This is a genomic window from Vibrio sp. MM46, assembly GCF_027587135.1.
Classification (GTDB): domain Bacteria; phylum Pseudomonadota; class Gammaproteobacteria; order Enterobacterales; family Vibrionaceae; genus Vibrio; species Vibrio harveyi.
This window is the reverse complement of the sequence record NZ_JAPPTO010000016.1, coordinates 1-115,343: the sequence shown is the minus strand read 5'-3', so window position 1 is coordinate 115,343 and position 115,343 is coordinate 1. Positions and strand designations below refer to the sequence as shown.

82 protein-coding genes (1 of these 82 running past the window's edge) are annotated in these 115,343 nt (G+C 45.3%); 46 read left to right on the top strand and 36 right to left on the bottom strand.

Features of this window, described 5'->3' with window-relative positions:
• On the bottom strand, nt 1-475 hold the start of the coding sequence (helD, locus tag OH459_RS18155; RefSeq protein ID WP_269987934.1) for a DNA helicase IV. 1,595 nt of this gene lie to the left of the window's left edge; only the first 475 of its 2,070 coding nucleotides appear in the window; it begins with the start codon at nt 473-475; its stop codon lies off the left edge, out of view.
• Between the two features lie 292 nt (nt 476-767).
• Between helD and yccS the strand changes: the two genes are divergently transcribed.
• The 3 genes from yccS to OH459_RS18140 all read left to right on the top strand — a co-directional run bounded on the left by yccS (nt 768) and on the right by OH459_RS18140 (nt 3,691).
• Complete coding sequence (yccS, locus tag OH459_RS18150) at nt 768-2,921, top strand: YccS family putative transporter (protein ID WP_172581438.1); 2,154 nt, start codon at nt 768-770, stop codon at nt 2,919-2,921.
• Between the two features lie 230 nt (nt 2,922-3,151).
• The gene (locus OH459_RS18145) at nt 3,152-3,313 is read left to right on the top strand and encodes a hypothetical protein (RefSeq protein ID WP_009697258.1); all 162 of its coding nucleotides are present in this window, start codon (nt 3,152-3,154) and stop codon (nt 3,311-3,313) included.
• 114 nt (nt 3,314-3,427) lie between these two features.
• Nucleotides 3,428-3,691, top strand: a complete 264-nt coding sequence (locus OH459_RS18140) for a hypothetical protein (protein ID WP_005447226.1) — start codon at nt 3,428-3,430, stop codon at nt 3,689-3,691.
• 126 nt (nt 3,692-3,817) lie between these two features.
• On the opposite strand, the gene OH459_RS18135 is transcribed toward OH459_RS18140, so the two are convergent.
• Both OH459_RS18135 and OH459_RS18130 read right to left on the bottom strand, forming a co-directional pair.
• Complete coding sequence (locus tag OH459_RS18135) at nt 3,818-24,592, bottom strand: retention module-containing protein (protein WP_269987932.1); 20,775 nt, start codon at nt 24,590-24,592, stop codon at nt 3,818-3,820.
• A gap of 281 nt (nt 24,593-24,873) precedes the next feature.
• Complete coding sequence (locus OH459_RS18130; protein ID WP_005453751.1) at nt 24,874-25,137, bottom strand: hypothetical protein; 264 nt, start codon at nt 25,135-25,137, stop codon at nt 24,874-24,876.
• A 322-nt stretch (nt 25,138-25,459) separates the two neighbouring features.
• Between OH459_RS18130 and OH459_RS18125 the strand changes: the two genes are divergently transcribed.
• On the top strand, nt 25,460-25,708 hold the full coding sequence (locus OH459_RS18125; RefSeq protein WP_009696088.1) for a YgjV family protein: 249 nt from the start codon (nt 25,460-25,462) through the stop codon (nt 25,706-25,708).
• Nucleotides 25,709-25,830: 122 nt separating this feature from the next.
• Here OH459_RS18125 and OH459_RS18120 read toward each other — a convergent pair whose 3' ends face one another.
• The 3 genes from OH459_RS18120 to OH459_RS18110 are packed head-to-tail and all read right to left on the bottom strand — an operon-like array spanning nt 25,831 to nt 27,032.
• Entirely contained in the window at nt 25,831-26,073 is a 243-nt protein-coding gene (locus OH459_RS18120) for a hypothetical protein (protein ID WP_005453747.1), read from the bottom strand.
• 41 nt (nt 26,074-26,114) lie between these two features.
• Nucleotides 26,115-26,330: a DUF3820 family protein gene (locus OH459_RS18115; RefSeq protein ID WP_005433583.1), complete on the bottom strand. Its 216-nt coding sequence runs from the start codon at nt 26,328-26,330 to the stop codon at nt 26,115-26,117.
• Nucleotides 26,331-26,333: 3 nt separating this feature from the next.
• Entirely contained in the window at nt 26,334-27,032 is a 699-nt protein-coding gene (locus OH459_RS18110; RefSeq protein WP_269987928.1) for a DUF3313 domain-containing protein, read from the bottom strand.
• A gap of 161 nt (nt 27,033-27,193) precedes the next feature.
• On the opposite strand from OH459_RS18110, the gene OH459_RS18105 reads away from it, so the two are divergent.
• Nucleotides 27,194-27,502, top strand: coding sequence for a cysteine-rich CWC family protein (locus OH459_RS18105; protein ID WP_054823794.1), 309 nt, complete (start codon nt 27,194-27,196; stop codon nt 27,500-27,502).
• Nucleotides 27,503-27,562: 60 nt separating this feature from the next.
• Here the strand turns inward: OH459_RS18105 and OH459_RS18100 are convergent, their stop codons facing one another.
• Complete coding sequence (locus OH459_RS18100) at nt 27,563-27,907, bottom strand: HopJ type III effector protein (protein ID WP_005442588.1); 345 nt, start codon at nt 27,905-27,907, stop codon at nt 27,563-27,565.
• A 498-nt stretch (nt 27,908-28,405) separates the two neighbouring features.
• On the opposite strand from OH459_RS18100, the gene OH459_RS18095 reads away from it, so the two are divergent.
• Complete coding sequence (locus OH459_RS18095) at nt 28,406-30,175, top strand: choice-of-anchor I family protein (RefSeq protein WP_269987925.1); 1,770 nt, start codon at nt 28,406-28,408, stop codon at nt 30,173-30,175.
• 95 nt (nt 30,176-30,270) lie between these two features.
• Here the strand turns inward: OH459_RS18095 and OH459_RS18090 are convergent, their stop codons facing one another.
• On the bottom strand, nt 30,271-30,609 hold the full coding sequence (locus OH459_RS18090; protein ID WP_005433587.1) for a 4a-hydroxytetrahydrobiopterin dehydratase: 339 nt from the start codon (nt 30,607-30,609) through the stop codon (nt 30,271-30,273).
• Nucleotides 30,599-31,393: a phenylalanine 4-monooxygenase gene (gene phhA, locus OH459_RS18085; RefSeq protein WP_269987922.1), complete on the bottom strand. Its 795-nt coding sequence runs from the start codon at nt 31,391-31,393 to the stop codon at nt 30,599-30,601. The genes OH459_RS18090 and phhA overlap by 11 nt, the downstream gene beginning before the upstream one ends.
• Before the next feature lie 221 nt (nt 31,394-31,614).
• Between phhA and OH459_RS18080 the strand changes: the two genes are divergently transcribed.
• Nucleotides 31,615-33,585: an acetoacetate--CoA ligase gene (locus OH459_RS18080; protein ID WP_269987920.1), complete on the top strand. Its 1,971-nt coding sequence runs from the start codon at nt 31,615-31,617 to the stop codon at nt 33,583-33,585.
• A gap of 63 nt (nt 33,586-33,648) precedes the next feature.
• Here OH459_RS18080 and OH459_RS18075 read toward each other — a convergent pair whose 3' ends face one another.
• Nucleotides 33,649-34,347 (bottom strand): class I SAM-dependent DNA methyltransferase, encoded by a 699-nt coding sequence (locus OH459_RS18075; protein WP_269987919.1) that lies wholly within the window; start codon nt 34,345-34,347, stop codon nt 33,649-33,651.
• Between the two features lie 49 nt (nt 34,348-34,396).
• On the opposite strand from OH459_RS18075, the gene OH459_RS18070 reads away from it, so the two are divergent.
• Together OH459_RS18070 and OH459_RS18065 are read left to right on the top strand one after the other, a co-directional pair.
• Entirely contained in the window at nt 34,397-35,275 is an 879-nt protein-coding gene (locus tag OH459_RS18070) for a LysR family transcriptional regulator (RefSeq protein ID WP_005453726.1), read from the top strand.
• A gap of 175 nt (nt 35,276-35,450) precedes the next feature.
• Entirely contained in the window at nt 35,451-36,344 is an 894-nt protein-coding gene (locus OH459_RS18065) for a cation diffusion facilitator family transporter (protein WP_005453725.1), read from the top strand.
• A 385-nt stretch (nt 36,345-36,729) separates the two neighbouring features.
• Here OH459_RS18065 and yddG read toward each other — a convergent pair whose 3' ends face one another.
• A complete protein-coding gene (gene yddG / locus OH459_RS18060) occupies nt 36,730-37,632 on the bottom strand; it encodes an aromatic amino acid DMT transporter YddG (protein WP_199458564.1) in 903 nt (300 codons plus the stop codon).
• Between the two features lie 129 nt (nt 37,633-37,761).
• Here yddG and OH459_RS18055 point away from each other — a divergent pair, with 129 nt between their 5' ends.
• From OH459_RS18055 to OH459_RS18040, 4 genes are all read left to right on the top strand, one after another.
• Nucleotides 37,762-37,908: a hypothetical protein gene (locus OH459_RS18055; RefSeq protein ID WP_005453721.1), complete on the top strand. Its 147-nt coding sequence runs from the start codon at nt 37,762-37,764 to the stop codon at nt 37,906-37,908.
• Nucleotides 37,909-37,920: 12 nt separating this feature from the next.
• Complete coding sequence (gene elbB, locus OH459_RS18050; protein WP_269987915.1) at nt 37,921-38,571, top strand: isoprenoid biosynthesis glyoxalase ElbB; 651 nt, start codon at nt 37,921-37,923, stop codon at nt 38,569-38,571.
• 334 nt (nt 38,572-38,905) lie between these two features.
• Nucleotides 38,906-40,054, top strand: coding sequence for an L-threonine dehydrogenase (yiaY, locus tag OH459_RS18045; protein ID WP_269987913.1), 1,149 nt, complete (start codon nt 38,906-38,908; stop codon nt 40,052-40,054).
• A 149-nt stretch (nt 40,055-40,203) separates the two neighbouring features.
• A complete protein-coding gene (locus OH459_RS18040) occupies nt 40,204-41,280 on the top strand; it encodes a PQQ-dependent sugar dehydrogenase (RefSeq protein WP_269987911.1) in 1,077 nt (358 codons plus the stop codon).
• 27 nt (nt 41,281-41,307) lie between these two features.
• On the opposite strand, the gene OH459_RS18035 is transcribed toward OH459_RS18040, so the two are convergent.
• A complete protein-coding gene (locus OH459_RS18035; RefSeq protein WP_269987909.1) occupies nt 41,308-42,303 on the bottom strand; it encodes a S66 family peptidase in 996 nt (331 codons plus the stop codon).
• Nucleotides 42,304-42,427: 124 nt separating this feature from the next.
• Here OH459_RS18035 and OH459_RS18030 point away from each other — a divergent pair, with 124 nt between their 5' ends.
• Nucleotides 42,428-43,042: an HAD family hydrolase gene (locus OH459_RS18030; RefSeq protein WP_269987907.1), complete on the top strand. Its 615-nt coding sequence runs from the start codon at nt 42,428-42,430 to the stop codon at nt 43,040-43,042.
• A 107-nt stretch (nt 43,043-43,149) separates the two neighbouring features.
• Here the strand turns inward: OH459_RS18030 and OH459_RS18025 are convergent, their stop codons facing one another.
• The 4 genes from OH459_RS18025 to OH459_RS18010 form a co-directional block, all read right to left on the bottom strand.
• Nucleotides 43,150-43,629: a Dps family protein gene (locus OH459_RS18025; RefSeq protein ID WP_005388254.1), complete on the bottom strand. Its 480-nt coding sequence runs from the start codon at nt 43,627-43,629 to the stop codon at nt 43,150-43,152.
• Nucleotides 43,630-43,929: 300 nt separating this feature from the next.
• Nucleotides 43,930-45,930 (bottom strand): HAMP domain-containing methyl-accepting chemotaxis protein, encoded by a 2,001-nt coding sequence (locus OH459_RS18020; RefSeq protein WP_269987900.1) that lies wholly within the window; start codon nt 45,928-45,930, stop codon nt 43,930-43,932.
• Between the two features lie 121 nt (nt 45,931-46,051).
• On the bottom strand, nt 46,052-46,405 hold the full coding sequence (locus tag OH459_RS18015) for a hypothetical protein (RefSeq protein WP_269987899.1): 354 nt from the start codon (nt 46,403-46,405) through the stop codon (nt 46,052-46,054).
• A 167-nt stretch (nt 46,406-46,572) separates the two neighbouring features.
• Nucleotides 46,573-64,119, bottom strand: coding sequence for a tandem-95 repeat protein (locus OH459_RS18010; RefSeq protein ID WP_269987897.1), 17,547 nt, complete (start codon nt 64,117-64,119; stop codon nt 46,573-46,575).
• A gap of 212 nt (nt 64,120-64,331) precedes the next feature.
• On the opposite strand from OH459_RS18010, the gene OH459_RS18005 reads away from it, so the two are divergent.
• From OH459_RS18005 to OH459_RS17975, 7 genes are all read left to right on the top strand, one after another.
• Nucleotides 64,332-64,685, top strand: coding sequence for a hypothetical protein (locus OH459_RS18005; RefSeq protein ID WP_269987895.1), 354 nt, complete (start codon nt 64,332-64,334; stop codon nt 64,683-64,685).
• 12 nt (nt 64,686-64,697) lie between these two features.
• Nucleotides 64,698-66,047: an HlyD family type I secretion periplasmic adaptor subunit gene (locus OH459_RS18000; protein WP_269987893.1), complete on the top strand. Its 1,350-nt coding sequence runs from the start codon at nt 64,698-64,700 to the stop codon at nt 66,045-66,047.
• A 3-nt stretch (nt 66,048-66,050) separates the two neighbouring features.
• Nucleotides 66,051-68,282, top strand: a complete 2,232-nt coding sequence (locus OH459_RS17995) for an ATP-binding response regulator (protein ID WP_269987891.1) — start codon at nt 66,051-66,053, stop codon at nt 68,280-68,282.
• Nucleotides 68,257-69,681, top strand: coding sequence for a TolC family protein (locus OH459_RS17990; RefSeq protein ID WP_269987889.1), 1,425 nt, complete (start codon nt 68,257-68,259; stop codon nt 69,679-69,681). The genes OH459_RS17995 and OH459_RS17990 overlap by 26 nt, the downstream gene beginning before the upstream one ends.
• The gene (locus OH459_RS17985) at nt 69,671-71,257 is read left to right on the top strand and encodes an ABC transporter transmembrane domain-containing protein (RefSeq protein ID WP_269987888.1); all 1,587 of its coding nucleotides are present in this window, start codon (nt 69,671-69,673) and stop codon (nt 71,255-71,257) included. Before OH459_RS17990 ends, OH459_RS17985 begins: the two co-directional genes overlap by 11 nt.
• On the top strand, nt 71,254-73,392 hold the full coding sequence (locus tag OH459_RS17980) for an ATP-binding cassette domain-containing protein (protein ID WP_269987886.1): 2,139 nt from the start codon (nt 71,254-71,256) through the stop codon (nt 73,390-73,392). Before OH459_RS17985 ends, OH459_RS17980 begins: the two co-directional genes overlap by 4 nt.
• A gap of 108 nt (nt 73,393-73,500) precedes the next feature.
• A complete protein-coding gene (locus OH459_RS17975; RefSeq protein WP_005453700.1) occupies nt 73,501-73,869 on the top strand; it encodes a hypothetical protein in 369 nt (122 codons plus the stop codon).
• 226 nt (nt 73,870-74,095) lie between these two features.
• On the opposite strand, the gene OH459_RS17970 is transcribed toward OH459_RS17975, so the two are convergent.
• The 7 genes from OH459_RS17970 to OH459_RS17940 form a co-directional block, all read right to left on the bottom strand.
• On the bottom strand, nt 74,096-74,986 hold the full coding sequence (locus OH459_RS17970; RefSeq protein WP_050903311.1) for a sigma-70 family RNA polymerase sigma factor: 891 nt from the start codon (nt 74,984-74,986) through the stop codon (nt 74,096-74,098).
• A gap of 290 nt (nt 74,987-75,276) precedes the next feature.
• Nucleotides 75,277-76,536: a hypothetical protein gene (locus OH459_RS17965; RefSeq protein WP_269987882.1), complete on the bottom strand. Its 1,260-nt coding sequence runs from the start codon at nt 76,534-76,536 to the stop codon at nt 75,277-75,279.
• Nucleotides 76,529-77,242 (bottom strand): ABC transporter ATP-binding protein, encoded by a 714-nt coding sequence (locus OH459_RS17960; RefSeq protein ID WP_009704729.1) that lies wholly within the window; start codon nt 77,240-77,242, stop codon nt 76,529-76,531. Before OH459_RS17960 ends, OH459_RS17965 begins: the two co-directional genes overlap by 8 nt.
• The gene (locus tag OH459_RS17955; RefSeq protein WP_269987880.1) at nt 77,242-78,477 is read right to left on the bottom strand and encodes an ABC transporter permease; all 1,236 of its coding nucleotides are present in this window, start codon (nt 78,475-78,477) and stop codon (nt 77,242-77,244) included. The genes OH459_RS17960 and OH459_RS17955 overlap by 1 nt, the downstream gene beginning before the upstream one ends.
• Nucleotides 78,467-79,696, bottom strand: coding sequence for an ABC transporter permease (locus OH459_RS17950; protein WP_269987878.1), 1,230 nt, complete (start codon nt 79,694-79,696; stop codon nt 78,467-78,469). Before OH459_RS17950 ends, OH459_RS17955 begins: the two co-directional genes overlap by 11 nt.
• A gap of 66 nt (nt 79,697-79,762) precedes the next feature.
• The gene (locus tag OH459_RS17945) at nt 79,763-80,509 is read right to left on the bottom strand and encodes an outer membrane lipoprotein-sorting protein (RefSeq protein WP_269987876.1); all 747 of its coding nucleotides are present in this window, start codon (nt 80,507-80,509) and stop codon (nt 79,763-79,765) included.
• 117 nt (nt 80,510-80,626) lie between these two features.
• Nucleotides 80,627-82,069, bottom strand: a complete 1,443-nt coding sequence (locus tag OH459_RS17940; protein ID WP_269987874.1) for a transporter substrate-binding domain-containing diguanylate cyclase — start codon at nt 82,067-82,069, stop codon at nt 80,627-80,629.
• Between the two features lie 363 nt (nt 82,070-82,432).
• Between OH459_RS17940 and OH459_RS17935 the strand changes: the two genes are divergently transcribed.
• On the top strand, nt 82,433-83,596 hold the full coding sequence (locus tag OH459_RS17935) for a threonine/serine exporter family protein (protein ID WP_269987872.1): 1,164 nt from the start codon (nt 82,433-82,435) through the stop codon (nt 83,594-83,596).
• Here the strand turns inward: OH459_RS17935 and OH459_RS17930 are convergent.
• Nucleotides 83,593-83,859, bottom strand: a complete 267-nt coding sequence (locus tag OH459_RS17930) for an alternative ribosome-rescue factor A (RefSeq protein WP_005453679.1) — start codon at nt 83,857-83,859, stop codon at nt 83,593-83,595. The genes OH459_RS17935 and OH459_RS17930 overlap by 4 nt on opposite strands.
• Nucleotides 83,860-84,227: 368 nt before the next feature.
• On the opposite strand from OH459_RS17930, the gene OH459_RS17925 reads away from it, so the two are divergent.
• From OH459_RS17925 to OH459_RS17815, 23 genes are all read left to right on the top strand, one after another.
• Nucleotides 84,228-84,437 (top strand): cold-shock protein, encoded by a 210-nt coding sequence (locus OH459_RS17925; RefSeq protein WP_005433440.1) that lies wholly within the window; start codon nt 84,228-84,230, stop codon nt 84,435-84,437.
• Nucleotides 84,438-84,510: 73 nt separating this feature from the next.
• On the top strand, nt 84,511-85,056 hold the full coding sequence (locus OH459_RS17920; RefSeq protein WP_005453677.1) for a YaeQ family protein: 546 nt from the start codon (nt 84,511-84,513) through the stop codon (nt 85,054-85,056).
• A complete protein-coding gene (locus tag OH459_RS17915) occupies nt 85,043-85,585 on the top strand; it encodes a hypothetical protein (protein ID WP_269987867.1) in 543 nt (180 codons plus the stop codon). The genes OH459_RS17920 and OH459_RS17915 overlap by 14 nt, the downstream gene beginning before the upstream one ends.
• Before the next feature lie 802 nt (nt 85,586-86,387).
• Nucleotides 86,388-86,549, top strand: coding sequence for a hypothetical protein (locus tag OH459_RS17910; protein WP_162860697.1), 162 nt, complete (start codon nt 86,388-86,390; stop codon nt 86,547-86,549).
• A gap of 5 nt (nt 86,550-86,554) precedes the next feature.
• Entirely contained in the window at nt 86,555-86,737 is a 183-nt protein-coding gene (locus OH459_RS17905) for a TraY domain-containing protein (protein WP_079325433.1), read from the top strand.
• Between the two features lie 48 nt (nt 86,738-86,785).
• Nucleotides 86,786-87,145, top strand: coding sequence for a TraY domain-containing protein (locus OH459_RS17900; protein ID WP_029790216.1), 360 nt, complete (start codon nt 86,786-86,788; stop codon nt 87,143-87,145).
• Nucleotides 87,135-87,737, top strand: coding sequence for a lytic transglycosylase domain-containing protein (locus OH459_RS17895; protein WP_047515463.1), 603 nt, complete (start codon nt 87,135-87,137; stop codon nt 87,735-87,737). Before OH459_RS17900 ends, OH459_RS17895 begins: the two co-directional genes overlap by 11 nt.
• 14 nt (nt 87,738-87,751) lie before the next feature.
• On the top strand, nt 87,752-88,069 hold the full coding sequence (locus OH459_RS17890) for a hypothetical protein (RefSeq protein ID WP_029790213.1): 318 nt from the start codon (nt 87,752-87,754) through the stop codon (nt 88,067-88,069).
• Nucleotides 88,070-88,071: 2 nt separating this feature from the next.
• A complete protein-coding gene (locus OH459_RS17885; RefSeq protein ID WP_050569153.1) occupies nt 88,072-88,443 on the top strand; it encodes a hypothetical protein in 372 nt (123 codons plus the stop codon).
• Nucleotides 88,406-90,736, top strand: coding sequence for a conjugal transfer protein TraE (locus OH459_RS17880; protein ID WP_079325431.1), 2,331 nt, complete (start codon nt 88,406-88,408; stop codon nt 90,734-90,736). Before OH459_RS17885 ends, OH459_RS17880 begins: the two co-directional genes overlap by 38 nt.
• 2 nt (nt 90,737-90,738) lie before the next feature.
• Entirely contained in the window at nt 90,739-91,401 is a 663-nt protein-coding gene (locus tag OH459_RS17875) for a type IV secretion system protein (protein ID WP_269987861.1), read from the top strand.
• Between the two features lie 13 nt (nt 91,402-91,414).
• Nucleotides 91,415-91,642, top strand: a complete 228-nt coding sequence (locus tag OH459_RS17870; protein ID WP_047515459.1) for an EexN family lipoprotein — start codon at nt 91,415-91,417, stop codon at nt 91,640-91,642.
• A gap of 8 nt (nt 91,643-91,650) precedes the next feature.
• The gene (locus tag OH459_RS17865; RefSeq protein ID WP_079325429.1) at nt 91,651-92,598 is read left to right on the top strand and encodes a type IV secretion system protein; all 948 of its coding nucleotides are present in this window, start codon (nt 91,651-91,653) and stop codon (nt 92,596-92,598) included.
• Between the two features lie 75 nt (nt 92,599-92,673).
• Nucleotides 92,674-92,826, top strand: a complete 153-nt coding sequence (locus tag OH459_RS17860) for a hypothetical protein (RefSeq protein WP_170926996.1) — start codon at nt 92,674-92,676, stop codon at nt 92,824-92,826.
• Nucleotides 92,823-93,578 carry a virB8 family protein gene (locus OH459_RS17855; RefSeq protein WP_047515455.1) on the top strand — a complete coding sequence of 252 codons (756 nt, stop codon included), beginning with the start codon at nt 92,823-92,825 and terminating at the stop codon, nt 93,576-93,578. The genes OH459_RS17860 and OH459_RS17855 overlap by 4 nt, the downstream gene beginning before the upstream one ends.
• The gene (locus OH459_RS17850) at nt 93,575-94,345 is read left to right on the top strand and encodes a TrbG/VirB9 family P-type conjugative transfer protein (RefSeq protein ID WP_079325427.1); all 771 of its coding nucleotides are present in this window, start codon (nt 93,575-93,577) and stop codon (nt 94,343-94,345) included. The genes OH459_RS17855 and OH459_RS17850 overlap by 4 nt, the downstream gene beginning before the upstream one ends.
• Nucleotides 94,335-95,528, top strand: a complete 1,194-nt coding sequence (locus OH459_RS17845) for a TrbI/VirB10 family protein (protein WP_079325425.1) — start codon at nt 94,335-94,337, stop codon at nt 95,526-95,528. Before OH459_RS17850 ends, OH459_RS17845 begins: the two co-directional genes overlap by 11 nt.
• Before the next feature lie 193 nt (nt 95,529-95,721).
• The gene (locus OH459_RS17840; RefSeq protein ID WP_189338783.1) at nt 95,722-95,898 is read left to right on the top strand and encodes a hypothetical protein; all 177 of its coding nucleotides are present in this window, start codon (nt 95,722-95,724) and stop codon (nt 95,896-95,898) included.
• Nucleotides 95,882-96,898, top strand: coding sequence for a P-type DNA transfer ATPase VirB11 (virB11, locus tag OH459_RS17835; protein ID WP_050921196.1), 1,017 nt, complete (start codon nt 95,882-95,884; stop codon nt 96,896-96,898). Before OH459_RS17840 ends, virB11 begins: the two co-directional genes overlap by 17 nt.
• Nucleotides 96,899-96,940: 42 nt before the next feature.
• A complete protein-coding gene (locus OH459_RS17830; RefSeq protein ID WP_269987853.1) occupies nt 96,941-98,680 on the top strand; it encodes a type IV secretory system conjugative DNA transfer family protein in 1,740 nt (579 codons plus the stop codon).
• A gap of 10 nt (nt 98,681-98,690) precedes the next feature.
• A complete protein-coding gene (locus OH459_RS17825; protein WP_269987852.1) occupies nt 98,691-99,227 on the top strand; it encodes a conjugal transfer protein TraL in 537 nt (178 codons plus the stop codon).
• 737 nt (nt 99,228-99,964) lie between these two features.
• The gene (locus tag OH459_RS17820; RefSeq protein WP_230844723.1) at nt 99,965-101,839 is read left to right on the top strand and encodes a hypothetical protein; all 1,875 of its coding nucleotides are present in this window, start codon (nt 99,965-99,967) and stop codon (nt 101,837-101,839) included.
• Nucleotides 101,840-102,811: 972 nt separating this feature from the next.
• On the top strand, nt 102,812-103,333 hold the full coding sequence (locus OH459_RS17815; protein ID WP_047515446.1) for a DUF3379 family protein: 522 nt from the start codon (nt 102,812-102,814) through the stop codon (nt 103,331-103,333).
• A 277-nt stretch (nt 103,334-103,610) separates the two neighbouring features.
• Here OH459_RS17815 and OH459_RS17810 read toward each other — a convergent pair whose 3' ends face one another.
• The 12 genes from OH459_RS17810 to srlA (OH459_RS17755) form a co-directional block, all read right to left on the bottom strand.
• Nucleotides 103,611-104,375: an enoyl-CoA hydratase-related protein gene (locus OH459_RS17810; RefSeq protein ID WP_047515443.1), complete on the bottom strand. Its 765-nt coding sequence runs from the start codon at nt 104,373-104,375 to the stop codon at nt 103,611-103,613.
• Nucleotides 104,376-104,400: 25 nt separating this feature from the next.
• A complete protein-coding gene (locus OH459_RS17805) occupies nt 104,401-105,741 on the bottom strand; it encodes a membrane protein (protein ID WP_029790199.1) in 1,341 nt (446 codons plus the stop codon).
• Nucleotides 105,741-107,369, bottom strand: a complete 1,629-nt coding sequence (locus OH459_RS17800) for an AMP-binding protein (protein WP_029790198.1) — start codon at nt 107,367-107,369, stop codon at nt 105,741-105,743. Before OH459_RS17800 ends, OH459_RS17805 begins: the two co-directional genes overlap by 1 nt.
• A 395-nt stretch (nt 107,370-107,764) precedes the next feature.
• Nucleotides 107,765-108,121 (bottom strand): PTS glucitol/sorbitol transporter subunit IIA, encoded by a 357-nt coding sequence (locus OH459_RS17795; RefSeq protein ID WP_017188834.1) that lies wholly within the window; start codon nt 108,119-108,121, stop codon nt 107,765-107,767.
• A gap of 6 nt (nt 108,122-108,127) precedes the next feature.
• The gene (srlE, locus tag OH459_RS17790) at nt 108,128-109,099 is read right to left on the bottom strand and encodes a PTS glucitol/sorbitol transporter subunit IIB (protein WP_079325411.1); all 972 of its coding nucleotides are present in this window, start codon (nt 109,097-109,099) and stop codon (nt 108,128-108,130) included.
• On the bottom strand, nt 109,096-109,662 hold the full coding sequence (gene srlA, locus OH459_RS17785) for a PTS glucitol/sorbitol transporter subunit IIC (RefSeq protein WP_017188832.1): 567 nt from the start codon (nt 109,660-109,662) through the stop codon (nt 109,096-109,098). The genes srlE (OH459_RS17790) and srlA (OH459_RS17785) overlap by 4 nt, the downstream gene beginning before the upstream one ends.
• Before the next feature lie 205 nt (nt 109,663-109,867).
• Nucleotides 109,868-110,644 carry a glucitol operon DNA-binding transcriptional repressor SrlR gene (gene srlR, locus OH459_RS17780; RefSeq protein WP_017188831.1) on the bottom strand — a complete coding sequence of 259 codons (777 nt, stop codon included), beginning with the start codon at nt 110,642-110,644 and terminating at the stop codon, nt 109,868-109,870.
• Nucleotides 110,645-110,724: 80 nt separating this feature from the next.
• Nucleotides 110,725-111,084: a transcriptional regulator GutM gene (locus OH459_RS17775; protein WP_223295794.1), complete on the bottom strand. Its 360-nt coding sequence runs from the start codon at nt 111,082-111,084 to the stop codon at nt 110,725-110,727.
• A gap of 94 nt (nt 111,085-111,178) precedes the next feature.
• Complete coding sequence (srlD, locus tag OH459_RS17770; RefSeq protein WP_017188829.1) at nt 111,179-111,958, bottom strand: sorbitol-6-phosphate dehydrogenase; 780 nt, start codon at nt 111,956-111,958, stop codon at nt 111,179-111,181.
• Nucleotides 111,959-112,008: 50 nt separating this feature from the next.
• Nucleotides 112,009-112,371, bottom strand: coding sequence for a PTS glucitol/sorbitol transporter subunit IIA (locus tag OH459_RS17765; protein WP_017188828.1), 363 nt, complete (start codon nt 112,369-112,371; stop codon nt 112,009-112,011).
• Between the two features lie 11 nt (nt 112,372-112,382).
• Nucleotides 112,383-113,360 (bottom strand): PTS glucitol/sorbitol transporter subunit IIB, encoded by a 978-nt coding sequence (gene srlE / locus OH459_RS17760; protein WP_017188827.1) that lies wholly within the window; start codon nt 113,358-113,360, stop codon nt 112,383-112,385.
• Nucleotides 113,361-113,373: 13 nt separating this feature from the next.
• Complete coding sequence (srlA, locus tag OH459_RS17755) at nt 113,374-113,922, bottom strand: PTS glucitol/sorbitol transporter subunit IIC (RefSeq protein WP_017188826.1); 549 nt, start codon at nt 113,920-113,922, stop codon at nt 113,374-113,376.
• A gap of 333 nt (nt 113,923-114,255) precedes the next feature.
• Here srlA (OH459_RS17755) and OH459_RS17750 point away from each other — a divergent pair, with 333 nt between their 5' ends.
• Complete coding sequence (locus tag OH459_RS17750; RefSeq protein WP_049536976.1) at nt 114,256-115,236, top strand: KpsF/GutQ family sugar-phosphate isomerase; 981 nt, start codon at nt 114,256-114,258, stop codon at nt 115,234-115,236.
• The last annotated feature ends 107 nt before the right edge of the window (nt 115,237-115,343 follow it).

Sequence of the window (115,343 nt, the reverse complement as noted above, 5' to 3'; positions counted from 1 at the left end):
TACGTTTAGGCATGCGCATTTTCGCTTCTGCCAAACTGGTTTTGATTTCAATGAGCTCTTCGTTCAGTTGAGTCACCCAAGACTGCACTTTTGAGTGAGGTAAGTAGGCTGGAAGATGTTTGAGTTGATACAGCTCATCTTCCCACTTGGGTAGATATTCCGCGAGTTTACGACATTGGGTGTTATGCCAATCTTGATACTGACGCACGGCTTCGACCGCAAACTTACGACACTGCGGCCAAGGTAAACCTTGCACAAGCCAGCTTTGTTGCTTGCCATCTCGCTCATGAGCAAAAAACTGAAGTGAGCTCCAGAGAAGACCACGTTTCACGCTAACTTTGCCATTCCAAATCGTAAACGGGATGTGTTCTTCACTACCCACTGAGCTTAATAAAACACTGTTTTCTTTTATTTCGACTTGGTAATACTCATTTTGAATAAAAAACTGTGCTTTATTAGAGGCAGTAAGCTGCATGAAAGGTGCGCCTTTTGATATAGAAGTTCCCGTTTTATATCATTTTAGACCGCTAAATTGTAGCGATGGATGAAGCACAAATCGCCTTCTGTCTGTATTCTTAATTAAAATTCACATTACTGTTTAATTTGTGAACAACGGTATATTCTTTCATCCGTGTAGATTCGTTAAGTCAATGACAAATCTGTTGATTTCCTAAGCAAGTGACGATTTTTATTAAATTAGGTCATAAACGCGCTATAGTGAGTTTGTTAAACTTCTCTCGTTTTCCACCGGCAACGAAAGGCGCATCGTGCAAGCAGCTTTAAAATTCCGCCTCTTTTGGGCAAACAAAACTCTCAACTACAGCATTCTTATTCTGATCACTTTACTAGGCGTCGTGATCCCCGCATGGTATTTCCAGCAAAACACATTAATCACGCCCCTGATTCTAGGTGTCATTGCCGCTGCACTTGCAGAGAGTGATGACAGCTTTACAGGTAGGATAAAAGCCCTCTTTCTCACCTTTATCTGTTTTGCGGTCGCTGCTTTCTCAATAGAGATCTTATTTGATACGCCATGGGCATTTGCGATCGGTCTGTTTATCTCGACATTCGGCTTCATCATGCTAGGAGCAATCGGACCTAAGTACGCTAGCATTGCATTTGGCTCATTGTTGATCGCCATCTACACCATGCTTGGGGCACATGAGAGTACCAATATTTGGTTCCAACCATTGCTGCTTTTAACGGGCGCTGTGTGGTATTACTTTATGTCGATGATTTGGCAGATGTTTTGGCCAATGCAGCCTGTTCAGCAAAGTCTGGCAACTGTGTTCCTGCAAATCGCCAATTACCTTGATGCGAAAGCCAAGCTGTTTCATCCAGTAACGAACTTAACCCCGCAGCCGATGCGTATTGAAGCAGCAAGATTAAACGCAGCCACCGTAAATGCATTGAATGCTTGTAAGGCAACCCTGCTTAGCCGCTCCAAACGCGGGCATATTGATGGTCCGAGTGACCGCTTCCTCAATATCTACTTTATTGCACAAGACATTCACGAGCGCGTGAGTTCCAGCCATTATCGCTATCAAGATTTGGCGACGGAATTCGAACGCTCTGACGTCTTATTCCGCTTTAAGTATTTGCTTGAGTCTCAAGCCCAAGCTTGCCGCGATATCGCTCATGCGATTCGGTTGGGAAACGAGTACACGCACACTGATCAATCCATATTGGCATTAGCGGAATTACAAAACTCATTGGGTTATTTAGAAGAACAACAGCAAAGTCACTGGAAGCGCTTATTGGCTCAGTTAACGTACCTGTTCAATAACCTTGCGACCGTGGAAAAGCAGCTGAGTAACATCAACAACCCAGATGCTGAACGATTGGAAGAAGACGTACTGGATGACACCAATCCGCACACGCTTAAAGCAATGTGGCAACGCATTTCAGCTAACTTGAACAAGGATTCAATGTTGTTTCGTCATGCCTTACGCATGTCGATTGCGCTTACTGCAGGGTATGGGATCATTCAAGCGTTCGATATTGATCGTGGATACTGGATATTGCTGACCACGTTGTTTGTCTGCCAGCCAAACTACAGTGCGACAAGACAGAAGCTTACTGCGCGCGTAATTGGCACATTAGCGGGCTTGTTGATTGGCGTACCACTGCTCACCTTCTTTCCTTCCCAAGAAAGCCAGTTGGTCTTCATTGTGATATCCGGCGTGATGTTCTTTGCGTTTCGCATCAACAACTATGGTTATGCGACAGGCTTTATCACCTTACTCGTGCTGTTCCTATTTAACCAATTGGGCGAAGGCTACGCTGTGGTGCTCCCTCGCCTTGCAGATACCTTGATTGGCTGTGTGTTAGCGGTTGGTGCTGTTATGGTGATTCTGCCTGATTGGCAATCAAAACGTCTGCATAAAGTCATGTCTGATGCAATCGACGCCAACAAGCAATATCTTGGACAGATCATCGGTCAGTACCGAATTGGTAAGAAAGATAACTTGAGCTATCGAATTGCTCGTCGTCAGGCGCACAATACCGATGCCAACCTATCTTCAGCCATCAGCACTATGCTGGCTGAACCGGGTAAGTACCGTACAGCCGTGGATGAGAGTTTCCGATTCCTTACGCTAAACCACGCGATGTTGAGTTACATTTCAGCACTGGGCGCACACCGGACAAGGATTGAGGATGAGTCAATTCACCAACTCGTTCTGGATGCACACCGTTGTATTCACCAGCACCTAGACGTACTGCACCGACAACTGCATCAACACTGTGAAGAATGCGATTTGTCCTCGATCGATGACACGAATTTGGAACAACGATTAAATGAGTGGCGTGATGAAGATGATCATTCTGCACGAATGGTGCTTCAACAGCTTCACCTAATCTATCGCATGTTACCCGAGTTGCATTCACTGGCTTCTAAGTTTGCCGTGCGCGTAAACTGATTAAGAACACTGTTCCAGAGGAGTAGGTTATGATTCTACTCCTTTATGATTAGCAGACTTATTCATAAGAATATTCTTACATGTCATTTGACACCATCTGACATTTCTCGGACAAAAAATCACCACTCAAAATCTAATCTAACCATATTAGAACACTGTTTGATTGTGACCATGAGGGTCGCTGAGGTGGGTTGATGAAGGAGAAACCCAAGAAATGTGGGGAGGTCACGATGACTACTCAAGAATTTTATGAATTAAGAAAGAAGATTAATGAACTGACGGCTTCTCAGTTAAAGTCACTTCAAGGTGAAATTAATCTATCCCTTAATAAAAAAGAGAGTCCGCTTCTTTCTTCGGAAGAGCGTGATATGCTTTCAAAACTGTTTGCGTAATCAAACAGTTCAAATAAAGCACTTGCACGAATTATCAACACTTCCTATGCTAACAAAAGCATAAAAAGTGAGAGAGTAACCATGCCAGTATCAGGAATACAGTCCGGATATAATATGATTCAGCTATCGCATAAGATGGCTGAAGGTGCTGCGCATGAAATTCAGCAAGACTTCATAAAAGAAAATGATCTCGCCTTCAATAAAGTCGATTTAGTAAAAGGCAACGAACTTGAGTTCAATAAGGCTTCTGATTTGCCTTCTAACCCAATCGAACCCTTGGTAAATCTCACCCAAGCCTCAACCTACAATCGCATTGGTGCTTCCGTTGTTGATAAAAACAACGAAGTCATCGGCAGCTTACTCGATATCCACGTTTAAGCCACTCCTAATTAATACCTGCGAGCAACGGTAATCTACCAGCAGTCAGCGGTCGAACAGCAACAAACTGAACACAAAAAAGCGCGATAACTCTATGAGCTATCGCGCTTTTGCTTTTACACTCGTTTAACCATTGGCAAGAACGTTATTATTCAACAATGACTCAACAATTTCATTAGAGGTTAACCCATTGAAATCAATTGAATCACCTAGATGTTCAACCACGATAGTTTGATGAACATTGGCATCGGTCGTGATGTTCAATGACACAGCCTCTGTTGACGCATCGTAGTCTGCAGAGATATGACTCAACAAATCATCCATATCGATCATTGGGCTACTTAGGTCAGAAATTACTTCGCGTAGGTCGATACTGTCTTCGTTAAGGGTGAAGTCCGTAATGGTATCAATCGCCCCCTCATCTACAGAATCGATTGTCCATTTAAAGATATCACTACCATCACCACCAGTGAGGATATCGGAACCCAAACCGCCGATAAGGACGTCATCACCATCACCACCAACGATCAGGTCGTCACCGTCACCACCAGTTAAGCTAATGCCCGTATCGCCACCAGCGAGGTAACTGTCATCCGATGCGCTCGATTGATCAATGTCGTCTCCATCGCTGCTAACATCTAAACTAATTTGAACGGGTGATGATTGCGCTTCATCGCCATTAGATTCGGTTGATACCGCCGTTACGGAGATATCGTAACTACCCACATCAATACCGTTGTTTGTATCCGTTGCGACAATTTGCAGTGTATCAATCTCATCACTTGGAACCGTCCATGTTGTGCCATCAAACGTAATGTTTGACGGCGCAATACCACTGGTCACGTTCGCACTCGCGGGTACGCCGGTTAATTCAAGAGATAGCACTTCATCAATATCCGTCAGTGCCGCCATGATACCGACAATGGCTAAACCTTGAGCACTCGCCGTTTGGCTCGCCGCAATTTGACGAATGTAGTTAAACTGAGGGTCAATACCTAATGTCGGAGCGTCAGCTACCGGTGTCACGTTGATAGCAAAGTTCTGGTTTGCCTCTAGCGCCATGCCCGCTGTATTCTCAAAGTAGACGCCATTATCTTCGACTTTGACAGACAACGAGATAGAAGCCGCGTTAACGTCTCCTGCATCCACAAATACACCTTCAGCAGCATCCGTTGCCCCAAGAACGGCACTAATATTGTCAGGCGTCCCCATAAGAATAACTTCACCCGCCATCCCATTTCCAACAGTGACACCACTGCCCGCAGGTGGCTCAACACGAACATCGCCTTCGGTCAAGCTGAGTGTTACTGTCATAATTTCGTTCGCTTGTGCACCTGTAAAATCGATATCACTGACACTGATACCTGTGATTTTCTGCCCATCTGCTTCATTAATGGTATCCGTAACCGATGTTGCCATAATTTGTGGTGCATCATTGGTAGCTTCAACATTAATCACTGCTGTGCCAGCGACCGTAATTGGGTCTGGTGAACCATTGGTCGTACCATCGTCGGTGATTTCGTAGGTAAAATTCACATCTCCGAAGAAGTTTGAAGCAGGTTCAAACGTCCATTCCGTTGCGCTCACTTGAGTTAAAACGCCGTCAGTAGGATTAGCGAGAGCAAGGTTACTAATGGTCAGGTTGTCCGATTCAGGATCCGTGGCATTACTTAACAATTCTGTCGCCGTAATTGTCACGGTACCGCCATCTTCTTCCGCACTGCTCAGCGTCACTTCAGAAGTCACTGGTGCATCATTGACTTTCGTCACCTCAAAGGTTGCTGTTCCTGACGCAGTCTGTGGGTCCGAGGCGCCATTGGTTGTACCATCATCGGTAATGTCGTAAGTCAGATTTACTGTGCCGTTGTAACCTGGCGCTGGTGTAAAAGACCATGTACCCGCAATGCTATCAAAGGTGAGTGAACCACTACTTGGATCAACCAATTGCACGTTACTTACAGTCAAGGTGTCGTTTTCAATGTCAGATGCGTTAACGAGCAGATCGGCTTGAGTAATTTCGACCGCCGAACTGTCTTCAGCTATGTCAGAGAGCGCAACTTGTGATGTGGTTGGTGCATCATTCACTTCCGTTACATTGAATGAAGCGGTGCCATTTACCGACTTAGGATCCAATGCGCCGTCTGTCGTACCATCATCTGTTATCGTGTAGGTGAGCTCGACTGGACCGTTATAATCCGACGCTGGCGTGAACTCCCACTCTCCCGTCACATTGTTAAAATTCACGCTACCAGCGTTTGGATCCGTCACCTGCACATTACTTACTGTGAGGTTGTCGTTTTCAATATCCGTCGCGTTCGCAATTAGGTCTGCTTCAGAAATAGAGAATACGCCACTGTCTTCTTCGATATCCGGCAAGGTAACTGGTGTTGTCTCTGGTGTATCATTGACCTCAGTCACTTCGATATTAAAGCTAGTGCTGTTGGTATTGAGTGTGTCATCGACGCCACTGATCACTAGACCTTCGTTACCTTGGTCATCGACAGTAACGCCAACGGTAACGTCACCAAAGAAGTTCAAATCAGGGTTGAACTCTATCAAACCATTGGCAATAGCATTGTTGAGATCAGCCACTGTCCCTTTCAATTCAAGAGTATCAGAGCCATCACCTTGCACGGTTAAGTTGTAAGTAGTGACAAGAGCAGGGTCCAGAACCAATGTTCCGCTATCGGCCGTCACATCCAATACGTACTCAGCACTCGGATCATCCAAAACGGCATCAACATCCGAAACACTAAAGCCATCAAGGAGTAATGGTGTGTCTTCCGGCGTTTCAACATCTACGGTATTAACGAATTCAGGACGGTCGTTAATCGCCTCAACCTCAACATTCACATCAAATTGCTGTGGAGTGCCTAAGCTTTGGCTTCCATCTAGACCGGTATCCACGGCTTGAACTTTAAACTCAAGCGTACCATTCCAAGAGTTATCGTTACGATCACCCGAATTGAAGACCACTTTATCCAAATCTTGTGCATCGATTTCTAGGACGAATACACCACTGCCTTGGTTCACAAACTGAGTACCATCTGCCAGTGCAATGGTTGCACCATCTGGCACGTTTGAAATTTCGACGCGAAGTGTTTCTGGGTCATTTTCTTGATACGTTGCACCATCACCAATCGACTCTTTATTGTCGACCACTAGAGCATTTATGTTGATATCGATGTCTTCGCCTTCGTTACCTGACACAAGCGTATCTGGGTTAACGTCGACATCATCACCAATTGGGTCAATCACAACTTTGAAATTACCAGTATGTTCAGTAGGAACTTTAAGTAATTCTTCCTGCGTAAAGACTGTAATTCCGATCTCCGCTTCACCACTGAAGTTTTTCGGCGGTTGAATTTGAATAGCGCTGAGATCAACTGACGTTTGCGTCAAGTCTTTCAACTGAATACTCCACTCTCCGCCGCCATTGTTCTTCACGGTGTAATCAGGAGAATTTGAAGTGACGATAAAGTCAGTCGGTAAACCCGTCAGTTTCAGCGATACAAACTGTTCCGAACCATCATTGTCATTCAGGCTCACTGACACACCAGAGCCTGATTGCGCTAAGGAAATCAACGTATCTTCATCGCCCGTCACCACTATAGGCTGAGTTGGATCGGCACCGCTAATAGTGATGTCATCCACAACAGGAGTGATTTCAAATGACACACTGTCGGTGAAGTTGCGTACGTCCGTATCATCACCCGGGTTTGCCAATGTAGTCTGGTCAATAACTGCAGTATCGGTGATCTCGCCTTCAATATTGATTTGAACCGTATTTTGACCACCACCGACAGGGTAGTTTTCTTTCGGTTTAAACAACACCTCATCAAGTGCACCTGCCGCAATCTCAGCAGCATTAAACTCAATGCTTGTACCAAGTGGATTGCCATTTGCATCAACAAACTCACCCAGTGTTGTATCGGCAACCGTAAGCTTCACGTTAGTGAGCGTTTCTTGTCCTGCTTGAAGGTTGTTACGGTCGTCAGCAAAATCAACGTTCAAATTCAACTGAATCAAGCCATCTTCGTAGCCAACACCATCGTTCGTTGGAACATCGCTATTGAGGTCATTAACCGGTTGTTTGTTAGCATCAAGGCCAAGTGTGCCAGTGATGTCGACCGTCACATCAGGAGTGACGTCGCTATCAAGAGGTTGATCAACAGAGGCCCCTGGTACGTCTGCAACGGGTAGGATCTGAACAGGAAGTGACTCAAGCGTTGAGTTTTCGTCACCGGACTGCGTGTCAGTCGTTACAAATAGTACTGGTAGGGTAAAGTCTCCCGCCCAGTCTTCTGCCACACGTAGAGTGAGACCGTCCAAACCAGTGATATTTCCACTTGCATCAACCGTCGCTTGGAACACATATTTGCCATTAACAAAGTCGACATCGGTACCACCAATAACAAGACCTGGCGGTACACTTGGAGATGTTGGGTCTATCACTAACGTCAGCACGTCTTCTACTGTGTCGCCATTTAGGGTGCTGACTTTCGATGCCAACTGAACACCTAAATCAATGACATTGTCTTCACTACCATCAATTTGGACCGTGTTATCAAGCTCTATATCAGCCGCTACACTAGTTTGAGGCGTGATATCAGTTGGGAACTCCAGTGTGATATCGGTTTGTCGCGTGACGGTTGCGTCGACTTCTGACGCATCCTCACCTAAATCGTTAACTTGAGCATAGATGGCAAGGCCAATCGAAGAGATTCCACCGTTTGCTCCGTCATCCGTGTTGTCGTTTGGCGTCAAATCTAAACCAGCAGGCGCAATGATTGAGAAGTTCTCTTCATCGGTAATAGTCCAACGACCACCGCCTTCGTTAGAAGCACCAATAATAACTAATTGATTCAAGATCTCTGGAGAAGTATTACTAAACTGCACCACAAGTTGGGTGACCACTTCATCTGAAGAGTTATCGAACTCCTGATACTTGATAATATTTGCATCAGCAGAACCACCGGTCGCAGTATTAATAGTGAAATCAATTCGTCCCTGAGTATCGGACTGTACCGTGTCAGTAACACCGCCTGTACCTTCAACAAGAAGACGTGTTTGACCTGAAACTGGACCGGTTAAATCTTCTGGCTCAACCACTGGGTTAACTTGAACCTTGACCGTACCATTGATGACCGTTGATGCTATGCCCTCGCCCGGATTACCCGAATCTACGTATTCAGCATCAATTTCCTTCACCGTCACTTGCGTGCTCAAATCAAAGTCTAGACTAGAGTCTTGCTCCAATTGCACCTGAATGTATCCGTCTTGGGTTATTCGCGCCGAGAAATCTTGCTCTGACTCATTGGTTCCCGGCGTCAACGTGATGCTGCCACCTGTTACCGTTTGAGCAACACCACCAACATATACGGTGCTGCCATTCGGGAAGCCACTGATGGTTAGCTCGGCAAAGAATTCGTCCGCATCCGGACTTTGTGTTGCAGTTGGCTCCCAATCGATATTGATGCGAGTATCTTCATTACCTTCAGAGCTCACCACATAGTTGTCTTGAGCATCAATAACTGGTGCCACTTTAACGCGGATCTCACCCGCCACAGAGCGAGTATGACCATCGTTTTCTGTCACGATAGTGGTCGCCGTGATCGTGATATTTTCCGTAGATGAGGTTTCAGGTCGAATCACAATACCTGAATTCACATTTGCGTCCGTAATGTTCGCTTCGTAAATCGGTTCACCAGCACCATCGTATCCAACAAACGTCAAATCGATGGATGAGCCATCACTATCAAACAGTTCAACACCGTCAGGAATGTTCGACAGAAGAACCGTAATGGTTTCTGAGCTGTCTGCAGGGTTATCCTTCAGTTCTCCGGAAACCACGCTAAATGCAAGATCGACTTGACCATTTTCGTCAATGGTAGCTTCGATACCACGAACGTTACCATCATCAAAAACACTCCAAACCCCAGTTTTATCGTTCAGCTCAATGTCCGGGATATCAGCAACACCTTTGACTGAAACGATCACTGACTGGGTACCTAATGAGCGGATATCCTGCGCGGCGCCAGAAGAAAGTGATGCGTTGTCTTTCACAATACCTTCGACATCGAAAGTGAAGTCTTCGTTGCTGTGAATTGGAGGAAGCACCTCAACATCCGCTAGATTCGCTTCTGGAATTTCGTAATACAGAACATTGCCACCAGAGTCAGTAACAACGTTGATTTGGCTTGGGTTACCGCTATCAAGCCACACTAAGGTGACACCATCAATTGAGAAGTTATCGATGCGCACAAACAGCTCTTCCGAGCCATCTATATCTGCAGAAGGCGTCATCTTAATCACTTCACTGAGTTGAAGTGGATCATGATCTGTCACTGGGTCTACGGTGTCTTGCGTTCTCGCGTTGTCCTCAAAAATATTAATGCGGTTAACAGTAAAACTACCGGCATCAGCAACCGGATTCACGTCAATCACAATTTCTTCTGTCACAGAGCGAGCGGTATCTTTACCAGCAAGCGGGTTATTCCCTTCCGTCGTAATCGCTGTCACATCGATTTTAATCTGACCGGAGAAGTTATCTGCAGGATCAACCTGGACTTCACCAATTCGGTTTGCGTCAACAAGATATTTACCACCCACTTCTGGGATAGCGGAACCATCTGAGTACACAAGTGTTGCGCTAGCACCACCTTCAGTAAATACAAGCTCATAGGCTATTGCTTCCGGATTACTGTTATCTTGCGTTTCAGCTTCAATGTTTAATGAGACGTTGTTAGCATCCTCATCAACCGTATACGCAAAGTCACTGGTCCCTTTCCACGTAGCAATATCCGCAACAGCATCCACCTCAATATCTAAACGACCATCAACAAAGTGATCTCTTACGCCGTTGTTGAGGATTTCAATACGAATACGAGGGTCAACACCTGCTGCATCTGTTGAAGCATGGCGGTCAGGAACGAAATATAGATTATCGAGTGACACAAGTTCGCCGTTGAACGACTGCTCGACATTCGCACCATCCAAAATAACATTGTTACCGCTAGTCGTTAGCGCCACATAGCTACCAGTAGCACTATCTAGGTAGAAGAAAGTACCTTCGTAACTGTTCGCGTCACGAATAATGATATCGCCTAAACTCTCATTACGATCGATATCATGCAGATCAATAACGAGGTCCACTTTTGCAGGAGTGATATCTAACGTTGACAGGTTGTCTTGTGTATTCGCTGAATCAACACCAGCGACAACACCACCGCGCCCTTGGTCCTCAAACGCGGTTACTGTCGATGTTTTAATTTCAGCATTTCTATCTCTTACCGAAATATCTACATCTGCATCACTTGTATCACCATCACCATCGGTAGCAACAACGTTGACAGTGAAATCAATAGAATCTGTTTCGGTATGATCTAAGTCGTCGTTAGGGCGGAATGTCACACGACCATTAGTGCGAACAATCAAAACACCGATTTCGGCATCGACACCATCTAATACTTTATGGACTGAGACGGTTTGATTACTACCATTGAGGTCAACTGAGCTGGAGTCAACACCATTCTGCTTGAAGTAAATTCCGGAATTGTCCGCTGAGAAAGAGGTAATTTGCGCACCATCTGCGCCAAGATCATCGTCGCCTTCTACTGGGTCTCTAAACAAGCGAACCGTGCGTCCACTTTGACCTTCAACACGTGAAATCGATGCGTCATATAACGTTGGGACGTCATCGGTTATGGTTACAGGTAAATTAATGCCCGCAGTATCTCCATCCACGTCTGTAGCAAAGACAGGCAGGTCGAGGATTAAAGTGTCTTCACCCTGCACAGAATGGTCAAGGACACCTTCAAGCGTAAACTTGTAAGAGCCGTCTGCATTGAGTACCAAGGTGAACACGGAGCTGCCATTTGGCGTTTGTCCTTGATAGGTGTAGTTATTATTGCTTACCCCAGTTTGTACCAGAGTCACCGCTAACCCACCCGAAGTGACACCAGGAATAGGATTCGAAGTCAGATCAAGCTGATAAGAAACAACCGTATCTGCCCCCTCAACCGTATCAAAATTGCCAGTTGCTTCTAAGCTATCTTTACCCGTTGCTTGAGAGCCATTGGTTAAGTCGTCTTCATCCACGGCAAGCGCATCCGCCGATTTAATTTCTGGAATGTCATCCACTATGGTGATCGGTAGATTAAGTGAAGCAGACGTATCACCGTCATAATCGGTGACCGTGATTGGAATATCGATCGTTAGCGTGTTCTCACCTTGAACCACCGCATGATCGAGCGGACCCAATAACTCAAATTGATAACTGTCGTTATTCGCATCGAGTGTCAGCGTGAAGATTTGCGTTGAAGTTCCCGCAATGACGGCTTCATAACCTGTCACACCACCGGCAGAAGGCAATGGCTTCAGCTCAAGATCTAAACCGTTCGAAGTTAGTCCAGATACCACCGCATCAAGATCTGAGATTTGATAACTAACAATCTCATCCGCACCGTCGACAACGTCAAAACCACCATCAAGTACGCGAGAATCACCACTAGTGGTATCCGAGCCTCCTGGCAAATCATCTTCATCCACTGTTTGTTCGCTTGTGTCCGCGACTTTGATAATCGCCGGGACATCATCCACAACGGTGATTGGTAAGGTAATGTTGTTTGAGACATCACCATCAAAATCGGTCGCATTAACAGGGAAGTTAATCACTAGCGAGTTTTGGTCGCTGCCTGATGGATGGTCCAAAGCCCCCAATAACTCGAATTCATAACTGTCTGCAGAGCCATTAAGCGTTAGTTTAAATACTGTGTCGGTTGTCCCTTGGACGTAAGCACGATACTCAACGACACCGTTAGCATTAGAGAATTCAACCAACTCAAGGGATTGACCTCCTGATTTTAGTCCTGAAACAGGCGATGTTAAGCTATCTAATTGGAAACTCACGATAGAGTCAGCGCCGTCAGTAACATCGAAGTTACCGCCAATAACATTGGATTCAGGCGTGGTATCTGAACCTTCACTTGGGATGTCATCTTCATCCACTGACAAGATGCTACCAGGACGAATGGCATCAATCGTTGGCTTATCATCCACAATGGTAACAGGCAACGTTGCTGTAATCGTATCGTTATCGCCATCTGTAATATGAACAGGAAGATTCAATAATATTTGGTCTGAGTTAACCGCATGATCAAGTTGACCAGACAGTTCGAAGTCGTATTTACCATCTTGGTGGAGTGTTAAGGTAAAGACCGTTACTCCATTCGCAGTTTGGCCAATGTAGACAAGTGCATCTGCCGTTGACGCGCTTGCATCCGGTGAAATGGTGACATCCTCCCCACCCGATTTCAGGTTTGGAACTGGATTTGTGCTCAGATCCAAAACAAACGAATCAATACCATCGGCACTGGTTACTTCAAACTCACCGGATACGGTCAAAGGCTCTTTCGGCGAATCTGAACCCAAAGGAAGGTCATCTTCGTCAACTTGCAAGCTATCAATTTGCGTAACGACTGGAACATCATCCACTACCGAAATCGGCAACGTAAACACTGGTGACGTATCGCCATCGTTGTCTGTCGCTGTAACAGGAAGGTCAATAACAATGGTGTTTTGCTGATTACCATCTGGATGATCAAGTGGTTTTTGTAGGTCAAACTCATAAGAGTTATCTGTCGCATCTAACGTCAGCTCAAATACCACCTCTGCTGGGTTACCAGCAATGCCTTGGTAAACATTGACCCCATTGAGACTTGAACTCAACACAAGAGAGATAGGCTGACCATCAGACATTAATGATGCAACCGGCGTGGTCAAATCGCTAAGCTGGATAGAGGCAACTTGATCTGCGCCTTCATTGATATCCAGCGTGCCTGTGATGACAGTATCTTCGGCACTTGCCGCGTCAGTGCCTGCCGGCAAGTCATCTTCATCCACGATCTGCTCGCTGCCAGCCACTACGCCATCAATGATTGGAACATCATCGACAACCGTAATCGGTAGCAATTGCGTATTAGAAACATCACCATCAAAGTCGGTCGCTTGGATAGGTAAATTGATGACGAGCTGGTTTTCTCCGTCCGCATCAGGATGGTCTAGCGCACCAAGCAAATCAAACTGATAGCTGTCATCCGATGCATCAAGCGTAACGCGGAAAATTGGTGTCGTGGTCCCATCAATACGCGCTTCATAAACAGAAACACCGCCTGAATTAGAGACTTCAACCATCACTAGGTCTTGCCCTCCAGACTGTAAACCTTGAACTGGAGAATTTAGATCGGACACCTCATACTCAACGATACTGTCAGAACCATCATTCGCGATAAAGTTACCCGTAATGCTATTCGATTGAGCACCATCAGATCCTATCGTTGGAATGTCATCTTCATCCACTGTTTGCGTGCTGGTATCAATAATACCGCCAAGTATCGGTTTATCGTCCACAATCGTGACAGGAAGCGTTTCAGATGATGTATCACCATCAAAGTCGGTCGCAATGATCGGGAAGTCAATCTGCAAACTATCACTGTTGGTCGCATGGTCAAGTGGACCTTGCAAGGTGAACGTATAGCTACCGTCAGGCTTAACAACTAATTCAAATACAGCACTACCATTAGCCGTGGCTGTGTAGGTATAACTGCCATCAAGATTAGCGGTCTCAGCAAGTGTTACGTCATTACCTTGAGATTTCAGCCCTGCAACCGGATCTGCCGTCGTATCTAATTGATACTTCACTACGCCGTCAGAACCTTCTGTGGTCGTGAACATGCCTGACATAAAGGCGTCGTCGTTTTGGTCAGAACCAATGGTTGTGATGTCATCTTCATCGACAGTGAGTGCATCAACATCAGTAACGGTTGGCTTGTCGTCCACAATCGTAACAGGAATGGTTGCCGTTGAAGTATCGCCGTCAAAATCCGTAGCGACGATTGGGAAATTGAGGATCAATTCATCACTATTCGGCGTATGGTCAATCGGACCTTGCAACGTGAAGTTATAGCTGCCATCAGTATTAACCGTTAGCGTAAATACTGCATTCACCCCAGCTGTCGCCACATAAGTGAAGCTGCCATCAGGGTTAGCGGTTTCATTGAGAGTAACGTCAACACCTTGCGATTTCAGTCCAGCGACAGGGGTTGCAGAACCATCTAGTTGATAGCTCACCACACCATCTGAGCCTTGAGTCGTCGTAAAGTTGCCATCAATGGAAACCGGATTACTTTGGTCGGAACCGATACTCGCTAGGTCATCTTCGTCCACACTGATTGCATCTACATCAGTAATGTTGGGTTTGTCGTCCACAATCGTAACAGGGATCGTTGCTGTCGAAGTATCGCCATCAAAATCTGTCGCAATGATTGGGAAATTGAGGATCAACTCATCACTGTTTGGCGCATGGTCAATCGGTCCCTGCAACGTAAAGTTATAGCTGCCGTCAGCATTAACGGTAAGCGTAAATACCGCGTTAGCGCCTGCTGTCGCTTCATACGTAAAGCTACCATCTGGGTTTGCTGTTTCCGCTAGTGTCACGTCGACACCTTGCGATTTCAGTCCAGCGACAGGGTTTGCAGAACCATCTAATTGATAGCTCACCACACCATCTGAGCCTTGCGTCGTCGTAAAGTTACCATTGATTGAAATTGGGTCTGAACCATCCGAACCAACACTCGCCAAATCGTCTTCATCGACAGAAATCGTATCTACGTCAGTGATGGTTGGCTTATCATCGACGATGGTGACTGGGATACTTACCGTTGACGTATCACCATCAAAATCGGTCGCAATGATTGGGAAATTGAGGAGCAACTCATCGCTGTTTGGTGCATGGTCGATTGGACCTTGCAGCGTAAAGTTATAGCTGCCGTCGGTATTAACGGTAAGCGTGAATACCGCGTTAGCACCGGCTGTCGCTTCATAGGTAAAGCTGCCATCTGGGTTTGCAGTTTCCGCTAGTGTCACGTCGACACCTTGCGATTTTAAACCATCAACTGGTGTTGCAGAGCCATCAAGCTGATAGCTCACCACACCGTCTGAGCCTTGCGTCGTCGTGAAGTTGCCACCAATTGAAATTGGGTCTGAACCATCCGAGCCAATGCTCGCCAAATCGTCTTCATCCACCGAAATCGCATCTACGTCAGTGATGGTTGGCTTATCATCGACGATGGTGACTGGGATACTTACCGTTGACGTATCACCATCAAAATCGGTCGCAATGATTGGGAAATTGAGGAGCAACTCATCACTGTTTGGCGCATGGTCGATTGGACCTTGCAGCGTAAAGTTATAGCTGCCATCAGTATTAACGGTAAGCGTGAATACCGCGTTAGCGCCTGCTGTCGCCTCATAGGTAAAGCTGCCATCTGGGTTTGCAGTTTCCGCTAGTGTCACGTCGACACCTTGCGATTTCAGACCATCAACCGGTGTTGCAGAGCTGTCTAGTTGGTAACTCACTACTCGGTCTGAGCCTTGCGTCGTCGTAAAGTTGCCATCAATAGAAACCGGATTACTTTGGTCTGAGCCAATACTCGCTAAATCGTCCTCGTCCACACTGATCGCATCAACATCAGTGATGGTTGGCTTATCATCGACGATGGTGACTGGGATACTTACCGTTGACGTATCACCATCAAAATCGGTCGCAATGATTGGGAAGTTAAGGATCAGCTCATCGCTGTTTGGCGCATGGTCGATTGGACCTTGCAGCGTAAAATTGTAGCTACCATCTGGGTTTACCGTCAGCCTAAAGACCGCACTGGTCCCTGCTGTCGCTTCATACGTAAAGCTGCCATCTGGGTTTGCGGTTTCCGCTAGTGTCACGTCGACACCTTGCGATTTCAAACCATCAACTGGCGTTGCAGAGCCATCAAGCTGATAGCTCACCACTCGGTCTGAGCCTTGCGTCGTCGTAAAGTTACCACCAATGGAAACCGGATTACTTTGGTCTGAACCGATAGTCGCTAAATCGTCCTCGTCCACGCTGATTGCGTCAACGTCAGTAATGGTTGGCTTATCATCCACAATCGTGACTGGAATGGTTGCCGTTGTGCTATCACCGTCAAAATCAGTAGCGATGATTGGGAAATTGAGGATCAATTCATCACTGTTTGGCGCGTGGTCAATTGGGCCTTGTAGCGTGAAGTTATAGCTGCCATCGGTGTTGACCGTTAACGTAAAGACCGCATTGCTCCCAGCGGTCGCTTCATACGTGAAGCTACCATCAGGGTTTGCAGTCTCGTTCAGAACAACGTCGACACCTTGTGATTTCAAACCATCAACTGGTGTTGCAGAGCTGTCTAGTTGGTAACTCACCACGCGATCTGAACCTTGCGTCGTCGTGAAGTTACCATCAATGGAAACCGGATTACTTTGGTCTGAACCGATAGTCGCTAAATCGTCCTCATCCACGCTGATTGCGTCTACATCAGCAATCGTTGGCTTGTCGTCAACAATCGTAACCGGAATCGTTGCCGTTGTGCTATCACCATCAAAATCGGTCGCGATAATTGGGAAATTGAGGATCAACTCATCACTGTTTGCAGCATGGTCAATCGGACCTTGTAACGTGAAGTTATAGCTGCCATCTGGGTTCACCGTCAGAGTGAATACGGGATTTGCCCCTGCTGTCGCTTCATAAGTGAAGCTACCGTCTGGGTTAGCCGTTTCGTTTAGACTAACGTCGACTCCTTGCGACTTCAAACCATCGACTGGCGTTGCAGCGCCCTCAAGCTGATAGCTCACCACTCGGTCAGAGCCCTGCGTCGTCGTAAAGTTACCATTGATTGAAATTGGATCTGAACCATCCGAACCAACGCTCGCCAAATCGTCTTCATCGACAGAAATCGCATCGACATCAGTAATGACCGGCTTGTCGTCCACAATCGTGACAGGAATCGTTGCCGTTGTTATATCGCTGTCAAAATCGGTCGCAATAATCGGGAAATTAAGGATCAACTCATCGCTGTTTGGAGCGTGATCGATTGGGCCTTGCAGCGTGAAATTGTAGCTGCCATCGGTGTTAACCTTCAGCGTAAAGACTGCATTTGCGCCTGCTGTCGCTTCATAAGTGAAGCTACCATCTGGGTTTGCCGTTTCATTCAGAACGACGTCGACACCTTGCGATTTCAAGCCACCAACTGGTGTTGCAGAGCTATCTAGTTGGTAGCTCACCACTCGGTCAGAGCCTTGTGTCGTCGTAAAGTTACCATCAATGGAAACCGGATTGCTTTGGTCTGAGCCAATAGCCGCTAAATCGTCCTCGTCCACGCTGATTGCGTCAACATCGGTGATGGTTGGCTTATCATCAACGATGGTAACTGGGATGCTGACTGTTGACGTATCCCCATCAAAATCTGTTGCTGTAATTGGGAAGTTAAGAACCAACTCATCACTGTTTGATGCATGGTCGATCGGACCTTGCAGCGTAAAATTGTAGCTGCCATCTGGGTTCACCGTCAGAGTGAATACGGGATTTGCTCCAGCTGTCGCTTCATAAGTAAAGCTACCGTCTGGGTTTGCCGTTTCATTCAGAACGACGTCGACACCTTGCGATTTCAAACCATCAACTGGTGTTGCAGAGCTATCTAACTGGTAGCTCACTACTCGGTCTGAACCTTGCGTCGTCGTAAAGTTACCATTAATGGAAACCGGATTGCTTTGGTCCGAGCCAATACTCGCTAAATCATCTTCATCGACAGAAATCGCATCAACATCAGTAATGGTTGGCTTATCATCAACAATCGTGACTGGGATGCTGACTGTTGACGTATCCCCATCAAAATCTGTTGCTGTAATTGGGAAATTAAGGATCAACTCATCACTGTTTGGTGCATGGTCGATCGGACCTTGCAGCGTAAAGTTGTAGCTGCCATCGGTATTGACCGTTAACGTAAACACCGAGTTAGCACCCGCTGTTGCCTCATAAGTAAAGCTACCATCTGGGTTTGCAGTTTCATTCAGAGTGACGTCAACACCTTGCGACTTCAAACCATCAACTGGTGTTGCAGAGCTTTCTAGTTGGTAGCTCACTACTCGGTCTGAGCCCTGTGTGGTAGTGAAGTTTCCGTCAATTGAAACCGGGGCAGAGCCATCTGAACCGATCGGCGCTAAATCATCTTCATCAACAGAAATCGCATCGACATCAGTAATGACCGGCTTGTCGTCCACAATCGTAACTGGGATAGTCGCGATTGTTGTATCACCGTCAAAGTCTGTCGCTATGATTGGAAAGTTGAGGATCAACTCGTCACTGTTTGGAGCGTGATCAATTGGACCTTGCAGGGTGAAGTTGTAGCTACCGTCAGTGTTTACCGTCAGCGTAAAGACCGCGTTAGTGCCTGCTGTCGCTTCATAAGTGAAACTACCGTCTGGATTTGCGGTTTCCGCCAATGTGACATTGACACCTTGCGATTTCAGACCATCGACAGGAGTTGCAGAACCGTCTAACTGGTAGCTCACCACCCGGTCAGAGCCTTGCGTCGTCGTGAAGTTGCCATCAATTGAAACTGGGTCTGTGCCATCTGAACCAATCGTCGCTAAATCATCTTCATCAACAGAAATCGCATCTAAGTCAGTAATGGTTGGCTTGTCGTCTACAATCGTGACAGGAATCGTTGCCGTTGTACTATCACCGTCAAAGTCTGTCGCAATGATTGGGAAGTTGAGGATCAATTCATCGCTGTTTGGCGCATGATCGATTGGTCCCTGCAAGGTAAAGTTATAGCTACCATCGGTATTAACGGTAAGCGTGAATACCGCATTTGCACCCGCTGTCGCTTCATAAGTGAAACTACCATCAGGATTTGCGGTTTCCGCCAATGTTACATCGACACCTTGCGATTTCAGACCATCGACAGGTGTTGCAGAACCGTCAAGCTGGTAGCTCACCACGCGGTCAGAACCTTGTGTCGTCGTGAAGTTACCATCAATTGAAGTTGGCTCGGAGCCATCTGAACCAATACTGGCTAAATCATCTTCGTCAACAGAGATCGCATCGGCATCAGTAATGGTTGGCTTGTCATCTACGATGCTAACTGGAATCGTGGCTGTCGAGGTATCGCCGTCAAAATCGGTCGCAATAATTGGAAAATTGAGAGTCAACTCATCACTGTTTGCAGCATGGTCAATCGGACCTTGCAATGTGAAGTTATAGCTGCCATTGGTATTAACGGTAAGCGTGAATACTGCATTTGCACCCGCAGTTGCCTCATAAGTAAAGCTACCATCTGGGTTTGCAGTTTCCGCCAATGTTACATCGATACCTTGCGATGTCAGACCATCAACTGGCGTGGCAGAACCATCAAGCTGGTAGCTCACCACTCGGTCAGAACCTTGTGTCGTCGTGAAGTTACCATCAATTGAAACTGGTTCGGAGCCATCTGAACCAATACTTACTAAGTCATCTTCGTCAACAGAAAGCGCATCAACGTCAGTAATTGTCGGCTTATCATCCACAATCGTGACAGGGATGCTTAAGGTAGAAGTATCCCCATCAAAATCGGTCGCAATGATTGGGAAGTTAAGGAGTAATTCATCACCGTTTGGCGCGTGATCAATTGAACCTTGCAGGGTGAAGTTATAGCTGCCATCGGTGTTCACCGTCAGCGTAAAGACCGCATTCGCCCCTGCTGTAGCCTCATAAGTGAAGCTACCATCTGGATTCGCGGTTTCCTCTAACGTGACGTCGACACCTTGCGATTTCAGACCATCAACTGGCGTGGCAGAACCATCAAGCTGGTAGCTCACCACGCGGTCGGAACCTTGTGTCGTCGTGAAGTTACCATCAATTGAAACTGGTTCGGAGCCATCTGAGCCGATACTTGCTAGGTCATCTTCGTCAACAGAAATCGCATCAACATCAGTAATGGTTGGCTTATCATCCACAATCGTGACTGGGATGCTTACGGTTGACGTATCACCATCAAAATCGGTCGCCGTAATTGGGAAATTGAGAACCAACTCATCGCTGTTTGCAGCATGATCAATCGGACCTTGCAGGGTGAAGTTATAACTGCCATCGGTTTTAACGGTAAGCGTGAATACTGCATTTGCACCCGCTGTCGCCTCGTATGTGAAGCTGCCATCTGGGTTCGCAGTTTCCACCAATGTCACGTCGACACCTTGCGATTTCAGACCGTCAACTGGCGTTGCAGAACCATCAAGCTGGTAGCTAACCACTCGGTCGGAACCTTGTGTCGTCGTGAAGTTACCATCAATTGAAACTGGTTCGGAGCCATCTGAGCCGATACTTGCTAGGTCATCTTCATCGACAGAAATCGCATCTACGTCTGTGATTATTGGTTTATCATCGATGATAGTCACTGGAATGCTTACGGTTGACGTATCACCATCAAAATCGGTCGCCGTAATTGGGAAATTGAGAACCAACTCATCGCTATTTGGCGCGTGGTCAATTGGACCTTGTAGCGTAAAATTGTAGCTGCCATCTGGGTTCACCGTCAGAGTGAATACGGGATTTGCCCCAGCTGTCGCTTCATAAGTAAAGCTACCGTCTGGATTAGCCGTTTCGTTTAGACTGACGTCGACTCCTTGCGACTTCAAACCATCGACTGGCGTTGCAGCACTATCTAATTGATAACTTACTACTCGGTCGGAACCTTGTGTTGTCGTAAAGTTACCATCAATTGAAACTGGATTGCTTTGGTCTGAGCCGGTACTCGCTAAATCATCTTCATCGACAGAGATCGCATCTACATCAGTAATCGTCGGCTTGTCATCCACAATCGTTACTGGAATGGTTGCCGTTGTACTATCACCGTCAAAGTCTGTCGCAATGATTGGGAAGTTGAGGATCAACTCATCACTGTTTGGCGCATGATCGATTGGACCTTGCAGCGTAAAGTTATAGCTGCCATCTGTATTAACGGTAAGCGTGAATACCGCGTTAGCACCTGCTGTCGCTTCATACGTAAAGCTACCATCTGGGTTTACTATTTCATTCAGAGTGACGTCAACACCTTGCGACTTCAAACCATCAACTGGCGTTGCAGCGCTATCTAATTGATAACTTACTACTCGGTCAGAACCTTGTGTCGTCGTGAAATTGCCATCAATGGAAATTGGACTGCTTTGGTCTGAGCCGATACTCGCTAGGTCATCTTCATCGACAGAAAGCGCAACGACGTCGGCAATGGTCGGCTGATCATCTACGATGGTAACCGGAATTGTTGCTGTAGAGGTATCGCCATCGAAGTCTGTCGCAATGATTGGGAAATTGAGGATCAGCTCATCACTGCTCGAAGCATGGTCGATTGGACCTTGCAGCGTGAAGTTGTAGCTACCATCGGTGTTCACCGTCAGCGTAAAGACCGCATTTGCACCCGCCGTCGCTTCATAAGTGAAACTACCATCTGGGTTTGCTGTTTCCGCTAACGTCACATCAACGCCTTGTGATTTCAAACCGTCGACTGGCGTTGCAGAATTATCGAGCTGGTAACTCACCACTCGGTCAGAACCTTGTGTTGTAGTGAAGTTGCCATCGATAGAAACCGGATTACTTTGGTCTGAACCAATACTTGCTAAATCATCTTCATCGACAGAGATGGCACCGGCATCAGTAATCGTTGGCTTGTCGTCTACAATCGTGACAGGAATCGTTGCCGTCGAGGTATCGCCATCAAAATCTGTCGCTATAACTGGGAAATTGAGGAGCAATTCATCACTGTTTGGCGCGTGGTCAATTGGACCTTGTAGCGTGAAGTTATAACTGCCATCGGTGTTGACCGTTAACGTAAAGACCGCATTGGTCCCAGCGCTCGCTTCATACGTGAAGCTGCCATCAGGGTTGGCAGTCTCGTTCAGAACGACGTCGACACCTTGTGATTTCAAACCATCAACTGGCGTCGCAGATCCATCAAGCTGGTAGCTCACCACTCGGTCGGAGCCTTGTGTCGTCGTGAAGTTACCACCAACTGAAATTGGTTCGGAGCCATCTGAACCAATTGACGCTAAATCATCTTCATCAACTGACAAGGCAACTACATCATCAATCGTAGGTGTGTCATCTTGGACTTGAATGACAATCTGAGCAGCTTCAGGTGTATTCGAGCCAGCGGTAATAGATGAGCGGTCTCCGTCGGCGTCCACTGCATAGACTGGCAAAGAAAACGTTAGAGAATCATTATTACTGCCAGTGTGATCCAACTGCTCATATAGATTAAACTGGTATTCACCAAGATCCGGAGAGTCAACCGTCACATCAAAGACCGTGATGCGATTACCACCCAGTTCGATATACCCTTCATAAGTACGAACGCCATTGCTCTCGGAGGTTTGTTCCAGTTGAACAACTTGCCCTTGAGATTGCAGCTCTCCAGAGTTATTAAATTCGCTCGGTTCTAATTCATAATGGTCGACAATGTCACTGCCAACAGAAGTCGTAATAGATCCAACACCACTGGTAATCACAGCCCCTTCTTGAGAGCCTTGATCTACGCCCGCTTCGTCTAAAGATAGCCCTGTCACGTTTTCGATAACTGGATTGTTGCCATCAGAAATGGTCAGGCTGAACGTATTAGCAGTGATGTCCTGGTCAAAATCAACAATGGTGGTAGGCAGGGAAAGCACAATGGTATCGTCGGCATTACTCTGCTCTAGCGGTTTGAACTGCTCGAATTGATACGTACCATCTGTGTTGAGGCTTATCGATAAAACCGTTTCGTTAGAACCGGCGATAGATAAAATAATGGTGCTGCCGTCATCGGATAGTGTTGCTTCTGTTGCTTGGTTGTCACTAAGCAAACCATTAAACTGGCTCAAGCCTTCTTGGTTAAAAGAGACAGAAGATAGCTGATCACTGCCAATATCGACAAAGCTCCCTGTAATAGGTGCTGAAGAAGACTCAACATTTTCAAACGCGATGTCTTGCGAACTTGGGTTATCACCATCAATCACAGTGGTTGTAAAATCCACTGGAGCTAGAATACTGTTACCACCTACATCTGCACCCGTAATGTCAAATGCAATGCTAATTTGGTCGCCAGCGATAGAGACTTGTCCATCCGCTATCGAAGGTAAATGATCAATACCTTGGCTAATTGTCGTGGTGACTTCAAGTTCTGCATCTAAACCTAACGACGTTGCATCAATTTCAATACGAAGAACTTCGTTACTACCTTGAGTACCGATGATCGCATTTTGGTTTTCATCATAGACAAATGAAACGGCAACACCACCGGAGGTGATATCCGCGTTTAACTCTGCCAGTAAAGATGCAAGAGATGCGGCCTCAGGTACAAAGGAGTCTGTATCAAGTGCGAGATCAGCGGCGCCAACCACCACAGTTGAAGAAATAGTTTGAGGGTAAGTAGAGAGAGAAATAGAGCCTTCTGTTACTTGAGAAGACAGCGTTTGACCGCCATCAGCAAAGATGGTGACATTAATGCCATCCAAATCTTCATCAGTTTCAGTGTCGGTTGTTGGAGCGGAGGTTTCAAAAAAGGTCGAAGCAAGAATTTCAGGGTTATTGTATTCAATGGTGACAAAACCCGCATTTGCCGATCCCGCACCGCCACCACCACCTGGACCAGCAGCAGTAGCTTCAAGAATAGCCGTTGGGTCGGCGCCTTCTAAAATAGCTTGTTGAATCGCAGCGACATCTTCTTCACCGAATTCAGCATCACCAGTTGCGGTTGGGTCAACGTTAACCTTGCCATCAACAGGCGCTACGACAAGCGCATCACTAGAGTCTTGTTCAGGACTTGAGGTTGGTATGCAAGCAACACAATTCTCATCAACGAGATAAAGTGCCCCCTCAGCAATAACCTCCAGAGCAGCACCATTTTCCGTGATGACCACCTCATCAGGAAATAAAATATCCCCAACTTTTACTTCTCTAACATTCCCTTCTGGGGTTAAAGCGTAAACACTACCTTTGACAGCATCAACAACTACTTCCTGCGGCACAGTTTGTGTACTCATCTGACCCCCGCTCATTGCCTAACGTCTTTACGAAAGACCTTTATAAATTATTTTAGTTTATCGAAATGTGATGCGCATTAGCTCACAATGCTGATTTAACTAACAATCAACTCAATAAACAATCAAATTTTGAACATTCAATACGCTTTAGACATGTTATCTGTGTTTCATCACAACAATGGCATTTGTCACCATGGCAATACATTACATAACCATATGAAAACATAAGCCTATTAATTAAAGCTTAGACCTTAATTGTAAAAAGTAGAAACCAGCAGATTTTAAGCGGTAAACATCATCCCGCCAGTACCGATAAGAAGCGGTAAAAAGGCAAATAAGATGTCATAAGAAGAGGAGCGTTTTGCAAGTCGAATAAGGAATGGAGAAGAGAAAAACATCACCATAAGGTATTGGACAACATAGTCAGAAGGGATAAGAAGTAGCATCAACACATGTGTTAAAACGTGAAGAATCACGCCCCATGTATGAGGTTTAGTACGCATCATTAGAGCAAACGAAAACAAGAAACTGATGGCTACTGGCATAATATCGACTTAGTTGTAAATAATTCTCATTTGCAATAGTATGCGATAATTCTTATTTCTTCAACTTTGTTTTATCTATTGGTGACATCGTTATTATCAATCAACATAATAAGTAAAATTATCAATGATTTTTTTCCTAAACGTTTGCGTAATCGCTAACCTTCTCTTAACCTTGATTTGAGGCTTTCATCACGGTTTTTCCATTGCTATAGTTCACCCATCAAAACGAACAAGACCATTCGAGGCATGGAGCTTCCTCGTTAATCTCAAGATGAGAAGAAGTGGTACCGACAGAATTCGGCAGATTTAAGAGGGTCAAATAATGGAAATGAATATGGTTGAGATTCTAGGCTACGCGGCTTCAATCATGGTTGCAATCTCACTAACTATGAAAGATATCGTTAAGCTTCGTATCCTTAACTTTATCGGCTGTGCGCTTTTCACAGCTTACGGTTTGATGATTGATTCATGGCCAGTAGTACTAACAAACGGCTTTATTGCATGTGTTAACGTGTACTTCCTTGCGAAAATGCAACAGGAAAAAAAAAGCCTAGCGCCTGAAAAAGCCTAGTAAAAACGAATTAAGAAAGCCCGTAAGCGTGATGCTACGGGCTTTTTTGTGCGTTCTAGATCGCGAAAAAGTATCAAAGAAGCCAATAAGCCAGACATAAAAAGCCCTGCTCCATTCGCTTATTACTTGGGCTGGAGCCCCGTCTTCTGCGCAAACTCTTGCATTGCCTCAGCAAACGTTGTGGTTCCGCCTTTAGCTTGGACCTGAATCACCTTATACCCCATCTTTTCCAACGCTTGACGTTCTGCCAAAACCGCTTTGTCATCTTGCTGACTGCCCTTTGCAGGTTGATGAAGGTAGCACCCTTCTAGTTGACCATCTTCGACCAGTTGGTGGTGTTTCAGTGCATTAATATCAAAATTCATGGTAATTCTTTAAATCAAAAATAGGGAGTTTCTGTGGCAGGTTACATGCGCTTTAAAGGCTTAACAACACTGTCCAAGCCTTCAATTTTAAGTGCGAGGCAGAGCTTTAGCAGTTCGCCTAACTCCCCTTCCGGAAAACCTTTTTTATCAAACCAGAGTAGGTATTCTTCTGGAAGATCAATAAGAACACGCCCAGCGTATTTGCCAAACGGCATTTGCATTCGAGCGAGTTTAATAAGGTTTTCTTTTTCTAACATATACTACGGAGTCTGTTGGGATAAATCTTGGCTAAGAGTAACACCCAAGCGATCGACCCACCAGTTAATTGCGTCTTTAGCATCGTCTAAAGAGTCAATCATGGTTGAGAAGTCTTTGTTTCCTGCTTGACGATCAATCGCCGCGAACAAAGGCGCATCACACTCAGAATCGCTCACCAGTAACTCCACCGTCGCTGAGCCTACATTGGTGTGCTCACCTGTCGTTATTTTTGAGATGGTAGAAATCCCCAAGCCAACCGGCAGAATGCTTGAGGTGACAGCAAGAACGGGATTCGGCGTTTCCACATTACTTACCGCAATGCTCAAGCGAAGTGTTTTTTCACCGGGTTGGTCGACAATCTTTTTGACGGGTGAGATGCGCGCTTTTAGCTGATCGACCATGTATGTCGTCAATTCATTGATTTCTTCATCATCCAGCTCAGATTCTTGAACCACAACCATCACTCGATCAATCACTACGCTGTCGTATTCATCCATTTTCTCTTTCAAACGAGTAGCATCGCGCAAGCCTGCTCTCGCCCAAACGAGATCGACCCCACCCTCTGGACCAGGACGAAAATCTTTATAACTGGTGAATTTCGTCGCACTGACGACGGGGCCACCAGCACATCCACTCAAGATGAAACCCAGAGATACAACTACCGTCGCCTTAAACAAGCGCTCAACCAATGACTTAAACATACCAACTCCTCAAACTTTGAATATACAGTTTATCATTCCATATAAATTTGACCAGTATTTATTCACTCAATAGCTATTTTGTTGAGTCAAGGATAGAGATTCGCGAAGTATCATTTCATGTTAAAGTACGCCGCTTACTGGAAAGCATAACGAGAAAAATAATGAAGTCACCTTGCCGCGCAGCCTGTAAAAATAACGGCGGAATCTGTTCTGGCTGCCACCGAACCATGGAAGAAATCGTGCAGTGGAAAGATAAGTCTGATGCTCAACGAGACGCGATCATCGAGCAATTGGTAGGAAATGACTCAACCCACTCTTGCCCTGAGTGTGGCACGAATGCGCACTGCGATATTGCTGCGGGGAAAGAGACGTGCTGGTGCTTTGATATTGAGACCAGAGATTTACCAAAACCAGATGCGGGGCAGCTTTGTTTGTGTCGTAAATGTTTGGAGAAAAAGCCAGTCGCCTAGCCTATCGAATATAGGACATATCGGACTGGCTATCATTGAAATGAAGGTAAGTTCTGCGAACTATTTCTGCGCTAACGCTTGGGATTCAAACTTCACACCATCCCAACCTGTCACCATAAAGTTACGAATGTTTTGATGGTCGTTGTTCTCTGGATGTGCCAATACGTCTTCACGGTAGAAGCGACCAAAACACGCCAACGTTGCTTCTTTGCTTAGGTTGTTCAATTGACCAAAAGCGAAGATCTTACACGAGCCGTTGTTCTCACCGGCATTATTCTGCGTTTCACCATTCACAAAAGCCGCTGGCGTAAACGCGTAGTTTGCCTCAATGGCTGCCATTGTCGTTTCAAATTCTACTGTCTCAGGTGATGCCGCTAGCGCATCCAAAAATTCTTTAAGTTCCATTATTTTTAGTTCCTAGTGTCTTTTCATCTCAAGTGTTCGACATACGTTCAGATTAAAACTGACACATTTGTTTCATCAAAAGCCAATACAAGAGTCATAAATAATAAATATATTCAGAGCCTTATTTAGGGGCTGTTGACCTTTCGAGCTGATTTTTGCAGCGAATTGTTGGACATTTATACAAGGCTGAGACTTTGCTATGTAGCTAGCCTACATGAGAAGTCGATAACGCGGTAGAAATGACCAACAAACGCTGCCCGGAGGGTTCGGCTAAAATCGTTTCATGCTTTGTTAAGGAGTATTTGCTTAGAACGACTAGGCGACACTCTCCTTGCCTCGCCTAAAACGATTTTATCTCGAACAAAATTTAACCGCGAAAGATCAACAGCCCCTCATAACACTTCAATCAATGCGCTATTCCTCACTGTTGTAGTGAATGAATAGATATCTAATTTAGGTGCATTGAGCAACATTGTATCTGCTTAATAAGGAAATATCATGACCACCCCATTTAAGGCAATAGGCGTATTGGCATTATCTTCACTTGCCATCGCATGTTCATCTCAACCTGACGATTCTCTCTCTTCGTTTGCAGCCCAATGTAAAGCACCAGTAGCACCTGTTGCTGGAGAGACATCCATTCAAGGTTTGACCTTTATGGGAACGTCTATCGCTGACGCACCGTTCGACACATCGGCAGCAGAAATCGTTCAATATGATGCGTGTACTGACAAGCTTTACGTGGTCAACGCTCAAGCAAAGCGTGTCGATGTACTTTCTATGGATGACAACGGCGCACCAACGCAAACCGCATTCATCGATCTCAACAGCGCAGGTGAAGCGGCAGGCGTTGAAATTGGTGCGGCAAACAGCGTTGCAGTCTTTAATGGTTTAGTCGCTGTAGCGATTGAAAACAGCAATAAGCAGGCGAATGGCATTGTTGGCTTGTACCGCTCGGATGATTTGTCGCTTATCACCACCTTCCCTACTGGCGCATTGCCAGACATGGTTGGCTTCTCAAAAGATGGCAGATACATTGCGACAGCAAACGAAGGTGAGCCAAATGGTGACTACAGTGTCGATCCAGAAGGCAGCATCACATTAATCGACTTGAGCCAAGGCGTAAAACAAGCAGAAGTCACGCAGATTGGTTTCAATGAGTTTGATGGTGCACGTAAGTCTGAGTTGCCTGCTGATGTTCGAATCTCTGGTCCAAATGCCACAGTGGCGCAAGATCTAGAACCGGAATACCTCACCTTTGCTGAAAACGGTAAAATCTACGTTGCGCTGCAAGAAAACAACGCGATGGCAATTGTAAACCCTGAAAGCAAATCGGTAGAGAAAATTGTTGGTCTGGGCGAGAAATCTTGGTCTGATTCAAAACTGGATGCTTCGAACAAAGACAAAATCATTGGCAACTTTAAGAGCTACCCACAGCTGGTTGGTCTGTATATGCCAGATACCCTCGACAGCTACTCGGTAGATGGTAAAACTTACATCCTCTCTGCCAACGAAGGTGACGGTCGTGAATATGGCTTCAAAACAACACAAGCTCTATGTGACCAAGCAGGCTTTAAGTGGGATGAAGACGATTACCTCGGTACAGATGAATATACTTCTGAACAAGGCACCTGTTTAAGCCATGTTGATGAAGTGCGCGGTAAGAAGCTAAAAGTTGCGGCAGATCACCCGCTGGCAGAGGCGCTAAAAGACAACAAGCAACTCGCGCGTCTAAAAGTGATTAAGCCAGAAAAAACGCTTTCTGCGCAAGACAATGTTCAAGCCTTTGGCGCGCGTTCGTTCTCTATTTGGGATGAAAACGGTGAGTTGGTTTTCGATAGTGGTGACGATTTCGCGACCATCGCATTAATGAATGAAGGCAAGAACTTCAACAGCACCAATGATAGCAATGACAGCGGTGATGACCGCAGCGACGACAAAGGCATTGAGCCAGAGGCAATTGAAGTGGCACAAATCAACGGTCGTCATTACGCGTTCATCGGCTTGGAACGTCAAGGCGGCATCATGATTTATGACATCACAGACCCGAAACAAGCGCAGTTCCTGCATTACGTAAACCGTCGTGATTATAACCAGCCAGTTTGTACAGAAGTGGAAGACGGCGAGTGTGCGAACGACACTTACAATCCGAAAGCAGGTGATTTGGCGCCAGAGTCAATCAACTACTTTGCTCGTAACGGACAACACTTTATCGCAGTAGGCAATGAAGTTTCAGGCACGACATCTGTGTTTCGAATTGAGCTTTAATACCCACTCTTCAAGACGACAAAACTAAAAGTAAAGCGCCCGAACTTTAGTCCGGACGCTTTTTGTTTATAACGAGTGAACATAATCACTCTGCTCTATTCTTCAATCGCCAATGCGTCGCACTTAGAAGCACAGATAAAGTCGTTCTTATGCAGACCTTTAATAGAATGGCTCCACCACGTGATAGTCACTTTGCCCCACTCCAACAAGATTGATGGGTGATGGAATTCATCTTCTGCAAGCTCAGCAATCTTGTTGCTAAACGCCCACGCTTGTTTGAAGTTCTTAAACTTGTAGACCTTCTCAAGTTGAGGAATCTCATCTCTCTCAATGATCTGCCAATCAGACAACTGCAGCAGCAAAGACTGTTGTTCCTCTTTACTAAGTGCAATGGCATCGATACTACAAGCTTCGCATTTTTGTTCATTCAACATGAGCAGGTTCCTTTGGTTCAAAAAGTGGTGGAAGCAATCCGGCTTCAATCGCTAGATCGGCTTGTTTCAATAAATTCAGTTGGCTAATTTGGAAAAGCTGGGACAAATCTTCAATCACGTAGTATTTCGGCTGCATAATATCGATGCGATAAGGGGTTCTTAGCACAGTTTGCAGGTCAAATTCGTCTCTAATCGCGATGTCGCTTTCCAATGAATAGATGGTTTCTCCCGGAGATGAAAGGATGCCGCCACCGTAGATCTTGGTTTTGTTACCCTCTTGAACCAAGCCGAACTCGACTGTAAACCAATATAGACGCGCAAGGTACCCTCGCTGCTTCGGTGTCGCGGCTTGTCCAAGTTGTCCGTAATGCTCGGTAAAGGCGGCAAAATCAGGGTTGGTGAGCATGGCACAATGACCGAAGATCTCATGGAAGAAATCTGGCTCTTGTAGGTAATCAAACTCTTCTCGCGTTCTCAAAAACGTCGCGACAGGGAAGCGTTTATTACCAAGCAAATTGAAGAAACGATCAAAATCGATCAACGCGGGTACTGGCTCCACTTGCCAGCCCGTTGTTTCCATCAAAACACGATTAATTTCGGGCAGTTGTGGCACGCGGTCATGAGGTAAATCGAGTAGTTTGAGTCCATGCAGATACGCGTTGCATGCACGGTCTTGAATCACGCTCATTTGTCTTGTTATCAAGTCGCGCCAAATGGCATCCTCTTCATGGCTCCATTCTACCCTTCCATCCTGATCGACGGGTTTTGAATGATACTGAGTCATCGCACATCTCCGTTAACAAATCCTTTACATTAAGCCTATCTATACTCTTTTGTCCTTCCAATCCCCTGACCATTTTCCACTCAAAATTCAGGTGTAACATTTTCTTTACATAAACACCTAACACATTGATATACATAAGGAGCCAGTTTCTCCAACGAGTTTGACTTTATTTCTGGTTCACCTCAGACTGAAAACGTTAAAACTTTGTTATAGAGGGAGCTATGCGCGAGAGCAACAAAGTCTGGCAGCCGACGGAAGATCGAATCGAGCAAGCCAATATCACGCAGTTTATCGAGCACATTAATCGGCAGGGTTTCGAGCTCAAAAACTACTCTGATTTGCATCAATGGTCTTTGGAGCATAACGAGCATTTCTGGAAAGAGGTTTGGCAGTTCTGCGACCTAATTGGCACGCAAGGCGATACCGTAAAAGCACAAGGTGAAAGCCGTTGGCAATCACCAATGCAAAATCGAGATGCCGTGTGGTTCCCTCAAGCCCAAGTTAACTATGCAGAGAACCTGCTCAGTTTGGCAGAGCAGCAAGCCGATGAGCTGGCGATTTGGTTTGAAAACGAACGCGGTGACAAACAGACTTACACATGGGAACAGCTTTGTGATGAGGTCTCGAGCGTTCAGCAATGGTTGGTAGAGTGCGGCATCAAGCAAGGTGATGTGGTTGCTGGCTATTTACCACATATACCACAAACCGTTATTGCAATGCTAGCCACCACCAGCTTAGGCGCAACTTGGACGTCTACCTCCCCTGATTTTGGGGTAGAGAGCGTTATTGAGCGCTTCGGACAAGTGAAGCCAAAAGTCCTGTTTACCTGCGATGGCTATACCTTCAATGGCAAAACCTTCGATATGTCAGAGAAGAACCATCACATCGCGGATCATCTTGATGGACTGAAACAATTATGTCAGATCGGTTACCTCAAACCGCATGTGTTCGAATGCGATGTTTGTACTCACGATTGGCAAAACATCATTAATCAGTATTCCCCTGCTCCGTTGCATTACACTCGCGTGGAATTCAATAGTCCGCTGTTTGTGCTTTATTCCTCCGGCACGACGGGCAAGCCTAAGTGCATCGTGCATTCTGTTGGCGGTACGATTCTTAATCATCTTAAAGAACATCAACTTCATTCAGATATTCAGTCTAAAGACCGCGTCTTTTACTACACAACTTGTGGTTGGATGATGTGGAACTGGCACGTGTCTGCTCTAGCGAGTGGCGCGTGCTTGGTGATTTTCGATGGTAGCCCAGTTTACCCAACGCCTGATGTGTTGTGGGATTTAGCTCAGCGCGCCGAGGTGAGTCTCTTTGGTACTGCCGCCAAGTACCTAGAGGCGATAGAAAAAGCCGGACTGTCGCCAATCCAAGATTACTCTCTCCCTGCTTTAAGAACTTTGTGCTCTACGGGCTCAGTGCTTTATCCAGAGCAGTTTGACTACGTGTATCAACACATCAAGCAAGATTTGCACTTGGCTTCTATTTCAGGCGGAACAGACATCTGTGGCTGCTTTGTATTAGGCAACCCTATCTCGCCTGTTTATCGTGGTGAATGCCAGTACGCTGGCTTGGGGATTGATGTTCAAGTGTTCGACTCGCAAGGTCAAAGTGTGAATGGACAGCGCGGTGAACTCGTCTGCACCAACTCTATGCCTAACTTCCCTGTCGGCTTTTGGAACGATTCAGGGGAACGCTACCACAACGCGTACTGGGACAAGTTCGATGATATCTGGCATCACGGTGACGATGTCGAACGCAGTGCCAAAGGTGGGTTTGTTTTCTACGGTCGTAGCGATGCATTGTTGAATCCTGGCGGTGTGCGCATCGGCACAGCGGAGATTTATCAGCAGGTAAACGCCATAGAAGGTATCGTCGATTCCATTGCCGTTGGTAAAGAGATCGAGCGAAACGAACAAATTTGGCTGTTTGTGCAGACCGCTTCTGGTGTCACTTTAGATGAAAGGTTAGTAGCAGAGATTAAGTTGCGCCTCAAGACGTCCTGCTCGCCAAGGCACGTTCCAAGCCAAATTTTCGCCATCAGCGACATTCCTAAAACACGCTCAGGAAAGTTGGTAGAACTTGCAGTCAAACAAGTCATAAATGGTAAGGAAGTTGAGAACTTAGGTGCGATTGCGAATCCAGACGTTTTAGAAGAAATTCTACAACTCACCTTTGTCTAGTGAATCGAAGGAAACAAAAAAGCGAGCTAAATAGCTCGCTTTTCTTATGTTCTTTGTCGGGGATTAACGGCGACCTACGCCCATTAATACTGACATTGTGTGACCGTCTGATGTGATTTCGAAGACCTTCTTCGTTTCTACCTCAGTAAAGCCTGCTTTGATAAGTGCGTTTTCTGATTTCGCTAGCGTGAAGCCTTCTTTTGCTGAATCTGCGATCCAATCAAAATGAACGAAGTGACCACCAGCGTTGAGTAACGAGTGAGCAATCTCTAGAGACGTTTCGTAGTCTTCGATGAACGCCAACACTGAAGAAGCAACGACAAGGTCAAACTGACCACGGAATGCTGGGTGCTGAGCGACTAGACCACGCGTCAATGCGTCAACAACTGGTTCTACATTCTCTAACTCTTTCTTATCAAGCTCTTCAATCATGGCTTCAGATGCATCCAGCGCCACAATCTCTTTTGCGGATGGCGACAATAGTTGGCTTAACTGCCCTGTCCCACATCCAAAATCCAATACTTTAATGCCATCAAGCTGAGTAAGCTGTTGTAACTTTGCAAACACCGACTGAGCAAATTGATCTGTTGCTGGGTTAGATTCCCAATTCTTTGCTAAGCCGTCCCAATCTTGTGCCATCGTGGCCTCCATGTTCACTTCTTGTAACCCCCATAGATTACCGCAAAAACGCCAAAACACCATAGACTTATCTGGCGAATCCGTGTTTTTTTCGATAATCTTTCTAAGCGTCAGTACGCTCATTCATCTACGTTATCGATTCTCATCTTTTTAGTTTAGGTCTTTTTTAATCATGAACTTAACTCAAGTCGAAGCTTTTTGTACCATCGCCGAATATGGCTCCGTATCGGAGGCTGCGCGTCAACTCGATTGCAACCGCACCAAACTCAGTATGGCAATTAAAGCGCTTGAGAAAGACTTAGACGTCGAGCTATTCACTCGCACAGGCAATCAACTAACGCTCTCGGAAGCGGGGAAAGCCATCTTCAAAGACTGCGAAAACCTGCTCGTAACCGCACAACGAATCAAAAAGACCTGCGCTCAAGTTTCTGACGGCTTCAACGCTGAGGTCTGGGTGGCACGTGACGACTCGCTGCCAGACGAACTGTGGCAAGAGCTATCTCATACTCTAAACAATCGCTTCCCATCCACCACATTCAACCTGATTCTCGCTTCCAGTGGTGACTTAGCTAATTTGGTCAGTACTCAACAGGTCGATTTTGCATTTGGTGTTGATTACGAGCGCGTGGATGACCCACACATCGTTTACAATCCACTTGGTAAAATTCGTATGATGTCGGTCTGTAGCTTCGATCACCAACTCAGCAAAATGCGTCGCGTCACCGATGAAGATTTGCGTAACCAGATGCAAGCTTTGATGGTGTATTTGAATGAGAAAGACAACCCCGAGCTACAACCCTTTTCTACTCGATACATTGGCTTCTCCAGTTTTGACTACATGCTGAACACTATTTTAGAAGAAGATGCATGGGGCGTATTACCAGAGCCATTGATCCGACATTACTTGAGACATCAGAAACTTGCGGTGATCAAACACACCTATGGTTTGACGCAAGAAGACTACTGTATGTTCGTACCAAATGGACAAACAGAACACCCTGCAATGAGTTGGTTGGCCGATAAGTTAAGCGAGTATTTATTCGACTTCTAAACATATTGCAGTGAGCGTCAATTATATTGACAGCAGAATTTAATGTTAAGTCATTGAAAAATAAAAGCATAATTCAAAACCAACATTTTATCGTTTAAATGTCACACAGTTTTCATTTGCTTAAATTTGCCCTAAGGAGAAGAATGTAAGGGTGTAATAATTTAAGGCATCTTTTATGTGTGACAGGACAAGCAAAAACGAAAACCGTATCCTAACCTTCTCAGCCCTTTTAGCATCTGGGTTTGCAATTGGAGGGATGGTACTTGGCTTGCTTGTTGGGTCGATCGTCATCGTTTTTGACGGTGTTTATTCTCTAGTCAGTCTGCTGTTAACTTTATTGTCACTGGCAGCTTCTTACTACATCAGCAAGCCATCAAAATCTATTTTTCCTTTCGGCAAAGCTGTACTTGAACCTATCGTTATCGCTATTAAAGCCGCTGTTATTTTAGTGGTGGTTTCTTTCTCATTATTTTCAGCGGTAACCGCGTTGATGACAGGCGGTCGTGAGGTAGACGCTTCCATCGCAACCATCTTCGGTGTCGTTAACGTGATTGGTTGTGGTTACGCTTGGTGGTTTATGGCGAAGAAAAGTCGTCGTTTCTCATCAGGTTTGATCGAAGCCGAGAAAAAACAATGGCAAATGGATACGTTGTTAAGCGTGGCAGTAACGGTTGGTTTTATCGCTGCATGGTTGGTATCGCTAACACCATACGCACACTATGCGGTCTATGCAGACCCTATGATGATGGTCTTGATGGGCTTCTACTTCCTTAAAGTACCATTTGATATGCTAGTTGGTGCCCTACGCGAACTGTTAATGATGACACCAAGCAAAGAGTTGTGTCAGAGCGTTGGTAAAGACGTTCTTGAGATTGAAAAAGTGACTGAACACCAATTGAAACTGGCTGGCGTAACTAAAGTTGGTCAAGAACTGCGAGTAAATGTGGACGTGCATGTGGATGACGACACGCTAGAGCTTGATACGCTAGAACACACTCGTAAGCAGCTTACTAAGCGACTATCGAAGCACAGATTCAAGCTTCAATTACAATTGAACGTCGCATATTAGAGCGCCACCAAGAATCATTAGAACTCAAAAGAAAAGCTCCCAATCTCGGGAGCTTTTTTCTTGCTTTGATTTGAACCTGAAAGACACTCAAGCGTGCTCTACATATTTCTATATACCCAAGTAACCTCGAGATGCTAGGTTCAGCGAGAATGACTTGGTTTGTAGACGCGGCGGCGATTTAAAGATCTAGTCATTCTAAATCAAGAATCGGCAACAAAGTATACAAGCCAACGCAGCTCGCCCTTTGGGAGCGTGTCATTGACCCGATTGCTGCGTCAAACAACTTGGAAAGAGCTAGCTATTACACTGCGTTGTTTTCCTTACTCTCGAATCAATGACAGCGCTCTGAATCCTGCATCTTGAAGTCACTTGGGTATACCAGCGTTCATCCCGCCGCTTCGCGCTTCTCTTTGGTGACCAGCCAACACATCAGCGAACCAACCGTTACCATTACGACTCCTTGCCAGAAACTGTGGCTTAGAGTGACGCCTAGAATAATAGAAGAAAACAGAGCAGAGAAAATCGGCGTAAAGTAAGACAAGGTTGCGAGAAACACCATATTGCCGCCAACAATCGCGATATTCCACAACCCGTAACCACCAGCCATTAAAGCCGCAGACGCAATTAAGTACCCCATCGCTTGCCAGCTGAATGCCATTGGCGGCTCATCAGTAAAGGCGTATTTGATCCACAAAGAGATGGCTGTCGCGATAAAAAACAAAGTAATCGCGTTGTGCTTCGATTGTTGTCTTTGAGTCAGATTGCAATACACAGCCCAGATGACTGCGCCTGCAAATGCCATGAAGTAAACAATCGGATTGCTACTGATGTTCGCCACTAACTGCGTCGGTGATAAACCGCTATCACCACTGACCGTCCACGCGACACCAATGAATGCCAACATAACTGCCGGGTACAGTAACCAGTTCGGCTTTTTGTTACTGCCCAATACCGCAAACAAAACGGTTAGTGCCGGCCATAGATAATTGACGATCGAGACTTCAATCGCCTGAGAACGAGAATTGGAGTAGCCCAATGCCAGCGCCAGGAAGATCTCGTAGCAAACAAACATCGCTCCACCCAGAACTAAATACTTGGGTGAGAAATACGACAGTTTTGGGATGCCAACCACAATCAACAGAAAAATGGAGCTCAGAGAATACAGCATGGCTGATCCACCCACGGGTCCCAAACTTTCTGTCACCAATCTTGCGATGCCTAGCAAACAGCTCCAAGAGAGAATGGCGATACAACCATAAAGGGTGAAACGAAACTGATAGGATTGCATGTTATCTATGTGACCTACTGCTCATGAATGCCAAAGGAAACTGCAGCTTAACTCAAAAATGATCCGCTTCAACGTACTCTTTTTCCAAAATCGGTATAAAAACCACTCTATTAAGCGGTTGGAGTCGATATGAAACATTTTCTGCCTTCGAGTGTCATGCTGACACCGTTTGTTGTGCGCTACTATGAAGAAGACGACGAGAGTGAAAACGTTGAAACACATTCGGAAACGCATGGTCTAGATAGTGAAGAACAATCTAAGGAACGTTCAGAGTAAAGGAATCCAATCATGAAAAAAGTCGCAGTCATTTTAAGTGGTTCAGGCGTTTACGACGGTTCTGAGATCCACGAAGCAGTATTGGCGCTCTACGCCATCGAGAAGGCAGGTGCAACTTGGCACTGCTTTGCACCTAACATTGACCAACTCCACGTCATCAACCACCTAACTGGTGACGAAATGGATGAAACACGCAACGTCTTGATCGAATCAGCTCGTATCGCTCGCGGAAACATTGACGATGTCGCCAAACTTAACGTTGATGAATACGATGCCCTACTACTTCCAGGTGGATTTGGTGCCGCGAAAAACTTAACCGACTTCGCCGTTTCGGGTGCGGAGTGTTCGATTAATACTCACGTTGCCCAAGCGTGTCGTGCATTCGCTCAAGCGGGCAAACCTGCAGGTTATTTATGCATCGCACCAACTATTATCCCTATGATTTACGATCAAGGTGTAAAAGGCACAATTGGTAACGATGAAGCCACTGCAGCAGCATTCGGTCATATGGGGGGGGAGCATGTCACTTGTCAGGTGGATGAAATCCATTTCGATGAAAAACACAACGTGCTTTCAACACCAGCTTATATGTTAGCGGAGAATATCTCCCAAGCCGCGTCAGGCATTGAAAAACTAGTAGATAAGTTAGTTAAAATCGCCTAAATCGAAAACGTTTGCTTAAAACACACCATTCCAATCCCCATTGATAGACTGCATATTAATGGGGATTTTTTATACTTTATTCTAATTGAGAGATAAACCGTACGAAACTTGTTATTTTTACCAATCGTTTGCGTAATAAATAAATCATTTCCTATCTGTTGCTTTAATGTTGCACCAACAGGGTGTGCAACAAGATCCATTTCACACTTTAACTCTTAACACTACTACTTAGGGGGTAAAATTGCGCTAGATCAAATAGGAAACTTCGTCAGGTATGCAAGAGTAAATGACAGATTAAGAAAGATTATTAAAAATAACGACGGAGCAATGTTATATGACAAGTGCATTTTTTATCCCTACTGTAAACCTAATGGGCGCTGGTTGTTTGAAAGATGCAGCAGACAGCATCCAATCTCAAGGCTTTAAAAAAGGTTTGATTGTTACGGATAAGATTCTTAACCAAATCGGTGTAGTAAAGCAGGTTCAAGATCTACTAACAGAACGCGACGTAGCAACTGTTGTGTTCGATGGCACTCAACCAAACCCTACTATCAGCAACGTTAACGACGGCTTAGCACTTCTTATTGATAACGAATGTGACTTCGTTATCTCTCTAGGCGGCGGTTCACCACACGACTGTGCGAAAGGTATCGCGCTTGTGGCTTCTAACGGCGGCAAAATTGCAGATTACGAAGGCGTAGACCAGTCTGCAAAACCAATGATGCCACTTATCGCAATCAACACGACTGCGGGTACTGCATCTGAAATGACGCGTTTCTGCATCATCACTGACGAAGAGCGTCACATCAAGATGGCTATCGTTGATAAGCACACAACACCGCTTATCTCAGTAAACGATCCAGAGCTAATGCTAGCTAAACCTGCTTCGCTAACTGCGGCAACAGGTATGGATGCCCTAACTCACGCGATTGAAGCTTACGTATCTATCGCGGCAACACCAATCACTGATGCGGTAGCAATCAAAGCGATTGAGCTTATCCAAGCGTACCTACGCACAGCAGTGAAAAACGGTGAAGATCTAGAAGCTCGTGAACAAATGGCATACGCACAGTTCATGGCGGGTATGGCGTTCAACAACGCGTCTCTAGGTTACGTACACGCAATGGCACACCAGCTAGGTGGTTTCTACGACCTTCCACACGGTGTTTGTAACGCGATTCTTCTGCCTCACGTACAGCGTTACAACGCGCAAGTATGTCCTGAGCGTCTACGTGATGTAGCAAAAGCAATGGGTGTAAACGTAGAAGGCATGTCTGCTGAAGCAGGTGCAGCGGCAGCAATCGACGCTATCGTTACTCTAGCGAAAGATGTGGGTATCCCAGCAGGTATCAAAGAGCTTGGTGCGAAACTAGAAGACATCCCAACGCTAGCAGACAACGCACTGAAAGACGCTTGTGGTTTCACTAACCCTAAACAAGCAACTCACGAAGAAATCTCTAAGATCTTCGAAGAAGCGATGTAATCTCGCTACATAAACAATTCTCTAGCCTTAATTCAATCCCCGATCTCGTATCGGGGATTTTTTACATTCTTATACAATCCATGCTCTGCAAAACGTTCTCTTTTAGTGTTAGCTTTTAAGCATTAATACGATTCATATTGGAAGGAACCATGAGAACGATTGCTGCTGCCCTACTCGCTTGTTCATCCTTTTTTGCCAACGCTGCCGAATACCGCGCTAACGAAGTGGCGAGTGGATTTCAGATCCCTTGGGGAGTCGAGTTCTTAGATAACCAACGCGTTATCGTCAATGAAAAGAACGGTACGGTTTCGCTGCTGGATATCTCTACAGGCAAACCTCAAAAGCTGTTTAACGTCCCCGATGTGAACACTAGTGGGCAAGCTGGCTTATTGGATGTCGCGCTCGCACCGAATGCCGATACGCAAAACCCGCAACTCTTCTTTACCTACAGCAAGCGTACGAGCAAAGGCAATACGGTGGCGTTAGCGACGGCGCAATTGCAAAACAATCAGCTTGTAGGTTGGAAAGATCTCTTTGTTGCTGATGCCATCACCGACACAGGTCGCCACTACGGCAGTCGAATTTCATTTGTTGACGACAAAGTTTACTTCTCAATCGGTGACCGTGGCGAACGTGATAATGGGCAAAACACTCAAACCCATGCTGGCAGTATTCTTCGTCTCAACCTTGATGGTTCGGTTCCGCAAGACAACCCATTCAAACCTTCCGAAGCTCGTCCTGAGATATGGAGTTACGGGCACCGCAACCCACAAGGTATGTTTTACGACGAAGCAACAAAACAGCTGTGGTCGATTGAACATGGGCCGCGCGGCGGCGATGAAATTAATCTAATCAAGAAAGGTGCGAACTACGGCTGGGCAAAAGTCTCTCATGGTAAAGAATATTGGGGTCCGTTGGACGTTGGTGAAGCTAAGTCGTTACCGGGAATGGAAGATCCAAAGTTGGTATACATCCCTTCTATCGCACCCAGCAATATGATTTTGTACCGTGGCGATAAATACCCAGAGTTGGACGGAAAAATCCTCGCCGGTGCCTTGAAGCTGGCGCACATCAACGTGGTCTCTATTGAGAATGGCAAGCTCACCGAATCAAAAAGATTGATGGAGAATCTTGGTGAGCGAGTAAGAGATATAACCATCAGCCCCGATGGTTATATCTACTTTTCTACCGACAGCGGCAAAATCTTTCGTCTTGAGGAGAAATAGTTTTCTCTAACGAGCTAGTCAAAAAAGCTAGCTCTTTAAACTCACTGCTACCGTTTCATTGTCAAAATCGAGCGTCATGGTCGAACCCAATGGAACGGTGAGCATTGGGTGGGTATGACAGCTATCAAAGTCATACAAAATTGGCAGAGGTTGACCGTTAAGTACTTCTAGTAACACGTCTATAGGTGCTCGTCCTGTGCCTTTATCGTTGAACTTTTCATGCTTGCCAAGCACAACCGCACCAACTTTATCAAACACGCCAGAAAGCTTGAGCAGCGCAAAAGAGCGTTCGACCGTTTCAATGCCCTGCAAGCAATCTTCCACCAGCAAAATATCGCCTTGTTCGATACTCGGCATAAACTCACTTGCCCAAATACCCGTCATGGTATTGAGGTTGCCGCCAATCAAACGCCCTGTGATCTTGCCTTCACCTTTGAAGTGCCACTGGTTTTGCAAGGTCTGTTTCGCGCGGTCTTGCTCGCCCCACTCTATCCATTCATCTGTCCACCCTTGAGGCATTGTGTATTGATGCGCCAAGCCATTTAACGTATTCACAATCGACTCAAACGAAGCGAAGGTCTCATCCACCAGTGGCGGGAATTCACCCAGAGATGCCACTAAAGCGGGACCGTAGAAAGTGACGATGCCGGTTTGTGCATAAATGCCCATGAGTAGAGCCGTCACATCCGAATAGCCAACAATGATCTTGGGATCTTTCTTCAATGCCTCGTAATCAATGTAAGGCAGCAATGAGTTACTGTTGTAACCGCCAATGGTCGACATAATACAGCGCACTTCAGGATCACGAATCAGCGCATTCAATTCTTCTACTCGCTCTTGAATCGACCCCGAGCGATATTGGTCAGTTTTGCCCGTTAAGCTGCCTGCTTTTAGCTGGTAACCATGAGATTCCACGTACGCTTTGGCACGCTCAAAACGCGTTGGTGCAAATACCGTGGCTGGGGAGGATGGCGAGAAAAAGCCGATGGTGTCGCCTTTTTGTAATGGTTTAGGAATGATCATGCGCGTCCTTGTTTTGTGATACATGGTTGATTTATTTTCGTACAATCTAAGCAGAAGAATCTAAACTTAACAATAACCTTTTGTTTTTTAAAACGATAGTTCGGTTAAGTTGTACGAGGTCATTATGATTCCATTCCCTTTACAGCTCGATAAAATTAAAGCCGTGGTGTTTGATTTAGACAACACCTTGGTGAGTTCTGATATGAACTTCGGCGAATTGCGACAACAGCTAGGTTGTCCGCAGAGTGAAGATCTATTGGATTTTGTCGACGCACTTGAGCATCCTCATCATCGAGAGCACGCTCATAACGTGATATTTGATTACGAGATTTCTGATGCTAAGCAGTCTGCTCCAATGATTGGCTGCCATGAATTGCTCGCCCACTTGCATCAAAATGAAATCAAAACCGCTATCGTGACGCGCAACTGCCAAATCGCCACGCAGCGCAAACTAGAACACAACCAAATCTCTGTGGAGCGAGTCATCACTCGTGAATGCTTCCCGCCCAAGCCAGACCCTTTGTCTCTGCAGGTATTGGCGAAAGAGTGGCGTTTGATGCCTGACGAAGTGCTTTATGTCGGCGATTACCTTTACGACTTACAGGCGGCGTATAACGCTCAGATGCCCTCTTGCCTTGTGCACCATGGGAATCAAGAAACCTTCAATGACTCAGCCTCGTTGGCGCTTAATGAACTCAGTGATTTATTGAGCCGTTTCGAATCCTTACCACGCAAATAAAGCACACATATAAAACACGCAAACAAAAAAAGGGGCACCAACGTGCCCCATATGACTTATTCCCGATTGTTTCATGCGTTTCCAAGGTTGCTTGGGTGATGCGCTGCTTAGCCTTGTAGGTAAGCGTTAAGCATCCACATTAATTTTTCTTGCTCACGGATGTAGTCACCCATCAATGCCGCTGTACCTTCGTCATCTGCTTCACCCGCGTTTTGTAGAATCTCACGCTGTTTTAGAAGTAGAACGCTAAAGCCTTGAACCAGACCTTGTACACACTCCTCACCAGAAGTCGCGTTTTGATGTTCTTTAATTTCACTTGCTTCCAAGTAGTTGCTGAATGCGTGCGCTGGCGTGTGACCCAAAGTTAGAATACGCTCTGCAAGCTCATCGATTTTTGTTTGTAAATCAGTGTAAATCTCTTCAAATTTTACGTGCAGTTCGAAGAATTGCGCACCTTTAATGTTCCAGTGGTAACCGCGAGAGTTCATGTACAACACTTGGTAATGCGCTAGCAGTTGATTTAGCTGTTGAGCTAGTTGTGCTGATTGTTCGCTGTCTAGACCAATTAGGCTTACTTGTTTGTTCATAATCTTGCTCCTAGAAGGATGATACCAATCGTAGTAACGAACGATTCTCTTACTGAGATTGGTATAAAGTTTAAAAATTCTTTTGCAGTATTTGCTGCCGATGGAGTCATATTACGACTCCGGCTCGGCGAAGAGAATTTGGTTTTAGCTATGATTTAAATAGCCAAATCCAATGAGCAAGTAGACGAATATCGGCGTATCATCCAACAAAAAGCCCCAACCCTTTTTGTGTAAAAAGGATTGGGGCTTTTTTACTATTTGGTTAACGTTCAAAAGTAGATGAACAGACGTAAATCTTATCTACGCCGTTTTAAAAGTTGCCATCTGTTGATTCAGCTCGGTAACTTGCTCTTTTACTTGCAATGATGTCTCTGATGCGCGTTGGCTGTTATTCGAAACCTCATCCACTGATTGAGTAATACCGGACATCAATCCAGTGATCGAATTGGTCGCATGAGATTGCTGCTCTGCCGCTGCCGCAAGCTCTGCCATTTGTTCATTCAAGGAACCTATTTGCTCAGTAGTAACAAGCAAACGAGTTACCGCTTTTTCAATGTGCTCAGCGCCCTGCTCCGCAAGTGATTGACTGTGTTCAATCTCCTCAACCACCGAATTGGTCGAGCGTTGAATCGCGTTGATAATGCCGTTTATTTCTGTCGTCGATTGAGTAGTGCGCGTCGCTAACATGCGTACTTCGTCCGCCACAACCGCAAAGCCTCGTCCTTGGTCACCCGCACGCGCTGCTTCTATCGCGGCATTCAATGCCAGTAAGTTAGTTTGTTCTGCTAAGCCTTCAATCACTTCCGTCACTCGACCAATGGCTTCGCTCTCTTTGCTTAACTGCGTCACTTGCGTGCTCGCGGTTTCAATGCTGCCATGTAAGCTTTCCATGGTGACTTTGTTTTGCTCTAGTGCATCACGACCTTGTTCAATCTCGCCTTTTGAATCAGAAAGCTTCTGCACCGATTGATTGGCTTGATCTAGGGTGTTACGCGCGGCTAAAGCGATTTCATCCAATTGGCTTCCCATTTCAACAATGCTGGTCTGTTGTTGTTCAACATTCGATGAGGTGATTTGCGCCGATTCCAACAAAGCCCCCATGCTGGTATCCACTTGGTGCGCTTTCTCACTCACCCCTGCCACGATGCTCGCTAACGATTGGTTCATGCGGTTAATCGAATCGGTAAGGTCTGCCAATTCATCTTTCCCAACAACAGTTAACGGAGGCTGAGAAACATCTCCTGAAGCGATCGTCTTGGCTCGCTCCGATAAGTTTTTCACTCGGCGACCAATGGTGTTGCCCATGTATTTTGAAATCGCTACTGCGGCAAACAAAACCAATGCCGCTGCAATCAACATGGTGGTGAGTACGTTCTTGATCGACTGATTAATACCCTGTCCACTTTGATCAGCACGACTTTGCTGAGCCAATACGATCGTTTCTAAACTTTGGTCTAGTGCATCCGCTGCTGGTAACAGTTCGTTCGCCATTAACAAGTTTGATTCGTTCCATTCTGGTGACTGACGTAATGCAATCACCTGCTCTGCTAAAGGAAAGTACAGTTGCTGCATTTCTTTAAACAGTGACCACAATGATTGGTCGTTATCAGTAAGCCTGTCGAGTTTGCTATCGATTTCCGCCACAGACTGATTGTGGTACTTAATCAAGTCGTGGTATTTGTCCAGATGATCTTGCTGCCCGTACAACAGGAAATCTCGCAAAGCAGACAGTGCATTGGCGAGGGAGGTATAACTGTCGGCGTAAACTTTAAACAGACGTTTTCTGTCTCCACCAAATGGGTTTCCTGACTCTTCATTGATTAAGCTTTGAAGCTGATCAAGTGCCACTTCTGCAATGGGTGCCGCTTCGTTAATAAAGAGGTTATGCGCGGGTAAGTTCTCATCACTGTGGCTAAGTTCAATCAGCTTGTTTAGAGAAACTTTTACCGCATCCCACTGGGTTTGAATCGCTTGAAAATCCTGTTCAGAGATCAAAGCCTGCAAAGTCGGAAGCGACTCGTCTGTAGATGCCATGATATTACGTACGTCCTCACTCAGACGTGCGCTCGCCTCTTCATCGCCACCTAGCAACATGTAGGCTCGAATAGAAGACAGCGACGCTTGAACGGACTGTTGGATACCGCGGCTGGTGTCGACGGTCGGTAAATCGGATTTAAGTAATGAAGAGGCGTATTGCTCTACGGTGGTAACGTTGCGATACGTGAATACCGCTGATGCCATAAAAAGTACGGCTAGCAGCACAAAACTGAGCTGCAACTTCCCTGATATCGTAAGGTTCATCCATAAACTCCTGAGAACGATGAGCCTTAAATATAACGATGTTTACAAAAATGTTAAATACAAGTATCAAAAGTTACTAAGAAAACCATGTAAACCACTATTTCAAGCCAAGAAATGGGACTTATTCGAAGTATGGTATGCGCTCACTACGTAAAATCAGATAATTAACGTAAGTCGTTTCTAAGCAGTCTTGCTCCCACAGCGAAAGAATCCGCTTGGTGGCAAAGTAGTAATCTTTATTACGCAGTAGCACGCCCACCGTAAGGCTGAGCTGCTCAAAGCGCTGTTGCTCATTAGCAGAAATGTAATTATCTTCATTCTGAATGATGGGCGCCAATCCATCGGCAAACCAATTGTTCAGAATTTCACGCATCTCTAGTTCTGACTCCGGCACATCGATACTCGACAACTCACGATGCTGTGGTGGTGGCACTATGTACTTCGATGCTTTTGGCGAACTGACATAACGGTACATGTCGCTCCTCCTTGTAACTCACTCTTTAACTAGCTAAGAATACTTTTTTCAATTTCCAAGTTTTTTTCTACAGCTCATAGAAAGAAGCCCAACAAAAAAGCCATGCAAAGTAGGCTCTGCATGGCTTTGGTTTGGGCAGCAATGACACTGCCCTCGTCTAGGACTGGTTACATTGAGCTTTGATCGAAATCGTTGCCTTGGTCAGTACCCGTTTGAGTATCCGAGTCGAAGCTGCCAGAGTCATCCGTGAAGTCAACACCTTGATCTTGACCTCCCGCACTTGTCCAGTCGCTGCCGCCAGATTCCATACCCGCCATGTCTGGTTGCTGATCTTGAGCAGAACCTTGCATGGTGTATTGATCATCGACTTCAACTTCAACTGTGCCACTCGCACCTTCTACTACGCTGCCCAATTCGTCGTAACCTTGGAATTGGATTTCGCTCGTACCTTCGTAACCTTCTGGTAAGTCAACCGATACTGGTTGGTTCAGGTTGCCACTTAATGTGAAGCTGCCATCGCCATTATCCAGTGCGTTGCTTACTGATGCACCATCAGGTAGACCGGACATTTCCGCATAATCCACCGATTCGTTACCACTGACCTCATCTGGAACCGAGATAGAAATGGTATCGCCTGGTGCTGCAGTCACATCAGCTGCGCTCTCCTCTTCACTGTCTGCACCGTTTGCTGCTTGCTCTTCAGGCTGTTGCGCTTCACCGACTTGCTGCTCTGATGATGCTTGAGCAGTTTGGATTTGTGGCTCGTCGCTTTGCGCTGAATCGTCCGCAACTTGGATGCTCAGATTCTGAGTCGATACTTCACCGTTTTCGTTGACCTGAACATCCATAGCCAAATTGCCATCGAAGTCATCGTTCGGCCAGTACGTCCACTCTTCATCACCTGATTTCGCGAAGAAACCAGCATCGTTTGCATCGGCGACATCCAACACTTCTGCAGAAGGGCTAATGCCAAGCTCATCAATCAACTGTGCTTCCGTTAGTGTTAGTGAACCATCATCAGTCAGTGCATAGCCTTCGCTGGTTGTGTTTTCACCTTCGCCTTGGATGTCGACATTAAAGAAGCTCTCAATGCGGTTTTCACCGTCAGTTGCAATGAAGCCAACTTGAACATCTCCGGTGTAGCCTTCTGCTGGTGTGAATTGGTAGTTACCTTGGTTATCGGTCTCTATCACACCTTGACCTTCCATTAGGCTCACTGACTCAATGCTCAAGCTGTCGCCTTCTGCATCGCTCAAGGTCGATAGCATGTCATCATTGGTGAACGACAAGGTGCCATCCGCTGCCATTTCTGTGGTAGAAATGCTGTCGATTTCAGGAGAAGCATTCTCTTGTGGTGCGTCTTCTTTCACGACCACACCTGTTTGCTCATCATGAAGCACTCCGTCTTTATCAATCACGTAAGCGATATCCGCTTCACCAGTAAAGCCTGGTGCTGGATTGAATGTCCATGTGCCATCACCGTTATCGACAATCTCACCTTGGCTGCGATCTGCTAGGTGAACGAATTTCACTTCATCACCCACGTCAGCGTCCACATTCTCTGCCAATCCGATTAGGTCATCTGCGGTTAGGATAACTGGCTCACCCGCTAGGGTTTCGAAGTCACCTGAATCGATGCCATCTTCGAACTCTTCTGGCTCGTCACCATAATCCACCGTTGTTGCGGTCACGGTTACGAAGAACTCGCCATTAAAGTCAGCCGGAGGCGTCATTTGCAGGTCTGAAATATCCCACTCGTTCAAGTCGATGTATTGACCCGGTTCCGTAATGGTAATGGTGTTCACACCATCCGTAACTTCGAAGCCAACAGGGAAACCAGTCATCACTAGGTTACTTAGCGTTTCTGAATCGTCGATTAGACCGACATTCAAGCCTAGGTGACCTGTTTCGTCCTCACCGAAGACTAACGGACCATCATGGTCGGTTGTGATGACCGCACCATCCGCAACAGGGCGAACAAACACTGGTACATCAAGTACTGTTTCAAACTCACCGTCACTTACCACAACTTGCAAGTCAGAAACCCCTGCAAAATCGCCAGTCGGTGTGAATGTCCAAGTACCGTCACCGTTGTCTGTTACCTCACCACCATCTTCACCTTCTGCGGTGATAATGCGTGATACGACTAGGTTTTCAGTGTCGATATCGCCGAACAAGTTCATCAGGTCGCCAGCGTCGAAGGTGAATGCGCCATCCTCGTCGGTTGCCATAAAGGCATTACCCACATTGAATGGAGCATCGTTGACTGGAATAACATCCACATTCAACGAACCTTCAACCACTTCTTCACCATCCGTCGCGGTGTAGCCCAGTTCCACCAAACCATTGAAGTCTTGAGTGGTCACCAAGTGGTACATACCATCTGGTTGCTGGGTTAATGTCGCGTTTGCAGGAGCACGAACCGTGATGCTTTCTACGCTGATTTCGTCACCATCAAGATCCGTAACTTGATCAGCGATGTAAGCTGGGTCAATCACCATGACCACATCTTCTTCGCCCTGCATCTGGATGGTTGGCGCTTCTGGTGCATCGTTAACCGCTTCGACGTTTAGATTGCCTTCAACCGGCGTAACTAAATCACCATCGCTGACGCCGAACGAAATTGGCACATCACCGTTGAAGTTCTCAGCCGGAGTGAATGACCAAGTACCATCACCGTTGTCTAGCAAGTCACCATATTGCTCATCAATCACTAGGTCGACAGCAGACAGTTCGTCGTAGGTGTTGTCGATGTCTGTCGCGTTAGCAAGCAACATGTCCTGCGTAATAAGAATGGTGGTATCTTCGGTGCCAGCAATATTCACTGGCGTTGATTGCGGCGCATCGTTAATTGGGTTCACCGTTAGGTCGACGCCCACTTCCACGCTCGCACCATCGTTATCAATCAAGTCGAAGCTTAGGTCGATATCGCCATTGAAATTCGCATCAGGCGTAATCGTAAAGCTACCATCTTGGTTCTCAACAACGGTCGCATTGGCTACCGCGGTTAAGTTCACCGCTTCTAGATTATCGCTGTCGACGTCACCCGCTTGAGCCAGTAGCTGCTCTTGACTCAATGTGATTGAACCGTCTTCATCGACGCTGTAAGCCAAGTCGCCAGATACCGGAGCATCGTTGACTGGCAATACATCAATGTTCGCGTTGGTTGTCGCAGTTGCACCGTCTTCATCAGCGACGACTACGTCTAGGCTTACGCCACCGTTGAAGTTTTCATTTGGTGCGAAGCTGTAAGTGCCATCGTCATTCGCCGTTAGAATGCCGTCGCTACCACTGTAAGAGACGCTTTCTAGGCTCACGTCACCTTCCACATCGCTTGATTGCGCTAGCAGTTGCTCTTCCGTGAAGATAATGACTTCGTCTTCATTGACAGAGTAACTTGTCGCGCCGGCAATTGGTGGATCGTTCACCTCAAGTACTGTGATACCCGCAGTGGTTGAGTCTGTCGCACCCTCATCATCGACAACCACAACGTCTAGGCTGACCTCTCCATTGAAGTTCTCATTTGGAGAGAAGGTGTACGTACCATCACCATTGTCTTGGAACACACCATCATTGCCACTGTAAGTCACACTACTGATGTCTACGTCGCCTTCAATATCCGACGAATTAGCCAGTAGTTGCTCGTCACTAATGGTGATCGAGTTGTCTTCATGCACAGTGTAAGACGTGCTGCCTGCCACCGGAGGATCGTTCTCTGGCGTCACACTCACATCAATGTTGGCAGAGGTCGTATCCGTACCGTCTGACACATCGAACGTAAAGTTCACATCGCCATTGAAGTTCTCATTCGGTGCGAAGCTGTACGTGCCATCGCCATTGTCGGTTAGGACACCGTCCGCGCCAGTGTAAGTCACGCCTTCAACTGTTAGGTTGTCACCTTCTACATCTGTCGCGCCTGTTAACAGGTCTGCATCTGTAAAGGTAAGAAGACCGTCCTCACCCACGGTGAACGCTTGATCTTGTGGCTCTGGAGCGTCATTGACTGGTGTTACCGTTAGGTCGAGACCAGCAGCAACCACTTCTTCGCCATCCGTGACATCGTAACTAAATTCAATGTCACCGTAGAAGTTCTCGCTCGGAGTAATGGTGAAACTGCCATCCTCGTTCATTTCAACCGTCGCATTTTCATCATTGGTGCTTAAGTTGATTGCGCTCAGATCGTCACCATCGATATCAACGGCATGCTCAAGTAACTGTTCTTGAGTCAGCGTAATGCTGTTGTCTTCGGCAGTGACTGCAGTGATATCACCCGTCACTTCTGGTGCATCATTGGTTGGGGAGATATGAATCGTCACATCTTGCGTCGCTGTCGCTGTTGTACCTGTATCCACATCCGTAGACGTAGCGTTCACAGTTAACGTCACATCGCCGTTGAAGTCCGCAGAAGGAATAAACTCTAGCCCTTCTAGCTCGCCTGGTTGTAGTGACCAAGTGCCGTCACCATTATCAACACCAGCCGATAGTGCGCTGCCCTCTGGCACATCTTCAATCAAGATAGAGAGGTTTTCTGAGCCATCGGTATCGGTTAACGCTGCATCGATGTCAAGCGGCACTGGTGTATCTTCGGTACCAATGATTTGGTAATCCGCGTCCGCTACCGTGATTTCGATGTTGTCGATGCCGAACGACTCGTCAGGAATACTTTGGTTTAGCGTAGAACCAAAGCCTAACTGAAGCTGACCGTCTTCCACCGGAACGGTTAAGTTCACTTGGTGAGCCTGATCATTCCAGAAGCTAAAGCCTTCGCCTTGTGAAGAGCCGTGGACAACTTCACCTACTTCGTTACCGTTAGAGTCGTAAAGCGTTGTCGTACCATCTTGAGTACGGAACGCTGAGTTTTCCAAGGTGGTTAGCTGTTCACCGCCGACAAAGATTTGGAACGACTCGCCATCCCAAGAATCGATTTCGTAGAAGCTAAACGAGATATTCACTTCATTAACATCACTTGGAATATCGTAGGTTTTGCTGACCGCTTCATCACCGCCAGTGCCACCAATACGACCCAGCATATCGCCCGTTTCGAAGCCTTGTGAGCTCTCAGTGTTCGCGTTCCAACCGTTCGAGCCAGACTCGAAGTTGTCTGAAGCAATCACCAAGTCCGAAGCAATCGAAAGCTCTGGCATATCAACCACAGATTGAACATCAATGTTCGCTTCTGCAGGAACCGTTGCGGTGCCATCGTTGACATCGAAAGTCACATTCACGTTGCCATCGAAGTTTTCGTTTGGTGCAAAGGTGTACGTGCCGTCACCGTTATCAACCAAGGTACCGCTGTCAGAGGCAACGTTTTCAACCGTTAGGTTATCACCATCGATATCACCTGCATTTTGCAGCAGTTGCTCTTCGGTGAAGGTGAAGCTGGTGTCTTCTTGCGTAACAAACTGTGGCTGACCAACCGTTGGTAAGTCGTTCACTGGGTTCACGGTCAGATCGGCAGTGGCTTGAATGGTCGCATCGCCGTCCGTAATGTCGAAACTCAGGTCAATGTCGCCATTGAAGTCCGCATCCGGTGTGATAGTGAAGCTGCCATCGTCATTCGCAACAACGGTCGCATTGCCATCAACTGTCAGGTTCGCTGCGGTTAGGTCATCACCATCCACGTCGCCGGCTTGAGCAAGAAGCTGCTCTTGGCTGAGAGTGATAGAACCATCTTCATCCACGCTGTAAGCCAAATCACCTGATACTGGCGCATCGTTGACTGGAAGAACATCGATGTTTGCATTGGTTGCTACCGTTGCACCATCTTCATCAGTCACAACAACATCAAGACTGACGTCACCGTTGAAGTTTTCGTTTGGTGCGAAGCTGAATGTACCGTCGCCGTTGTCAGTAAAGATACCGTCGGAGCCACTGTAGCTGACGCTATCAATCGCGACGTCACCTTCAACGTCAGAAGCATTCGCCAACAGCTGCTCAGAGGTAATGGTGATGACTTCATCTTCGTTAACTGAGTAACTAGTCGCGCCAGCAATTGGTGGATCGTTCACCTCAAGTACCGTAATACCTGCGGTGGTTGAATCCGTAGCACCGCCTTCGTCTACCACAACAACATCTAGGCTTACTTCACCATTGAAGTTCTCGTTTGGAGAGAAGGTATACGTACCATCACCATTATCTTGGAACACGCCATCTGCGCCACTGTAGCTGACACTATCAATCGCGACTTCGCCTTCTACGTCAGATGAGTTAGCCAATAGTTGTTCGTTACTGATGGTGATCGAATTATCTTCATGCACCGTGTAAGACGTGCTGCCTGCTACCGGTGGATCGTTCTCTGGCGTCACGCTTACGTCGATATTTGCGGTCACGGTATCCGTGCCGTCAGAAACATCGAAGGTAAAGTTCACGTCGCCATTGAAGTTTTCGTTTGGCGCGAAGCTGTAAGTGCCGTCACCGTTGTCGGTTAGGACACCATCTGCGCCAGTGTAGCTCACACCTTCTACCGATAGTTCATCCCCATCGATGTCCGTTGCGCCATCCAATAGATCTTGATCAGTAAAGGTCAACACACCATCTTCACCAATGGTGAACGCTTGATCTTCTGGTTGTGGTAGGTCGTTAACTGGATTAACCGTTAGGTCAGCCGTCGCGACCAAGGTGTCAGAACCATCACTGATATCAAACGTGATATCAATGTCGCCATTGAAGTTCGCGTCAGGCGTAATGGTAAAGCTACCATCTTCATTAGCTGTAACCGTCGCATCACCGTCAACCACTAGGTTAGAAGCAGTCAACGCATCACCTTCCACATCCGATGCTTGAGCAAGAAGCTGCTCTTGGCTTAGCGTAATTGAATTGTCTTCATCGACACTGTAAGCCAAGTTGCCCGATACTGGAGCATCATTGATTGGCAATACATCAATGTTTGCATTGGTTGCTACCGTTGCACCATCTTCATCGGTCACGACAACATCTAGGCTGACATCACCGTTGAAGTTTTCGTTTGGTGCGAAGCTGAATGTACCGTCGCCGTTGTCGGTAAAGATACCTTCGCTGCCACTGTAGCTCACGCTATCTAGTGCTACCTCACCTTCAATATCGGAAGAGTTTGCCAACAACTGTTCTGCGCTGATGGTGATAACTTCATCTTCATCAATGGTGTAACTGGTTGTGCCTGCGATTGGTGGATCGTTCACCTCAAGAACGGTAATTCCTGCTGCTGTTGTATCAACCGCGCCGTCCTCGTCAACCACGACAACATCAAGGCTAACATCGCCTGTAAAGTTTTCGTTTGGTGAGAAGGTGTAAGTACCATCGCCATTAATTTCTAGCACACCGTCGTTACCGCTGTAGCTCACGCTGCTGATCGCAACATCACCCTCGATATCAGACGAATTAGCCAGTAGTTGCTCATCACTGATGGTGATCGAGTTGTCTTCATGCACCGTGTAAGACGTGCTACCTGCTACCGGTGGATCGTTCTCTGGCGTCACGCTTACATCGATATTCGCCGTCACGGTATCCGTGCCATCAGAAACATCGAAGGTAAAGTTCACGTCGCCATTGAAGTTTTCGTTCGGTGCAAAACTGTAGGTACCATCGCCATTGTCAGTAAGAACACCGTCCGCGCCTGTGTAAGTGACACCCTCTACCGATAGATCATCGCCATCGATATCCGTTGCGCCATCCAGCAGGTCTTGATCAGTGAAGGTCAACACACCATCTTCACCAATGGTAAACGCTTGATCTTCTGGCTGCGGCAAGTCATTAACTGGGTTAACGGTTAGGTCCGCCGTTGCAACAATAGTGTCGCTGCCATCGTTGATATCGAACGTGATATCAATGTCGCCATTGAAGTTCGCATCTGGCGTGATAGTAAAGCTACCATCGTCGTTTGCCGTAACCGTTGCATCACCATCAACCACTAGATTAGATGCGGTTAGCGCGTCCCCTTCCACATCCGATGCTTGAGCAAGAAGCTGCTCTTGACTCAACGTGATTGAGTTGTCTTCGTCGACGCTGTACGCCAAGTTACCCGAAACTGGTGCATCATTGATTGGTAAGACATCGACTGTGATGTAAGTATCGACCTCTGCGCCGTCTTCATCGCGAATGGTTACATCCAACTGTACTTGACCGTTGAAGTTTTCATTCGGTGCAAAGCTACAAGTACCATCACCGTTTACTGAGAAGATGCCATCTGGACCGTCGTAGCTGATGCCTACTAGCTCAACGTCGCCTTCAACATCCGAAGCATTCAGTAGCACTTGCGATTCACTAAACGTTAGAACTTGGTCTTCATCGATAATGTATGCGGTAGGACCTGCGATTGGTGGGTCATTTACCTCAATCACAGTAATGCCAGCAGTGGTAGAGTCCGTTGCACCTTCTTCATCGACAACGACAACATCTAGGCTCACCTCGCCGCTGAAGTTCTCGTTTGGTGAGAAGGTGTAAGTACCATCACCGTTGATTTCTAACACACCATCGTTACCGCTGTAGCTCACGCTATCAATCAACACATCGCCTTCAATATCCGAAGAGTTCGCTAATAGCTGTTCGTCACTGATGGTAATTGAATTGTCTTCATGCACTGTGTAAGACGTGCTGCCAGCAACCGGTGGATCGTTCTCTGGCGTCACTGTTACATCGATATTTGCCGTCACAGTCTCCGTGCCATCGGAAACATCGAAAGTGAAGTTCACGTCGCCATTGAAGTTCTCGTTTGGTGCGAAGCTATATGTGCCATCGCCATTGTCAGTAAGAACACCGTCTGCGCCTGTGTAAGTGACGCCCTCAACAGATAGGTCATCCCCTTCAATGTCGGTAGCGCCTGTTAGCAGATCCGCATCAGTAAAGGTCAGTACACCATCTTCGCCAACAGTGAACGCTTGATCTTGTGGCTCTGGTGCGTCATTAACTGGTGATACCGTTAACTCAAGGTTCGTTGAGACAACATCATCGCCGTCCGACACATCGAACGTAAAGGTGATATCACCATTAAAATCCGCATCTGGCGTTAAGGTGTAAGTACCATCGCCATTGTCTGTGATGGTGATGTTTTCATCATCCGTTGCCAGATTCAGTGCTGTCAGTTGGTCTCCATCTAAGTCACTCGCATTCGCTAATAAGTCGTCCTGAGTGATCAGAATAGAACCATCTTCTTCGACCTGAGCAGATACCGGCAGCGCTTCCGGAGCATGCTCAATCGTTGCCCCAGTTGCGTTAATGTAGATGGTTTGGGACACGGTTTCAGAATCGTCATTCGATAATTCTGTTGCGGTGGCTGTCACGTGAACCTCAAGCTGCTCAGAGAAGTCTTCAGGCAGTTGAATTTCAATTTCTTTATCAATCGCCGTGGTTGGTATTGCAACTGAACCATCGGGACCAACAGTCACTTCACCACTGTAGATTTGACTGTTTACTTCACCGACATCAATAGTGAAGTTAAAGTCGGTGTAATCGGCATCACCGCCACCGTAGAGATCTTCAAAGCCGTAAACCAATTCACCGTCTTCGTTCACGGTAGTTCGGGTATGTTCAATACCATCTTGGTTGAGCTCTGAGCTTGAACCACCATGGAAGACTGCATCACCGAATTGGCTTTGAATCACGGTTTCAGAACCATCAGCGCCAACAAACACGAGTTGTGGGTCAACCGTATCCATGTTCGCAGGAGAGCCATCTGCTGCACGGAACTCGTACTGACCATCTTGCATAGATGCAAAGTCATTGAAGTTATGACCGTTAGGAATCAAGAATAGGTTGAAACTTTCCCCTTCTGAGATTTGGAAGCTGAACTGATCTTGTCCCGGAATGAGGTCACCGCCTCCGCCAACTTGAGAGGCATTTTCGTACACCACTTCAACGTCCGTGATGTTGCCATCTTCATCGACTTTGTAGTAACCCGCTGTGTTTTGGTAACCCGCGGTTTCACCTTCAAACGTAACCGTAATTTCAGTATCGCTGTAACTGGTGATACCGTTATCTTGGTCGTTCAGTACACCTTCGTTGTCGTAAGTAACAACGGATCCTTCTGGAACACCATCAACGGTCACGGTCAGCGTTTCTGACAAGTCTTGGTCAACCAAGGCGGCAGCAATATTCAACTCGACAACACCACCCGGATCAACGATGATCGCTTCGTCATCCACGATGGCACCATCACCATCTCGAATGACCAAATCAGGCGCATCTGCAACGGCTTCAATGTGAACATTAATGTCTTGCTCGACTTCATCAGTACCGTCAGAAACCGTAAAGCTGAACTGCAAGTCACCACTGAAGTGCTCTTCTGGTACGAAGCTAAACGTACCGTCACCGTTGTCTGTTACAGTACCTTCATCACCCGAGTAGTTGATGCTAGTAACAGATAAATCATCGCCTTCAACATCAACTGCGCCACTCAGTAAGTCCGCCTCTGTAAACAAGATACTGCCATCTTCTTCGATGCTATACATGGCTGGTGCGACAATTGGGATATCATTGACGGGATTAACCGTCAGTGTCATATCAGTTGAAGTGCTTAGTTCGCCGTCGTTCACTTCATAGGTAAACGCAATTTCACCATTAAAGTTCTCAGATGGCGTCACGGTGTAGGTACCGTCACCGTTGTCTACAATCGTTGCGTTAGGATCATTGGTTTCTAGTGCCGTTGCGTATAGGTCATCACCATCTTGATCGCTAGCGTTTTCAAGCAGCATTTCTTGTGTCACGAGGATAGATCCATCCTCGTCCACGTCTGCCACGATTGGCGCTGCTTCTGGTGCGTCGTTGACGAACTCAACTTTCAAGTCGATGTTTGCTGCCACCACATCGGTGCCATCACTCACATCAAACGTGAGGTCAACATTACCAAAGAAGCCCTGCTCTGGCGTTAACGTGTAAGTGCCATCGCCATTGTCTGTTACTTGAACCGTATCGCTTAAGCTCGTCACGTTAACAACAGATAAGTCATCGCCTTCGATGTCCGTCGCTTGAGCCAGCAGCTCTGCTTCAGTAATCGTGATGGCTTCGCCGTCTTCTGTGGTGAAGGACAAATCAGGCACATCTGGCAGGTCGTTCACTGGGTTAACGGTGAGGTTCAGATCCGCAGCAACAGTTTCAATCGCGTCAGTTACGTCATAAGTAAATGCGATTTCACCAAAAAAGTTTTCGCTCGGCGTAATCGTGAAGCTACCATCAGCGTTCTCAACGATGGTTGCATTAGGATCGTTGGTCGACAGGTTCACCGCTTCTAGATTGTCACCATCCACGTCCGTCGCGTTCGCTAACAAGTCTTCTTGAGTGATGGTAATCGAGCCATCTTCGTCCACGACTGCATCAACAGGACCGCTGACTTCCGGTGCTTCATTGACGATCTCGACGTCAATTGAGGCGGTACTTGGTGCACTTGCTTGACCATCGCTGATGTCGAAGGTCAGGTTCACTTCACCGTAGAAGTTCGAAGTTGGCTCGAAGGTAAAGGTGTTGTCGCCGTTGTCTGTCAACGTACCTTGTGACTGGTCAACAAGCAGTAGATTCTCGATATGCAGAATGTCGCCATCCACATCGGTCGCACCTGATAGCAGGTCTTTTGCTTCGATGATGATAGTGCCATTTTCTAGCATTTGAGTATGCAGTGGTGCACCAGGAACTGGCACATCGTTGACAGGAATAACGGTCAGATCTAGATGGGTATCGACTTCATCGGTGCCATCGAAGACTTTGTAGTCAATGTCGACTTCACCATTGAAGTTTTCATTCGGCATAAAGGTGTAAGTGCCGTCGCCATTGTCGACAAGCTCACCGTTATCACCGCTGTAAGAGATATCAGAGATAGACAGCGCATCGCCTTCTACATCACTTGCATTCGCAAGCAGGTCGTCCGCGCTAAACGTAATGCCCACATCCTCATCAGTCGACAACACAATTGGACCAGAAACGATTGGCGCATCGTTTACCGCTTCGAAGTTGATGTTGATGATGTTGTCGTCGGTGAGTTCACCATCCGTGACTTGGTAACCTAGCTCAATCTCACCGTAGAAGTTCTCATCTGGTGTAACTGTCCATGTACCATCGCCGTTGTCGGTTAACGTAGCGTGCTCCGCGTTGTCCCCCACCAGCTCAAGGTTTTGAATATCAAGAACGTCACTATCGATATCACTCGCTTGTGCTAAAAGCTGCTCTTCTGTAATTACCACAGAGGCAAACTGCGTAGAACCTTCGGTATCAATGGTCACATTTGGCAGGTCAGCGGTCAGTTCGATTTCACTGTCACCTTCACGGATATTAAGCTCTACCGTTTCCGTGATTTCCGTGCCGTCCACGCCAATTGATGTGAACACAGCTTCATCATGACAAGTTTGCGAAACCGTCATGTTTTGAACCACGTAAGTACCGTTACCTTGAATCGTACCTAGCTCAAAGTAAGACACCGGCTCGTTCACCGTTAAAGTGTAATCCGTCTCATAGCTACCACGATCTTCTTTGTGGTAAGTCATCGAGTCGATCAAGTCACCATCGGAGTTGAATGCGCGAATTTCGACTTCGGTAAAGTGGCGAGACTCTTCCATAAACCAGCCGCCTAGACCATCTAGGTGGAAGCTGATTTCGTTGATATCTTGACCTTCAACGGTCACAGTTAGTTTTTCATCACCGCTCAAGCCTTGACGGTCAGTATCACCAATACCGTGACCGATGTGTGTTTTACCATTCCACGCACCGAGTGGGTCATCATTACTTTGAACGGTAACTTTCAAATCACCATCAACAAACTCACGTGTGTAAGGGTCAACAGCAGTACCCCAATCATCGAGGCTAGCGTTGTCGTCAAAGGTACCAATTTGACTCGTATGCGTACCGTTCGCCAATGCATCATCATTTGGAATGAAGCGCACTTCCGTGTCTGCAGGCACCTCCTGCCCGACTTCTAGCTGTACCCATTCGTCATTTAGATTTGCTTCAATGATGCCGTTTTCAGGGGCTTGGTCGAGACGTAACGAAGGCTCTTCACGCAGAGAAACACCCACTGTTTGGTCTTCTTCCGCTTGAATAAAGATCTCGTCGCCCGCTTCTGGCGCATCGTTGACAGGATTAACGGTCAGATCCAGCGTGGTAAGAACATCATTTTCGCCATCGCTGATGTTATAAGTGAAGTCCAACTCACCGTTAAAGTTTTCCGTATGCGTAATGGTGAATGAACCATCGTCGTTGGCTACGATCGTCGCATCTGGGTCATTGGTTTGTAGATTGCTAGCAACAAGGTCATCACCTTCAATGTCTGTCGCATTCGCAAGCAACTGTTCTTGCGTGATGGTGATGGCATTATCTTCATCCACCTCAGCTTGAATGCCTGACGTTTCTGGTGCGTCGTTCACCGCGATAACATCGATGCCTGCGGTTGTTGTATCCGTTGCACCATCTTGGTCGATAACTGTAACGTCGAGCGAAATGTTACCGTCAAAGTTCTCATTTGGCGTGAAGGTATATGTGCCGTCGCCATTGTCCACGAAGCTACCGTCGTTACCAGAGTAGCTAACATTCGCCAAGGCTACGTCGCCTTCCACATCAGAAGAGTTGGCTAACAACTGCTCGTCACTAATGGTGATTTGACCATCTTCTTGAACCGTGTAAGACGTAGAACCTGCCACCGGTGGATCGTTCACTGGTGTCACGCTGACATCAATGAATGCAGGTGTTGAGCCTGTGCCGTCAGACACATCGAATGTGAACTGAACATCACCGTTGAAGTTCTCATTCGGCGCGAAGCTGTAAGTGCCATCGCCATTGTCGGTAAGCACACCATCCGCACCTGTGTAGAGAACGTTTTCGATAGACAGATCATCGCCATCAATATCCGATGCGCCTTCCAATAGGTCTGCATCCGTGAACAGCAAGGTGCCATCTTCTTCTACCGTGAACTGTTGATCTTGCGCTTGTGGCAAGTCATTCACAGGATTAACCGTAATATCCAGACCAACTTGTACCGAGCCACCATCGTTATCAATGATATCGAAGGTCAGGTCTAGATCGCCGTTGTAGTTTTCATCCGGTGTGATGGTGTAGCTGCCATCATCGTTATATTGAATTGCCGCGTTATCATCTGTCGATAGATTGATGGCTTCAAGGTTCTCGCTATCAATATCGCCCGCTTTGGCAAGCAACTGCTCTTGGCTTAGCGTGATTGAGCTGTCTTCGTTGATGGTGTAAGCCAAATCGCCCGATACTGGTGGATCGTTGATTGGCAATACGTCGACATTGATGTGCGTATCAACGGTTGCTCCATTCTCATCTTGAATGGTCACATCCAACTGAACTTGACCATTGAAGTTCTCGTTTGGTGCAAAGCTGCAAGTACCATCGCCATTGACGGTAAAGATACCATCCGAGCCTTCATAACTGATGCCAACAAGCTCTACATCACCCTCGATATCAGATGCGTTGGCAATAATTTGTGACTCACTAAATGTCAGTACTGAATCTTCGTCAACCGTGTAAGACGTTGGACCGGCAACTGGAGGATCATTCACTTCAATGACCGTAATGCCTGCGGTCGTTTCGTCAATCGCACCTTGCTCATCCGCCACAATCACATCAAGGCTGATATCACCGCTGAAGTTCTCATTCGGCATGAAGGTGTAAGTGCCGTCACCGTTGTCTTGGAATACGCCATCGGTGCCTGAATAGGTCACGCTATCGATGGACACTGCGCCTTCCACATCCGAAGAGTTAGCCAGAAGCTGCTCGTCAGAAATCGTAATCGCATTATCTTCATCAACCGTGTAAGACGTAGAACCCGCAACCGGAGGATCGTTCACTGGAGTGACGCTCACGTCCACATTTGCAGGTACGGTCTCAGTGCCGTCAGAAACACCAAAGCTAAAGCTGACATCACCGTTGAAGTTTTCGTTTGGTGCAAAGGTGTAAGTACCATCACCGTGGTCAGTCAGCACACCATCGCTGCCTGTGTAGCTAATGCCGTCAACCGTTAAGTTATCGCCATCGATGTCGGTCGCGCCAGCAAGCAAGTCTGCATCGGTAAACTGAAGCGTGCCGTCTTCTTCAACACTAAACTGCTGGTCTTGAGGAACAGGAAGATCGTTAACCGGATTAACCGTTAGATCCGCCGTTGCTTGGATAGTGTCTGTGCCGTCCGTAATGTTGAATTGGATATCAATGTCACCATTAAAGTCCGCATCTGGTGTAATCGTGAAGCTGCCATCGTCGTTCGCTGTAACGGTTGCGTTTCCATCGACAGTCAAATCGCTAGCAGTCAGGTCATCGCCCTCAATATCAGACGCTTGAGAAAGAAGCTGCTCTTGGCTGAGTGTAATCGCACCGTCTTCATCAACACTGTAAGCCAAATCACCCGATACTGGCGCATCATTGATTGGCAATACATTCACATTGATGACGGTATCAACTTCTGCTCCATCTTCATCTCGAATGGTCACATCAAGTTGAACTTGTCCGTTAAAGTTCTCGTTTGGCGCGAAGCTGCACGTGCCATCATCGTTAACGGTGAAAATGCCATCCGGACCATCGTAACTAATGCCAACAAGCTCTACATCGCCTTCCACATCAGAGGCATTCAACAGCACTTGCGACTCACTAAACGTCAGAACTGAATCTTCATCAATAGTGTAAGAAGTTGGTCCAGCGACTGGTGGATCATTCACTTCCAGCACCGTAATGCCAGCAGTGGTGGCATCCGTTGCGCCTTCTTCATCAGCGACGACAACATCAAGCGTCACTTCACCATTAAAGTTTTCATTTGGAGAGAAGGTGTACGTACCGTCACCATTGATTTGCAACACACCATCGCTGCCAGAGTAGCTCACGCTATCAATCGAGACATCCCCTTCTAAATCAGAAGAATTTGCCAACAGTTGCGCGTCAGAAATGGTAATAGAGTTGTCTTCGTGAACCGTGTAAGACGTTGAACCAGCCACCGGAGGATCGTTCACCGGCGTAACGCTCACATCCACATTCGCTGAAACTGTATCTGTGCCATCAGATACGTCGAAGCTGAACTTCACATCACCGTTGAAGTTCTCATTTGGCGCAAAGCTATACGTGCCATCGCCATTGTCAGTCAGAACGCCGTCGGTTCCTTCATAGCTGATTCCCGTTACAGAAAGGTCATCGCCTTCAATATCGGTCGCGCCAGCAAGCAGATCCGCATCGGTAAATTGCAGCGTACCATCTTCTTCCACGCTGAATTGTTGGTCTTGAGGAACAGGTAAATCGTTGATTGGGTTAACGGTTAGGTCAGCGGTTGCTTGAACGGTGTTCGTGCCATCTGAGATATCAAAACTGATGTCGATATCACCATTGAAATCTGCGTCTGGCGTGATAGTGAAGCTACCATCGTCATTTTGAGTCACCGTCGCATTGCCATCTACCGAAAGATTAGATGCCGTCAGTGCATCGCCTTCCACGTCAGAAGCTTGCGACAACAACTGCTCTTGGCTCAAACGAATCGAGCCATCTTCATCCACCGAGTAAGCAAGATTGCCAGATACTGGTGCGTCATCGACAGGCGTAACACTGACATCAATGTTGGCAGAAACCGTATCTGTGCCGTCGGACACATCAAAGCTGAAGTTCACATCGCCGTTGAAGTTTTCATTTGGCGCAAAAGTGTAAGTCCCATTGCCGTTGTCGGTCAGGATGCCGTCGCCACCATCGTAGCTCACGCCTTCAACGGTTAGGTTGTCGCCTTCAATATCCGTTGCGCCAGCAAGCAGGTCAGCATCGGTGAAGATCAGAGTTCCGTCCTCTTCCACCTCAAAGGTTTTATCTTCAGGCACTGGTGCGTCATTGATTGGACGAACGGTTAAATCGATAGAACTTGAAACGGTTTCTTGACCATCACTGATATCAAACGTTAAGTCGAGTTCACCATTGAAATCAGCGTCCGGAACCACGGTGAACGTGCCGTCACCATTGTCTTGAACCGATGCATTCGCACCTACTTGGACGTTAGACGCAACAAGGTCGTCGCCATCAACATCACTTGCGTATTCGAGTAATTGTTCTTGCGTAAAGGTAATGGTGCCGTCTTCATCCATGATGTAAGCCAGATCTTGTTCTACCTCTGGCGCGTCGTTTTCACCTTCGACTTTAATTTGGAACGTTTCGCTCGTGGTTTCAGAGTCGAAATCATCTTCTACTTGCGTTGTGGTCTCTTCGCTAGAGTCTTGAACGTCCATCGCAAAGGTTTCTTCTGTGGTTTCGGAATCTAGGTTATCACCACCTTGTGAACCTTCAGAATCGGATGAAGAGGCACTTGGCGCAGCCGAAGTTTGTACAGCTTGTCCTTGTGCTTCATTGCCTTCTGCGTCCGAACCACCTTCGGAGCCAGAGGCATCACCGCCACCAACAGCTTGTGCACCCGCACCTGAAGCCGCACCGCCGCTGCCCGCAGCTTCTTCACCAGAACCACCGTCTGATGCCACGCTGTCTACCACGTTCGATTGAGCGGCATCCGAACCACCACTACTCTCTGGCGCGTCTTCTTGTACCGCACCACCGGACGCCGAGGCTTCTTCCTCAGTACCGGCACCACTTGGGTTGTCTTCCATCGCCTGATTGGCTTCGTCTGCTGCATCGGTATTTTCAGCACCCGTCGCTACGGTCGAAGCAATCGTATTCTGTTGGTTTTGTTGATTCTGCTGCTGGGAGGGCGTGCCCGCGTCATTGGTTTCCGTTTGTTCTACCGCGTCATTTAGGTCTTTGTTTTGGTTATTTTGATTGTTGTCACCTGCCATTACAGCCTCCGTTGCCATTAGCTAACTGATCGTGTTTAGAGGCAGTAAAGGACACCATTCTGGAAAACCAACTTTTTTATCCAACTTTTTATCCAACTTTTTTCATACTCATGTTGTTTAACCAGAAAGAGGTAAAAAAAATTTGAAAACGCAATTTAAAGATCCTTAGTTATTGTCATTAAAGCAATTAGGGCGGTGGAACAATGATAAACATGACGAATCTGTTGCGCTCAGTCGACAACAGCCACAAAGGGCTGCAATTGCTATTGGGAGATTTTTACAAGGATTTCAGCAGCGCGGCGATCAACATCGAAATGCTGCATGAACAAAACCGTTTTGAAGAGCTGAGCGGCTACTCAAAAAAGCTGAAGACTATTCTCGTATTGCTTTGTGATGATGATTTACCACCCAAGATGGCAAAGCTGGAGCATTTGAGTAAGCACCACTTCCCTGCACCTAATGAATTGATTGAGGACATCAAAACTGAGCTCAATAACGTGAACAAACAAATAAGCCAGCTGTTAGATATCGAAAACTCTATCGATGACAGCACTGATGATGAATAACCGAGGTGGATCATGAGTAACAAGCAGATCGAACACCACCTCAGAAAGGCACTCGTTTCCAACAACGAGTCTTCGAAGGTGACTGCAGACGATACGATCGTGCTAGCCAGTGCAATGACCAGCGTACACAAAACATTGCTGGTTATCTTTTTGCTTTCAATGTTGGCGATCGCCGTGGCGTCTCAAGCTCGTATCGACATTGTGGTGTCGGTGCGCGGTGAGCTATTACTGGAATCTGACGTAGAAAAAGTGCAACACCTTGAAGGCGGTATTCTCGAAGAAATGTTAGTGCGCAAAGGCGAAGTGGTTTACGAAGGTCAACCCATTGCGCGCATTCGCTCTTTGGATAGAAACACTCAACTCGATACGGTGAACACCGAAATCATTCAGCTCGAGTTAGACAAACTCCGTTATGAAAGCCTGCGCGATATGGTAGAGCCCGATTTCTCTGCCTACATCGAAAAATACCCAGAACTCGTTCAGGTAAATATGAATACCTGGCAGCAAGAGTTTTCCAAAAACCGCTCTAATGAAGAGTTGATCACTCACGACATCAACCACAAGAACTCGTTGATTGATTCTATGCTTAAGCGCCGCAAAAGCTCCGAGAACCAGCTTTCTTTGATTCGAAAGCAGCTCAATATCAAAAACACCTTGTACAAAGAAGAAATGGCGTCTTATGTCGATGTTCTGAATATGCAGGTTCAAGAGTCAAACATGGTACGTGAGATTGAAAACCTTGATGAGTCAGTCATGAATGAGCGCTTTCAACTGGACAAGCTAGAGAAGCAATACCGTGACTTGGTGGAAAATCGCAACTCCGAATACCAAGCGCAAATCATTCAAGCGAAGAAAGATCTCAAGCTGAAACGCATTCTTCGTCCTCAACACTCAGACAAAGTGGATCGTCTTGTGGTCTACGCCCCTATTGATGGTGTGGTGGATAAAGTGCACTTCAACTTCCGCTCTGCCGTGATACCGCCGGGGGAAAGTATCGCGGACATTGCGCCGATTAATAACTCCCTTCATGGCGAAGCGAAGATTCCACGTAAAGACATGGGCTTTGTTGAAATCGGACAGGCAGTCAAAGTGAAGATGGACACCTACAACTTTGCCAAATACGGATTTTTGGAAGGTCGAATCGCGTCGATCAGCCGTTCGTCCTATGAAGAAGAGGACGCTGAATTCTACCTCGCTGAAATCCAAATCAGCCAAAACTATCTAGAGCGTGGAGGCACACAATACAAACTATCCCCTTACATGGAGTTTACCGCAGACGTGAAAACAGGGTCGCGTCGGGTTATCGAATACGCTGCGAAGCCGGTTATGTCGGCTATCGAAGACGCGTTCGATGAGAGGTAATGGATGAGTAACAAACCTTCCTACAATATTTCCGTTCCTGTTATGCGCCTTAGCATTGCTTTCAGCTTGGTGCTGGCTGCCCTCGCCTTTTATTTGTATGTCTCTTGGGAAAAAGTGGATTCAGTGGAGCAAGTGCAAAACGCGCCTCTCTTGGTTCAAGCTCAACAACTCAATCAAACCATCGAACTTGATATCCAAACGCTTCAGCGCTGTTTAGCCGCGCGTTATTGTAGTACAACAGAGCTCGATTTTAAGGTTCTGAAAAATGAAATTGACCAGTTTAAGTCTCTCGCGTCACTCAACAAAACCGAGTTTAGCTTGGTAGGCGCGACCGAATATACGCAGCTTGAACTGGCGATCAATCGTTTCTCGGACAGCTCAAAAACGCGTGACGATGTGTTGGCACTGTATCTCTCGCTCACCAATAACTACCTACAAATGGACGACAACTATCGCACCATGTTTAACAACCACGCGAGCGACCTAATGATGGAGAAAAACGAGTTCTTCATTTGGTTGTTTATGGTCGTTGTCGTGCTGGTTGGTATCGCCGTTCTATCGAATTTGGTGGCAATCCTAAAACTGAAAAAATCCAGTTCGAATGAGCGAGACATTGACCAAGAGTTCGATGGGCTTTATCAAGAGCTCAAACAACTGGATTTACAAAGGCTGGAAGAGTTGCTGAACGAAGTGAGCATCAATCCGAAGCAGCGTCAGATCTACTCTCACCTAAAACTGATTTTCAGCAAACTCGAAGAGCAAAAACGTAATAACGATCTCTACAAGCAGCTCTATGCTCTGATTGGTTACGAGATTCGTGGCATCACCAACACCATTAACGGCGGCGTGCAATATCTCGTACAAGAGACCGATGAGAGCGGCGTGTTGATGGCGCAAGATATAACCTCGGCTGCCAATACCTTGTCCGAGTTGGCAGAGAACTACAACCGACTCATTTCACAAGGGACCGAGAGCAAATCGAAAGAGTTTTCACTGCTCAATGTGCTGTCTGAATTGATGATTCACATCAGTTCAAAAGTGCAGCGAAATGAAGGTGAATTAGACTGCTTTATCTCGGATAACTTGCCAAATCGTGTTGAAGGGCAATCCACCAGCTTATTCTGGGTGTTGTTCCTACAGCTATCGAACGCCATCCAACTCAAAGCCGACAAAAAACTGTTTGTCACCATTGAATCGGGGGCGGCGTCAGACATTGAAAACACTCGCCTGACCATCAATCTAAACTTCTTAACCACGCTGGATGTGCCGTTTGCCAAGCTCAATACCCTACACTGGAGCGACCATAAACAGCACACTGCAACCAAAGACGATCTGGCGAAAAGCGTGTTGAAAGATTATGGCTATTACGAGAGCCATTGGTATCAATCGGGCAATCAGGAACGTTTTCAAATTCAGCTCGATTTAAAAGCCAAGAGCTTTCACACCGAGAAAACTCGCTTCGACAATAAACGTTTGTTGCTGTGTGCCAATTCTCAGCTGCGTATTGATGTGATGAACAAAATGCTGGTCAACTTGGGCTTAGAGATCACACCAATTCGAACGCCGAACGAGCTCTTCTCTGCTGCAAAAACCTTTGGCGAATACGATGCCATCATGCTGACCGACACGTTCGAGCCAAACAAACTGCCCTCCCTGAGCAAAACCGTGAAATCTCAACTGCGCAATCACCCGAATACTAAATTGCTGCTTTCAGTTACTAGCACTCAGCAAGCACAAGAGAGCCATACCTTTGTCGACAAGATTCTGAACTCTCCTGCGATTCCATATGAGTTCATCCCTAACCTGTTAGCAATCATGGAAGCGGAAGCCTCTGAAGATCAGATGGAGAACAGCTCATTCCTGATTGTTGAGGATGACCGTGTTCAACAGATTCTACTCAAACGTATTTTGAGCAAGCAAGAATACGAAGCCGACACCGTTGGCGATGGCGCAGACGCCGTTCAGCACTTCATGAATCAGCGCTCGGACATCATTTTTATGGACTGCATCATGCCAGGCATGGGCGGTATTGAAGCAACCAAACGCATTCGACAATACGAACAAGAGAGCGGACAAAACCCTTGCACCATCATAGGTGCGACAGCATTGACCAGCAGTAATGAACACCAAGCTTGTATCGAAGCTGGAATGGATTACGTGATCAGCAAACCTTATAAAAACGACGAAATCATCAAGGTGATCAACAAGTATGTGGCGGTACAGAAACTTAACTAGCTGCGTATTGGCAGCGCTTACATTGAGCAATGCTCCTTCGGCGATGGCAACCACCTTGCTTGAGGCGGTCAAACTCGGCTTGGAAAACAATTTATCTCTGCGCGCTAGTGACAAAGGCGTGGAAGAAAACGAATACAACATCGACATTAGCCGTTCTAAGTTTCTGCCCTCTTTAAACGGTGCCGCTGACACCACATGGAATGAAAACGAAACCTTATTAACGGGAACACCGGATACGCGTTCTAGCTACAACTCAAACAGCTACAGCGTGTCTTTATCGCAATCGGTGTTTAACCTTGGCGACATCTTCAAATACGGCACCGCGAAGCTTGATTTCAACATTGAAGAAATCAAACACGAGAACAAAATCCAGAGCACCATTTCTGAAATCGCGACGCAATATTTCGAGTACCTGAAAAACAACGCACAAATCAAAGCCACCAAAGTCGAGCTTAAATCGTCTGAAACACGTGAGCGCCAAATGCGTCGTAACGTGGAGCTTGGCAACACTGCGGCGAGCGAGTTGTATGAGGTGATTGCTCAGAAAGAAGGCATTGCCAATCGCTTAAGAACCCTAGAGAAAGACCGACGTGTGATTTTGAACGGTTTAGAGATTCAAGTTCAATACCCAGTCACCCCATCGCAGGACATCTACGAAAGCGTGCCCTTGGCGGAAATCAGCGAATCCGAACAACGCGCGATTCTTGAGCAAGCTTTGAAGCTAAATAACGACTTATTGGTTGCGAAGAAGACGGTAGAGCGCAGCCGAAGAGGCTTGAAAGAAAGCGGTTCAAACTTTGTGCCGACCGTATCGCTCTCTGCCAGTTACCGTTACGACGATGCGAACAACTATGACCGAACCGACCCAACCGCAACAGGAGACAGTAACTCCACCAGCGTCGGTTTGAACTTGAATGTGCCGATTTTCTCCGGCGGTTCGGATTACTACGGTTATCAAAAATCATCAACTGCCATCGAGCGAACCGAACTGCTGTACCAAGATTCGTTGTTCACTACGCGCAATAGCGTTAACACCTCGGTACTCAACATTAATGACTTCTCCCGCGCCATCAGCAGTTACGAGAACATCATCCGTGCCAACTACGCCTCCTACAAAGGCATTCAACGCGCTTACCAGCTTGGTACGCGAACCATTACCGACTTACTGGCAGCGGAAAGTAAACTGTTTAGCGCGCTACGTGATTACGAGAGCGCGCGTTATGACTACATCATTGAATCGATCAATCTTGAGCAAATCAAAGGCATGTTGTCGGTGCAATCCATCGAAAGCATCATGCAGTTGATGAGCGATATCGAGGGCAGAAGCAATCAAGACTTAGTTCCAAAACACCTTCTCTCCAAACCATCGATTAAGAAAGGAGGTCGCAATGCAAACTGAGCATTTTTCCCAAAAGATTAACTTTGCTGACAAATGTTACCTGACTTTCTCAACGGTCATCTCGACGCTGTTTGGTTTAGTACTGCCCTTTTCGATTCTGATTATCTTTGACCGAGTTTTACCTAACCAAGCCAAAGACACACTGTTTCTTCTGTTTGCAATTATCTTGATCACCATCTTCCTCGACTATCACTTAAAAAATCAGGAAGAGAAGATTTCGTCGGTGATCATGAAGCAGTTCGAAACCAACTTAACCAACAAGGTGTTTCAATCCATCTGTTTGGCTGAGATTTCGAAGTTTCGTCGTCTAGAACCCGGTGAATACCTAGAGCGTATTGCCACCATTCCAGAGATTAAATCCTTCTTTGGCGGAGAATCTGTACGGGCATTGATCAACCTTGCCGTCAGCATACTGACCATTCTGATTATCGGTCTGATCAACATTTGGGCAGGGGTGACTATCTTGCTCGCCTCCATCATTTTGGCGGTGTTCGCACTCAGTCTTTCCAAGCAAAAAATCAACAGCCTAGAAAACAAATCCGACATCGAAGGCTTAACCACTTCGAAAATTATCGAGATCATCTCTAGCCCCCTTGATATCAAAGCGCGCAATATGGAATATCGTGTTGAGAGCTTGATGACACAAATGGTGGAAGAGCGTGAAGTCGAGAACATCAAGTACGAGCAAATTGAATCAAACTTCAGCCTTATCTTGTCGCTCATACAACAGCTCTCCATTGCTTGTGTGGTGGTGGTTTTGGCCACGGCCGTTATCAACATGCAATCTAGCCAAGGCATCATGGCAGCCATCATCATGCTTACCAACCGTTACTTCGCCCCATACCAGCAAGTGATGCGCACGGTGAGCCGCTGGGAGTTGAACAAGCTTCATATTCAACGTATCGCCGAACTACTTGAGCTTGCTGCGTCTGTAGAACAGCAAAATGACACGACAGAAGTCGAGCGCATCTCGGTGAAGTATTCGGAAAAACAACGCATCGAGTTTGAACGCGGTCAGGCTTACTTGCTAACAGGGAAAAGCGGCGCAGGCAAAACCCACCTCGCCAACTGCATTACGCGGCAAAACATCGACAGCAAGCTCGATATCCAAATCAACGAGACACCACTCGATGATGTCAACTACAACGTCTGGCGTAATAGCGTGCTCATGGTCGACAAAACCAGTTCGTTCGTCGAAGGCACCATCATCGACAACCTAACTTGTTTCCGCCCGAGCTTAAACAACACCGCATTTGCGCTTTGCGAAACCATGAGCATCAAAGCACAAATCGATGCCCTTCCCGCAGGTTTCTACACCGAGCTTAAAGGACATTTACGCAACCCATTCTCGCGCCAAGTTGCTTATGCCTTGCTGCTAGTGCGTGCCTTGCTTGCAAACAAACGAGTGTTGATCTTCGACGACATCGACTGTGTTTATGACGACGACTTTGCTCGATTGGTTTTGACCAGTACCGCCTATCGCGCCAACGACAAAATCCTCATCATCGTCAGCAATAAGATGGACAAACTCAATCATCGCCTCAAACGCGTCAAACTTACCGGAGGTGACCAATGAGTATTTTGGTTGATTTTAATAATGTCCCTCAGCGCTTGTTGGACTTTGAGGCTCGCAGTTATGACGAGCGATACAATCAGTCACCTTTGATTCGTGGTTTAGCTTACACCCTCATAGCGCTTGAATGGGAAGGCACACCTTCTATCCTCAGTGACGCTTTTATCCCTAAACCAAAAGACAGCGACAGTTTTATCGCCACGATTGAACGCCTTGGTTACCGTTGCGACGTCACCAAATTAAAAACACTGGAGCACATCGAGGGGCACCCTCATCCTTGTTTTATCGAGATAGAAAACCTCACTGCGATTTTCTTGGGCACCAAAGACGGCAAACTGATCCTGTTTGATTACACCAATAACAACACCATTGAATACCCGCTCTGCAAAAAGCCATGTTTGTTGGTCTCGATCAGCGAATACTCGCGCTTGTTCCGAGAGCCGCCACCAGAATCTCAAGACCGCAGTAACTGGATTAAATACGCGTTCTATCGCTACAACAATGAACTCAAAAGCCTGATTATTCTTAGCTTTGTCATCAGTATCCTGGGCGCGCTCCAACCCTTCTTTATCATGAGTGTGTACAACTTCGCCTTGACGTCTAGCTCCCAAGCCACGCTCTATTGGCTCACGTTGTTTGCCGTGATTGTTGGGTTCTCGGAATACTTTTTTAAGAAGATGCGAGTCAACATCATTGCCACGTCAGGTAAGGACTTGGCGGTACACATTTCTCAAGCGGTTATATCCAAGCTGCTATGGCTCCCGTATGCGATGACATCCACCGCTGGCGTGTCTTCTCAGTTGGCGCGTTTAAAAGACATCGACACATTCCGCCGATTGGTAACGGCAGAATCAACCTTGAGCTACTTCGACATGCCGTTTGTTATCGTGTTCATTGTCGCGATTGCCATCATGTCAGGAACCGCTGCATTGGTCGTCATGGCGGGGTTGATTCTGATGTTGTTGTTCTGTGTTTATTCTCGTTACATCTACTCACAAGCCACGTCGAAAAGCTCTCGCGCCAACGCCATGGTTTCTTACCAATGGAATGAGATTCTTCGCGGCATCAAAACCATTCAAGGCTTGCCACTGTTGCGCGTTATTCAATCTCGCTTCAGCGCTTCACACATGCAAAGCACCAACGATGCAGAGAACGTTGCGGTGACCAACAGCAAGGTTCAAGCCGCAGGTGGCAGTTTGATTCAGGTGATCGGTACCGCAAGTATCGTGACTGCGGTTATCGGCGTAATGGATGGCACGTCTGACGCTGGCGCCATGCTTGCCACCGTGATTTTAGTCTGGAAGGCGTTAGGTCCGATAATGGGTATCTACAACTCCATATCTAAATTCCAATCCATTAAGGCGTCTTCTGCGCAAATCAACAACCTTATGGCGATGAATGACGACAAGCTAACGTTGGAGAAAAGCCCCCCTATTCGCCTCTTCCAAGGCAGCATTGTCGGCAGCGGTGTGAGCCATCGCTACACTGGCGCGGCAACAGGCTTAACCAATCTCGGGTTTAAAATTGCCCCAGGGGCGAAAGTGGTGATTTGTGGATCGACTGGTTGCGGCAAAACCACGCTAATCTCCATTCTTGCGGGTTTAGAGGATAGATACCAAGGCGCAGTGTCGGTAGACGGCTACAACATCAAACAGTTCAACAGTTATCGTTACCGAACCTCGATTAACTACATCCCGTTTAATCTACACATTTTTGAAGGCTCATTGGAGACTAACTTCATCTTGCATAATGGACTCATCCCAACAGAAAAGATGCAAGAGATGGTGAGCTTTTTCGAACTCGACGCATGGTTGCCAGAAGGATTGAACACTCAGCTAAGCGTAGATAAATGCAAGAACTTACCTAACGGTATTCAACAGAAATTGCGCCTCGCGCTGGGGCTTGGAAGCTGTGAACAATCACTGATCATCATTGATGAACCATTTAATGGCGCTGAGCAAGAAAATGCTCAGTACTTCAACCGCTTGTTCACCGATAAATTGCTAAACAAAACCGTGGTGTTCTCTACCAATGATCCGGGGTTGATCGCCACTTCGAACATGAGCTTGGTATTAGAGCCAGACGGCAACTTGAAATATTTTGGCTTAACAGACAAATACTTAAACAGCTTAAGTTAATACTGTGGCGCTTATTAACAATTAACTCTTTAATCAGACAGATACAATTGACAAAGATATAAACCAGAGAGATGATTCGACCGAGATTTAGAGGTATTTAGGATTCAGATGTATACATTTGTTGCTGACAAATTGGATGTGGTTTATTTATCAGCGATACCGGAAAACCACGCATTGCAGGACTTTGATGTGCCTGAAGAAGAACTCGAAATCCGCGAGATTGTCGAGGTGTGGTATGAGTGTGCATTTTTGCCTGATTTCAATCTCGAACAAATCGACATAGCAAACAAAGCGGAGTTAGTGGCAACACAAACTCAAGTGGTGAACAACTACACGAGCACTCTGGCTTTCTTACTCAAGAGCAGAGTGTATCGAGCTGCCCTTAACCGCATGTTGAGCATCTGGACACTCGAACCCTCCGCGAAAGCACAACTTGAGTTACTGCTTTTTGCCGAAGAGCAAGCAAAGACCAACTGAGCAACACGCAGATAGAAAAAAGCCAGCAATGACGCTGGCTTTTTAGAAGCTATTTATCGGTGTTTATACCAATCACAGTAAGTAGGTGATCAAAGTTAGCGCAGGAAAAACGCTTGAGAACAAGGCGAAAATTTTCGATAAGTAGTGATTCTACAATTAAAATTTTAAACGACGTTATCGAGCGTTTTAACCAGCTAGATTGATCACTTATTTGCTACGATTGGTATTACACCCATCCATCAAACCGAAGACGTTTTTGTATTCGCTCTACCGCCTCTTTCTGCATTTGTCTCACGCGTTCGTTAGAGATATTCAGTAAGTCCCCAACTTCAGCTAATGTTTTCACATTATGTTCAAACAAGCCAAAGCGATGAATCAGCACTTGCTGTAACTTCACAGGTAATGTGTTAACGACGTGTTCCAGTGCTTGAGTAAAGCAATGGTCTTCGCAATCTTGCTGTGGATCTGTTGTGTATTCGCTTTCGCACTGTTCGAGCGCAAATGGCGCATGATTAAGGTCGACAGTTGTTGAAACATCGATAAAGCCACTCAACGCGACTAACTCATCAACACGCTCTACCTTTACACCTGAACAATGGGACAACTCTGAAATCGAAATGTCTTTGCTCATGGTTTTGCTCGCATCATGCTTTTTCGACGCAAGGCTATTTATCTCCTTACAAACGTGAGCAGGTAAACGCACTGTGCGACCGTTATTCATTAATGCCGCTTCAATGTTTTCGCGAATCCACCACACTGCGTAAGTTGAAAAACGATAACCCGGCTCAGGATCATACTTGTCGATGGCTTTGATCAAGCCAATGTTGCCTTCTTCAATCAAATCAAGCAGCGTGAAGTTGTTACCAGTACGTTTTAAGTAGCTTTTTGCAATTTTCACCACTAAACGTAAGTTAGACTCAATCATGACCTCGCGCGCTTCTTTATCACCCGCACGATTAAGCTTGGCGTAATGCAGTTCATCTTCTCGAGAGAGTAAATCAATCCCCACGATGTCTTTTAGGTAATGTGCGTAAGGATCTTTACCTGCAGAAAACGTTTCTTTCATTGGCATCTCATCCGTGACACCTCGGGACCTAGCAAAACACTCGTTGTTCATTTCCCCGTCCTTATCAGCCAACTTTACTGGTGTAGCTCTTTGGCTACTTTTCTCCGTGGCTCAATTAATATGCCACCCAACGAATAACATTCGTTTTACGTTGAGTGTAGACAAGGCTTTTTAGCTTTACCAAGAAATTGCATTTAATTTCATATCAACCCTGCACTCAACTGTCAAAGCGTGAGCGGGTTGGGATTTATGGAGCAACATTCAGTATCGTATTTACATCAGAGTTGATAGAAGAGCTTCACTTACTAACAGTTAAATAAATTCACTTATAAAACATACGCTTAAAAACTGTACTTTACATTAGCAAACAACAAAGTCGCAGGTACTTCGCCAAACAAGCTACCACTGCTACCGTTAAAGCTTTGAATTACCGTGAGCAATTGCCAGTCATTAGCGAGGGAGTAGTTACTCGATATCCCAAGGAAATAGGAATGATCGTCGTAGTAACTGATTGAGAGCGTGACGCGGTTTAGAGGCGTTAAGTCAAAGCTCACATCGGCATACCATGTATTTCGTGTAAAGCTCAACGTTTTTGCATCAAGAGGAAGATTCAAATACGCCAATGCGCTTGATGCATCTTGCGGTTCAGAGATAAATAACCACGCCGCACGCCCCATCCAGCTGCGTTTGCCGCCAAAGCTGTAATCCGATTCAATACTGACAACCGTGGTCTTTTTGGTCGGTTCACCCTCAAATTCTGGATCAATGGGATCAAACCATGTGAGCTCTCCACGAAAACCCGCATTAAACACATCCGTTGCAAAACCAGCGCCGAGTACGTAATCCATCCGAGCTCGCCCAACAATAAACTGATAGTCCCATCCCGATTGATTGGCGAAATAACGCAGTGAGGCACTGTCTTGCCCTGACTGACGAGCTGGTGAAAACACCAAATCTACCCCATCGGCAAAGCCCAGCTTTCTGCTCAGCATGACCGCATCCGTGCCTGCTCGCTCTTCATAGTCAAAATCGTAAATCGAATACGCATTGTAGATATCGTTTGGATTCCATATCGTATTCATCGACCAATTGATACGAAAGCGCCCTAGTTGCGCTCCCCAGTCATCTTGCTGCCAAGTGAGATATAGACGATCAAGCTGACTGTTAATGACCACATCATCTTCATGCCAGTTTTTGCTTAAATCCATGTAACCAGAGTCCAACGCGACCAAATCGGCATAGCCAGGAAAGTCGGTAGAATCGCCCCAAAGAGCTCGATTTCTAAGCCCAACATTCACACGCCAGCTAGAGGAAAAACGGTATTCAAAGTTAAGTCGATTGTGTATCAGGTTATCGAACGTATTATCAGTGCCATCAGGAACACTGTAGGTTGCCATGTATTTGATGTAGCCATCCAAATCCCATGACTTTTGAGGCTCTAATCCGGGGACAGCAGACAAGGCAGAACCTGCCTGAAGATACAGCAATGAAAGACTTAACGCCTTAATAAACACTGCATTTACTTTTGTTCTGAGCAAGCCGGTATTGAATTGGAGAGCTTTGGTGCAAGTCGCAGACAAATAGGAAACAGCTCTATGCATGCGACCTCTCTGCACGATTATCAATATTACTGAAATCACGCGCTAAACGACCATCTTCAAATACGATAATGCGGTGTGCACGTTTTATCACTCGCGGATCGTGGGTCGAGAAAATAAACGTCGTTCCCTCTTGTTCGCTAAGTTGCTCCATAATGTCGAGCAACTCCGCGGTACTTTTGGCGTCTAGATTGGCAGTAGGTTCGTCCGCCATGACAAAACGAGGCTTTGGCGCTAAAGCACGAGCAACCGCAACACGCTGTTGCTGCCCGCCGGACATTTTACCTGGCACCTTATTCATCTGTTCCGCTAATCCCACTTGTTCAAGTAAGGACGTCGCACGTTCACGGCACTCTCGCTCGGTTTTACCTTGCAGCTGCATGACGAATTCCACATTCTCAAGCGCGGTTAACACAGGTAACAAACTGTAGTCTTGGAAGATGAAGCCTATATTATCGCGACGATAGGCAATCAGTTCTTTTTCTGACATCGATGAAATCATGCAACCGTCGATTTCCACTTTGCCAGAGCTTGGGGCATCAATACCGCCAATCATGTTTAGCAACGTCGTTTTTCCCGAACCAGATGGTCCCATAATCGCAACAAATTCACCCTGCTTAATCTCCAAGTCTACCGACTGCACTGCGTGCACAGGGTAATCACCATCGGCGTTGTAAATCTTAGTTAGGTTTTCTAGTTTGATGGTCATTAGCTTTTCTCCGCCATGGCATCCACAGGTCGATGCTTCAAAATTTGTCGTGCGGGATACAAGGCTGCGATAAGGCTGGCAACAAAAATCGCGACAATGATCATTTGATATTCCGCTATTGATACCCGTGGATAAAGCAAGGTATCCACGCCATAAGCCCCTAGCCCTTCCGCCATGCCAGCCAGCGACAATCCGGTAACACTTAGCACCTTAAGCATAATTGCACTCCCGAGTAACCCAAGAGCACAACCGCTTAATCCGAGGAACAAGGTTTCGAAAACGATCAACAAGCGTATCTTGTGTTTTTGCATCCCGACAGCCATTAACACACCGAACTCTCGCGTGCGTTCAAATACCGACATCAGCATGATATTGATGATGCCAAGGGTCATCGCCAGCACAAAAACCACCAGCATCACTTGGTTGGAAACATCCATCGTACTCATCATGGTCGAAAGCAAAGGTTGGATCTCCTGCCAAGGTCTCACACTGAGCAAGTCTTTACTTTCCGGCGGTAAAATAGAGTGAGTGAACGCCAGTATCTGCTTGAGCTCAGTATCGTTATTAGAAGTAAGGAGTATCGCGATTTCGTGTGTGCCACTCAGCCCCGCGACCTTTTCAAGATCTGCTTTTCGGACGTAAACATTCCCGTCATCAAATCCTGTCGATGGTGTTTTGAATATACCTCGAATACGAAATGCCGCCCCTGCAACCTCCCCGTTCACATCAGACAGAGTGAGTACCACTTTGGAGCCGACACGTAGCTTCAAGCGTTCGGCTATCTTTCTTGATACCAAAATCGGATTTCTGCCTTCTTCGCTCAGCCATTCTCCGTCGACAATATGTTTCGAGAGTGGCGTGATGTTTTGCTCTTGCTCGATATTAACGCCGTTGATGCGAATACCACGAGTGCTGCGCGCCGACGCTATCATGCCATCTGCTAGAAATCGCTCAGAAATGGCTTTCACTTCTCGGTTACTCGCCAACACTTTGCTTATCTTTTCCGCATCGGGAATCACATCTTTTAGCTCTGGATTGATTAAGTAGGACTTTTGCTGGATCTGCAAATGACTGGTTTGCCAAGAGATGGCGTTCTTAATCATGCTATCGACCAAGCCATTCATGAATCCCATCATGGCAACCACGCCCATCAAGCCAAATACCATAGCTCCGAGCATGATTGAGGTTCTCAACTTGTTGCGCCACAAGTTACGCCAAGCCAACTTAACCAGCATGAGCACCTCCTTTTAACCCTGCTGCAATAGGCATTCGAAACATGCGAACCATTGGATAAAGCAAACACAACAAAAGAATCAACAGCACGACTACGATTTGATTGAGCAGTAAATGTGGATCGAGCGAAACGGGCACGATAGGTTCAAAACCACTTTCCCGCATGAGCTTGGCAGCATCGCCGGTAATTTCGATTGGATTAAAGTAGAAATACCCCAACACAGGAGCACTCACGATAAGCCCAATAAGGATGCCAATGACGGACATAAACAGAGACTCTATCGTGAGCAGAAGGACGAGCTTGGAGCGCAGCATTCCGGTTGCCAGCATGACTGCGAACTCACGTTGGCGTTCTAATGTTGTCATCAAGATAGTCGCAAACAAGCCAAAACCAACAATGCCGTAGAGAATATAAATCAAGAAAATACCGCCCGCTTTATCTAAGGCGATTTGTTGTGCCATCTCTGGCGACAGCTCCTTCCAATCTTTCACGGCGACATTTTTGCCATACTCGGCTTTAAGCCGTTCAACGGTATTAGGTAAAGCTCTTAAACTCTCCGTATTTAAAACCCATGCGGTGACTTGGTCATCCAATGAATACAGGCTTTGCGCAGTATCGAGCGGCATGTAAACCAACTGAGAATCAAGCTGCTGCAAAGGGAAATGAAGAATGCCCGAGATTTGATACAAACCTGCCGCGGTCTGTCCTCGATAACCGGCGCCGTAAAGCACCAATTCATCGCCAACCTTGAGTTGCAAATAATTGGCTAAACCACCACCGACTAGCACTGATTTTTGCCCTGATTGGATGTAGCTTCCCTCAATCAATTTGTCGCTGATATTGGAGTACTGATCTTCAGCTTCAGGCTCAACGCCTAGTACCATCACGCCTTTTGAGCGTTCATCTTTTGCGGCTAAAGCAAAAGACTCTATCCGAGGTAATACCACATCAATGTTGGGATTGTTTTTCGCCGCCGAAATGAAGGTGTTGGTTTGCGGCAAGACATCATCAATGCTGGAAGAGTCACCAAACTCGGGGTTTTGCAGTTGAATCAGACCCGTATAAAACTTGGCGGCATTTTTGATATTGGACGTATAACTGCCTTCTTGAAACGCTCGCGTAATAAGCGAAAGAAACAGCACCAATGCCAACGCAGACGCCGTCAGTAGTGTCCTGCGTTTTTGTCGCCAGAGGTTTCGCCAAGCCAGTTTCACAAGCATTGATTCGCTTCCTACCGTTGATGTTTGATGATCCGTTTCTTCTTTTAGTCGTTCATTTATCCAAACTTAGTCGCGCAGCGATTTCATCTGTTGCTGAGAGAAAAAACTGTCATCGATATCGAAATCAAACTGCGCTTGGTGGGTGATGAGTACGGTTTTGTTCTCTGGCTTATCAAGCGGCTGCATTTCCATTCTGGTCGCTAATTTTCTCCCGCCGAGCTCTTTCACGTCATAAGTCGTCATCACGTTCACTCGCTCATCAAACTCATCGTAGAATTCCACTTTGCGCTGTAGGAAGGTCGATTTGGAAATCCACAACGTTACTTTGCTCCAAACCACAGGAGCATCGGGCTTAGCAACGGCGTCTATCACCCAAACCTTGTCGCCATCAAACGTATCCTCGCCTTTTAATTCATGTTGATAATCGACCACGATAGAGGACTGGTTTATCAAGTCATCATTGGTGAAGTCAGAGCCCATCCACGATTGGCTCAACATAGATGGCGCAATTTTGATGACGCGTTCAATACTCGGCACCCAATTCCACATTTCCCTCTGTCGTTTTAGAGAAGCGCTGCCCTTATCTTTGGCTGGCGCCGTAACCAACACCAAAGACAAATCCGTCCCTTTTGTCCAACTCTTCATGGTCATCGACCGAGTCCAATCAGGACGAATGATCTCCATTGTAGATTCGGTATAACTGGAATCACCGCGCATTGCTTGATCTGACTTTTGCACGATATCAAAAGCACTTTCAGCCACAGCAGTAAATGAAATGGACCAACACAATAGAGATAACAAAGCAGTACGCATAACCATCCTCGACACTGAAATCCAACACTATTTGCGTCAGAAATGACAATAAAAACAGGGAGTTCAAATCAGTATAGCAAGGAGAGGATGAAGGTCAGCGAGAGCACGCTCAAAGTTTTACTGAGCTTTACGAAGTAATGGTTCCACTTTGTTTCTGTTGATAATTTGGAACACCGCACGATTCTTGCCACTGGCTTTCCCACGATACATAAGTTGATCAGCATTTTGCAGGCTTGGTTGTTCATCAAATTTTGGATAATACGCGCACCCTAAACTGATACTCATGCTAATCGTTTGTCCATCTAAGGTCACTGGTGCGCAATTTACTTGGGTGCAAATTGTACGAGCAAGAGCTTCTGCTTCCTCAGCAGAGAGCGAAGCCGTTACTAAGGCAAACTCTTCACCACCAATGCGCGCTAAAGTCATTCTTTCATCGATGACAGATCTTGCTGTATTCCCGACAGCAACAATAGCTTGATCCCCAACCAAATGTCCAAATTGATCATTGATGGATTTAAAGTCATCAATATCAAACACCATTACGGTCAGGTTTCTTTTTACTGTACTTAACGTCGCCAACCTTTCTATCAAGTGACGTCGATTATAAAGCTTAGTGAGAGGGTCAGTCAGGGTAAGCTCAAAAAGCTGTTGATTCGCCATAGTGAGTTGCCGAGTACGCAAAGCAACCGTACGCTTAAGTGAAAAAATATGGAACATGGCAGCAATAATCAGCGCAAAAACAGCAAGTGGAGCAAGATACGCTGGATAGACGGTTTTAACATGAATCCAACGACTGAGGATCCGGTCCTTATTTGCCTCCATGACTATCTCAAAATTCCTCGATACCTCTTCAATCGACTTTGCACTGCTGTCACCCGTCGCGATTCTTAAATCTTTGCTGTAAAGATGCAATGCAGGTAAGAAAGTCACCGAGTCAGGTGTTGTTGCCATGTAGAAATTGGATACCTGGGTATCAGCGACAAACAGAAAAATTTGCTTATTCGTAACCGCTGTTAGCAACGCATCATTATTCGAAAACAACCGTATTGCCGCGTTCGGGTAGCGTTTACGAACGAAAGTCTCTTCGTATCCTCCTTTCACCAAACCAACTTCCATTGCCGACTCACCTTTCAGCACCGATTCCACGTCAATTCCTAACAGGTCACTGTTTACATAAAGTTGAGTATCGATAGGCATAATCACTGTGCCAAAGTTCAGATACTGGCTGCGCTCTGCAGAAAATATCAATCCAGCATGGATATCTGCTCGTCCCTCTTTTACTGCTAGTAAAGATTCTTCCCAGTCAAGCAAAAGAAATTTCACATGAACATCATTTCGAACGGAGTACTCGCGCCAGAAGTCAATTAAGATGCCTTGCGGCTCGCCGTCTGGCGTAAGGTATGAGAAGGGTTTCCATGCTTTTGAATTAGCAACAACCAAGGTACCTTGCTTAGTTTCGTGCCCGTAGACTGCGCTGGAATGGAACGCAACAATAAGCAGCAGCAACATGCCAAATATTGTGTTTTTCCAATCATTAGTACTATAACGCATGAAGGTCATACCTACTTCTCACTAACCTACCCTAAAGGGCTATCTAAGACTTAAATAGAACTAAAGGTATAGCAGAGGTTCTTTCTTTAGGTAGCAACTCTTATTGATATGAATCTAAATTAGTACCTTTACACTGAAAAATGGCACTTTTACATTAGATTATTTTATAAAATCATCACGAATTGTTATGAATTTAATATGAATAAAAGTTCGAAACTCCGGGTTTCTCTGGGTTGAGCCTTTTAGCGACATGAGTAACACCTGACACAGTCCACAAAATCACACAAAAAAGTTAATGATTATTCGCTCGACAAGAATCACTTTGTTAACTTACGCGCAATTTTTTTGTGACTCGAAATTTTCGCTTTCGCCATGCCTTCTCAATATAGAATTAACAAAATCATCGAAATTGGCGATACGCTGCATCGTAGTGGCTGTGCGCCATACAAAGTAGAGAAATACACTCAGCACTACGCGCAAAAACATGGCGTGGATGTGATGATTCAAGCCACGCCAACCGCGATCAATTATCAATTTCCAGATGATAACAATGCAGTGGTACTCAAGCGCTTGAAACCAGCTTCAATCAACTTAAGTTTGCTAGCTAACACCATCATTCGAATCAACCAACCGAGTTGCGAACCCGTCCCAGAGCCTGCTGGATATCCTTCATGGGTTATTGCATTGGCGAATATGGGCATTCCACCCGCGTACTTGATGCTGGTCGGCAGTACTTTAGAAGCGGTCGGCTTTGCTTTTATTCTTGGTTTTATGGTCTGGGGATGCCAGCAAGTTTGCCGAGCGAGACGTGCAATTGCAGTTGAGTTCATTGCAGCTTTGTTCACAGGTATTATTGTTGCGTACCTGTCCAGCACTGGACTGCCGATCCCTGTTTGGGCGCTATGTATCGCAACGATTGTCTTATTTGTACCCGGACTCTCCATCGCTAACTCCCTTGAATGTCTCGCATTTAATGATTTGGTATCAGGGACCAGTTTATTGGGGCAATGCGCTCTTACGTTGATCAAGTTGTTTGTTGGCATCACCATGGGGCTCAATATCGGTGAAGCCATTTGGGGACAAGCGCAATCCATCGCCTACACCAATGAAATCCCGATTTGGATGCACATCAGCGGACTATTCTTAATTTCCGCCAGCCTTGGAGTGATCTTTAACGCTCGCCCTATCGACATTCTGCTTGGCTTACCCGTTGCAATGCTGGGCATGTGGGGACCTTTTTATCTTGGTTTCGAAAGTGGCTGGGTTGTGGGGACTTGGGTAACTACAGTTCTGATTACATTATACGGAACTTGGATTGCGAAAAAGATGGAACTGACTGGCTCTATCTACATTGTTCAAGGCATCATCATTTTGGTTCCAGGTAGCCGCGTCTTAGTAAGCGCAAGCCAATCCGTGTTTGAACAATCTATTTTACCCATTCCAAGTATTGGTCTGTCTGCGCTGTTTATGTTCTCTGCTATCGTTGCGGGGCAAATCACGGCTTACTCAATTTACTCTCCAAAAATAGAACGCTAAAACCCCCTCTCGCCATCACCTTCAGATAAGAAAAAAGCCCTATTCAAAATCCACTTTAGTGAGAACTTTGAATAGGGCTCTTTGCCTCTATGTTTTGCTTTCCGATTGAAGCTGCCTTTGCCTTTTTTGGCTTTCACAACCCGCGTTCTAAACAGTTGACTAGTGACGACAGCTTTAAGTGCGTTGTCTTTGATTTCCCCTCTGCCAAACTCGGTATCTTGATTCAATTCATTTGGCTGAGGATTAGATTTGTTCTTTACCATACTTCCTCCTTAATGGTCGAACCAGATTGGACAATAATTAGGGGAAATAGTCAAATTTGTATAATAAAATTCATTTTATTCTCCAAAAACTTCACAACAACGTCATTTATTTGAAAATTCATCAAAAATACACCGTATAAAAAGTGACTAGATACAAATATTTGCCCTTGATGGGTCGATATATGTTGACTATACCCGTAATTAACCTAGACTCGAACACGGCTAGAAAGAAAGTTCTTTGTTTTCACATTTCGTTGGATTACTCGTAACTCCCCCGTCCTGTGGTACGCAATAGCAATTTATTTTTCCACGCTATAAGCGCCGATTAGGCGAAGATTTACATAAAATTAGATATTTAGGAAATAGACATGTCTAACAAAGCTACTGGTACAGTTAAGTGGTTCAACGAAACTAAAGGCTTCGGTTTCATCCAACAAGAAAACGGTCCTGACGTTTTCGCTCACTTCTCTGCAATCCAAGGTGACGGCTTCCGTACGCTTGTTGAAGGTCAGAAAGTAGAATTCGAAATCACTCAAGGTCAAAAAGGTCCACAAGCTGAGAAAATCACTCTAGTTTAATCCTTTAAGATTTTGATATGGTAGCCAGCTTTTAGCTGGCTATTTTTTTGCCCTTCATTTATCGATACTTCCTATGGCTCTAAAACCAACAATTTACAAGTTTCGTATCGCAATCTCTGATATGAACAACGATTACTACGATTCAAAAAATCTTACTATCGCCCTTCACCCTTCTGAAAAGCCACAGCGCATGTTGGCTCGTATTTTCGCCTACTGCTTGAATGCACAAGATGATCTTGAGTTCACTAAGGGTCTATCTACAACAGAAGAACCAGATTTGTGGCGTGTAGAGGACGACCAATCTATCACTCACTGGATTGAGATTGGCGAACCAGAACCAGATCGCATCAAGAAAGCGACCCGTTTGGCTAAGAAAGTAAAAGTCTATACCTACAACACCAAAGCCTCCGTTTGGTGGGATAAGATGGCGGGCAAATTTGGCATGCTTCCAGTGGATGTGGCAAGCCTTGACTACGATGCTATCGACTTGATTTCACAACACCTTGACCGTGGCACTAGCCTATCTGTTATGATTACCGGCACCTCTATTTTCGTTGATATTAACGAACAACACGTCGAAGTGACGGTGAAGGAATTGCAAAGTAATGACGCCTCTTAATGAACTGATCCAAGAAATGGGGTTCAAAAACATTCCCTTCGTTAATGAGCATAAGGCTGCAAGACGACGTTGGACAAAAGAACAAGCCCCATTGTTCATTAGAGTATGTGAAAACAAGCCTGACACAGCCCCTGCGCTGCATATGCTTGGGCTTTTGACTAAATCTCACATCGAAGCCAGCGCCCTGTATGAACAACATGCCACCTCCACTCACCACATGCAGCAAGTGTTGAACGACACGCTTGGTGAAGAGCACGCGGAAAAGTTCACCAATCAGTCGGCCGAAGACTTAGTACTGGTGACGCATTTATGGCTATACACCCAAGGCTATCTAAATATGGATTTTAGCCTTGCTCATGACCATGCAGAACAAACGCAAAATATCCTGCAACATGAGTTAATGATTAAGCGCATGGATTTGGATGCTTTTCGTACCGATTTAATGCAGAGTTTCTATCTTGGTAAAGAAGCTAACCCAGTAAAAGCAATTGGGCTATTGGGTTGGGCAAAACGTCTGTTTTCCTCATAAAATACATGGTTTTGTCAAAACCAAACACCTGATAGACTACGCCCTTTCATGCAACGGCTTTCTACGCTCAACGACTTCGTTACGTAAGTTCGTTGCATGATATACAAGGACACTCATCCACTGAACATCAAGGGATCATTATGAAGTTTATCCGTTGGATTTCATAAAAAAACAATGAAACACTTTTAAATCAATATGTTATTTAAAATTAACTGTTCATAAACACAGTAGTTAAACACCAAAATAACCGATAAAAACCGACCTAAAATGACGAGTGCCGCCACGAATGCCGCCACTAAATCTGATGCTTTAGAGTCTAGAAGGTTCTGAACATTAGATATCGAAATAGTAAAACATCTGACAATTACTTCAACGCCTCCTTCCCCCCTGGTTTTTTCTAAGACCGACAGTAACCGACAAAAGTCGACCTTGACACGACTCAAGCCATAACCCTTAAAATTCAATAAGTTACAATAAAACCATCATTCAAATAGAATATGAGAACTGTGAACTACTGTACACAAAATTGGTGTCCTTAACTTTGACACCAACTGAAAAACATATGTATAAATATACATACAAACTTTGCTCTTTGTTAATTTGTGCCTAGGCAGATAAAACGCCGCAACAGAACGTTGGAAACGTGCTCCACTGCATCAGTTTTATCGACGGGGAAGCCCCACTAAACACTTAGTGGAGAGAAATATTCCCCAAACACACCCGACGTCTCGCAAACGGGCTGGGTTCGGTTTTGCTCTGAGCCGATGAAAGTGAAAGAGCATTCTCGTAAGGAGAAAAAATTATGACCGAAAAACTCAAACAGTTTCGTTCTTATCGCTACCTAAGAACTCAATCAAAGGTCGATAAAGCAACAAAAGAACGAACGTTACATGACATTGAACTAGAGCGAACACGTAATCACTTCAGACGGTTTCACGCTCGTGAGTTCTTAGCAATGAGGTAAATGAAATGCTACAAAACGCAGAAAAAGATACAACTGGAATTTGGTTCGATATGGACTCTGAAACCAACCAAAAACTAGAGGAATCTGCCGAGTTCAACAAGCGAACAAAACGGCAAGAAGCAAGCTTCCGTTTAAGTGACCATCTGACTAAGTTCGACCGACACATGCCCCCTCGCGCTAAAGCATAGCGTTTTTTTAATCCAGAAGATCCAATCTTGGGACGAAAGGAGTCTCACATGGATAACAAAGAGCTCATAGAGGGAAAACTCACCCTCGACCAACAAACATACGATCTTCTCAACCAAGCCTCTCAACGCTCTTTTCGCTCCTTAAAAAAGGAAGCTTCCCTTCGCTTAATTGACCACGTACAACGATTTCATCACAGCCCACAAAACAAGCTTGATGAGATAGTGTTTAAAACGTCCATTAAGATCCCTATCAGGGTAAGAAAAAGCGTTGTACCTTGCCTGTATCGAGGTAATTACAAAGTGAAAACCTTGGTTGACGAATATTCGATCCGTTTAAAAGACCACTTAAAACGATACCCAACCATATCAGCGGTTGGTGTCGTACAGGAGGAAAAACATGCTCCTTGAGTTGAGCGCGTTAATCCCTCTACTCAATACCTGCCAAAGCCAAGTTGACGCAAGCATTCTCAAACGTCTCATCGATAATGAAAGCTCTCGTAATCCCTACGCTATCGCTGTAGTTGGAGCTAAACCTATCAATCAACCTAAGACCAAACTAGAAGCCATCCAAATTGCAACCGATCTAGAGAAGCAAGGCTTTAAGTACAGCTTGGGATTGATGCAAATCTACAAAGAGAACTTTCCCGCCTATGGCATGACTATCGAAACCGCATTTGACGCTTGTAAAAGCATTGAGGTCGGAGCGGATATTTACGCTAAGTGTTACCACCGCGCAAAAGCGCAAGTACCAAACAAGGCACACCAACAACTACTTGATGATGCCGCCTCTTGTTATTACTCCAATAACTTCACACGAGGCTATCAAGGTGAAAGAGAAAAAGGACTGAGCTACGTTGAGAAATTCAACCAAGCAAAGAAACTTCCCTCCAACACCATTACTGAATCTTACAGCTCACCCTTTGAGTCTTCTCAACCTTCAAAACCAACACCACCAAAGCAAGCCCATTTATGGGATGTCTTTGGTGACTTCTCTAATTAATAAGGAAATATTCAATGCAAGCACTTAATTCAAACACGCAAACATACAACAGCCTAAAAGTGGCATTCATCGCCATGATGCTTGTTCTTTTTTGCCATCCAGCTATCGCCGCAGGAGGCTTGGATGAGGCAACGAACTGGGTAGATGAAGTCGCAGCATGGGCATACAAACTCTTAGGCTCAGCCGTCTTTCTATATAGTACCTACATGGTCATCATGGCCTTGGCTGAGAAAAAAACGTGGGGGGATGTGGGCATCAGTATCGCTAAAGCGGCAGGCGCTGGCGGTATCGTCGCGGCAGTTGCTTACGCTTGGTCTATTTGGGGAAGCTAATCATGTATGACGAAGAACGAGATCAATACGCCAGTTATAACTCACTGGCTCGCAAACCACTCATGCTAGGGATACCTATCATCCCTCTCATTACAGGGATGTTGTTGATGCTGCTGACTGGTTGGCTTGGGCTGAGTTTCTTCGGAGTAAAAGGGCTGATTTTTCCAGCCTTTATTGCTTTAGGACTACTGTATATCCGCGTTCGCAGCGAGGAAGACAGCCGAGCCATCGATGAAATGAAATGGGAGGTAAAAGGCTTTTTAACTCGCCTTCGCTGCCAGTCCAACACCATTTCATTCACTTCTATCGATAATCACCCATTCAGGAGAAAGCAACATGTCAGCGAATGGTTTAAAAACAATACCCCTGACTGACCTCCCTGCTTATGGTTACCCAATCAATCGAACCATGCTTTCTTTGGATGACTCCAAAATCATGGCAACCATAAGCCTTAACGGGATACCTTTCGAGTCAGAATCTTACAACACGCTCAAACCTTCCTTTGAGCTCGTGAAAAACATCCTTAGCACCCTCGCTAAAAAGTACGGTAGTCAACTTGCTATTTGGACACACATCATCAAACGCAAAGAACGTTTTGAAGCCAACTACAGCTTCAAGAGCGACTTCATGCAGCGCTTTTCTGATCGTTATTTGCAAGACTTTTCCGGTGAGGATTTTTTCAGTGTCCGTTACTACATCACCTTTGTGCTCAACTACAAAGGCACACTCACCGAAGGAGAAGATGAGCTTGGTGATATTCTCAAGACGGTTTCAGCCGCATTAAGGCGTTTTGATAGTGAAGTACTTGAAGTTGGTGATGATCACCGCTGTGAACACGTTGAATTTCTTTCTTACCTACTCAACTACAACGACCAACCTAAGCCACTTACGTCAGAAAAAGTGCGCAATTATATCGGTCATAGTGATTGGCACTTCGGTCACGACTTGCTCGAAGTTCGCAATGCGAACAACGAGACCACCAAGTTCGCCACCTTCTTCGAGCTTGACGCCCTGCCAATCGCAACAGAAATGGGGATGTGGGATTTTGTCTTAAGTCAACCAACTGAATTTATTCTGACTCAGTCCATGATCTTCATGCAGTCCCTCAAAGCTCAAAAGATAATAGACAGGCAAGTCAACTTCATTGAGTCCAGTGACAACGCGGAACATGAATTAGAAGAGCTGCAAGCGGCGCGAGACTATGTTGCTTCTGGCGCGGTCAGTTTTGGAGACTATCACGCATCTCTGGTCGTTATTAGTGACTCACCAGATAAAGTGATAATAGATAGTGCTGACTTAAATGGTCAGTTCCTAGCTAAAGGCACGGTATTAAAGCGTTCGAACCTCAAGTCTCAGTTCTCGTTTTTAAGCGCCCTTCCCGCGTCAAAGATGCGCATCAAACCCTCTCCACGAACTATTACTAACCTTGTCTCGACGTGGTCACTGCATAACTACTCAACAGGCAAAGCAATAGGCAATCCGGTTGGTGATGGCAGCGCTATCATTCCTTTAAAAACGCTGTCTAACTCCCTGTTCCACTTTAACTGTCATGCCTCGACAATAGGCAAAAACAATACGGGAGAAAAGAGCACAGGACACACCATGCTCCTCGGAGCTTCGGGCTCTGGTAAAACCACGCTAGAGGCCACACTTACTGGCTTTTTCACTCGCTTTGATCAGCAAATCTTTTGTATCGACTATAAACGCTCTACCGAGCTGTTTATTCGAGCGTTTGGTGGTGAATACTTTTCGATTAAGGAAGGCGAAGATACAGGCATCAACCCTTTCCAATTGGAGCAGTCACCAAAACTCGTTAGCTTCTTAAACCATCTTGTTTGCCGCTTGGCGCAAGACTCACAAGGGCACATCAGCGCTCATGATGAGCAGGAAATCAAAGACGCGATAGACAGCGTGATGACCTTTAACGCGCCAATGCGCGGCCTCAGTATGATGCTGCAATCCATTCAAAATCCGGATTTGCGCATGAGGCTCAGCAAATGGTGTCGCAGTGAAAACGGTAAGCTCGCTTGGTGTTTAGACTCACCTCATAACCAGTTCAACCCAAAAACAATGGATCGCATTGGCTTTGATTCAACTCTGCTACTAGAGAAGGATTCAAGCGGCCATGTTCATCCTGCTAGTGAGCCCATTCTTGCCTGTTTGTTCTTCTTAAAAGAGCTAATACAAGAGTCCGGCAAGTTACTGCAAACCATTGTGGAAGAGTTCTGGATGCCAGCGAACTTTCCTCTCACCCAAGCGGTGATGAAGCGAACGTTAAAGACTGGACGTTTAATGAATGAATTTATGGTGCTGTCATCACAGTCACCAGAAGATGCGATTCATTGTGAAATCTTCCCTGCGATCGTCCAACAAACAGCAACCAAAGTGTACTTGCCTAACCCTGATGCAGAGTATGACGCTTACAAGCAATGCAACCTGACCAAAGGTGAGTTCGATAAGCTCAAGGCGCTCGATAAACAAAGCCGAACCATGCTCATTAAGCAATCGAACACCAGTTGTTTTGCAAAGCTGGATTTAGGTGGCTTTGATGAGTTCCTACCGATTATCTCAGGCTCTACTGATGATATTGTGCTGTGTGAAACCATTCGCGCAGAGGTAGGCCATGATCCTGATTTGTGGATACCTGAACTACTGAAAAGGAGATAACCATGCTTAAACGAACCACGCTTGCCCTATGCATTGCATTAGCATTGAACGCCTCAACACAAGCATCAGGTATCCCCGTTGTTGACGTTGCGGGTATTACTCAAATGGTGATTGATAGTGCGCAGCGAGCTCAAGAGTTTACGCAGTCGATAAGCGAAGCTCGCAACCGCCTTAATCAACTCAAAAGCCAAGCGGAGCATTATAAATCGATGGTCGAAGGTCACTATGGATTCGAAGAAATACTCAGTGACCCGAACTTAAACGATGTGATCGACCTCAGTGCATACAGTGATTTGTATGAAGCAGTTGATGATATATCCGACTTACGTTCTGAATTTGACCTTTATTCCGACGACCCCGTGATACAGAGGCGCTATGATACGCAACTGAAACAACTTCGTTTTCAGGAAATGCTTTATGAGCGCAGCAATGAACGTAACGAACGAATGAGTCGTCTACTCAATCAGTTTGGCACAGCAACAACACCAGCAGCCAAAGAAGACTTAGCGAACAGCATCAACTTTGAAACTATGCGGATGCAAAACGAGCAACGCATGATGGATTCAATGTCAGATATGCTAGAACGCCGGAAACAACTTGAAAACGAGCAACAACTTAACAAGCAGTACAATGCCTTTACGAATGGTGATGGCATTAAATTTTAATAAGGAGTTACTAATGAAAAAGCTAATATCCCTTCTTTTCGTGTCTGCAACTCTTGCTGGTTGTGGGAATGAAACAAAAACTACCGAATATTACTCGCAGCACTTAGAAGAAGCTAAAACAGTTCATAGTGAGTGTGAGAAAAGCTCGGCTACACCAAACGAGAACTGCAAAAACGCTCGAAAAGCTCTGCTTGAAAATAGTTTTGACCAATTTACGAATGGGGATGGTATTTCCTATTAGGAGGCTCTATGTTTGACCTGCTTTTCGACTTCGTTCATCAAATAACACAGCAAAATATCGCCAGCTTCGTTGGTGTATTTGCAGCCACTATCACGCCCCTAATTGGGGCGTGCGTTGTTTTATATGCTATCTACCTTGCATTTCAGGCGCTCTATGATGCTGAAAACATGTTGATAATGGAGTCGTTAAAATTCATGGCTTCATTAGCATTCTGTACTACTGTAGCGCTTAACACCTCGCGGTACTTAAACAGCATAGTTCCTATGGTGTACTACTCGGGAGATGATATTTCTAGCTCACTACTTGGGAGTACAGGAAGCGGGAGTTTGCAGACTATGTTTGAGACCATGTTGAAGCAATTCAGTGCAGTATGGGAGCAAGCAAATTTTGGATTAACCGACTCGTGGTCTCGCTCTATACTTTTTATCTTCTCAGCTTGCTTAATCTTACTAGGGTATATGCCCTTTTTACTTGTAGCTACGGCATACCTATTAATTGCCAAGGTCATGGTCAGCTTCTTACTTATACTTGGCCCACTATTTATCATGTTCGCTTTCTTTCCCTCAACACGAGACATGTTCAAGACATGGAGTGGTCAATGCTTGAATTATGTACTTTTAACCATTGTTTACCCCTTAGCGTTCAGCATTTTCACCCAAACTATCGAATACATAGTATTTAATGGTGAAGACAAAATGACCCTAAGTAGTATCTTCGTAATGTTTATCTTATTTGGTTGCTGCATCTTAATCTCTGTCCAAATACCTGTGTTCTGTTCATCCCTATCGGGTGGCGTTGGTATTAACGGCTTAGTTAGCAATATGGGGATGGGAATGCGAAGCTTAAGCAACGCAGCTAAAGGTGGCGCAGGGGCTGCAACCCAAGCTGGAAAAAGCACATACAGTGGCGCCAAGTCATTAGGCGATAAGTTCAAAAACCGAATTAGACCAGGCTAACACCTTCCTCACACTCTCATCCTAGACACCGCACCGCTTTACGCGGTTTTTTTGTATCTAAAAAAGGACATTTTTATGAAGACGTTCACCCTGCTATTGGTGGCGTGTTTGACTGTGGGTTGCTCTAGCACTCCACCGCCGCCACCGGAGCCAAAAGGCAATATCACTCCGGTTAACCCCTCCAAAGTTAACCTTGCTGATTTGTACACCCAAGGAGACATGCAATGAGCACAACCATCGATTCTGCCTTGGAACACAATCATGCCAAGGCCGATAAAAAACCAACCGCCAACCATCAAAAACAAGCTGATGCGTACCTCGAAGAGATTAAGCAGTTCGAGCAAGACCGCGTTGAAATCGCCAAAAAAAACGCGAAGACCGCATGGAAAGTCACAACGGGCTCTAGCTTTCTCGCGTTGGTTCTCGGCATTGCGATTGTTGTAATGATGCCACTAAAAACCGTGGACTATCGGTTGCTCTACATCGACCCACAAACAGGTATGACTCAAATCATTCAACCACTCGCTGACGCAAGAGAAATCACGTACGGCGAAGCGTTAGATAAGCATTGGTTGAATCGTTACGTCATTACTCGTGGCTCTTACCAATGGCAAACCGTTCAAGATGCCTTTGACTACATCAAACTCACCAGTCGTCACGATGTATTTAGCGCTTACAACATGCAGCTACGAGCTAAGAACTCCCCTGTCGAAGTGTTCAAAGACTATAAGAAAATCCACTTAGAAGACGTTTCCATTTCGTTCTTGCCAACCCGTCAAGACCAAATGCTCGCGCAAGTGTCCTTCACCAAAGTGGTACTCAATAGCGATGACACGCCTGACACCTCTTACCTACCGACCAAATGGAGCGCCACCGTTACCTTTGATTACCTCAAGGAAATCAAAACGGAATCAGAGCGCCAACTTAACCCACTTGGTTTCCGAGTCACCAGTTATCAAGAAAACAGGGTGATCCAATGATGAAACAACTGATTGTCTCTTTGGCGTGTTTGATGGCGTTCTCCACCCACGCCTTAACCCTACCAAAGCATCAAGGCAAAGACCGCCGCATCGTGTATGCAGAGTACGACCCTAGCGATGTGATTGCGATACGCACCAAAGTGGGCGTCGCCACCCTCATTCAGCTCGACAAGAATGAAACCATTGTTGGCGAGCACTCTGGTTTAGGGATGGGTGATGCCGCCGCATGGGGGTTTAACGTGCGCGGTAACAACGTGTTCTTTAAACCTCAAGCCAAACAGCCCAATACCAACTTAACCATCGTAAGCGATTTAGGGCGCACTTACTCATTTGAACTGTTCACCAATAAACAGCCGTTCTACGTGGTAAAAATGCGTTACCCAACACCGAAGAAAGCCAGCCCTACCCCTCTCAAAGCCCCTTGTACCGATGGGAAATACAACTTCCGTTACGTGAAGTGGGGCGATGAGGAATTATCCCCTGCTTACGCGTGGGATAATGGTCGCTTCACCTGCATGAAGTTTTCTAAAAACGCCGAACTGCCTGTGATTTACCAAATCAACACCGACGGCAAAGAGTCTTTAGTGAACTACCACATTGAGCAAGACACTATCGTGATCCATTCGGTTGCCAATGAATACCGCTTGCGCCTTGGTGAGCGTGTTTTAGGGGTGCTTTCTCACTTTGTCGAGTTCGCTGGTCACAACCAAAAAGCGACCTCGATTAAAGCCACTCGCGTCATTAAGGAGGACGAACATGAGCGATGACAACACCATCCCAAGCGCTTATGAAAGTGCCAACCTCGACCGTGGCGAGCTCACAGTGAGCTGTCGTAAAAAGAAAAACAAAGCGGTCATTGTGATCGCTTTGGTGATACTCGCTTTGGTCGTCGTAGTAGTGGGGATTCTGTTCGCGATTAATCAATTTCGTGAAGCGGAAGTGGAAACAAAGCCCCTACAGCCAGAGTCTACTGCCGAGGTGGTTGGCGTTGAAAAAAGCACGGTCGGCAACGACAGTGCATGGTTTGAGAAAGCCAAACGTGACCATGAAAAAGACAAAGTTCAGCAAGAACGCGCCGCTCAATGGAGGCGAGAACAAGAGCTCAAGCAAGCCAAAGCGCAAGCAACGCAGCAGCAACCAGTCATCGTGCCTAAAGCGGGCGTTCCAGAGCCAAATGTCGCAAAGCAATCTTCCACCACATCAAAGCGAGACAAGAATGCGCCACCGACTTCGCAAGAGCGTCGCTTAATGGGTGGTCTTATGGTCAACGTTGAAAGCGGCAGCTCTGCCAGTGGTCAAAGCACGCCTGAACCTGCCTCTTACGACAACAGCTATGAAGCACCGACCTTCGCAATGGGTCACGCCTCCAAGCGCAAGCAAGGAGGATTAGACTTTTTGCTCAAACATGGCTCAATCATTCCTTGTGCACTCTACAGTCAGGTCATTTCTGACTATCAGGGCATTGTGATGTGTCGCGTCACTCAAGATGTCTACAGCGCCAATGGTAAGGCATTATTGGTTGAGCGCGGTTCGCTGCTCACGGGGTCGCAAAATGTCCAGTTAGAAGCAGGGAAAAACCGCGTATTCACAACGTGGGCAGATATCGAGACGCCGAACGGGATAGCCATTCGCATCAATTCACTGGGTGCAGGTCGCCTCGGCGCAAGCGGTAACGAGGCTTGGGTCGATAATCACTTTAAAGAGCGCTTTGGCGGCGCAATATTACTGTCCTTCCTTGATGATGCTTTTGGCGCTCTCGCGGAAAAAGCCGCTTCATCTAATGGTGATATTACCTTTGATAGCTCAACTGAGAATGCCAGCAACATAGCAGAGAAGGCACTTGAGAGTAGCATCAACATTTCACCAACGGGTTACACCCAAATCGGTCAACGCATCAACATCATTGTTGCTCGCGACATTGATATGTCGAGTGTGTACACCTTCGAGTAACCGCTAAATTCGGTTGGTCCGCGGGATTACATAAATGATCTATATGTAAAATTTTAGACCCGATGGACCAACCACCTTCCTACTTAACTTACCTCAATACCAGGCTCGCTTTTGGCTGCAATAACGGGCGTAGCGCTTGTTGAGACAAAAGGAGTAACACGCTACGCGTGGATAAAGACTTTGGAGATTGTCCATGGAAACCCTAGCTGAATTTGATATCGCGCTCGCGCAGCGCCTCAACATCATCACCCCTAACTTTCTTGCTCATGCCTCACCGAAATTCGTCAATTATTGGCTTGAGGTGCAAAAAGAAATCGAGCAGCGAAGCACGCTCTATAACGCAGAGGATAGTCATGAACACCATCGATAAGGCCGCAACGGTCAATCAATTACTCAACATGACCGGGCTGCGCCACTACTTAGACTTAGAAGGACTCACCGAGATTGCCATCAATCGGCCTAACGAGGTGTGGTTTGATCGTGGTAACGGTTGGGAGCGCGACGCGCTGCCAAACTTATCATTAAACATGTGCAGCAATCTTGCAAAAGCGTTAGCCACGTTCGCGGGGCTGACCATTCCTCTCGGTGAAGCCAATCCTGTCGCCTCAGTCATTTTTCCTGATGGTGAGCGCGGCCAAATTGCTATTCCCCCTGCCACTGAAAACGGCATTGTCAGCATGACCATCCGCAAGCCTTCTCTCACTCGATTTGCGCTGTCGAGCTACCAAGAAAGCGGTCGATTCTCTGGCTTTAGAGAAATGGATGTGAACCGTGTTGAATTAACACCGGTTCAAGAGCAGCTTCTTACGCTCAGACAAAATGGCGACATGGCGCAATTTTTTAGCATGGCAGTAAAGAGCAAGCTCAACATCTTACTCGTCGGTGGCACTGGTTCAGGTAAAACCACTGTGATGAAAGCAATGGTGGATGAATACCCCACCGATAAGCGCCTCTTCACCATTGAAGATGTGCATGAGCTCGACTTACCTAACCATCCCAATCACCTTCATCTGTTTTACAAACAAGGCGGCTTAACCCCGAAACAAATCATCGAGTCGTGTATGCGAATGAAACCCGACCATGTGTTGCTGGCCGAGCTGCGCGGGGATGAGGCATGGACGTACCTTGAAATGCTCAACACCGGACACGAAGGCTCAATCACCACCATTCACGCCAACGACTGTTATTCCACACCCGCACGACTGGCGGGATTAGTGAAACAATCCGAAGTCGGCCAAACACTCGATTATCACCACATCATGCGAACCATTCGAACCAGCATCGATGTGATTGCCTTTTTCAAACACACTCACCTCGTCGAACTCTTTTACGACCCCGTCGAGAAGAATCGACTGTTAAGCGAGGGCTAAATCATGGCGCTATCGAAAAAGAAAAAAGGAATATTGTTCGCCATGTTCCTTTTTTTTACCCTATTGTGTTTAATTGGTGGCCTGTATGGTGGCGGCGCTGCCTATTACAAGCTCACCAATATCTCGTTAGAGCACCTGACGTATCACAGCCTCTTTGACCAGTGGCAAACTTACAGCCACAACCCTGACATCAAGAAGTTCTTGGTGATTGGTGTGGCCGTGAGTATCGCCATCACTTTGTTTCCAACGCTGATGGCTATCGTGATAGCCATTGCCAGCCAAGAAAAAGAAGAAATCCACGGCAGTGCGAAGTTCGCGACCGACATGGACTTGGCGAACTCAGGTCTTTTTCCTAACCCAAAAGCCAAGAACAGGAAGCCAAGCATCTTGTTAGGCAAGATGCCAACAGGCCGCTTTAAAGGCCGTTTCATCGAGCTAGAGAGCTCGCAGTTTGTTGAAGTCCCTGCCCCAACGCGGAGCGGTAAAGGGGTCGGCATCGTTATCCCTAACTGCGTGACCTATCCCGATTCGTTGGTTTGTGTCGATATTAAGTTCGAGAACTTGGTCAAAAGCGGCGGGTTTCGTCAGCAATGCGGCCAAGACGTTTTCTTGTTTGCGCCAGATGGGTATGCCATTGATGAGCAATCGCGAGAGCGCGAAGAGCTACGCACCCACCAATGGAATCCTTACGACTACGTTCGCAGAAGTCCCGTATTTCGAGTAAGCGATGTGCTCAATATTGCTAGCAGCTTATACCCAATTTCTGGGGATAAGAGCGATATTTGGAACGAATTGGCGGGTAAGCTATTTAAGGGACTCAGTTGTTGGATGCTCGATACCGAGTCCATCACAGGCATCACGCCCTCTTTGCCCTACGTGCTGAAACTTGGCGGCATCGAGGGAGGCTTAAGAGCGTGGATGCGCCGAGAAATCAAAAACGACTACGTCTCAGACGATGCTCGCTTTGAGTTCAATAACTGCTTGTCGATGGCTGAAGATACGTATTCGAGCGTTGAAAGTAACTTGCTTAGTCCGTTAGCAATATTCAGTGACCGAGTCACCGCAGCAGCCGTCAGCGGCTCCGATTTTGATTTTCGTCAGCTGCGCAAAAAACGCATGACCATCTACGTCGGTTGCCAACCCGCCAACCTCAAAAATTTCGGTAAGCTGTTCAACTTATTCTTCGAGCAACTTATTTCAGAAAACACCCGCACCCTACCTGAACACGACGACACCCTGAAATATCAGTGTTTGGGTTTGCTCGATGAGTTCACGGCCCTTGGTCGAGTCAAGCAAATCGAAAAAGCAATCAGCTACACCGCAGGCTACAACCTGCGATTTTTGACCATTTACCAAGACGAAGGTCAACTCGAAGAAGTGTACGGCCGAGAAAACGCGAAAAACATTCGCAAAAACCACGGCGTCAAGGTGGTGTATCCACCAAAAGAAGTGGACGACAACGTTCGCCGCCTCTCTGACACCTTGGGTACTAAAACGGTGAAAAAGCGCAAAATCAGCCGCAGTACGGGCAAAGGCTCAAGCCGAACAACCAGTGAAGATGAGCTGAAACGCCCGTTGATGATGCCGCATGAAATCGTTGAGCTTGGCTTTGAGAAGCATCCTATTGCGAAAGAGCTCGGTATCAAAACCCTGATTTTGAAAGAGAACCAACGCCCCTTCATTGCAGAGAAAATCATTTATTTTGAAGAGCCTGTGTTCGCAGAGCGAGTGAAATACTCCGAAGCAAATATCCCTGAAATCCCACGCCTTAAACTCCATTGAGGAACATCCCATGAAACACAAACTGTTTATGGTCGCTATCACAGCGGCGTTTTTATTGCCTGTTCAACCTGTGTTCGCTGCAAGCGACGATGAGTGCGCTATTTGGCTTTGTCTTCCAACTGGCTTTCCAAGTGGTTGCAGCGGCGCTAAGAAAGCGTTCGTAAAGCGTATTAAAAAGTTCAAGCCTCCCCTTCCAAGCTTTACGTCCTGTTTGTTTTCAGGTGACGTTCCTATTGGCACTCCGTCTAATGATTCCAAAATGTTTGCTCGCGATGGTCGTGCAGCCTACATCCCACCACGCGTTGAATGCGTGAAGTGGGAAACCGGCAAAGACTGGAGCCGATGCAATAAAACAGAAGTTCGACCGAGCCAAATCATTAAAGACCAGAGCTGCCATATTAACCACAAAGAGGGGACTTCAAGCCCAAAATACTGCTCGCATACCATCAGTTACGTTGAGACGTTCCAAGATGGCGAGCAGTACGGGGAAACCTATTACTTCGACAACGCAGGGAACACCTACGTCGAAGGCTCAAGCGAACACTAGGAGGCATTATGATGGTTTATATCGCGGAGAAAACTTCCCTCACCAAAGCCAACTTCAAACCGTGCTTAGCTTCATCAAAAAGCCGACACGATTGTTCATGCTGGCGACCCTGACGACGAAGGACAATTGTTGGTTGATGAAATACTTCACTATGCGTAAAACACCAATCTCCTTAAGAGTGAGTAGATGGTCTTTACCATATGCTAGGCAAGCACTATCAAAGATCCGGCAGAACCGTTCCAGTTCGCTTGGCACAGAATAATCAATACAAACCCATACACTCGAATGATAGTTTTATGGTTCACTTTATAATACGCTGGATTATAAGGATCGTAATGGAGAAACTAACATAGCTGTGACTGTATTAGATACTGACTTGAAAAAGAGCGTGTTTGCACTACATCGCGTTGACCACAAAGGTAATATACGAGAGAGAACAAGCAGAATTTTGTCTGAAAATTGCCGTTCATTGTCTATTTTTTCAATGTAAATAAGATAAAGACAACCCTTAAATTAATACTCTTTCTAGTGTATCGAAAGCCTACTCTTTCGGTATAAATCACCAAGCACAGGCTAATTCGCAACATTTAAAATCATTACCCCTTCTGAAACTTATAAAGTATACTGAAAAACGCAAGGTTGAGCATGTAGTTAGTATTACAATTAGGCAGTTGAGGGGACAAAGAAGAGCCATAGCCACTACCCTCACGCTAATTATGTCTTTAAGAAGTAGAGATATGAAATTCAAATCACCATTTTTAGTTTTGCTTGTTTTAGTCGGTTGCGGAGGAAACGACGATAATAATATCACTCCATCACAACCCAACCCTCCTTCTCCGAACCAAGGTATATCGATTACCGATATTAGGCTTAAATCTGAGCTTTATTCATCTCACCGAGAAAATGAGTATACAAGTCAAGATAGTTTGTTAGCACTAGCCTCAACAGATGGTGTGCTTGATGGGAGTCAAATATTTACTTGCTCGTGGAAAATTGACAAGAAGAAAGCATCCGACAGTTGTAACTATACACTTTCAAAAGGAGAACATATTTTACCAATAGAGGTTTCTATCAATCTCCAATATCATGACCAACCTTCTTCAACATTTACCAAGACTTTCCAGAAAGCTTTTCCTATTGATCAGGTTTCAAATGACTACAGTAAAGTAACCTTGTATAACGATGGGACTATTCTCGAATGGGATCACATCTTAGATGGTTCAATGGCATACCAAGCTGTCGGACGATTTCAAAAGCTACCTGCTGTTGAAAATTCTGGATTTAAAAAAATCTTTGCAACTCAATTCGCATTTGGTGGAGTCAAGAGCAATGAAAACTTTTATGTATGGGGACCTGTAAATCACAACAATGACCACCTCTCCTTTATTAACTCCGAAGGAATTAAAGATATAAGGGTTTTAGATCAATACTTCGCTGTATTGACAGAAGCGGGAAATGTCTTTTTAGTTGGTAAAGATGATAAGATTGAGAAACTACTGGTCAGCAGTGTAAACGCCATTTTTAGCAGCAATGAGAGTTTAGCGACTGAATCTGATCAGGGAGAAACATGTATCTTCAACATAAAAAACGGCAGTAAATCATGCTCAACCCTACTTGGTAGAGTTATTGAGTTTTCCGAATTGAAAAACTCCTACCTTGGCAATTATGCAATCTTAACTGACCAAAACAATCTCTATCGCTGGGGTTCTCTTTCTAACTCACAAGGGGAGCATGTCAGTGACGGTGTTCAATCTCTAATAAATAATGATCATGCCTTTGCTTATATAACGCAAGACAACAGTGTTGGTGTATGGGGAAATAGTGCACACGGAGGTACCTTCTCTTATGACTATTATACCTTCGAGCAACAATATGTTGCCACGGCTAAAACTTGTCGATTAGAAGAAGGTTATTACGACGTTGACCCTGTTTGCGGCTGGCGAAAAAAACAAGTCACGATTCCAGCACATTACGAACCTGTAAAAAAATCGGTTAGTTATAACTTAGAAGCCCCTTTAACCAACGTTAAGTCTATTGAGGCCGCATCTAATTCATTTGCAGCAACTACATTTGAAGGCGAAGTGGTAACTTGGGGTAGTATCTTTACAGGCGGCAACATTTACTCTGAGCCAGTAAAACATGATCACAAGTTAACCAACGTCGTAAACGTAGCTTCAAATGGTTATGGTTATTCTGCTGTTCTTTCCGATGGCGCTGTCATTTCATGGCAAGGGATTTGGGATTTGGATGCTAAAGTCGAGTTTGGTGAATACACTAAGTTTTATTACTACGACAACAATCGCCCAAGCTATGTAGGTTTTTCAGATATAGGGGGAGTCGATATATCCGGCAAAGCAGGAAAACTCTTTTCTAATGAAGGAGCATACCTTTTTGTAAAAGATTACCAATCTACCGAACAACCATATGTGATGGTAAAGACATGGGGTTTTAAAGAAGCCGGAGGTAGTTATAGAAACCAAAAAATTTCAGCAAGAATAGAACGGGTCGTCCCAGTTAACGCTGGTTTTACCCTATATACCGACAATGGTGATATTTATATTCTTGAAGAAGAACTACCATTAAGATTAGTTGCTCCAGCACGCCCATATTGATTTTTTGAACCTTAAGTGAAATCAAGCCCCCTAATATAGAAATAAGCATAAAAATGGGTATTCCTTCCACTAGGGTGTAGTGGATCCTTAGCAAATACAAGGGAGCTGTAAAGGCGTACCCGATTAGATTCTGTTTTTGAATAAGAAACGAAATTTTCACAAAACGGTTCATTACGGGGATAAGCTAAAACTAAAAACTAAAAACTAAAGCGGTAGCAAGTGCTAGAGTTTTATCACCATATAAAACTCTCACTAACTACCGTTTTCACGCGAAATCATACTTTCCTATCTTAATTCTCCGAAACCTTTCATGTAACTAAGTCGAACCAGGCAGCACCAATTAAAACCTACTCCTGTCGTTGAATATCCCAGAAGTTCTAAAGTCAAAAAATCCAAGCGATTGATTTTAAAGGTTTGCTTTGTTTCAAGTTTATTGGGTTGGTAAAACTATAGCTAGCAAATGCTCATAAAGTATTTTTCTTTAACACAAGGTTTAACCTTAACTAATGAGTTTGTACGGATACAAAAGTTAACTACATGCAAAATAATAACCCATTTTGTATGTAATATTTCTCATTTAGTCATTGTCCAATAAAGTCAATATCTTCAGTTTTTCTTGGTTTATGAGTGCTCATCATAAGCTTTAAAGAATCATACCCTGAAAACTTATGCGTTTTTATCTCGTTTTAACTTGTAGAAGTTGTTCACAATTAAAAGAAAGCAAGGTTGCTAAAAACCTAATCGTTTATTAACATCCTCCAACTGAATCGTTTCAGCAAGGATAACGGAGGCATTATAAGATAAAACTCAACCTAACACACATATGAGACTTTCATTGGTATAATCCCTAGAAGAACAAAGCGTAGTACTTGTAAATTACAGTAATAGCGAATTTAGACGTGCACGTTAACAATTGAAAGTCATATTCAATCAAACCCTTCTTTGCGCCTAAAAATTAACATTTAAATAAAGATGAAAACATTAAAGGAACATTTCGCACAAAAAAATACGATAATAGTACTATCAGTGGCTTTTTTAACCGGTTTATTTATTAGTCAAATAGAATGGAAAAATGTTCTCGTTCGTAGTGCTAACGCAAGCCTCGCGGACATTGCCATGAAACGAGTCACAAGAGATCACGATTTTGTAAAAAATATAAAAGAAAATGTATCACTCGACGAAATAAACGCCAAGTTAAGTCCTTTTAATTACGAATTTTCAAAAAATATTCCTTACGACGTGCGCTATTTGAACCATTGTGGGTTTGGCGGTGAAGATGCGTTATATCTAATACTGCAAGGTCAAAAGGGAAATATTAGCGTTTTCTTAACTAATGTAACTAGCACAGATCCATCCTATAGCAATAAGGTGAATTACAGTACTCTTACTATGCCAGTTGGAAAGTCGAGTATAATTTTGGTTGGTGGATTAGAAGAGGATCTAAAAACCGTAGCCAATGCGCTAACCACTATAGTTGAGCCGATTAAACAATAAGATCGAGCCTTTACTATTGTGTTTATATTGAAAGAAGTAGTGGCCAACCGATGATTTTCAGAGCTTCGATTCCACTGTTTAGACAAGCAACATCGTAGCCAGAATGATATACATTTGAGCCCCCTAAAAAACCTTTTGAGAGTACTAGTTATCTGCCCTCTTAGCATCCATCATCGCGGTCTATCTATTACTCCTTTTTACTTTTTAGATAGACCGCACTATACATCTCCTTGTCTACCTTTGCTCATAATCTCAAAGGTGAAGTTCTATAATTAATTTAGCATCCTTGAAACTTCGGGGCGCGTTTTTGTAAAAACGCATTCATTCCCTCTTTCTGATCTAAGGTTGCAAATAGCGAATGAAATGCTCGTCGCTCAAACAACACTCCTTCACTTAATGGCAGATTATCGGCACGGTCTATTGCTTCTTTAGCCAATATAACAGAAGGTTTGCTATAACCAGCGATTTGCTTAGCAGCTGTAATTGTTTCCTCTAACAGGTTATTAGATTGTATTACTCGAGCTACAAGACCCGACCTTTCCGCTTCATATGCATCCATCGACCGCCCCGTCAAAATTAAGTCCATTGCTTTTGATCTTCCAATGAGGCGAGGAAGTCGTTGTGTTCCTCCAATGCCGGGGATAACACCCAATTTAATTTCTGGTTGACCAAATAATGCTGATTCTGCAGCAAAAATAAGATCGCACATCATCGCCAGTTCACAGCCACCACCAAGCGCATAACCTGAAACAGCGGCTATCTTTGGTGTTCTGATTGCACAAAACATATCCCAACCTGAAAAGTAATCTATGCTCAACATATCAACGTAGCTTTTATCTGACATTTCCGCGATATCAGCTCCTGCTGCAAACGCTCGTTCAGTCCCTGTTATCACAAAGCATCCGACCTCCGGATCTTGGTCATACTTAGTCAGTACTTGTATAAGCTCAGACATAACCACAGTATTTAGTGCGTTCAGTTTATCTGGGCGATTGATAGTAACGAGTATGACACGGTCTATCTTTTCAATTTTAATCGTCATTACTTAGCCTCCTAGAAGTAATCATTTAAGAATCCCAAATTGCGCCATAAGCGGGAATTCCTCGACTTTCTAAGCCGAATACCACTTCTTTAGTAAGTTTCTGATTCGATATGCAGATAACCGCTTCAGCATCAAATTTTTTATATGCTGCATAGGCTAGTTTCACCATATCCGGCTTTCCTTTTTCAGTTGTATCCCAGATATCTGCATCAGGCTGAACAGAAAGAATTTCATCAACAAGTTCATCGCCGTACGTTTTTCGGGGCGATCGAGTTGACCAAACCAAATGCATTGGTACTTGTTTAGCTAATAGATGAGGTAAACATGGGCCGATACCACTACCTGTTGCGATATATACTACGCGCTTAAAAAGAACTTCTATATTAGCAACCCCGGCAGTGGGTATGCCTTTCACCCACAGATGGTTGGGCTTCGTTTTGATTAGCTCTCCAGTCCAGTCTCCCGCGCGAGATACAGTTAATCGATAACCAGACTGGCCAGGGCTCGGAACATTAGCAAAATGATGCCACTCCATTAAAGGATTAGTACTAATCGCGGTCGATGAACCAGCAAAAGGGGTTACACCATAGTCAAATTTTAACAACGCGACATGATCTGACGGAGTTTCAATATTAACCGGCACACGGCGAAGTCGGAACCAAGGTAAAGCAACGCTCAATGTCACAATGACTAAAGACCAGAATGAGAAAGAAGACAACATTAATGCGCTTGCAGTCAATTCTGGTTGAAGGTCTGCGCCTAACAAGAAGGTTTGAACCCAAAATAACGTAAGTAAACTCCATCCTCCAAAACGGTGTGTTTTTTCAAACGCATTATGATATTTCTTGCGAATGTTAGGTAATGCCATAAATACGAGCAGTATCAATAGCGCGAGAATCACGTAACTGACACCGATAGTAAGACTTGAGATAGACGTTAAATCATACTGGTAACTATAAGCCACACTTCCAGCGAAAATTGTAAACCATGCAGTGGCAGCAATCGCACTGCCGCTATGAAGCCCGCCATGGTGATAGATCTTCCCTAAGTGCCAACGAATGCTCAAAGGCCAAGAAGTTGGTGCTCTTGTCGCGAGCCAAAATAAAAAGTTTATGACATATTGTTGCCGAACTAAAACAGCAACGGTTAAGTTCAATACAACCATATTTGCGATGGTTAATAACGCTATTGACTGAGCCGAGAACCAAGCAGCGTTCACGACCCCATACCATAGTGTTGCTAGATTCATAACGAGCACTAAAAACATGAGTCGGTAATAATGCTCCATTGCAGGATAAGACCAAACACGACGAAACCAAGATGTTTGCTTTGGCAATACAATGTTATTTTGTTCAAGTGAATTCATTATATGCCTTCCATAAGAGGTGTTTGTGACTGGACGTACAGAGCCAATAACTGGCGTTTGTCAATTTTTCCTCTTGAAGTTTTAGGCAATGACTCAAGAGGGACAATAACTCTAGGAATGCAATAATAAGGAAGGTGTTTTTTAACAGTCTCTTTTGCTTGTTCCGGGTCAATATTTCTAGGAGTCACGAAGGCAATAAGAGTTTTGCAATCAACCTTTAACGTTACCGCTTGATGACAAGATGGTGTCTTTTCCAATACTCGAGAAACGGAATCCAACTCGACTCTGAAGCCAAGGATTTTGACTTGATCGTCTGTCCGCCCTAAATGCAACAACTCACCCTGTTCAGTCCATCTACCCAAATCTCTAGTGCGGAACATTTTGTAATCACCGCCAAGAAATGGGTCTTGACGATAGCGGTCGTTGTTGAGCTCTTCATTTCCAATATAACCAGCAGTGACGCATAAGCCACCAGCCCACATTTCACCGACCTCACCTATAGCACAAGGCTTTAGATCGTCATTCAATATATACACAGTGTTATTGGGTGTCGGCTTTCCTATTGTTAGTTCATCGCAATTCACTGAATAGTGCTGAGCAGTGTTAATAATTGTAGTTTCAGTCGGTCCGCAGGAATTATAAAAACGGCAGAAGGAAGCCCAAGTATCAGCTAATGGTTTAGGACAAGGCTCACCCGCTACCGCAGCAACTTGGATGGATTGACAGCTTTCAGGGTTTAAACTAGCTAGTATTGAGGGTGTTGCTATAACTGCATCTGCTTGACTAACCGTCTCTTGGATATTTTTACCGCGTATTAATAAGGTTGCACCATGACAAAGTGTGACAAAGATTTCCCATGCACACATGTCAAAAGCAATACTTAATATCTGCCCTACTTTCATCCCTGGGGTTATCCCAAGGTTACCTGGCGATGTCATCACAATATTTGCGACATTTTTGTGCGTAACTTGTACACCGTTTGGTGTGCCAGTAGTACCTGATGTAAACAAGATAAAACATCTTGAGTCGGAACTTACTATTGGCAGCTCTAAGTTTTCAGCTACGTGTAATGTTTGGAGTAATTCATCTAAGTAGAATAACTTTTGACTTTCACATTCTGAAAGAAGATCGGAAAAATCAGATAGTGTTAAAACAACTTTGATTTTTGCTGTATTTATCACATGCTTTAATACTCTCGCAGGCGCAACTCCCGCATGTTGAGGTACATAACAAGCACCAAGTTTAAGTATCGCAAGTATCCCTATAATCATAGGAATAGATCTCGTAAGAAATAAACCTACTGCATCTCCTTTTTCTACGCCATGTACACGTAAAAAAGCGGCTAAAGCGTTGGCTTTTTCATTTAGTTTTTGATAGGTAATAGTCTTATTGTCATGAACAACTGCAATATCATCAGGTTGTATTTTAGCTATCGCCTCAATTGCAGTATGTAAACACGAATATTTGGGAATTGCAGAGGGACCTTGCCCGTATTCCTCAAATAAAGCTTGATCGTCCGCAGACAACTCTGAAAACGCCTCATAAAGAAATGTGAATCGTTGTGTCGATCCAACTAATGAAGATCCAACAAAACTGTTGAGCTCTGGCTGTAACGTTGGGGCTTTCACTGACTTCTCCTTGTTATTAGTTTTCCCTCAAATTAACAGCAGAAACTCACAAAAACTTCACAGATAAAATCTTTATTTATCATAAAGTTCTCACACTTTATTTTCCCCAATGATAAGTTATGTTGACAGGAAAAATAACATCATTCTTTTAATATCAAATTTCAAGAACATTCAGAGCGATCGGAAACTTTCTTATGAGAGAAATTCAAAGAATATATTGGAAGGCAAAGGAGACTGACGAAGAAAAGACATCAGACAATGTCTAAAAATCGAGAAAATACACCATCGTTTTTGCAATCGTAAGCGGCGTCATTACAGTGTTATGGTGATTAAAGTAAACTAAAAGCCATCTGTAATAGTTTACGAAGCTCTATCGTTCAATTGAATTACTTTTATCAACCAAAAATTAAACTGTCTCCTTCGTTTAGCGTCACGAGCTTAGGTCCTAATAAATGGATTGTTCCAGGGAGCTCTGGTTCTCGTCGCCCATCAAACTTTAACGTAACATGACCTAGTTTCGCTAAGTTGAGATTCGCAGCATCCCCTACTGCAGTGATAACGTATGCGAAATCACCAATTAACAATGTCGTATTATGATTTATCTCTCCTACGAGAAATGACTCCGAATGAATAAAACAATAATTTTGGACTTCTAGTGGAGCTTTGCGACCAAATAAAATAACCATATCATCTTCAAGAGAATCTTTGGCGTATTCTCCTACCGAAACAACTTTAGTTTGATATTGAAACATAACCCCTCATTGATAGATAAAAAGTGATACGGCCCATGCAACTAAAACAGTGGGCGCACCAGTTAAAAACCGAGAGTACAATACTGCGGGCACACCTACTTGAACGGTTTCAGTCTTTGCTTCTGCTAAACCTAAACCTACAGGAATAAAGTCACAGGCTGCTTGGGCATTGATTGCAAACAATGCTGGTAGTGCAAGATGTGGAGGAATGGTTCCCATTCCAATTTGCGTACCGACTAACACCCCTATAACTTGTGCAATGACGGCCCCTGGACCAAGAAAGGGAGATAACAAAGGAAACGAACAAATTAGCGCAATGGTTAGCAGTCCAATGGGATTGCTTGCTAAAGGTGCTAAAGCATTAGCTATCAAGTCCCCTAATCCGGAAGCTATGATGATACCAATAAGCATCGATACAAACGCCATAAAAGGCAAAATTGTCTTTAAAACCGTGTCGATAGTTTCTCGACCTGCTTGGTTTAATGTTGCCATTACAGATCCCATACCCATACCGATCCGAGCTAAAAGTCCTTCAGTTTGTTGCGATAGTTTTTTACTCGTATCGAAATTTTCTTCACTGATATAATGATCGCAATTGGTTTTATCTTCAGTTTCAAAGGGTTGCATGGAGAAACTACCGCTACATACGTTTGAAACATAAATGTCTTCTCGAATGTATTGTGCTAAGGGACCACTTTTTCCTGTCGCATGAATATTCAAAGTAGGTATTCCCTTCTTTGGATATAGACCACAACGTAACGTACCACCACAATCAATAATAACAAATGCAATATCTTCATCGGGGACGAACATTTCAAAACCATCGACAGCTTTCATCCCTGTAAGAGCTACAACTTCATCAATAAATTTGGGGCGAATACCAGCAGTTATAAAAACTATTTTTTTATTTGGATTAACCGGTATTGACAGCGGTCCCCCCCAACCACCCGGTCCAGGTGTTACTTTTAACACTTTCATACCTTCTCCTCATCAGTATGAAAATCAACTTTATCGCTTAAGGCTACTCCTTGTTGCTTTGCTACAAAGCTCGTCGTTAAATCGGTAATCCATCCTCTAAAGAAATTTGTTACTAAGCCAACTAACAAATATGAAATTGCCAAAGGACCTAGCGGTAAATTTTGCTGAACAACCCCAGCAGCAACACCGAGATAGATAAAAAGCTCTCCAGGATTAACATGCGGGAACATACCATTCATTGTATGGCAACTATAAGAGGCAGAAGCATAATACGACGGTTTATACTTTTCAGGTAAAAATCGCCCTAAACTCAAAACCATTGGGTTGCAAAAGACAAAAGTACCTATAGTTGGTAGAAGCAAATATCGTGATAAAGGATTTGAAGCACTTTTTTGCGCTAGGCGTTCGATCCGGTGTTGACCAATGAATCGTGTTAGCGCATTCATTGCAACGAGCAAACATACGAGTAGAGGCAGTACATCAGAGACCATTCTGCTGAATACCTCCCCTCCTGCCTCAAACAAACCAATGAACCAGTTGGCTCCTTCGACGATCCAATCCATATCATCATTTCTCAAAGACAAAGCAATTATTGTTACAGTGTTTCGTTTATTGACACTTTGAAAAAGAGGAAAAATAAAAAAGCGTGAATTTAATCACCAGAGACTTTCATTTTAAAAGCTAAAAATTGAAATAGGCAACATAATGAAAACTACATACAAAAAAAGGAAGCATAATAACTTCCCTTCGTTCAAATGATGTTCGCTATCATCCCGCAGCAATTATGACTTCAATACCTTTACTTTCAAGAAACTGAATATCTTCCTTTCCGATCTGAGCGTCCGTGACTAGTATATCGATCTTGTTTAAAGGAACGACAACATTCGGGCTACGTCGTCCAAACTTGGATGAATCTGTTACCACAATTATTTGGTGTGCAGCTTGACACATAGCTTGACTGACCTGATACGCCTCATTGTAAGTAGTAGTTCCTTGAGCCAAATCAAATCCATCAGCTCCGATAAAGAGTTTATCGAATGAAAATTGTTTAAATGCCTGTTCTGCCAAAGTTCCATGGAAAGACGCAGATTTGCGCCGGTAAGTCCCTCCTGGTACCAATACGGTATGCTCTTTTTCAAGATTTGCTACTGCATTAACAATATGGATACTATTGGTCATTAATGTTAATGCCATTACACGTTCAAAGTGTTCAACCATCTGTAGTGTGGTACTACCACAATCAAGTATAATTGAGTCTCCGTCATTAACTAATTGCGCAGCTTCTCGAGCAATGAGGCACTTACGTTCGAGGTTTACTGTTTGTTTTTCGTCCATAGAACGATCTTCGGCATTATTTGCACTAAGCAGACAAGCTTCTGCTGCACCATAACGACGTACGACCAATCCCTCATGTTCTAAGGAGCGTAAATCGCTTCGTATAGTTGCGCCAGATGTTTCGAAAGTATCAGCTAGGCTGTTCACGGATGTCTTACCATTGGTACGCAGGAATTCTAACAACTGCGCTCTTCTGTTATCTAGATTCATAGCATCGACTTAATAATTAAATACTTATAGTCTATAACACTTACCTTTCAATTTAAAAGACAATGAAAAACAATCTTTCATTATTGCTTGGAAATTGCGACGTTTAACGCTTCCTGAACATTGAGTTCAAGTTTTGTCAGAAGTGCCGGTGAAATAGGAATCTTTTTACCAACCAATAGTGATAATACTTTAGGACGTGCAAATACAGACATTCCTTTCATAACTCTAGCGTCAACGACATGATTTGAATCGTCTTGAGCTAACACAACAACTGTACGAGGCTTCCAACGCCTCTGAGTCCTTCCAATTTTAACTCGCCCTTTTTTCGCCATACTTTGAAGCATACGGTTAAAAGCACGAATCTGTAGGAACCCAAGGGTAATCTGCAAAACCCAAGCAATAACCGCCAAATAGATTAACATCCCAGTAAGATCCATCATTCACCTCCTCTCAGAAAAAAAGGGCAAGCATAAGCTTGCCCAATATTGTTCGCCCTCTTAGTTGGAGCATTGAGCATTATCCATGGGGGATGGATTAGAACATCACTTGACCACCGGTAATATTGACCGACTGTCCAGTGCAATACGAAGCTTCATCACTTGCATAAAACTTCAACACATTCAATACATCTTGATATTCACAACCCAATTTCAAAGGTACTTTATCGATGTACAGCTGTTCAACTTCAGACTCAGGAACTCCAAGTTTTTTAGCATACTGCGGCAATAGCGACTGAAACATTGGACTTTTTATTAAGTTACCTAGCATTAAAGAATGCACTGTTACGTTATGTTCTGCTAAATCCAACGCTAAAGACTGAGTTAGACCAACCCCACCAAATTTGGATGCTGAATAACCGCTATTGTGTTTCGAACCAACTTTACCCGATTTCGAGTTAATCTGTATAATCCTGCCTCCTCGTTTTTCACGGATCATTATTTTCGACGCCTCTCTGGCGCAGAGAAAATACCCAGTAAGGTTTACATCAATAGACATTTGCCATGCATCTAGAGGAAAACTGTCAATTTTCGCGGCTTGCGCCACACCTGCGCTATAAACAAGTAGATCAACTCGCCCGAAATGATCATCCACACTCTTAATCATATTTAAAACGCTATGCTCTTTGGTCGCATCGACTTCAACTCCAAATGCGCTCTCAGATCCATATTCTTGATTGATTTTTTTCGCCACTAACTTGGCGTTATCGCCATTCAAATCTGCGACAGCGATATGGTATCCCTCATCAGCAAGACCTAGACAGATAAACTCACCCAAGGTCTGACCACCACCAACAACCAAAGCTACTTTACTCATTTTCAACACCTTACTTACAAAATATTCATCTATACTCAAAGCACTAATATTTAATTTAAAAAGACAATTTCTTCACCGCAGATCACCCTCTGAGGTCGTCGACCTTTTACATGCAAACATCCTGGATATTGCGCTTCATTTGATGCATCGAACTTAATAGTAATATGTCCCAATTGAGCCAAGTTTTGGTTCACGACATCACCTACAGCGGTTATTAGATATTGCTGCTGCCCGAGTTTGAATAAACCACCTTGCGTTATCAGACCTTTCAACTCATCGTGATCATGGATAAAGCAATAATCCGCAGCATCGCTTGGAGCGACTTCGCTAAAAATGATCATCATGTCATCTTCTAGGGCGCAATTAGCAAACTCCCCAACTCTTTTAATTTGTACTTTATAAAGAGGTAGCATTCATATGCTCCTTATTGATAGATAAACATTGAAACAAACCAAGCAACTAAAACAGTTGGGGCTCCCGTCAAGAAACGTGAGTACAAAACTGATGGAACCCCAATCTCTACAGTTTTCGGTTTTGCTTCCGCTAAACCAAGCCCGACAGGAATAAAGTCCGCTGCAGCTTGTGCATTAATGGCAAATAAAGCCGGTAATGCTAAATGAGGGGGGATATTTCCCATACCAATCTGAGTTCCAACCAAGACACCAATGACTTGTGCAATAACGGCTCCAGGACCAAGGAAAGGCGACAACAAAGGAAACGAGCAGATCAATGCTAACGTGACGAGACCAAAGGGATTTTGTGCGAGAGGTGTCAATGCATTAGCAATCAAATCCCCCAAACCTGAAGCCATAATGACCCCAATTAACATCGATACAAACGCCATAAAGGGAAGAATTGTCTTCAGAACAGTATCGATCGTTTCGCGTCCCGCTTGAAAGAACGTTGCCATAACTGAGCCCATTCCAATACCAATTTTGGCAAGCAAACTATCACTTTGCTGAGATAACTTCTTAGTCGTGTCGTATGTACTTTCTACCTTTAAATCATCTGATGTTGATGCTATTTTTCCACCTTCGGAACCAACTAACTCAATATCAGTATCTCGTACACCAGAAACATAAATATCTTCCGTGATAAACTGCGCAAGCGGACCACTCTTACCCGTAGAATGAATATTTACTGTTGGTATACGTTTTTTAGGATATAGACCACAACGTAAAGTCCCCCCACAATCGATTACAGCAACTGCAACCTCATCATCCGGAATACTAGTTTTAAATCCATCAACGGCTTCATATCCCGTTAGTTCGCAGATACGATCGACAATGCTCGGTCTAGTACCACCAGTGATGTAAACTACTTTTTTGTTATTTTCGACAGACAACTCAAGAGGACCACCCCAGCCGCCATTGCCTTTGTTTATGCGTAAGACTTGAAACATTTCTATTTCCCCACTAGCTAAAATGAACTTCACGCTCTAACTGAACACCTTGCTGACGCTCAACCAATGCTGTTGTAAAATCGGTGATCCACCCACGAAAAAAGTTAGTAATCATACCAACCAACAGATAGCTCACAGCAAGTGGACCTAATGGCAACCCGAGAGTAGTGAGTCCACTGGCGATACCCAGATAAACAAAGAGCTCGCCAGGGTTGATGTGAGGGAATAAACCGTTCATTGAATGGCAACTGTATGAAGCTGCAGCATAATATGATGGCTTATAGCGCTCTGGAAGAAAGCGCCCTAAACTCAACGTCATGGGATTACAAAAGATAAATGTTCCAATAACTGGGAGAACTAGGTACCGGGACACAGGATTACCTGCGCTACGTTGAGCCAATTTCTCAACTTTGTCCTGACCTATTAGGCGGATGAGTGCGTTCATCGCAACCAATAAAGAAATAAGAAGAGGCAAGATCCCGGCAACCATACCAGAAAACACTTCGCCCCCTTTTTGAAACAGTCCTATAAACCATTCCGCGCCATTAATTATCCATTCCATAATTTACCTCGTTGTTTTGATTAGTTCTGTTTGTCCTCTTTTTCATATTTTCATTTTAACTTTCACTGTAAAAGCTTTGATTTTCATTTTGATGACAAAGATCACAACAAAATACAGGTTAAATAAAATCTCAAGAGAATAGCAAGAACTAAAAATAAACATTTTCATATATAAAACAATAAGTTAAAAGGGATTAATCACAAAAATAAAAAATCGCTCTGTTTATTTCTCTTTTTCATTATTGCTAATCGTTAGTTTTATGATGTATAAATCAAACATTAACTTTCACAATGAAAATTTTATAAGTAACAAAAACAGCAAAAAGGAATACATATGAGTCGAGATGCTTTTGTAGAAGAGATCTTCCTTCAGGGACGCCATATCGTTTCTCAAGAAATTGAACAAGCAAAACGCTTGATACCAACTTTGAGAAATTCTTTCGTAGACGTATGTCAGACAATACTAAAATGTAAAGGAAAAGTTATAGTTATGGGGTTGGGGAAATCAGGGCACATTGGGAAAAAAATAGCTGCCACGCTCGCATCTACGGGAACATCAAGCTTTTTCATCCATCCAACGGAAGCTCTACACGGAGATTTAGGGATGGTCGATCGATCTGATTTGATAATGTTAATCTCAAACTCAGGGGAGACAACTGAATTCAAAATAATACTGCCTTTATTGCAAGCGCAAGGAATAATCAGCGTCGGAGTCACTGCTAACCAAGAAAGCTACTTAGCAAAAAATAGCAACTATCCCTTGGATATTGCATCAGAAAAAGAAGCATGTCCTTTTGGTTTAGCACCAACGGCTAGTGCAACTAACACTCTAATATTAGGCGATGCTATCGCATTGACCGTTATGAAATTACGTAACTTTGATCATACTGATTTTGCGCGCACACACCCCGCAGGCTCTTTGGGTAGCCGATTACTAACTACAATAGAGCAACTTTTAGATGAACAGCATAAAAGTGCATTTTGTTACCCAACTTCAACAATACAACAAGCAGTAGAGGTGATGTGTAAAACAGGTTACGGACTATTAGCTGTTGTCGAAAAAGGAAAAGTAGCAGGAGCTTTTACAGATGGGGATCTACGCAGGGCATTTACGAAAGGTGTATTATCTAACACAATATTGAGTAACGTGATGACAAAGAATCCTACTTGCATCACTCAATCTAGTCTATGCACTGAAGCTTTAGAGTTGATGGGTAAACTCGCCATTACAGCTCTTCCCGTATTAGACAGAAAAGGGGCTTTTGTAGGCGTCATAAACCAACATTCAATCCAAAAAGCTGGTATTTTCCAATAACTATCAACTTAAAGATCCATAATACCATCACGCATATTATTAAAAATAAGCTAGAACGCCTCTGCTCATTATGTATTTTTAATACTTTTATCAAACCTGAAAAGAAA

What these genes read in the sequence shown, in the direction of transcription:
- OH459_RS18145 (WP_009697258.1), top strand. Translation starts at nt 3,152, where the DNA reads ATGACTACTCAAGAATTTTATGAATTAAGAAAGAAGATTAATGAACTG.
- OH459_RS18140 (WP_005447226.1), top strand. Translation starts at nt 3,428, where the DNA reads ATGATTCAGCTATCGCATAAGATGGCTGAAGGTGCTGCGCATGAAATT.
- OH459_RS18135 (WP_269987932.1), bottom strand. Translation starts at nt 24,592, where the DNA reads ATGAGTACACAAACTGTGCCGCAGGAAGTAGTTGTTGATGCTGTCAAA.
- OH459_RS18130 (WP_005453751.1), bottom strand. Translation starts at nt 25,137, where the DNA reads ATGCCAGTAGCCATCAGTTTCTTGTTTTCGTTTGCTCTAATGATGCGT.
- OH459_RS18125 (WP_009696088.1), top strand. Translation starts at nt 25,460, where the DNA reads ATGGAAATGAATATGGTTGAGATTCTAGGCTACGCGGCTTCAATCATG.
- OH459_RS18120 (WP_005453747.1), bottom strand. Translation starts at nt 26,073, where the DNA reads ATGAATTTTGATATTAATGCACTGAAACACCACCAACTGGTCGAAGAT.
- OH459_RS18115 (WP_005433583.1), bottom strand. Translation starts at nt 26,330, where the DNA reads ATGTTAGAAAAAGAAAACCTTATTAAACTCGCTCGAATGCAAATGCCG.
- OH459_RS18110 (WP_269987928.1), bottom strand. Translation starts at nt 27,032, where the DNA reads ATGTTTAAGTCATTGGTTGAGCGCTTGTTTAAGGCGACGGTAGTTGTA.
- OH459_RS18105 (WP_054823794.1), top strand. Translation starts at nt 27,194, where the DNA reads ATGAAGTCACCTTGCCGCGCAGCCTGTAAAAATAACGGCGGAATCTGT.
- OH459_RS18100 (WP_005442588.1), bottom strand. Translation starts at nt 27,907, where the DNA reads ATGGAACTTAAAGAATTTTTGGATGCGCTAGCGGCATCACCTGAGACA.
- OH459_RS18095 (WP_269987925.1), top strand. Translation starts at nt 28,406, where the DNA reads ATGACCACCCCATTTAAGGCAATAGGCGTATTGGCATTATCTTCACTT.
- OH459_RS18090 (WP_005433587.1), bottom strand. Translation starts at nt 30,609, where the DNA reads ATGTTGAATGAACAAAAATGCGAAGCTTGTAGTATCGATGCCATTGCA.
- phhA (WP_269987922.1), bottom strand. Translation starts at nt 31,393, where the DNA reads ATGACTCAGTATCATTCAAAACCCGTCGATCAGGATGGAAGGGTAGAA.
- OH459_RS18080 (WP_269987920.1), top strand. Translation starts at nt 31,615, where the DNA reads ATGCGCGAGAGCAACAAAGTCTGGCAGCCGACGGAAGATCGAATCGAG.
- OH459_RS18075 (WP_269987919.1), bottom strand. Translation starts at nt 34,347, where the DNA reads ATGAGCGTACTGACGCTTAGAAAGATTATCGAAAAAAACACGGATTCG.
- OH459_RS18070 (WP_005453726.1), top strand. Translation starts at nt 34,397, where the DNA reads ATGAACTTAACTCAAGTCGAAGCTTTTTGTACCATCGCCGAATATGGC.
- OH459_RS18065 (WP_005453725.1), top strand. Translation starts at nt 35,451, where the DNA reads ATGTGTGACAGGACAAGCAAAAACGAAAACCGTATCCTAACCTTCTCA.
- yddG (WP_199458564.1), bottom strand. Translation starts at nt 37,632, where the DNA reads ATGCAATCCTATCAGTTTCGTTTCACCCTTTATGGTTGTATCGCCATT.
- OH459_RS18055 (WP_005453721.1), top strand. Translation starts at nt 37,762, where the DNA reads ATGAAACATTTTCTGCCTTCGAGTGTCATGCTGACACCGTTTGTTGTG.
- elbB (WP_269987915.1), top strand. Translation starts at nt 37,921, where the DNA reads ATGAAAAAAGTCGCAGTCATTTTAAGTGGTTCAGGCGTTTACGACGGT.
- yiaY (WP_269987913.1), top strand. Translation starts at nt 38,906, where the DNA reads ATGACAAGTGCATTTTTTATCCCTACTGTAAACCTAATGGGCGCTGGT.
- OH459_RS18040 (WP_269987911.1), top strand. Translation starts at nt 40,204, where the DNA reads ATGAGAACGATTGCTGCTGCCCTACTCGCTTGTTCATCCTTTTTTGCC.
- OH459_RS18035 (WP_269987909.1), bottom strand. Translation starts at nt 42,303, where the DNA reads ATGATCATTCCTAAACCATTACAAAAAGGCGACACCATCGGCTTTTTC.
- OH459_RS18030 (WP_269987907.1), top strand. Translation starts at nt 42,428, where the DNA reads ATGATTCCATTCCCTTTACAGCTCGATAAAATTAAAGCCGTGGTGTTT.
- OH459_RS18025 (WP_005388254.1), bottom strand. Translation starts at nt 43,629, where the DNA reads ATGAACAAACAAGTAAGCCTAATTGGTCTAGACAGCGAACAATCAGCA.
- OH459_RS18020 (WP_269987900.1), bottom strand. Translation starts at nt 45,930, where the DNA reads ATGAACCTTACGATATCAGGGAAGTTGCAGCTCAGTTTTGTGCTGCTA.
- OH459_RS18015 (WP_269987899.1), bottom strand. Translation starts at nt 46,405, where the DNA reads ATGTACCGTTATGTCAGTTCGCCAAAAGCATCGAAGTACATAGTGCCA.
- OH459_RS18010 (WP_269987897.1), bottom strand. Translation starts at nt 64,119, where the DNA reads ATGGCAGGTGACAACAATCAAAATAACCAAAACAAAGACCTAAATGAC.
- OH459_RS18005 (WP_269987895.1), top strand. Translation starts at nt 64,332, where the DNA reads ATGACGAATCTGTTGCGCTCAGTCGACAACAGCCACAAAGGGCTGCAA.
- OH459_RS18000 (WP_269987893.1), top strand. Translation starts at nt 64,698, where the DNA reads ATGAGTAACAAGCAGATCGAACACCACCTCAGAAAGGCACTCGTTTCC.
- OH459_RS17995 (WP_269987891.1), top strand. Translation starts at nt 66,051, where the DNA reads ATGAGTAACAAACCTTCCTACAATATTTCCGTTCCTGTTATGCGCCTT.
- OH459_RS17990 (WP_269987889.1), top strand. Translation starts at nt 68,257, where the DNA reads ATGTGGCGGTACAGAAACTTAACTAGCTGCGTATTGGCAGCGCTTACA.
- OH459_RS17985 (WP_269987888.1), top strand. Translation starts at nt 69,671, where the DNA reads ATGCAAACTGAGCATTTTTCCCAAAAGATTAACTTTGCTGACAAATGT.
- OH459_RS17980 (WP_269987886.1), top strand. Translation starts at nt 71,254, where the DNA reads ATGAGTATTTTGGTTGATTTTAATAATGTCCCTCAGCGCTTGTTGGAC.
- OH459_RS17975 (WP_005453700.1), top strand. Translation starts at nt 73,501, where the DNA reads ATGTATACATTTGTTGCTGACAAATTGGATGTGGTTTATTTATCAGCG.
- OH459_RS17970 (WP_050903311.1), bottom strand. Translation starts at nt 74,986, where the DNA reads ATGAACAACGAGTGTTTTGCTAGGTCCCGAGGTGTCACGGATGAGATG.
- OH459_RS17965 (WP_269987882.1), bottom strand. Translation starts at nt 76,536, where the DNA reads ATGCATAGAGCTGTTTCCTATTTGTCTGCGACTTGCACCAAAGCTCTC.
- OH459_RS17960 (WP_009704729.1), bottom strand. Translation starts at nt 77,242, where the DNA reads ATGACCATCAAACTAGAAAACCTAACTAAGATTTACAACGCCGATGGT.
- OH459_RS17955 (WP_269987880.1), bottom strand. Translation starts at nt 78,477, where the DNA reads ATGCTGGTTAAGTTGGCTTGGCGTAACTTGTGGCGCAACAAGTTGAGA.
- OH459_RS17950 (WP_269987878.1), bottom strand. Translation starts at nt 79,696, where the DNA reads ATGCTTGTGAAACTGGCTTGGCGAAACCTCTGGCGACAAAAACGCAGG.
- OH459_RS17945 (WP_269987876.1), bottom strand. Translation starts at nt 80,509, where the DNA reads ATGCGTACTGCTTTGTTATCTCTATTGTGTTGGTCCATTTCATTTACT.
- OH459_RS17940 (WP_269987874.1), bottom strand. Translation starts at nt 82,069, where the DNA reads ATGACCTTCATGCGTTATAGTACTAATGATTGGAAAAACACAATATTT.
- OH459_RS17935 (WP_269987872.1), top strand. Translation starts at nt 82,433, where the DNA reads ATGCCTTCTCAATATAGAATTAACAAAATCATCGAAATTGGCGATACG.
- OH459_RS17930 (WP_005453679.1), bottom strand. Translation starts at nt 83,859, where the DNA reads ATGGTAAAGAACAAATCTAATCCTCAGCCAAATGAATTGAATCAAGAT.
- OH459_RS17925 (WP_005433440.1), top strand. Translation starts at nt 84,228, where the DNA reads ATGTCTAACAAAGCTACTGGTACAGTTAAGTGGTTCAACGAAACTAAA.
- OH459_RS17920 (WP_005453677.1), top strand. Translation starts at nt 84,511, where the DNA reads ATGGCTCTAAAACCAACAATTTACAAGTTTCGTATCGCAATCTCTGAT.
- OH459_RS17915 (WP_269987867.1), top strand. Translation starts at nt 85,043, where the DNA reads ATGACGCCTCTTAATGAACTGATCCAAGAAATGGGGTTCAAAAACATT.
- OH459_RS17910 (WP_162860697.1), top strand. Translation starts at nt 86,388, where the DNA reads ATGACCGAAAAACTCAAACAGTTTCGTTCTTATCGCTACCTAAGAACT.
- OH459_RS17905 (WP_079325433.1), top strand. Translation starts at nt 86,555, where the DNA reads ATGCTACAAAACGCAGAAAAAGATACAACTGGAATTTGGTTCGATATG.
- OH459_RS17900 (WP_029790216.1), top strand. Translation starts at nt 86,786, where the DNA reads ATGGATAACAAAGAGCTCATAGAGGGAAAACTCACCCTCGACCAACAA.
- OH459_RS17895 (WP_047515463.1), top strand. Translation starts at nt 87,135, where the DNA reads ATGCTCCTTGAGTTGAGCGCGTTAATCCCTCTACTCAATACCTGCCAA.
- OH459_RS17890 (WP_029790213.1), top strand. Translation starts at nt 87,752, where the DNA reads ATGCAAGCACTTAATTCAAACACGCAAACATACAACAGCCTAAAAGTG.
- OH459_RS17885 (WP_050569153.1), top strand. Translation starts at nt 88,072, where the DNA reads ATGTATGACGAAGAACGAGATCAATACGCCAGTTATAACTCACTGGCT.
- OH459_RS17880 (WP_079325431.1), top strand. Translation starts at nt 88,406, where the DNA reads ATGTCAGCGAATGGTTTAAAAACAATACCCCTGACTGACCTCCCTGCT.
- OH459_RS17875 (WP_269987861.1), top strand. Translation starts at nt 90,739, where the DNA reads ATGCTTAAACGAACCACGCTTGCCCTATGCATTGCATTAGCATTGAAC.
- OH459_RS17870 (WP_047515459.1), top strand. Translation starts at nt 91,415, where the DNA reads ATGAAAAAGCTAATATCCCTTCTTTTCGTGTCTGCAACTCTTGCTGGT.
- OH459_RS17865 (WP_079325429.1), top strand. Translation starts at nt 91,651, where the DNA reads ATGTTTGACCTGCTTTTCGACTTCGTTCATCAAATAACACAGCAAAAT.
- OH459_RS17860 (WP_170926996.1), top strand. Translation starts at nt 92,674, where the DNA reads ATGAAGACGTTCACCCTGCTATTGGTGGCGTGTTTGACTGTGGGTTGC.
- OH459_RS17855 (WP_047515455.1), top strand. Translation starts at nt 92,823, where the DNA reads ATGAGCACAACCATCGATTCTGCCTTGGAACACAATCATGCCAAGGCC.
- OH459_RS17850 (WP_079325427.1), top strand. Translation starts at nt 93,575, where the DNA reads ATGATGAAACAACTGATTGTCTCTTTGGCGTGTTTGATGGCGTTCTCC.
- OH459_RS17845 (WP_079325425.1), top strand. Translation starts at nt 94,335, where the DNA reads ATGAGCGATGACAACACCATCCCAAGCGCTTATGAAAGTGCCAACCTC.
- OH459_RS17840 (WP_189338783.1), top strand. Translation starts at nt 95,722, where the DNA reads ATGGAAACCCTAGCTGAATTTGATATCGCGCTCGCGCAGCGCCTCAAC.
- virB11 (WP_050921196.1), top strand. Translation starts at nt 95,882, where the DNA reads ATGAACACCATCGATAAGGCCGCAACGGTCAATCAATTACTCAACATG.
- OH459_RS17830 (WP_269987853.1), top strand. Translation starts at nt 96,941, where the DNA reads ATGTTCCTTTTTTTTACCCTATTGTGTTTAATTGGTGGCCTGTATGGT.
- OH459_RS17825 (WP_269987852.1), top strand. Translation starts at nt 98,691, where the DNA reads ATGAAACACAAACTGTTTATGGTCGCTATCACAGCGGCGTTTTTATTG.
- OH459_RS17820 (WP_230844723.1), top strand. Translation starts at nt 99,965, where the DNA reads ATGAAATTCAAATCACCATTTTTAGTTTTGCTTGTTTTAGTCGGTTGC.
- OH459_RS17815 (WP_047515446.1), top strand. Translation starts at nt 102,812, where the DNA reads ATGAAAACATTAAAGGAACATTTCGCACAAAAAAATACGATAATAGTA.
- OH459_RS17810 (WP_047515443.1), bottom strand. Translation starts at nt 104,375, where the DNA reads ATGACGATTAAAATTGAAAAGATAGACCGTGTCATACTCGTTACTATC.
- OH459_RS17805 (WP_029790199.1), bottom strand. Translation starts at nt 105,741, where the DNA reads ATGAATTCACTTGAACAAAATAACATTGTATTGCCAAAGCAAACATCT.
- OH459_RS17795 (WP_017188834.1), bottom strand. Translation starts at nt 108,121, where the DNA reads ATGTTTCAATATCAAACTAAAGTTGTTTCGGTAGGAGAATACGCCAAA.
- srlE (WP_079325411.1), bottom strand. Translation starts at nt 109,099, where the DNA reads ATGAAAGTGTTAAAAGTAACACCTGGACCGGGTGGTTGGGGGGGACCG.
- srlA (WP_017188832.1), bottom strand. Translation starts at nt 109,662, where the DNA reads ATGGATTGGATCGTCGAAGGAGCCAACTGGTTCATTGGTTTGTTTGAG.
- srlR (WP_017188831.1), bottom strand. Translation starts at nt 110,644, where the DNA reads ATGAATCTAGATAACAGAAGAGCGCAGTTGTTAGAATTCCTGCGTACC.
- OH459_RS17775 (WP_223295794.1), bottom strand. Translation starts at nt 111,084, where the DNA reads ATGATGGATCTTACTGGGATGTTAATCTATTTGGCGGTTATTGCTTGG.
- srlD (WP_017188829.1), bottom strand. Translation starts at nt 111,958, where the DNA reads ATGAGTAAAGTAGCTTTGGTTGTTGGTGGTGGTCAGACCTTGGGTGAG.
- OH459_RS17765 (WP_017188828.1), bottom strand. Translation starts at nt 112,371, where the DNA reads ATGCTACCTCTTTATAAAGTACAAATTAAAAGAGTTGGGGAGTTTGCT.
- srlE (WP_017188827.1), bottom strand. Translation starts at nt 113,360, where the DNA reads ATGTTTCAAGTCTTACGCATAAACAAAGGCAATGGCGGCTGGGGTGGT.
- srlA (WP_017188826.1), bottom strand. Translation starts at nt 113,922, where the DNA reads ATGGAATGGATAATTAATGGCGCGGAATGGTTTATAGGACTGTTTCAA.
- OH459_RS17750 (WP_049536976.1), top strand. Translation starts at nt 114,256, where the DNA reads ATGAGTCGAGATGCTTTTGTAGAAGAGATCTTCCTTCAGGGACGCCAT.